A 115343-nucleotide genomic window follows, 5' to 3' on the forward strand; every position below is an offset into this window, starting at 1 on the left:
ACAGTAGACAAGGCCCTGCAACGTTGCAGGCTGACTTTAGTCGAGAATGTCAGTCACCCCTGATGGAGCAAAGTTGAGAACGATACAATTCATTTTAAATCAACAAGTTGATTAATATCCTAAAGATGCAATCCCTTGGTCTATTGGCCAAATGGGCGAAGAATGACCGGCGAAAGCTTCGGCGTATTGCGCGCATGACATTGGCCGATGCCAGCAAATAGGCCCGTTGTGCAGACGCCATTTACCGCTTCTTGAGGGCAGCCAGCGAGGCGTCTGCATGGCAATGGATGACACAGCCTCTTCCCCACGACGCTCAAGACGCCGAGTCTGTCATGCACAATGCTTGGGACTCGTGGCGGGGCTGCGTAGAATGGCGCTTCCAGAGAGGAGAGCGACATGTTCCAGGGTTGGTGGCTGATCGCAGTGGCACTCGCATATATCGCGGTGCTGTTCACGATTGCATGGCGGGGGGATCGCAACGCCAAGAAACACGGGTCGCCGAATCGGCGCCCAGCGGTCTACAGTCTGGGGCTTGCGGTCTACTGCACCAGCTGGACCTTCTACGGTAGCGTCGGGCAGGCCGCGACCAGCGGCTGGAGTTATCTGAGCATCTTCATCGGGCCGATTCTGGCCTGTCTGCTGTTCTGGCCGATCCTGCTCAAGATGATTCGGGTCGCCAAGCGCCAGAACATCACCTCGATTGCCGACTTCATCGCCTCGCGCTACGGCAAGACACAGTCGCTGGCGGTGTTCGCCTCGCTGGTGGCTTTGGTCGGCACCCTGCCCTACATCGCCCTGCAGCTGAAGGCCGTCTCGAGTGCCTATCAGGTACTCACCGACACCAGCGATGTCACACGAACCGCCTGGCTGGGCGATACCGCCTTCTATGTCGCGGCGATCATGGCGCTGTTCGCCATCCTGTTCGGCACCCGCCACACCGACGCCACCGAGCACCATGTCGGCCTGTTGCAGGCGATCGCCTTCGAATCGCTGGTCAAGCTGGTCGCCTTCCTGACCCTGGGCGTCTATGTCACCTGGGGCATGTTCAATGGCCTGGGCGATCTGTTCACCAAGGCCGATACCTATCTGGAGCTGCAGCAGCAGCTGGAGACCCAGACCTTCGGCACCGGCTTCTGGGCCCAGACCCTCTTGGCGATGCTGGCGATCTTCTGCCTGCCGCGTCAGTTCCACGTCGCGGTGGTCGAGAACACCCACCACGATGACGCCCGGCGTGCGCGCTGGATGTTCCCGATCTATCTGGTCGCCATCTCCTTCTTCGTGCTGCCGATCGCCGCCGCCGGCCTGACCATGTTCCCCGATGGTTCGGTGTCACCGGACAGCTTCGTGCTGGCGCTGCCGATGGCGGCGGACCAGACCTGGCTGACCCTGCTGACCTTCATCGGCGGCTTCTCCGCCGCCACCGGCATGGTGATCGTCGCCGCCGTCGCGGTCTCGATCATGATCTCCAACGAGATCGTGATTCCGCTGTTGTTCCGTCTGCGCTGGTTCGATACCGAGGCGCGCGACTACAGCCATATCGTGTTGCTGGCGCGCCGTCTGACCATCGTGATGATCCTGGCGCTGGCCTACGGCTTCTATCTGCTGATCGCCGAATATAGCACCCTCTCGGCCATCGGCTTGCTGTCGTTTGCCGCCGTCGCCCAGTTCGCACCCTCGCTGATGGGTGGCCTCTACTGGAAGCGCGGCAATCGCCTCGGCGTCATCGTCGGCCTGAATGTCGGCTTCGCGGTCTGGGCCTGGACCCTGCTCGTGCCGGCACTGGCACAGGCGGGCCTGATGCCGACCGAGATCGTCAATCATGGCCCGCTGGGCATCGACTGGCTGTCGCCGCATGGCCTGTTCGGCTTCCGCTTCAATGACCCGCTGACCCACGGCGTGATGCTGTCGCTCGGCCTGAACCTGTTCTGCTACATCTTCGTCTCGCAGATGACGCCGCAGCGCGTCGTCGAGCGCATCCAGGCCTCGCTGTTCGTCGACAGTGTCGAGACCCGCCAGACCAGCGTCTCGCGCCCCTGGACCGGCTCCACCTCCGTCTCGGACCTGCGCGTCCTGTGCGAACGCTTCCTCAGCCACGAGCAGGTCGAGCGCGCCTTCGAGGACTACGCACGCCGCAGTGGCCAGCCGCTGGAGCTGCATGCACGCGCCTCCATCGACCTGATCCAGTTCACCGAACGCTTCCTGGCCTCGGTACTCGGTGCCTCCTCGGCACGCATCGTCGTCAACTCGGCGCTGCAGGGTCGCGGCATCGGCATCTCGGATGTCATCTCTATCGTCGATGAAGCCTCGCAGGTGCTCGAATTCAATCGCGCCCTGCTGCAGGCGACCATCGAGAACATCCACCAGGGCATCAGCGTGGTCGACCAGCACATGCGCCTGGTGGTGTGGAACCAGCGCTACCTGGACATGTTCCGCTTCCCTGACAACCTGATCCGGGTCGGCGCGCCCATCGATCGCATCTTCCGCTACAACGCCCACAACGGCGAATACGGCCCGGGCGACCCCGAAGAGCACGTCGACCAGCTGCTGGATGCCATCCGCAACGGCGAGCCGCACCGCTACGTGCGCTATCGCCAGGATGACAGCGTGATGGAGATCCAGGGCAACCCGATGCCCGGTGGCGGCTTTGTCTACACCTATCAGGACATCACCCAGCAGAAGCGCACCGAAGAGGCGTTGATCCGCTCGGAAAACAACATCCGCATCTACACCGACAACGTGCCGGCGCTGATCGCCTACTTCGACAAGGAGTGTCGCTACCTCTTCACCAACCGTGCCTATGAAGCGGTAATGGGCATCGACCGTACCGCCGTGATCGGCGAGCCCGCCGAAGAGGCGATGCCGGAAGACATCTATCGCCAACGCGCGCCGTGGATGACGCGCGCGCTGTCCGGTGAGCGCGTCTCCTTCGAGATCTCGCTGGAAGCCCCGGAAGGCGGCGTGCGCTACATGCTGGTCACCTATACGCCGCACTTCAGCACCAAGGGCAACATCCTCGGCTTCTTCGCGCTCTATCAGGACATCACCGAGCGACGCCTGGCGGAGATCGCCCTCAAGGAGACCAACGAGAACCTGGAGGAACGCGTGCGCGTGCGTACCCAGGAGCTCTCACAGGTCAACGAGGCCCTGCGCACCGAGAACCGCGTGCGCGCCGAGGCCGAGCAGGCACTGCGTCAGGCCAAGCAGCTGGCCGAGGATGCCAACGCCTCCAAGACACGCTTCCTGGCCGCGGCCAGCCATGACCTGCTGCAGCCACTGAATGCGGCGCGTCTGTTCACCTCTGCCCTCGCCCAGCAGGTCGAAGGCGAGATGAAGACCACCACCAATCACATCGACAACTCGCTGCAGGCCGCCGAGGAACTGCTCAGCACCCTGCTCGACATCTCCAAGCTGGATGCCGGGGCACTGGCGCCACGCCGCAGCGTGTTCCGCCTCTCCGACATCCTCAAGCCGCTCAAGGCCGAGTTCGAAGTAATGGCGGAAGATCGCGGACTGGACCTGAAGGTGGTGATGACGCAGCTGGCAGTGGATTCCGATGGTCAGATGCTCAGACGCATCGTGCAGAACTTCCTCTCCAACGCGGTGCGCTATACCCGCCAAGGGCATGTGCTGCTGGGCTGCCGCCGTCTGGGCGATCGCATTCGCATCGAGGTCTGGGACACCGGTCCCGGCATTCCCGAGTCGAAGCTGACCGAGATCTTCCAGGAATTCCGGCGTCTCGATCAGACCGAGCGTCACAAGGAAAGCGAGAAGGGTCTCGGCCTGGGACTGTCGATCGCCGAACGCATGAGCCGGGTGCTCGACCACCCGATCACGGTGCGCAGCTGGGTCGGCATCGGCACCGTCTTCGCCGTCAGCGTGCCGATCAGCAAGGAGCTGCCGGCGGCCGAGCTGCCGGATGCCGTGCCGGCTCGCAAGCGCGCCGGCAACAAGCTGACCGGCACTCGTGTCCTGTGCATCGACAACGAGAGCCTGATTCTCGAGGGCATGAAGGCAATGCTGTCCGGCTGGGGCTGCGAGGTGTTCACGGCGACCTCGATCGGCGGCGCCAAGTCGGTGATCCGCAACCTGGATGGTGATCCGGATGCCATCCTCGCCGACTACCACCTCGACAACGAGGTGACTGGCCTGATGGCGCTGGATGCACTGGATGAACGTCTGGCGGGCTCGGTACCGGGCATCGTGATCACCGCTGACCGCACCGATGAGGTCGCCGAGGAAGTACGCCGTGCGGGCTATCACCTGCTGCTCAAGCCGGTACGACCCGCCGCACTGCGTGCGCTGCTGACGCGCACCCTGCAGGCCAACCGCGCCGAGAAGCACACCAGTGGCGCGAGTAATGCCCCCGACGCCGCGGCGGATGACCCAGCCCCCTGATCAGGCGGGCTGGCCTGTCGCTCTTTCGCCCCTAACTCTTTTATCCATGACGCAAAAAGCCCGCCCTGTCAGCGACAGGGCGGGCTTTTTGCGGCTTGAAGGCGCGACTCTCGAGGAGAGCCTCAGCTCAAGCGCTGACGCAGGATCAGGAGCGGACTTTCGGCGGCTCGACTTCCAGACGCTGGGCCGCGATGACGGCCTGGGTGCGCGAATGCACGCCCAGCTTGCGCAGAATGGCGGTCACGTGGGCCTTGATGGTGGCCTCGGACACATTCAGCTCATAGGCGATCTGCTTGTTGAGCAGACCTTCCGTCAGCATGTTGAGCACGCGGAACTGCTGCGGCGTCAGTGACGCGATCGCCTCGGCGAAGCGCGATTCATCCTCGGAAGACTCGCCCATGGCCTCGGCGATATCCGTCGGCAGCCAGACCTCACCTTCGAGGATCTCGCCGATGGCTTCGGCGATGACGTCGAGGCTGGCGGACTTGGGAATGAAGCCGGAGGCCCCATAATCGATGGCGCGGCGCACCACGTAGGGCTCCTCGCTACCGGACACGACCGCCACCGGGATGTCCGGTGTCTGGCCACGCAACTGGATCAGACCGGAGAAGCCGTGGGCTCCCGGCATGTGCAGGTCCAACAGGATCAGGTCGGCATCGGGATGGCGGGCAACGACTTCGTTGGTCGCTTCCATGCTGTCAGCCTCGACGATCTCCGCCTGAGAGGCGACTTGTCTAAGCGCCTGGGTCAGTGCGGCACGAAAGAGCGGGTGATCGTCTGCAACGATGAACTTCTGGGCAAAGGCCATTGAGTCTCCTCCAAAACCCCGATGGTGATCATCACCGACCTTCCTGGCCGGTCAACAATCGCCGTTATTTTCTGGCATGTTACCCCATAAAACGTGCGTTTAACAAAGCAGCCCACCATCGGAAGATGTACTGATGTTTCGCTCGGGGAACACGAGTATCGCACGGATTGATGCCCGGCGAGCGAACAATCCGTGCGCTGATTCTGACAGCATCCTGGGGATGGTGAGTCAGACAACCCTACCCGCAACGCGACTGGCATGCCAGCCGATCAATGCGACACCGGCAATCAGCACGAAGCCGATCAGACTGGCGATATCCGGCACCTCCCCCCAGAGGGCCCAGCCCGCCAGTGCCGAAAACACGATGGTCAGATAGGAATAGATCGACACTTCCCCCGCCGGTGCGAGGCGATAGGCCGTGGTCATCAGAATCTGACCGCCGGCCGCAAAGATGCCGATGCCCAGCAAGGCCAGCGCCTGAGGGCCGCTCGGCATCACCGGATTCATCAACATCGGCACCAATGTCACCACACTGGAGACCAGCGAGAAATGCAGCACGATGGTCGCCGAGGCCTCGCGCCCTCTCATCGCACGGATGAGCGTATAGGCCGCTCCCGCCAGCATTGCCGAACCCAGCCCGACCATGGCGGGCAACAATGCCTCCACCCCACCCTCGGCAAATGCCAGTTGCGGCTTGATGACCAGCGCCGCGCCAGAGAAGGCGACCAGCATGCCGACCAGCCGCCAGCCACCAAGGCGCTCGGCCAGGAAGAGGCCGGCGAACAGGCTGACGAAGAACGGCGATAGCTTATTCAGAATAGTCGCATCTGCCAGCAGCAGATGATCGATGGCGTAGAAGAAGCTCATCACGCCGCCGAGCCCGATCAGTGACCGCGCCATCAGCATCGGCTGGTGATGCCAATGGCCCAGCAGCCGCGCGCCCGCCATGCGCACCATCACCACCGCCACGCCGAGACTGACCAGGTTGCGCACGAAGACCTTCTCGAACAGCGGCAGGTCGCCGCTCAGCTTGACCATCGCTCCCATCAGCGCGAACGAGATCGCCGACAGGCACATCAGGATGACGGCACGAGGACGATTCTCGCCCTCATTGGACGACGCGGCGGGAGAACTGGCTGGCTGAGAGGCGGGGCAGGATGCATCCGTCTTGCCTGCTGACATGGGGGCGGCCTTGATCTTGAATTGATTGGGGAAATGCGCAGCGAGGCGCGAACGGACTCCGCGGGCACATGCGCTGGCGCGTCATTATCAAGCCAGCGCCTCCTCGATGGCCAACCTTTCATGTCTCGCACTTCGCAAAAGCGCGGGCCAGGAATACGAACAGGCAGATGTCCCCGGGCAGGCGCACAAAAAAGCGCGGGAGCCAGGCTCCCGCGCTTCGCTGTCGCTGCGTATCTTGTCAGGCCTCGATGACCGTCACTCGACGCGTTCAGCGGTTGGCGCGCTGCTCGATCAGGTCATCCACCACTGACGGGTCCGCCAGGGTCGAGGTATCGCCGAGGCCGTCGGTCTCGTTGGCGGCGATCTTCCGAAGGATGCGGCGCATGATCTTGCCGGAACGCGTCTTGGGCAGCCCCGGCGCCCACTGGATAACATCCGGCGAGGCGATCGGGCCGATGTCCTTGCGCACCCACTGGGTCAGCGTCTTCTTGAGCTCATCACTGGCTTCGATACCGTCGTTGAGCGTCACGTAGATGTAGATGCCCTGGCCCTTGATGTCATGGGGATAGCCGACCACGGCGGCCTCGGCAACCGCCTCATGCGCCACCAGCGAGGACTCGATCTCGGCGGTGCCCATGCGATGGCCAGAGACGTTGAGCACATCGTCGACGCGCCCGGTGATCCAGTAGTAGCCATCCTCGTCGCGACGACAGCCGTCACCGGTGAAATACATGCCCGCATAGGTGGAGAAGTAGGTCTGCACGTAGCGTTCGTGATTGCCCCAGATCGAACGTGCCTGCCCCGGCCAGCTGTCGAGAATCACCAGGTTGCCTTCGGTCGCGCCCTCGAGGATGTTGCCCTCGTTGTCGACCAGCGCCGGCTGCACACCGAAGAACGGCAGCGTGGCGGAGCCCGGCTTGAGGTCGGTCGCGCCCGGCAGCGGCGCGATCATGATGCCGCCGGTCTCGGTCTGCCACCAGGTGTCCACCAGCGGGCAATTGCCATTGCCGATCACGCGGTGGAACCACTCCCAGGCCTCGGGGTTGATCGGCTCGCCCACCGAGCCGAGCAGTCGCAGGCTCGTGCGCGAGCTTGAGTCCATCACGCTGTCACCGTGTGCCATCAGCGCACGCACGGCGGTCGGGGCGGTATAGAGAATGTTGACCTGGTGCTTGTCGACGATCTCGCCGATACGCCCGTGGGTCGGATAGCTGGGCACACCCTCGAACATCAGCGTGGTCGCGCCATTGGCCAGCGGCCCGTAGACGATGTAGCTGTGGCCGGTCACCCAGCCGACATCCGCCGTGCACCAGTAGATATCGCCATCGTGATAATCGAACACGTAGCGATGGGTCATCGCGGCATAGAGCAGATAACCGCCCGTGGTGTGCTTCAGACCCTTGGGCGTGCCGGTGGAACCGGAGGTGTAGAGGATGAACAGCGGGTCTTCCGCGCCCATCGCCTCGGCCGGGCAGTCACTGGACTGACGGTCCACCAGCTCATGGAACCAGGCATCGCGACTGCCCCAGTTCACCTCACCGCCGGTACGCCGCACCACCAGCACGTGGTCGACACAGTCGGTGCCGTCACGCTCCAGCGCCTCATCGACGTTCTCCTTGAGCGGTACGCGCTTGCCACCCCGCAGTGACTCATCGGCGGTGATCACGATGCGCGAGCTGGAATCGACGATACGCCCCGCCAGCGCGTCCGGCGAGAAGCCACCGAACACCACCGAGTGCACGGCACCGATGCGTGTACAGGCCAGCATCGCCATCGCGGCTTCCGGAATCATCGGCATGTACAGCGTGACCACATCGCCCCGCTTGACGCCCAGCTCCTTGAGGCCATTGGCAAACTGGCTGACACGCGCGTGCAGCTCGCGATAGGTGATCGACTGGGACTCGTTCGGGTCGTCCCCTTCCCAGATGATGGCAACCTGATCGCCACGCTCGGCGAGGTGGCGATCGAGGCAGTTGTGCGCCACGTTGAGCTTGCCGTCCTCGAACCAGCGCACATCGACATCACCGGGGCCGAAGTTGGTATTGCGGATCACCGAGGGCGCATCGAACCAGTCCAGTGACTGGGCCTGCTCGGCCCAGAATGTCTCCGGCGCCTCGACGGACTGCTGATACATGGCCTGATAGCGCTCGCGGTCTGCCCAGGCGTGGGCGGCGACATCGGGAGTGACCGGATGAACCTTGGCATGTTCGCTCATGTGGCGTGACCTCTGACGGATTGGCTGGCGACTCGCTGTCCCACGCGGCATGCGTGAAGCGCAGGCGAGCCGAGGCAAGTCCATTTCAGCTTAAACCCAAGCATGGGGGGGCCACACACTAGACCTTGGTAGATAAATTTTTACTAATTATTTCAACTGTTTATCAACAAATTACACCAAGGTCACAGCGACGTTCGGAGGACAGAAACCGCCTGAAAAGACACCTTCTGGCGCGACTCGCACTTTGCAATGACGCGCCAGCGAGTGAAATGCTCGTCAACGCGCAGTCGACGCATTGCGCGCCGGGTCATTCAAGGGACCGCTCAATTCCTGACCACAGCGTCGACAGCGATAGCGGTGGCCGCGCTGGGCATTGGCGTGGCGTCGCGAGCTGAAATAGTGCGCGGTATCGCAGCCACAACCATAGGCCCAGGGCGTCGGACTGGCAGTCGAGACATCCATGCGATGCGTCACTTCCGGCGGGATGCCGTAGAGGTTGGTCATCACCTGCTGCCACTCGGGGCCATGCGGTTTGACGCGCGTCTTGCCGGCGCGCTCGACCACCTCCATCACCACCCAGTGCGCGACCTCGTGGGGGACGGTCTGGCTGAGGAAGTGATGGCGGTTCTCGCTGAGCAGTTGCCAATTGAAGCGCAGCCGCTGGCGCGCCGAATCCGCCGTGCCCGCCGTGCGTCCCTTGAGGCGGCAGGAGACCGACGGCATGCGCAGCTCGGGGAACAGGGCACGCGCGCGCGCCAGACATGCCAGCACCTGCGCCTCCAGCGTCGCGTGCAGGGCAGGCGCCGTCAGCGCCTCGAGCGCGGCGGCATCGGCCAGCGGCAGTGGCGTCGCGGGGGTCTCCCCCAGGCAGGCCAGAGCATGATCGGGCGCAAAGCGGTGACGACTGACGACACGACGAGTGGATGATGACATGACACGATGACCAGACAGCAGAGCGAAGGCATGGATGAGCCGATGACGAGCGAGCGTACCACTCCTCGAGGCGTGAAATGATACACTAGCGCCATTCACGCCTGCCCGGTTCCCCTTGGTTCACCCAGGTAGCCAGGCGGCACTGTTCGACTTCTCCCCTTATCGCACGTGAGACTCCCCCATGGCCGAGCCTGTCCAGACCCAGCCGCTGCTGGATGATGAATCCCTCGACATCCTCGACGAATTCCTCGAGTCCGACATCGTCGGCCCGGAAGCTCTCGATATCATCAGTGCGCATGGCTTCATGCTGGCACTGGCCATCGCACCGCGCGAAGTGCCCTCCAGCCTGTGGCTGCCGGAACTCTTCCAGGGGCAGCCAAGCTACGAAAGCCCGCAGCAGGAAGCGGAAGTCGTCTCCCTGTTCGAGCAGATGCGCGCCAACGCCATCGATGCCCTCGAGCACGGCGTGCTGCCGGAACTGCTGTTCGAGCTGGAACTGGGCGGTGCCGACCCGGTCGAGACACCGATCGGTGACTGGTGTGCCGGCTTCATGGAAGGCGTGTTCATGGACGAGGAAGCCTGGTTCGGCACCCAGGAAGAGGCGGCCGCCGAACTGCTGCTGCCGTTCATGGCCATCTCCGGCGTCTTCGACGATGAAGACCCGGAGATCGGTGAGCTGATCGCCGACCCGATCGGTGCCCAGCGCTTCGTCAACCAGCTGCCGGAACTGCTGCTGGATCTCTACCTGCTCTACCGTGTCCCGCCGGAAAGCCCCAAGCCGTCGCCGCGTCGCAAGGGTTCCGCCGCACCGGGCGCAGCCGGCATTCCGCGCAGCAAGCACGCCGGCAACAAGGGCGCTGGCAAGGGTGGCAACAAGAACGGTGGCAAGGGCGGCGGCAAGAAGCGCTGAGCTTGCCATGGCGCTCTTAACGCCATGCAGCCTTGAAAACGACAACGCCGGGCGACCTCATGGGTCGCCCGGCGTTTTTGGTTCCACGCAGCCGCGTCTGTTGAAACAGCTGCGAGCCGCTCAGCGCAGCCGCGTCACCAGGCTATCCAGGGTGCCATAGCCCCACTCGCGACAGCGCTGCATCAACGGCCGACGCTGCCAGGCGGCCTGGGTGATCTCGACACTGTGGGCGAAATGATGCTCGAACAGCGTGGCGACGTCGGCGGCGAAGCGATGGTCCTGCACTTCCTGATTGGCCTCCAGATTCCACTGCAGGCTCCAATGATCGAAGTTGCACGACCCCAGCGTCACCCAGTCATCCGCCAGCGAGAACTTGGCGTGCAGAAAGCGGGGCTGGAATTCATGGATACGCACGCCCGCCTTGAGCAGCCCGGCATAGAAGCGCTGCCCCGCCGAGCGCACGCCCGGGTGGTCATGATGCTGGCCGGCGATCAGCAATCGGACATCGACGCCCCGACGCGCCGCGCGCTTGAGACGCCGCCGCATGCTGAAGGTCGGCACGAAGTATGGCGTACAGATCCACAGCCGCTTGCGTGAGCTGCTGGCCTGATGCTGCAGGGAATGACGAATGGCCTGATAGCGGAAACCATGCCCCCAGACCACCCGCCCGCGCATGCTCAGATAGCCCTCGACCCGGCACGCCCGCACATTGATGCTGCGCACCGCCAGCCGGCTGCCATGGCCACGACTGGCCGCGGAGTCCCACACGCGTGCGAACAGGCGCACCCAGTCACTGATGCACGGCCCCTCGATGCGTATCGCGACTTCCGACCAGGCCTCGGCGAAGACGTCCACCGCACCGAAGCCGCCGGTAAAGCCCACCTCCCCATCGACCACCAAAAGCTTGCGATGATCACGCGTCAGATTGCGCCCCAGCCGCCACCAGGAAAGCGGGTTGTAGATCCTGAGCTGGATATCGGCCTCGATCATGCGCTGGCGATCAGCTTCCTCAAGGCCCAGCGAGCCGAAGCCGTCCAGCAGCACCAGCACCGTCACGCCGCGGCGGCGCGCGCCACACAGCGCATCGATCAGGACGCGACTGAGGTGGCCGCTCTCGGCCAGATACAGCTCGAGCAGGATGGAATGTCGCGCGGATTCCACCGCCTCCAGCATGCTGGGCAGAAAACGCGCGCCTTCCGGCAGCAAGGTGAATCGATTGCCTGATCGCCACATTCCCAGCATGCCTTGCCTCCCGTCATTTTCCTGCACGGCACGATACAGATGACGATGCCCATGACGGTGCACCGCCAGATGCTGCCACTGTGCGCTTCGTCACTACGCACTCAGTCACCAAGTACTCTGTCGCTACGTGCTCAGTCACCAAGTACTCTGCCACCAAGTACTCTGCCACGGCGTCTGCGGGCAGAATGCGTATAATGTTCAATATCATGCTTGCGCTGAACGCTACCAGCCAGACCATGAAAACGTCGCAATCAACCCTCATTCATCGTCCCGATGCTTTATTCGTGAACGCCGACAGATTGTCGTTTCCGGTAGTCCGTCCTTGTCCACACCTGCGAGAGCCTCACCATGTCGCCAGTCACCTTAGTCTTGCGCCCGTTGCGCAATGTCAGTCGCCGTCTGCTGGGCAAGTGGGTGGAGCTGCGCGCGGTGGAGCCCGACATCAATGCGTTGGACCACAGCGCCTTGAACCTCGATCCGACGCTGCCGGTGGTCTACGTCTTCCCGTACCAGGCATTGTCCGACGAGCTGGTGGTCGAGCAGCTGTGCGAGGCACGCGGCCTGCCCTCTCCGACCCTGCCTCTGAGCATAGGCGACCTGCGCCTGAGCCACTCCCGTCTCCGTCTGTTGCGTCGCTCGCGCAGCGACAGGAGCCTGCTGTCACGCCGCCTGGCCAAGTTGATCGCCGCGCTGGAAGACGCCCCGAGTGATGTCGAGGTGCAGCTGGTGCCGGTCAGCGTGTTCTGGGGGCGTGCCCCGGGCAAGGAATTCGGCTTCTGGAAGTTCATCTCCGCCGATAGCTGGCGGGTGACGGGCGTGCTGCGCCGCGCCATCGCGATTCTGGCCCATGGCCGCTCGGTGGATGTGCATTTCGGTCAGCCGCTCAGGCTGCACGAAGCACTCAGGGAAGGCCCACAGGACTCGGCGCTGGCGCACCGCCGCATCTCGCGCCTGCTGCGCGTGCACTTCCGTCGCGTGCGTACCCGCCTGCTGGGGCCAGACCTCTCCCACCGCCACACCATGATTCGCAACCTGCAGAAGGCGCCCGCCGTGCAGGACGTGATCAGCGAGCTGGCACGCGAGCAGAATCAGCCGCCGGCACGTCTGGAGAAGCGCGCCCTGCAGTATGGTCGCGAGATCGCCTCCAACATGGGCTATCCGGTGCAGCGCTTTCTGGCGCATGCCCTCAAGCGGCTGTGGCACAAGCTCTACGACGGCGTCGAGGTGCGTGGCATGTCGCAGGTCAAGGCGATCGCCGGCGACTGCGAGCTGATCTACGTGCCCTGCCATCGCAGCCATATCGACTATCTGCTGCTGTCCTACGTGCTGTTCCACGAGGGCCTGATGACACCCCACGTCGCCGCGGGCAAGAACCTCGACATGCCGATCATCGGCCCGATCCTGCGCCGTGGCGGCGCCTTCTTCCTGCGCAGAAGCTTCCGCGGCAATCGCCTGTATGCCACCGTCTTCGACGAGTACGTGCATCAGCTGATCACCCGTGGCCACCCGCTGGAGTACTTCATCGAGGGGGGCCGTTCACGCACCGGCCGCATGCTGCCCCCACGCCCGGGCATGCTGGCGATGACCCTGCGCTCCTTCCTGCGTGATACGCGCCGCGAGGTGGCCTTCGTGCCGGTCTACATCGGCTACGAGAAGGTCTTCGAGAGCCTGAGCTATCAGCGCGAGCTGTCGGGGGCCAGCAAGAAGAAGGAATCACCGCTGGACCTCATCCGCGTGCTCGGCCAGCTCAAGCAGCCCTTCGGCAAGGTCTACCTGAACATCGGCGAACCGCTCAAGCTGGGCGAATGGCTGGATGAGACCGCGCCGGACTGGAAGGCCAGCCGTCATCAGCGCCGCCCAGAATGGCTGACCCAGGCGGTGCCGCAACTGGGGCATGAAATCGCCACGCGCATCAATGCCGCCGCCGCGCTCAATCCGGTCTCGCTGACGGCGCTGGTGCTGCTGTCTACCGCCCACCACGCCATCGAGGCCAGCCTGCTGCAACGCCAGCTGGCGATGCTGGTGCGTCTCGCCGACAAGCTGCCGGGCCGTCATGACCACAGCCTGCCCGAGGGCACGCCGGATGAGTGGGTCGCACACTGCGCCCATCTGGGGCTGGTCACCCTGCGTCCGCAGAGTCTTGGCGAGCTGGTGATCGCCACCCCGGAGCAGGCCAGTCTGCTGACCTGGTATCGCAACAACGTGCTGCACCTGCTGGCGTTGCCGGCGCTGATCGCCTTCGCCTTCCGCAATACGGCCCAGTACACCCTCGAGGCACTGGAAGACCAGATCAGTCCCGCCTGGCCGCTGCTGGTGCGCGAGCTGTTCGTCCCCGAGGCCCCTGAGCTGAAGGCGGATATCGCCGCCACGCTGGCTCTGATGAGCGAGGAAGGCCTGCTGGAGCATCAAGCCGCGACTGGCGACACTCCGGAGCGCTGGTCGCGTCCGGTGGCCAGCCAGGAGCCTTCCGAGCAGCTGCGCCTGCTGGCTCAGCCGGTACAACCGACGCTGGAACGCGGCTATCTGTTGATCGCCGCCCTGTTGCAGCACGGCAGTGGCACGCTGGACCGCGAGTCCCTCGAGAGCCATTCCGGCGCCCTGGCCGAACGCCTGACCCTGCTGTCGGGCCTCAATGCACCGGAGTTCTTCGACAAGCGTCTGTTCAGCGGCCTGCTCGATACGCTGCTGGAGCTGGAGTTCATCTGGCTGGAAAGCGGCCAGCTATGCTTCGGCGAAGCGCTGGAAGACCTGCAGGTGCACGGCCGCGATCTGTTCGACCCCGCCCTGCGCCATCGCCTGCAGCATGTGCGCCTGCGCGACAGCGAGAACGAGATCGAGAACGAGACCGAGAAAGCGAGCGACGCCCCGTCTGAAGGCATGGCCGAGGAGCAGACTCCAGCCCTCGACGACCATGAGGCCGCTGACGAAGCCGCCTCAGCAGACCGCAAGGCGTCCGACACCTCCTCTCAGCGCGAATGAGATGATGGGCCGAGGCCCCTGGAACAAAAAAGCCCCCGCTCGCGATCAGATCGCGAGCGGGGGCTTTTGCGTTTGGCGGAGGTGTTACATCGCTGACGCCATCGTCAGGCGTCAGCGCAGCGCCTGCTTCACATAGACGTCGTAGCGGCTGGTCTTCTCCTCGACCACATGGCTCGGCGCGAGTCCGCCGATCGGTTCGGCCTTGCGGGGGCGCTTGACCACCACGCGATGCGTCGCGACCTCCAGCGCCGCCTCGAGCAGCGCCGGGGCATCCGCATCATCGCCGGCCAGGGCGCGGAAGACACGCATCTCCTTCTTGACCAGGGCCGACTTGTCACGATGCGGGTACATCGGGTCGAGATGCACCACCTGAGGCGGCTGGTCCCACTGCGTCACCAGCTCCCCAAGCTCCCGCGTGGCATCACCGTGCAGGGCCTGCATGCGCAGCGCGATCTCGCGAATCTCGTCATCTGCACAGCCCTGTGCCCGGGTCAGGCCATCGACCAGGATCGCCGCCGTAGCCGCCACGCGCTCGATCATCAATACCGGTGCCCCGAGACTCGCCAGCACGAAGGCATCGCGCCCGAGCCCTGCGGTGGCATCGACGATGCTCGGCAGTGCGCCTCGGTTCAGGCCACAGGCGCGTGCGATCAGCTGGTTGCGCCCCCCGCCGAAACGACGGCGATGATCGGCACGACCGGCGACGAAATCGACGCACAGCGGCTTGCCGTATTCACGCTCGTCTCCGGCGATCACCAGGCGCGGTGCGCCCTGCTCGTCCAGCGCCACCTCGAGCTTGAGCGCCGGCATCTCGTCATCTTCCCGCAGTGCGATACCGAAATGTGCCGCCAGCATGGCGAGTTCCGGGCGCGCCTGCAGCCGTGAACGGGCAATGGCGATCACGGGAGCGGCATCGGCCGCTGCATCATGGGCAGCGAGGGAGTCTTCGGGTGGCAGCATGGATGGGCTCTATGAGAAACGGTGAAGCGAAACGGTGAACGCAGGAAAAGGGAAACTCGCATGGCATGCGATCAGGCTGACAAACGCCGACGGCGCCGCAAGAGCGACGCCGTCAGGGGACAAGCTTACGTCATCGCGCGCATGGCTTACAGCAGCAACAGCATGCCGAACAGCATCATGCCCAGCAGCAGGCGGTAGATGACGAAGGGCAGCATGCCGATGCTGTCGATGGCCTTGAGGAACAGCTTGATGCACACCAGCGCGGAGACGAAGGACAGCACCACGCCGAGGGCGACATCGAACAGCTGGGCCTCACTGCCGGTCTCGATCAGCTCCAGGCCCTTGAGCAGGCCCGCTGCCACGATCAGCGGAATCGACAGCAGGAAGGAGAAGCGCGCAGCGCTCTGACGCTCGAAGCCCAGCAGCAGCGCGGCGGTGATGGTGATGCCCGAACGCGAGGTGCCGGGAATCAGGGCCAGCGCCTGGAACAGGCCGATGATCAGCGCGCCCTTGAGCGTCAGCGTCGCCAGGTCACGCGTGCGTGCGCCCTTGACGTCCGCCCACCACAGCAGCAGACCGAAGACGATGGTGGTGGTACCGATCACCGCGATCGAGCGCCCGGCCGTTTCCACCACATCGCCCAGCAGACCGCCGAAGATCACGGCCGGCAGCGTCGCCAGCAACACCGCCCAGCCCAGACGGCTGTCTTCGGTCTGGCGCGCCGCCAGCGTGCCGCTGCCGCTGAACTGACCAAACCAGCCAGCGAGAATATTGGCGACATCCTTGCGGAAGGCCATCACCACGGCCAGCAAGGTACCGACGTGTACCGCGACATCAAACGCCAGCCCCTGGTCCGGCCAGCCGAACACCTGGGAGGGCAGAATCAGGTGGGCGGAGGAGGAAATCGGCAGAAATTCCGTCAGACCTTGAATGACGGCCAACGCCACCACATGCATGAGTTCCATGAAACATCCTTTTAAGAGAGACGGGCCTCAGTGGCCCACACGGACGGCAGACATCGTCTGTGGCACTGCACGTGCCGAAGTGACAGAACAACGCTTTGCGTCAAGCCGCGCCGTGAGTGTCGGGCGCGACATGATGATGCGCGAACCTTATGTCAGCCTTGGCTGAACCCACGATGACGCAACGAGATGGCAATCCCTGGTGCCATCAGCGCCATGCCACCTCATTGCGCAGATAGACCGGCTGGGCCTCGACCGCCGACACCGCTTCACCGCGGGCATATGCCTGGGCGGCCAGCATCACCATGGCTTCGGCATCCGGTTGCGGCTCGGGCAGTTGCAGTGCCAGGCTGGCACGCACGCTCTCGGGCAGCTCGTCGTGCATCACCAGACCCGAGCCGACCGCCAGCCAGTCATGCTCACGCAGCGCCGCAGGCAGCTCCAGCAGGCCCGGAGCGCAGACCTGCTCGGGTAGCACCTGCTCGACCTCGATCTCGCCGTCAGCGCGCGTCACGACGCGATAGGCGCCGGTATAGAGCTCGCCCATGCGTGCATCCAGCATCGGCAGCACGAAACGCGCGTGATGCTGGCGGTGGGCCTGCAGTGACAGGGCCGCCAGCGTCGAGACGCCGATCACCGGCACATCGAGACCGAAGGCGAGGCCCTGGATGGTGCCAGCGGCGATGCGCAACCCGGTGAACGAGCCCGGTCCGTGGCCATAGGCCAGGGCGTCGAGGTCATTGAGGGTCAGATCGGCAGCGGCCAGCAGCGCCTCGATCATCGGCATCATGCGCTGGGTGTGCTGACGGGGAGCCTCACAGCGCTCGGCAGTAACAACGCCGTCTTGCCACAGGGCAACGGAACAGGCGGAAGAGGATGCATCGATGGCCAGAAGCGTGGTCATGGGCGGTTCGTCGTCAGAAAAATGTGACGCGATTCTACCCGTCCCCCGCGGGCAGCAAAAGACGCAGGCTGTCCACGGCTGGTGTCGGTCGCGGGCGTCACTCCTGCTGCAACCCCCACGCCCACGCCGTCAAGCGGCCTGCCGCAACGCCCAATTCCTGATTCGCGCCAGTATGCGAAGAACAAAAAAACGCCCGCAGACAATGTCTACGGGCGTTCTTCGTCAGGCGACCGGCTTCACCAGCGCGATCTGATCTGTTGCAGCTGAGCCACCTGAGGCGTGCCAGGCAATCAGTGCTCCAGCGCGCTGACCAGCTGAGCACGAATGTCGTCGACGGAGCCGACGCCTTCGATGCGGTGGTAGGCCGGTGCCTGGGCATCGCCAGTGGCAGACCAGCTGGAGTAGTACTCGACCAGCGGTTCCGTCTGCTCGTGATAGACGGACAGGCGGTTGCGCACGGTGGCTTCGCGGTCGTCTTCACGCTGGATCAGGGCTTCGCCAGTGACGTCGTCCTTGCCTTCTTCGCGCGGCGGGTTGTACTCGATGTGGTAGACACGACCGGAATCCGGGTGCACACGACGACCGGACAGACGCTTGACGATCTCTTCGTCAGCGACGGCGATCTCGACCACGTGGTCCAGCTTCACGCCGGCTTCCTTCATGGCGTCAGCCTGCGGAATGGTGCGCGGGAAGCCGTCGAACAGGAAGCCGTTCTCGCAATCGGGCTGGCTGATGCGCTCCTTGACCAGGGCGATGATGATCTCGTCGGACACCAGTCCGCCGGTATTCATGATCTCCTTGACCTTGAGCCCCAGCTCGCTGCCGGCCTTGACCGCGGCGCGCAGCATATCTCCGGTAGAGATCTGCGGGATGTTGAAACGCTCGCAGATGAACTGGGCCTGGGTGCCCTTGCCGGCGCCGGGGGCGCCCAACAGGATCAAACGCATCGGTACTGCTCCTTGAGTGTGCAAATGAAAAGCATCAAACGGGTGTAAAGGGTCATCTGGCGCTGGTGCACCTTGCCCTCGGCGGCAGATAGCCATCCAAGGCGCTCTGGTCGTCGACACGATCGAGGTGAAGCGGCGAAACTCGCGGCGTCGAGACGCTCGACTACCTCATGAGGGCCGAACGCATCGAGCGTATCGATGACCAGGATGAATATGGGCAGCGGACCAATATGTGCTGCGCAGAACGACGGCGCGCACGGATGATCTCATTATGTCATCGCCATGCAATGTAGAGCTGACGATACCGTTCACACGACGCCGGCACAAGCACACCAAAGGCGCGTATGCCGCCCTTTGGCACTGTTTTGGCGCGCAGGAGGGCCTGTCGCCCTCCTCGCCGGTTGCCGACCTGCCATACACGGCTGTCATGACACCAAAACGCCCCCTGCGGCACGCGGTCGCAGAGGGCGTCTTTCCACTCACGCCGGGCCACCTTGCTCAGTCGCCGTGGCGTGATCAGGCTGAGTCATGTCAGCCGTTGCTGTGCCAATGTCTCACTCGGTCACGTCTTCCGCCTGGCTGCTGCGACGCAGACGCACTGCCTTGGCGCGCTTGCTGCGCAGACGGATGTTGAGCATTTCCACCGCCAGCGAGAAGGCCATCGCCACGTAGATGTAGCCCTTGGGCACGTGGACACCGAAGCCTTCGACCATCAGCATCATGCCGACCATGATCAGGAAGGACAGCGCCAGCATCTTGATGGTCGGATGACGATCGACGAAATCGCCGATGGGCTTGGCGGCCACCATCATGATGCCCACCGAGATGACGATGGCGATGACCATCACCATCAGGTGATCGACCATGCCCACCGCCGTGATCACCGAATCCAGCGAGAAGACGATATCGATCAAGGCGATCTGGACCATGATTGCCATGAAGCTGGCGCTGCCTTTCTTCGCGCCCTCTTCGGCAGGGTCTTCGCCTTCCAGGTTGGCGTGGATCTCGTGGGTGCTCTTGCCGAGCAGGAACAGGCCCCCGAAGACCAGAATCAGGTCGCGTCCCGAGAAGCTGAAGTCGGCCACGCTGAACAGGGGCGCGGTCAGCGACATCAGCCACGACAATGACATCAACAGCACGATGCGCATGCCCATCGCCAGGCCCAGGCCGATCATGCGCCCGCGCTGACGCTGGGACTCGGGCAGCCGCGCGACCAGAATCGACAGGAAGATGATGTTGTCGATGCCCAGCACGATCTCAAGCGCGGTCAGGGTCGCCAGAGCCACCCATGCCGAAGGGTCCATCAACCATTCCATTGTCTTGCTCCTTGTGTGTTGCGAGAACCGGTGTTGCGAGAACCGGCCTTCCCGGGTCGTGCCAGCACGATGCGGCAGATCGCGGCAGGTTGGCGTGAAGCATCGCATGTTGTGCAGGGCAGCAACAGCGGTCGCCGCCCTGCCACGCCAACGGACATGCACAAAAAAACGGCCTCCCGAAGGAGGCCGTTCTGTCAGCGAGAAGCGCCTTCACCTTCCAGGAAGGTCACGGCACCCGCGCTTCATGCCACAGGCATCATCAGAGCAGCATGCGACGCACGTCGGTCAGCACCTGAGCCAGATACGCCGTGAAGCGAGCTGCATCCGCCCCGTTCACCGCACGGTGATCGTAGGACAGTGACAGCGGCATCATCAGACGCGGCTGGAAGGCAGCGCCGTCCCACACCGGCTTCATCTGCGCCTTGGAGACGCCCAGGATGGCGACTTCCGGCGTGTTGACGATCGGTGTGAAGGCAGTGCCGCCAATGGAGCCAAGGCTCGAGATGGTGAAGCAACCACCGGTCATCTCTTCGCGCTTGAGCTTCTTGGTCTGCGCCTTCTTGGCCAGTTCCACGGACTCCTTGGCCAGGTCCAGCAGGCTCTTCTGATCCGCATTGCGGATCACCGGCACCATCAGGCCGTCCGGCGTATCCACCGCGATACCGATGTGCACGTACTTCTTGTGCACCAGGGTCTCGCCGTCGGCCTTGAGGCTGACGTTGAACTGCGGATACTTGGCCAGCGCGTGAGCCGCCGCCTTGATCATGAACGGCAGCGGCGTGAGCTTGGCACCTGCCGCTTCCGCCTCAGCCTTCATGGACTTGCGGAAAGCCTCGAGCTCGGTGATATCGGCTTCATCGAACTGGGTCACGTGCGGGACGTTGAGCCAGCTGCGATGCAGGTTAGTGGCACCGGCCTTCATCAGGCGGCCCATCTTCTTCTCTTCGATCTCACCGAACTGGCTGAAGTCCTGATCCGGCACCTGCGGGATACCGGCACCGCCGGTGGCCTGCGCGGCAGGGGCTGCCGGTGCGGACTTGGCCTTCTGCATCATCTGCTTGACGTAGGCCTGGACATCTTCCTTCACCACACGGCCCTTCGGACCGCTGCCGGAGACGTCCGCCAGATCGACACCGAACTCACGTGCCAGCAGGCGAACCGCAGGCCCTGCGTGGACCTTGGCACCCTTGCTCGGCTTGTGAGCGGCCATCTGGGCTTCCGGACTCGGTGCACCGGCCGGTGTCGGAGCCGGCTTCTGCTCGCTCTTCTCCGCCTTGGGAGCAGCCGGCGCTTCGGACTTGGCAGCCTTCGGCGCAGGCGCGGCACCCGCGACCTCGATGTAACCGATCAGGTCACCCTCGGAGACGGTGTCACCTTCCTTGACGGAAAGCTCCACCACCTTGCCCTTGTAGGGGCTCGGGATGTCCATGGTCGCCTTGTCGGACTCGAGTGTGATCAGCGCGTCTTCCTCGCTGACCTCGTCACCGACGGCCACGGCCATCTCGATGATCGGCACGCTGTCGCTGCCGGAGAGATCCGGGACACGCAATTCCTTGCGCTCCGGCTCACCGGAGGCCGGCGCTTCTTCAGCAGCCGGTGCCTCGGAAGACGTGTCTTCAGAGGTGGACTCGGAGGAAGAAGCCTGCTCGGCCGGCGCGGAATCAGACGCGCTGTCACCGCCTTCACCGGCGATTTCCATCTGACCGATGACATCACCGGAAGCGACGCTGTCGCCTTCCTTGACGGTCAGCTTGACGATCTTGCCCTTGTGCGGGCTCGGGACGTCCATGCTGGCCTTGTCGGATTCCAGCGTGATCAGCGCATCTTCGGCGTCGACTTCGTCGCCTTCGGAGACGGCCATCTCGATGATCGGCACGGCTTCGGAGTCGCCCAGGTCCGGCACGACGATGTCGACGGTCTGGGTACCACCGGAAGCGGCCTTCGGTGCAGAAGCGTCTTCCTTCGGCGCTTGCTGCTCAGAGGCTTCCTGCTTGGGAGCCTCTTCCTTCGGCGCTTCCTGCTCGTCAGAAGCGTCAGAGGAGGTGTCACCACCGCCTTCGGCTTCCAGCTCCAGGATATCGTCGCCTTCGGAGACGGTGTCGCCTTCCTTGACGAGAATCTTCACCACCTTGCCGCCCTTCGGTGCCGGCACATCCATGCTGGCCTTGTCGGACTCAAGAGTGATCATGGTGTCTTCGGCGGAAATGACATCTCCCACCGCCACCGCTATCTCGATGATCTCGACATCGGAACTACCGCCAATGTCGGGAACCTTGATGATTTCGCTGCTCAAGATCGTGCTCCTTCCAAAACGTGCACGGGGAGCGACACCCGAATCACCTGCGCATCATCATGATGTCGAGGAGGGAGTGCCGCTCGCCTGTTCCGCGATCTCCGCTCAGACGTTCAGCGGATTCGGCTTGTTGGGGTCGATGCCGTAGGTCTTGATCGCTTCCGCGACCACCTTGCGGTCGATCTCACCACGATCCGCCAGCGCCTTCAGGGCCTGGACGGTGACGAAGTTGCGGTCGACTTCGAAGAAGTGACGCAGCTTCTCGCGGGTATCGGAACGACCGAAACCGTCGGTACCGAGCACGTGATAGTCAGCCGGCACCCAGGCACGAACCTGATCAGCAAACAGCTTCATGTAGTCAGTGGCAGCCACGACCGGGCCGTCACGTCCTTCCAGACACTGAGTGATGTGCGGCTTGGCCGGGGTCTCTTCCGGCTTGAGGAAGGCCTGACGATCCAGTTCCAGCGCTTCGCGACGTAGCTCGTTGAAGCTGGTGACGCTCCAGATATCGGCGTCGACACCGTAGTCCTGCTTGAGCATCTCGGCGGCTGCCTCGACTTCACGCAGGATGGTGCCGGAACCCAGCAGCTGAACGCGTGCCTTGCCGTCCTTGCCGCCTTCCTTGAGCAGGTACATCCCCTTGATGATGTCCTCTGCGGGCACCGTCTCAAGTGCTGGCTGCTCGTAGTTCTCGTTCATCACCGCCAGGTAGTAGAAGACCGGCTCGTGCTGCTCGAACATGCGCTTCATGCCGTCCTGCACGATGACCGCCACTTCGTGAGCGTAGGTCGGGTCGTAGGTACGGCAGTTCGGGATGGTCGAGGCCAGGATATGGCTGTGGCCATCCTGGTGCTGCAGACCTTCGCCGTTCAGGGTGGTACGACCGGCAGTACCGCCGACCAGGAAGCCACGCGCCTGCAGGTCGCCTGCGGCCCACGCCAGATCACCGATGCGCTGGAAGCCGAACATCGAGTAGTAGACGTAGAACGGCATCAGCGGCAGGTTGTGGTTGGCGTAGGACGTTGCCGCCGCCACCCACGCAGACATGGCGCCTGCTTCGGAGATACCTTCCTCGAGGACCTGACCTTTCTGGTCCTCGCGGTAATACATGATCTGACCCTTGTCGACCGGCTCATACTTCTGGCCTGCCGCGGTGTAGATACCCAGCTGACGGAACATGCCTTCCATGCCGAAGGTACGCGCTTCGTCAGGAATGATCGGCACGACACGCTCGCCGAGGGTCTTGTGCTTGACCAGACCGTTGAGCACGCGCACGAAGGCCATGGTGGTGGACACTTCGCGGCCGTTGGAACCCTTGAGCTGGGACGCGAAGATCTTGTCGTCCAGCGGCGGGATTTCCAGCGTTTCATACTCGGTGCGACGCTGCGGCAGGTAGCCGTTCAGACGTTCACGCATGAGGTGCATGTACTTCATTTCCGGGCTGTCGTCCGCCGGCTTGTAGTACGGCACTTCCTCGAGCTGCTCGTCGGTCAGCGGGATACCGAAGCGATCGCGGAATGTCTTCAGCGCTTCGTGTTCCATGGTCTTGACCTGGTGGGCTTCGTTGGCCGCTTCGCCATCGCCCATGCCCATGCCGTAACCCTTGACGGTGTGCGCCAGGATGACGGTCGGACGACCATTGGCGTTGTTGACCGCCTCGTGATACGCCGCGTAGACCTTGTACGGGTCGTGGCCACCACGGTTCAGACGCCAGATATCGTCGTCTGACATGTCCTTGACCAGATCGGCCGTCTCCGGGTACTTGCCGAAGAAGTGCTCACGCGTGTATGCGCCGCCATTGGCCTTGTAGTTCTGGTAGTCGCCGTCGACCGCTTCGTCCATGCGCTTCTGCAGGATGCCTTTCTTGTCCTGTTCGAAGAGCGGATCCCAGAAGCGACCCCAGGTGACCTTGAGCACGTTCCAGTCGGCACCACGGAAGACACCTTCCAGCTCGTCCATGATGCGGCCGTTGCCGCGCACCGGACCGTCAAGACGCTGCAGGTTGCAGTTGATGACGAAGATCAGGTTGTCGAGATTCTCGCGGCCAGCCAGCGAGATGGCACCCAGGGATTCCGGCTCGTCACACTCGCCGTCACCCATGAAGCACCACACCTTGCGGTCGTACATGGACTTCAACTCACGCGAGTTGAGGTACTTCATGACGTGCGCCTGATAGATCGCCTGGATCGGGCCCAGACCCATGGAGACGGTCGGGAACTGCCAGTAATCCGGCATCAGCCACGGGTGCGGATAGGAAGACAGGCCGTTGCCGTCGACTTCCTGACGGAAGCTGTCCATCTGCTCCTGGCTGAGACGACCTTCCAGGAAGGAACGGGCGTAGATGCCCGGCGCCACGTGACCCTGGATGTAGAGCAGATCGCCTTCGAAATCTCCTTCCGGTGCACGGAAGAAGTGGTTGAAACCTACGTCGTAAAGCGTCGCACTGGACATGAAGCTCGAGATGTGACCGCCCAGGCCCTTGTGGGCACGGTTGTTGCGGATCACCTGAGCGATGGCGTTGTAACGGATAAGCGAACGGATACGACGCTCCATGAACAGGTCGCCCGGCATGCGCGCTTCGCGGTGCACGGGGATACTGTTGCGATGGGGCGTGGTCACCGAGAAGGGCACCTGATGGCCATCACGACGCAGGCGGTCGGCCAGGCGTGACATCAGGTACTGGGCACGATCCTCACCCTCACGATCCAGAACCGATTCCAGGGAGTCCAACCATTCCGTGGTTTCGATCGGATCGAGATCTTCTCTTGCCTCCAGACTCATAGACGTCTCTCCGAGTGAAGAAATTTTTTGTCAAACGTTTCGACGAACAGCGATATCGAAACCAGTGGCGCTCTTCAGTGTGGGCACGACCTTCTGAGTGGGTCGCATCTCCGATAGACCTGTCGTGACCGGGTCTTGCCGGCCGTCAATCTCGACGCGCATCCTGCGCCAAAGCAGGGCACAAGATGCAGTCATTTGGCGTGAAAGATACCGCAAACACCCCCGCGTGCCAATTCAGGGCAGCAAGACTCACCGGGCAGGTGCAATGCTTGGCTGCCCCGCGGCAGCACTGGCCTCATGCGCCTTGCGGTCGGGACTCATACGCTAGACTGAGCCGCCCTCGATAGCCGTGATGTAGTAAAACTACCAACGCGCCCCGCCACTGGGCGTTTCCTGCCTGGAGACGCCACATAATGCTGCAACGCACCATCGCGAGGCACCTGCGACCTTAGTCCTGAATGTCGTCCAGCAGGCGATCGAAGTAAGCCCAATCGAAGGCGGGGCCAGGATCCGTCTTGCGCAACGGCGCAATCCGCGCATGCGAGGTGATGCGCTCGCGCGTCAGCGCGGGATAGCTCGCCATCAGGCCGGCCACGGTGCGTGCCAGGGTGCGATATTGGACATCGCGATAGGGGTGCACCTCATCGCCCTCGAGCTCGATGCCGATGGTGAAGTCATTGAGCTCGACGCGTTCACGCTGACCGTCATGCCAGCGCGAGCGACCGGCGTGCCAGGCTCGACGATCGAAGGGCACGAACTGCACCAGGCGACCATCGCGCTGGATCAGCACATGCGCCGAGACGCGCAGCTGATGGATATCGGCAAAGTAAGGGTGGGCGCCAGGGTCGAGCTGATTGGTGAACAGCTGCTCGATGGCCGGGCCACCGAAGCGTCCGGGCGGCAGGCTGATGGAATGCAGCACCAGCGCCGAGACTTCTCCCTCGGGACGAGCATTGTGATTGGGAGACGGCACCTGACGGGCGCTCTCCAGCCAGTGCTCGGGGGTGACCGCCAGACGCGTCAGGTGGCCCGACCGCGGGGAAGAGGACAAGGGGGGCATCGAAGACTCCAGACGGGAAGGTCGTCGCACGCGGGGACTGACCGCTCGCGTGGCTTTTCCTATAATGGCGCACATTATGGCATGCTCGGTAGCCACGGGTCTGTGCCACTGCCCCGGCACACGCACAGACCCCGGCTCCGGCAGCACTCTTCGTACAAGGATCAGACGCGCATGAACTTCCACGACGCCCTCGCCGAGGATATCCGTACCAGCGCCGCCCGCCTGCTCGCCGAGGATGTCGGCGGTGGCGATATCACCGCCGAATTGATTCCGGAGCGCCAGTGGGCCAAGGCGCGCGTGATCAGTCGCGAACCGGCCATCCTGTGCGGTGTGCCCTGGGTCGATGAGCTGTTTCGTCGCCTCGATCCGCGCGTCAGCCTCAAGTGGCTGGCCAGCGACGGTGATCGCCTCGAGGCCGACGCGCCCTTCCTGGAGCTGGAAGGCCCGGCACGCTCGCTGCTGACCGGCGAGCGCGCGGCGCTCAACCTGCTGCAGACGCTCTCCGGCACCGCGACCCGCGCCAGCCACTATGCCTCGCTGGTCGAGGGCAGTGGCGTGCGCCTGCTCGATACCCGCAAGACCCTGCCGGGCATGCGTGTCGCCCAGAAGTACGCCGTCAGCTGCGGCGGTGGCCACAATCATCGCATCGGCCTCTATGACGCCTTCCTGATCAAGGAAAACCATATCGCCGCCTGTGGCAGCATCGCGGCGGCGGTACGTGAGGCGCGCGACATCGCCTCCGACGTCACCTGTGAAGTGGAAGTCGAGAATTTCGAGGAGCTGGCCCAGGCGCTGGATGCCGGTGCCGACGTCATCATGCTCGACAACTTCGACAACGATCAGCTCATCGAGGCCGTGGCGCGCAACAAGGCGCATGCCAAGCCGGCCGTGCTGGAAGCCTCTGGCAACGTCAGCGAGGCGACCCTGCCGGGTATCGCCGCCACCGGCGTGGATTGCATCTCGATCGGCGCACTGACCAAGGACGTGACCTCCATCGACCTGTCGATGCGCATCTACACTGTCGAGACCCGCTAGCCAACGACAGGGGAATGCCTTCCTGCTGGCCAGCTCCTGTCCTGCAGAGGTCGCCGCTGACGCCGGCCCATCTGTCACGACACATTGCCATGCCGCCAGGGAGGCGCCCCATGTCCCCGCCATCTCCTCATCAGCATCCGCCTGAAGCCTCCAAGGCATCAGGCGGATGCTGGCAGACGCGCCGCTGGAGTCTCTACGCGCCGATCTATGACCGTGTGGCCGCTCGCATCCTGCGCTCCGCGCGGCGCGATGCCATCGCGACCCTCGATATCCAGGCGGGCACCCGCGTGCTGCTGCTCGGCGGTGGCACCGGGCTCGACCTGCCCTTCCTACCCCGCGACATCGAACTCGAGGTGATCGACGCCTCCCCCGCCATGCTGCGCCGCTGTCGCGAGCGCGCCGAGACGCTGGGCTTCGATGCCAACGTCAAGCCGGGCGACGCCATGGCGCTCGACTTCCCCGATGGCTATTTCGATGTCGTCATCGCCCACCTGATCATCGCCGTGGTGCCCGAGCCCCAGCGCGCCTTCGATGAAGCGCTGCGCGTTCTGGCCAGCGATGGCGAGCTGTCGTTGCTCGACAAGGGCCTGCGCGGCAATCGCCCGGCTGGACGGCTGCGTCGTCTGCTCAATCCACTGGCCCGGCTGGTGGCGACCAACCTCAATGTGCCGCTGGACAACCTGCTGGAGGGCCATGCGGTGCAGCGACTCGAGGACCGCGACCTCGGCCCCGGCGGGGCGTTGCGCCACATGCATCTGCGCAAGATCTGACCTGCACCGCCGCTCCCCCTTGCATTGCGCGTTAGGCATCGCCACGCAATGAGCACACCCGGATGACGAAAGCGACACGGCTCGAGGCACCTGCCTGGGCTCTCGTCGCCGTCGCTCCCTGCAAGGAGGTTTGCATGCAGATTGATCTACGCGGCCGCAGCGCCATCATCAGTGGTTCCACTGCCGGTATCGGCTTCGCCATCGCCAACGGGCTTGCCCGCGCAGGCGCCAGCGTCACCTTGACCGGCCGCACCCAGGCGCGTGTCGATGAGGCCGTCACCAGCCTCAGAGACAAGGCGCCCGGCAGCGAGGTACAGGGCGTGGCCGCGGACCTGGGCACACGCGAAGGCTGCGACACGCTGATTCACGCCGTGCCGGACACTGACATCCTGATCAACAATGTCGGCATCTTCGCCCCGCAGGATTTCTTCGACACCGACGACGACACCTGGGAGCAGTTCTTCCAGGTCAACGTGATGTCGGCGGTACGCCTGTCCCGCCACTATGCGCGCGGCATGAAGGAGCGCGACTGGGGCCGCATCCAGTTCCTGTCCAGCGAATCGGCGCTCAACATCCCCAGCGAGATGGTCCACTACGGCATGACCAAGTCGGCGGTGCAGTCCGTCTCGCGCGGGCTCGCCAAGGTGCTGTCCGGCACCCGCGTGACGGTCAACGCCATCCTGCCCGGGCCGACCCGCTCCGAGGGCGTGCTCGAGATGCTCAAGCAGAATGCCGAGGAGCAAGGCAAGGCACTTGAGGAGGTCGAGGCCGACTTCGTCAAGCAGGCCCGTCCGACCTCCATCCTGCAGCGCCTGGCAAGCCCCGAGGAAGTCGCCAACATGAGTGTCTACGCTGCCTCCGAGCAGGCCAGCGCCACCACCGGCGCCGCACTGCGCGTGGAAGGCGGCATCGTCGACACCATGGCCTGATCGATCTGATCACGCGGCATGACTGACACCATGCCAGACGCGACACCATGCCAGACACAAGACGCCCCCGCCGGATGACCGGCGGGGGCGTCTTCATTTCCGATATCACCGTGACGCACTCGTCACTCGTCGAGGCGTTTCTCGAAGCGCTCGCGCTTGAGGCAGATGCCATCGCGCTTGACGTGCTCAAGCCCCAGGCTATGCCAGCCACGGCGGGCCAGGCCCGGCGACAGCGTCAGGCTGGCTTCCAGACTCATCACGCGCACCTTGCGCTCGCGCAGGTCGCGCTCGGCCGCCGCCAGCAACTGGCTGCCGATGCCCTGCCCCATCAGACTCGGATAGACGTAAAGCATCTCGATGCGCGCCAGCGGCCATTCGGGGGCGTACTCGCAGAAGCCGATGCAGCGGCCATCACGCTCCGCCACCAGCACCTCGAAGCGATGCTGACGCGCGGCCCAGCGTTCGGCGTCGCGCGGGACACGCGCGGCCCACTGCTGTCGCTGCGCCAGATCATAATGACCGGCAGCGCCCTGCATGACGGCCTGGTAGAACACCTCGGCCTGGTCCGCGGCATGCTGCGGCTGCGCCGCCACGATATGAACACGCTCCCTGGCCACTTCACGGCTATCGGTCTGGCTGTGCAATCGTTCGTCCTCCTTGTGTCCTCGAACGAGGACGATGTATTCATGGAAAACCTGACAGGCTCACGGCTGACACCTGTCACTGAAGCGTCCTGTTCAGCCGCTGAAGGACACCTCATCGAAGCGGCTGGCCCGGGGGTGATCTCCCGTGACCATGTCCGGCTCCCGCACCAGCTGCCAGGTATGGAAGCCGGCGGCAGCGGCGGCGTCCAGCTCGGCGACGACATCCGACAGGAACAGGATCTCCGCGCCCGGAATGCCCAGCTGACCGGCGATGCGGCGATAGCTCTCGGCTTCCTGCTTGGGGCCCGTGGTGGTGTCGAAGTAGCCGGCAAACAGCGGAGTCAGATCGCCGACATCGGAATGCCCGAACAGCAGCTTCTGGGCCTGGATGGAGCCTGAAGAGTAGACATACAAGGACAGTCCGCGTTCCTTCCAGTCACGCAATCCCTTCACGGCATCGGGGTAGACATGGCCGGTGAAGTCACCGTCCGCGTAGCCCTGTGCCCAGACCATGCCCTGCAGTGCCTTGAGCGGCGTGGCCTTGCGGTCGGCGTCGATCCAGCCTTCCAGAATGGCGATCACGGCCTCGAGATCGGCCGCGGGCGCCTCGGCCAGCTCGCGGGTGGCGGCCAGCTGCTCGGCGACGTCCTCACGCTCGGCATTGGCGCGCACGAAATCGCCCAGGTTGGCGCGCGCATAGGGGAACAGCACCTGATGCACGAAGCGAATCGAGCCGGTCGTGCCCTCGATGTCGGTGACGATGGCGCGAATCATGCGGACTCCTGGGAATGCGGGGCTGCGGTCTGAGTAAAGTGCTCGGCCAGCGCTTCATGACGCGGGAAGCGGGCAGCGATGTCATTGTCGGTGAAGTTGGCGATCCAGCCTTCCGGATTGGTGAACAGGCGGATGGCGGTGAAGTCCGGCGTCGGCCCCATGTCGAACCAGTGCGGCGTGCCGGCCGGTACGGCGATCAGGTCATCCTTCTCGCAACCGACCGCCAGCACGCGCTCGCCCAGATGCAGGTAGAAGATGCCGCTGCCGCGCACGAAGAAGCGCACCTCATGCTCCGCGTGGCGGTGCTCATCGAGGAACTTGCCGCGCAGGGCGTCGCGGTCCGGATGATCCGGCGTCAGGCCGATCACGTCGGCGGTGACGAAGCCGTTCTCGGACTTGAGACGCGCGACATCGTCGGCGTAGGCCGCCAGCACCTGGGTCTGGTCGGTGGGATCACTCATCTCGCAGCCCGCCGTCCAGCGCTCGAAGCGAATGCCTTCGGCCTCGAGTTCGCTGGCGATCTGCGCGCCATCATTGGTGATCAACTGCGGACGCGAGGCGTCCTGCTCGGCGTAGATGGCCAGAAAGCTCATCGCTGTCTCCTCAGTTCCAGTTCACAACCCATCAGGAAATCGAGCGCTTCGACATGGCGGCGACAGGCCGTCATGCTGCTGGCCCAGGTGTAGAGGCCATGGCCGCGGATCAGGTAGCCGTGCAGACCGGCATCGGCGGCCAGGCGGGCGCGTACGTCCAGCGCCAGCGCCTCGATATCCTGAGTATTGTCGAAGACGGCCAGACGTACCGCCGTCTCATGACTCTTGACGCCTTCCAGCGCCTTGTTGAGCTCGAAACCCTCCAGGCTCAGGGTGTCGTCCTCATGGCACAGCGACAGCACGGTGGCGGCCCTGGAGTGGGTATGCAGAATCGCCTGTGCGTGGGGCAGGTCTTCGTAGAGCTGGCCATGCAGGCGCGCCTCGTCAGAGGCCTTGCGGGAAGTGCCCTGCAGCCTGACGGCAAAATCGCTGACCAGAATGTCGCCACTGGTCAGGCGGCCCTTGTGGCAGCCCGAGGCGGTGACCGCCATCAGGCGATCACTGAGACGACTGGAGAAGTTGCCACCGGTGGCCGGTACCTGCCCGGCAGCGTCCAGCGCCTGGCCGGCCTCGATCAACTGTTGGCTCGCCAGTGCAAGGCGGTCGAGGTCCAGTGTCGACGGCAGGCTGTCGACAGCAGCAATGGCGATAGGGTCTGACATGATCAAAGTTGCCCTCAAGAGTCGCGCGGGGCATTCACGCCCCGTCGCCAGCATCACGATTCAGCGCCACGCGGCGCTGCTCTCGCGGCAGACTACACAAGCCGACCCAGTGAGACCAGTCATGCCGTGCGACGACGGGCATGGCATCATGGCGGCCTGGAATGTCACACGACATTCTGCGCCATCATCACTTCAGCCTCTGCCACGGTCTTGCCATGTCCTCTTCCGATCAGCCCGCCAGCCCCCACCCGACCGCCGACACGGCCGAGCGCCCGATGAACGATGCCGCACTGGCCAGGCGCCTGCCGCTGCTGCCCCCTCATCTGCGTGAGCAGGCCGCGGCGCTGGGACAACAGGCCATGCAGCCGGTGGGCATCATCGAAAGCTGCTACCCGGACAAGTTCGGCATTCCCCGCCAGCCGGGGCTGGCGCGCCACGCCACCGCCATCCTGCACCTGCTGCCGCCCTTCGATGACCCGGACTGCGTGCGCGACATCGAGGGCTTCAGCCATCTGTGGATCCACTTCCTGTTCCACGCCAGCCCCACACGCTGGACGCCCTTGATCCGCCCGCCGCGCCTGGGAGGCAACGCGCGCACCGGTGTCTTCGCCTCGCGCAGCACCCACCGCCCCAACCGACTGGGGCAGTCGGTGGTCGAACTGGCAGGCGTCGAGACGGCGGCCAACGCCACGCCGGATGGCGGGCAGTCGGGCAAGCGCAACGGCGTGCGCCTGCTGCTGCGCGGCCATGACCTGCTCGATGGCACGCCGGTGATGGACATCAAGCCGTATCTGCCGTGGGTCGATGCCGTGCCCGAGGCGCGTGCCGGCTATGCGCCTGCGCCACCGCCGCGCCACGCCGTTGTCTTCAGCGCAGAGGCCGAGCAGACACTGGCGACCCGGGCCGACAGCGCCACGCTGCGCGCACTGATCGAGGAAGTGCTCGCCCAGGACCCGCGCCCCGCCTATCACGCCACCAGGCCCGCCGATGGCAAGCGCCAGTATGGCGTACGGCTGGTGGACGTGGATGTGCGCTTCACGGGCCGCACGCAACCCGATGGCTCCTTGACGATGGAGGTCGCGGCCATCGTGGCCGTCTGATCAAACCCCTGCGCGAGCCAGGGCAGCGCCTTTTCCAGTGGGGGTCAACGCCGTGCATGAAGCGGATCGAAGGATTGCGCGCGCCAGATCAAGACAATGCCAGATTGGATTGGCAAACCGTCACGAGACCTGACCATACTGGGCGTGCGTTCCTTCATCTCCACTCGTTTCACCGGGAGTCCGCCGCATGAGTATCCGTCTGCTTGCCTTTGCCGCCAGTACCCGCAAGGCCTCCGTCAATCGACGCCTGATCGAGCGCCTGGCACACCACGCCCGGCAGGAAGGTGCCGAGGTCAGTCTGCTCGATCTCAACGACTTCCCGATGCCGCTCTACGATGGCGACAGCGAAGAGGCCAATGGCCGTCCCGCCAGCGCCGACCGCCTGCAGGAGATGCTGGCCAGCCATCAGGGGCTGCTGCTGGCGACGCCGGAATACAACGGCTTCTTCAGCCCGCTGCTCAAGAACACCTTCGACTGGCTGTCACGCCCGGCGGCGGATGGCCAGAGCGGCATGGACGCCCTGCGCGGCATGCCGGTCGGCATCGTTTCGGCCTCACCAGGTGCCATGGGCGGCATGCGGGCGTTGCCCTTCGTGCGCCTGTACCTGAACAATCTCGGCATGCTGGTCGCGCCACAGCAGATCGCGGTCTCGCGTGCCGCCAGCGCCTTCCACGAGGATGGCAGCCTGGATGACGAAGGCCAGGACCACGCCCTCTCGGCTGTCGCCCGTCAGGTGATCGACCTGGCCAGCCTGCGCGCCTCCTGAAGCGCCACGCCTCTTTCCTCACAGCTACATTCCCGGCCAGACACATGGCGCCTGCCAAACAGGAACGGCCCCCTGCCACTGGCAGGGGGCCGTTCCTTGATGCGCTGTCAGTGACGTCAGAGCGTCAGTGCATCACCTCAGATTTAGCCCCAGATTCAAGCTCAGGCCGAGAAATCGATACCGATACGGCGACCGACTTCCTCGTAGGCTTCGATCACGCCGCCCAGGCCCTGACGGAAGCGGTCCTTGTCGAGCTTCTCGCGCGTCTCGGCATCCCACAGACGGCAGCCGTCCGGCGAGAATTCGTCACCCAGCACGACTTCACCATTGAAGACGCCGAACTCGAGCTTGTAGTCGACCAGCAGGATGCCGCCATCTAGGAACAGCTGTTTGAGGATGTCGTTGACCTGGAAGGTCAGTTCCTTGGCGCGCGCCAGGTGCTTGGGCTCTGCCCAGCCGAAGGTCTCGACCAGCGACTCGTTGATCATCGGGTCGCCCTTCTCGTCGTTCTTGAGGAACAGCTCGAAAGTCGGCGGATTGAGCTCGATGCCTTCCTCGACACCCAGACGACGCACCAGTGAGCCGGCGGAGATGTTACGCACCACGCACTCCACTGCCATCATGTCGAGACGCTTGACCAGGCACTCGTTGTCGCTGACCAGACGCTCGAAGTGGGTCGGAATACCGGCCGCCTTGAGTTTCTCCATGATGAAGGCATTGAACTTGTTGTTGACCATGCCCTTGCGATCCAGCTGCTCGATGCGCTTGCCGTCGAAGGCGCTGGTATCGTCGCGGAATTCCAGCAGCAGAAGATCCGGGTCGTCAGTGACGAAGACGGATTTGGCCTTGCCAGCGTAGAGCTCTTCACGCTTTTCCATGAGATTCCCCCTGATGACGCTAGACGCGTCGAGTGTTGAGGCGGTCGACGATGAATCGATCACGCTTGAGTCTGTCACGCCCAGTCGAGAAGGACTGTGGCGTTGGTGTATGGCGTGATTCGAGAGCTGTCCATCTGGTCAGCTCATCCAGAATCACAAACGCCCGATCGCGAAGCGACCGGGCGTCATGAATATCAGGCGATGGCCTGCCAGCCAAAGCCGCTGTCCTGCGCGGCGATGATCAGGCGACTATCGTCATCCGCAAGCCAGGGGGCCAGTGCCTCCCGGGCCAATGACGGATGGTTGTTGCTCTCCGACAGGTGCGAGGCCACCAGCCGCTGCAGGCGCGCCAGCCCCAGATAGGGCAAGGCAGCACACGCCTGGGCATTGGCCAGGTGACCGAGCCGCCCCCCGACCCGCCGCTTGAGGCTGGGCGGATACGGCCCGCTGGCCAGCATCTGCGGATCGTGGTTGAACTCCATCACCAGCGCATCGCAATCGGCAAAGCACTGCAGCACATGCTCACTGACGTGGCCGAGATCGGTCAGCACGCCGAGGCGACGCGTGGCCGTCTCACCGCGCCGGTTGAACACGAACTGCACCGGCTCACGCGCATCATGGGGCACCGTGACCGGCAGAATCTCGAGATCCTTGATCGCGAACTCCTGCTGCGGCGTGATCAGATGCCGACTCGGCAGCGCGCCGAGCTTCTTGGCACGCCCGGCAAGCCAGGTGCCGGTGGTCAGATGCACCGGCACACCATGGCGACGCGCCAGCGGCCCCACGCCGCTCAGGTGATCACCATGTTCATGCGTGACCAGCACGGCGTCCAGCTGCGAGGGATGCACGCCGAGGCGCGCCAGGCGGGCCTCGGTCTCCTTGAGGGTGAAGCCGCAATCGACCAGCACCAGTGCCTCGCGGGTGCGGATCAGCGTGCCGTTGCCCTTGCTGCCGCTGCCCAGCGAAGCCATCGCCATCACGCCCTGGGCGTCGTCACTCGGCCCACGGGCGGCCGTCAGGCCAGCCGCCAGCGCCCCACTGCCTTCCACCGGGAGGGGGATCTGAAACGACGCAGCCGCCTCACCCGACGAGTCGTCAGATGAGGCGGCGCAAGGCGTGTCGAGCCACATGCTCAGCGCAGTGTCGACGCCACAGCGTCGAGCAGCTCACGCGCCAGTGCCGGCGTGGTCTCTTCACCATCGGCACGAGTCGCCGTGACCAGGGTGTGGTCATTCTCGGCGCGCAGCTTGAGTACCATCGGCACAGGGTCACCATCGCCGCCGATACCCAACCAGCCGCCATCACGCTCTTCACGCGGGATGTAATCGACCATGAACTCGCCACGCGAGCGGTCCTGATCGGTCAGCGTCTGGTAGTCGGTGTTGAAGTTCTTCTGCAGCTGATAGAGCAGCTCGGCCCAGCTGCGCTCGGTGTCCAGCGCCAGATCAACCTGCCAGGTGCCATCGCGGCCTTCCAGGCGCACGCGGTCATCACGGCTGAGCGACTGGGCCGCCAGCGAGACGCCGCTATCGGCGGAAGACGCGGCCAGATAGCCGCTCAGCGCGTTCAGGCAGCTGCCGGCGACATCGCCGCCCTGCTGACAACGCACTTCGGAGGCATCGGCACGCAGCCCCTGGCTGACGCTGATGATGCCCTGGGCCGTGGTGATCTCGCCCTTGCCGGCATCGATGCTCTGCACATCCAGGCCCTGGTCGCGCACGAAGGACTGCAGACGTGTCCATACCGCTGCCGGCGCGGCGTTCACGGCCAGCCAGCGGGCATCGCCACTCTGACGCATGGCGACGAATTCACGCCCGCCCTGCTCGCTGGTCGCCAGCGGCTGGGGACGCGGTGCCTCGAAGTCGTCGCTGGCCAGGAAGTCACTGCTGGCCTGCGGCACCGGCATGGAATCCTGGTAATCACCACGATTGATCGTGTCCGGCAGCTCCAGCGGCGGCGCGATGCTGGCATCGGCATACTCGCTGTTGCGATCGTAGTAGTAGCCATCACTGGAACAGCCTGCGACCGCGAGCGCCGTCAGCAGGGCCAGTGGCACGAAACGCTGACTCATCAGTTGAGCACCTCGGCCAGTTGCAGTGCTTCCTCGACCGTGGAGTGGTACTGCTCGGACAGCCAGGTCAGCGGCAGACGCACGCCGGATTCCGGCGACAGGCCCATGCGATGCATGGCGAACTTGACCGGGATCGGGTTGGACTCGACGCCCATCGCGGAGTGCAGCGGCATCAGGCGCGTGTTGATCTGGTGAGCGCGCTCGGCATCGCCGGCCACGGCGGCTTCACACATCTCGTGCATCAGGCGCGGCGCGACGTTGGCCGTCACGGAGATATCGCCGTGGCCGCCCATCAGGATGAAGTCGCAGGCCGTGGGGTCATCGCCGGAGTAGAGCGCGAAGTCAGTGCCCTTGAGGCGGTCGATCAGTTCCTGACCGCGCTCCAGGTTGCCGGTGGCATCCTTGAGGCCGACGATGTTGTCGAGCTCGGCGAGACGGAAGACCGTCTCGTTGTAGATATCGGAGCAGGTACGACCCGGCACGTTGTAGAGAATGACCGGGATACCGGCCTGCTCGGCGACGGCCTTGAAGTGCTGGTAGAGCCCTTCCTGGGTCGGCTTGTTGTAGTACGGCGCCACGGAGAGGCAGTAATCCGCACCGACTTCCTTGGCGTAGCGAGCCAGCTCGACCGCTTCGGAGGTGGCGTTGGCGCCCGTGCCGGCGATGACCGGAATCTTGCCGGCAACCGTCTCGACCACACAGCGGATGACATCGAAGTGCTCCGCGAAGGACATGGTGGTCGGTTCGCCGGTGGTGCCGGCGGCGACGATGGCATCGGTGCCATTTTCGAGGTGGAAGGCGACCAGCTGGCGCAGGGCGTCCCAGTCGATCTCGCCGGTGGCCTTCATCGGGGTCGCCAGTGCGACAATGCTACCTGTGATCATCCCTCGAATTCTCCTCTGGTGCCTGATGCGCCAGGCGTGTCCCTGCGCTGTTGAAACAACGGATCTCGGGGACAGACATCTGACATAAATTGGTTGACGCAGGACTCTGATTGCGTGGGCACGCCGACACGCGAGTCGCGTCAAGGGTGATGATGTTACAAAGACCATCGAAGCCTGTACAGACGCCATCTGCACCGGTTGTGCAAAGCGGTGGATTCCCTCGCCTGTCCGCGGGGCAGATGCACGGTGGATGGGCGCGATGGCGCCGGTCGCCAAGACGGTGAAACACAAGAGTTCTGCCCTGTCTTTGACAAGTCAGGACGCCCTGCGTGTAATGCAGGACACACCGCAGAAGCGGGCAAGCGCGATGCCCATCACTGCCGGTTTTTTTCATCATTCAGCACTGTCAGCCGCCACATGGCCGTCAGTCATCGCCAGGAGAGCACGATGAGCGTCAGCCTCGGTCAGCCAATTCCCGACTTTACCGCCCAGGCCACCAGTGACACCGAAGTCACTCCGGCCAGCCTCAAGGGCAAGCAAGCCGTCATCTATTTCTACCCGAAGGACCACACGCCGGGCTGCACCACCGAAGGCGGTGACTTCCGCGACAACCTCGAGGAATTCGAAGCGGCCAACACCGTGATTCTCGGCGTTTCCCGCGACAGCCTGCGCACCCACGAGAACTTCCGGGCAAAGCAGGGCTACCCGTTCGAGCTGATCAGCGACCCGGACGAGATCCTGTGCAAGATCTTTGACGTCATTCACATGAAGAAATTCATGGGCAAGGAAAGTCTCGGCGTGGTGCGCTCCACCTTCCTGATCGACGCCGATGGCAATCTGGCGCGCGAATGGCGTGGCGTGAAGGTCAAGGGCCATGTCGAGGAAGTGCTGGAAGCCGCCCGCGAGCTCAACGCTGACCGCTAGTCTCGAATGGCAGCAGCTCGAGTGGCAGTAGCCCGCGTGACAGCAGCTCGTGGAGAAACAGCTGAGCAGAGAGCGCCTGCGCGCCAGCCGCCTCAGCCATGACAAAGCCCCGCCGATTGGCGGGGCTTTTTCGGTCAGGCGCTCTTGTCCGCGACCCGATTCTCCTCGGCGCGCGCCCGGCGCGGCCAGGCGTAGAGCAGCGACTTCATCAGGGTCGCCAGCGGGATGGCGAAGAACACCCCCCAGAAACCCCAGATGCCGCCGAAGAACAGCACCGCGAGGATGATCGCCACCGGATGCAGATTGACCGCCTCCGAGAACAGCAGCGGCACCAGCACGTTGCCATCCAGCGCCTGGATGATGCCGTAGGCGATCATCACGTACATGAAGGTATCGCCCAGCCCGTAATGGAAACCGGCGACGGCGGCGACCGGCAAGGTTGCCCCTGCCGCGCCGATATAGGGAATCAGCACCGAGAAGCCGACCACGATCGCCAGCAGCGCCGAATACGGCAGCCCGAAGGCGACGAAGGTGACGTAGCTGACGCCGCCGACGATGACGATCTCGATCACCTTGCCGCGCACGAAGTTGGCGATCTGGTCATCCATCTCGTTCCAGACCCGGCTCATCAGCAGGCGCTTGCGTGGCAGCAGCGCCAGCGTGAAGTCCACCAACCGCTCGCGGTCCTTGAGCATGAAGAACACCAGGATCGGCACCAGCACCAGGTAGATCACCACGCCCATCAGGTTGCCCAGCGACGCCAGCGACAGCGATACCGCGCGCTGCCCGAACTGGGTCAGCTCTCGCCCGGCGGCGCCGACCCACTGCTGGACCTGCTCCGGCGTGATCAGGCCGGGGAAGCGCTCCTGCAACTCGCCCAGCCAGCGCTGCCCGGAGGCGAACATGCCGGGAATCTCCTGGATCAGGTTGGCCAGCTGATGCCAGACCAGCGGCAGCAGGATCAGCGCACTGGCCAGCATGATGCCCATGAACACCAGCGTCATCAGGCTGACCGCCGCCAGGCGCGGCAGGCCACGGCGCTCCATCCAGCTCACGCCGCTCTGCAGCAGGAAGGCGACGATCAGGGCGGTGAAGAACGGCGCCAGCATGCTGCCGAGCAGAATGACGGCGGCGAACACCAGCACCAGCACCAGAAACAGCACCACCGCTTCTTCGTCGGAGAAATAGCGCTCGATCCAGCCACGCAACAACGTCTTCATGGTCATGACGGATCTTCCTCGCACAGCGCCTTGATCACGAAGCGATAATCGCCCTCTGGCGTCTCTTCACGCGAGACCAGCGCGTGATCGCTCAGCGCCAGATAGGCAGGGATGTCGCCCCAGGCGCCGGCGTCGCTGGCGAGGACCTCGAGTTGCTCGCCGGCACTCATGCCAGCCAGTTTGAGCTTGGTGCGCAGCAGCGGCAACGGACAGTGCAGGCCGCGCGCATCCAGCGTCTGCAGGTGAGTATCGGCCGTGGAGTCAGCCATCGGATTCGCAGTCTCAGCGCCAGGTCGTTCGAATGCCATCTGCCCTTCCGTTCTCGTTATGATGTTCTGCCGCACGCCATGGAGGGTGCAGCTTGAAAACGCCCCGATTTAAGGGCACCTTGCCTGACAAAGCAACTTTCCGCCCTGCGCGGCTGCGTCTTGCCCGGACTCACGCAGGGCCGTCAACGCCAGTGCGGCGCCCGGCAATCGGGCGAGCCGACCGCACCTTGCGCCATATCGAAGAGGATTGCCTGCATGTCGTTGCTGCCCCCCTTGAGCGGACGCGTTCGCATCGGACGCCGCGGGCTTGCCACCCTGTCGAGCGCCCTGCTCGGCCTGTTGCTGATGGGCGCGCCGGTCGCCAGTGCGCCGGCCGCATCCCACAACGACTATGGACTGCCTGACCTGGGGAGTGCGAGTGGCGGCATCTCCAGCAACGATGAATATCGTATCGGTCGCGCCTGGCTGCGTCAGTTCCGCGCCCATGTGCGTGAATGGGATGATCCCATCACTCTGGACTGGATCGGTAGCATCGTGCGTCAACTGGCGCCGTGGAGCGAGCTGGATGACCGCAATTTCATCATCACGCTGGTCGCCAGCAGCCAGCTGAATGCCTTCGCCGTGCCCGGCGGCGTGGTCGGCGTCAATACGGGCCTGTTCGCCTTCGCGCCGGACCGCGACGCCTTCGCCTCGGTGCTCGCCCACGAACTGGGCCACCTCTCCCAGCATCACTTCGCGCGCAACATGGAGCGCCAGGCCGAGACACGCCTGCCGACGCTGGCCGGCTTCCTCGCCGGCATGGTGATCGCGGCGGGTGGAGGCGGTTCAGCGGGCATCGCGACCATGGCCGGCACCCAGGCCGCTGCCATTTCCGATCAGCTGGCCTATTCGCGTCGCTTCGAGCAGGAGGCCGACCGCGTCGGCATCGATGCACTGTCACGCGCCGGCTTCGACCCCGAAGCCATGCCGCGCATGTTCCGCGCCATGCAACGCATGGCCAGCCTGCAGGGCGGCAATGCACCGGAATTTCTGCTCACGCACCCGGTGACCGAGGCGCGTATCGGCGACACCCAGGCGCGTGCCGACGCCATGCAGAAGGTGACTCCCGACCCGCTCGCGCAGCTCGCCTACGCGATGATCCGTGCCCGCGCCTTGCTGGCGCTCAATCTGCGCCAGCCCGAGCAGGGGCTGACGACACTGCGCGAAGACAACCCCGGCCCCGACGCGATTGCCTACTATCAGGCGCTGGCCGCGGCGGAGCACAACCAGGTCGACAAGGCGCTGGCCGCGCTGGACCGCCTGCATGACAAGCATCCTGACCTGACCCTGATCAGCGCCAGTGCGGTCGAGGTCGCGCGGGATGCCCGGCGTTATGAGGAGGCGACCCGCCGCGCCAGACGCCTGCTGCGCCTGCAACCCGACTACCTGCCGACCCGACTGGCCATGGCGGAAGTCGCGCTGCAACAGGACCCCGCCGCCGCGCGCCAGCAGCTGGAGGATATGCGCCGCGACCATCCCGATGACCCCAAGGTCTGGAGCCTGGCCTCCGAAGCCAGTGGGCGCAGCGGCCACACCGCCGAGGCCTTCCTGTATCGCGCCGAATTCGACCAGCTGGAGGGCCGCATGGACAAGGCCTTCGCTCAGCTCAAGCTGGCCGACGAGGCCGCGCGCAAGAACGGCGACTTCAGCATGGCCAACCGTATCAGTTCACGCCGGGAAGACTTCAAGCGCTATCGCAACGCCATCGAGGAGTTCTGAGGCAGCCCCCGCTCGCAGCACCAGGCAAACAAAAACCGCCGCCCCGGGGAATCGGGAGCGGCGGCTTTGTTCATGCAGGCAGCAATCGGTGGCGATCAGCGTCAGCGCTCAGCCGCGATTGAATTCCAGCATCCGCGTCAACGGCTTCAGGGCGCGCTCACGCAGGTCATCATCGACGAAGACTTCCTCGGCATTGGCTTCCGCCGGATCGCGACGCAGCACGGCGGCCAGATTCTCCAGGCCGTTCATCGCCATCCACGGGCAGTGCGCACAGCTCTTGCAGGTCGCGCCATTGCCGGCAGTCGGCGCCTCGTACAGCTGCTTGTGCGGCGCGGCCTGCTGCATCTTGAAGAAGATGCCACGATCGGTCGCGACGATCAGCTGCTGATTGTCGAGCTCGACGGCAGCCTTGATCAGCTGCGAGGTGGAACCGACCACATCGGCCAGTTCAACCACCGACTGCGGTGATTCCGGGTGCACCAGCACCGCGGCGTCCGGGTAGACCTTGAGCAGGTCACTGATGCCCTGGGCGCGGAACTCGTCGTGGACGATGCAGGCACCGTCCCACAGCAGCATGTCGGCACCGGTCTGCTTCTGCACGTAGGCGCCCAGATGCTTGTCCGGCGCCCAGATCAGCTTCTCGCCCCGGGCGTGCAGGTGCTCGATGACATCGACGGCGATCGAGGAGGTCACCACCCAGTCGGCACGCGCCTTCACGGCCGCCGAGGTATTGGCGTACACCACCACGGTGCGGTCGGGATGAGCATCACAGAAGGCCGCGAACTCGTCTTCCGGGCAGCCGAGGTCCAGCGAGCAGGTCGCCTCCAGCGTCGGCATCAGCACACGCTTCTCCGGCGACAGGATCTTGGAAGTCTCGCCCATGAAGCGCACCCCGGCGACGATCAGTGTCGAGGCGTCATGGCGGGCACCGAAACGTGCCATCTCGAGCGAGTCGGCGACGCAGCCGCCGGTTTCCTCGGCCAGCTGCTGGATGGCGTCGTCACAGTAGTAATGCGCGACCAGTGCGGCATCACGCTCGATGAGCAGCTGCTTGATCTCGTCGATCAGCGCGGCATCCTCGGCGGCGGGGCGTGTCGGGCAGTAAGCGCGGGCCAGATGCTCGCGCACCTGCTCACGGACGGCATTGTGGGCCTCACGACCCGGCATGGCATTAGTCAGGCTGTTCATGTGTCTCTCACCTAGCCCACAGGGGCTCCCCCTGTGCTGAGTGGGTCAGGACTCGGCCCGGGCACGAACGGCCCGTGGCGGCCCTGCCAGCGCTGCAGCTGGGCTCCCCAGACTGCGGCGTGTGCCTTGGGCGTCTATCGCCCGCAGCGTCGTCCGCACTGGGCGGACATGAGCCTTGGCTCGCCCACAAGGATACGCCTGGCGCGATCGCGGCTCCAGTCGACTTGGGGGCAACGGACTCTTTCCTTTCGCGTAACAAAAATTGCCCCGCGCCAATGAAGGCACGGGGCAAGATCTGGTGGGTCGTGAGGGATTCGAACCTTCGACCAATTGGTTAAAAGCCAACTGCTCTACCACTGAGCTAACGACCCAAAACTGGGTGGCGGATGGTGGGTCGTGAGGGATTCGAACCTTCGACCAATTGGTTAAAAGCCAACTGCTCTACCACTGAGCTAACGACCCAAAACTGGGTGGCGGATGGTGGGTCGTGAGGGATTCGAACCTTCGACCAATTGGTTAAAAGCCAACTGCTCTACCACTGAGCTAACGACCCGCCGCCGGGTGCTTTGCAAGAGACCATTCCAGAGAATGGTGGGTCGTGAGGGATTCGAACCTTCGACCAATTGGTTAAAAGCCAACTGCTCTACCACTGAGCTAACGACCCTTGCGAAGCGGGACGTAAGATACCGCCGATCCCGTTTCGACGCAAGCCTTTTGCAAAAAAACTTCAAGTAAATGACCAGCTTGTCCGCTGGCACCTCGCGAAACGCCCGCGCCAGCGCGCGGCCAGCCCCTGTGCCAGATACACGCAAGCCCGCGATGGGCGCGGGCTTGCGGGTTACCACTTAGGTCGCACGAGCTTGTGGCATGTCCACGAGCTTATGCCATGTCAGTGAATGACGGCGCATCGCCGCCCTCACCGACTGCGCCATCAGCGCGGCTTGCGCGTACGCTGCGGCGGCTTCTTCATGGCGCGCACCGGACGACGCTTCTGCTTGTCGCGGCTCCAGCGATTCTGCTCGTCCGGCGTCAGGGCCGGCGCCTTGCGATGCTCGAGACCTGCCAGCGTGGACAGTTCATCGATCTCGCTCTGCTCCATCTCCACCCACTCACCGGCGCGAGCGCGCTTGTCGAGGAAGATGTTGCCGTAGCGCACGCGCTTCAGACGGCTGACGGTCAGGCCCTGGGAGTCCCACAGACGACGAACCTCACGGTTGCGGCCTTCCATGATCACGACGTGGAACCAGCTGTTGATGCCTTCGCCACCGAATTCCTGCACATCGGTGAAACGTGCCGGGCCATCTTCGAGCATCACGCCATTGACCATGTTGACGACGTGCTCGCGCTTGACCTCGCCCATGACACGCACGGCGTACTCACGCTCGATCTGGGTCGACGGGTGCATCAGGCGGTTGGCCAGCTCACCGTCGGTGGTGAACAGCAACAGACCGCTGGTGTTGATGTCGAGACGACCGATCGCGATCCAACGCTCGCCCTTCAGACGCGGCAGACGCTCGAAGACGGTGCGGCGGCCTTCCGGGTCCTTGCGCGTGCACAGCTCGCCTTCCGGCTTGTTGTACATGATGACGCGACGCGCCGTCTCTTCCGCGCCCTTCAGGCTCTGCGGGCGATCATCGAGGCTGACCTGGTCACGCGGGCCAACGCGATCACCCAGCTGGGCGACCTTGCCGTTGACCTTGACGCGACCGGCGCTGATGGCGACTTCCATCTCACGGCGGGAGCCGAGACCGGAGCGCGCCAGCACCTTCTGCAGTTTCTCGTCCTCGACCAGCTTGTCGCCCTTGGCCTGCGGCGGCAGCGGACGCAGTTCCGGCGCGTCGGCGGCGGCCGGCTTCTTGCCGACATTGGCCTTGCTGCCGCGCGTGGACTTGCCGGTATCACGGGTCGGGCGGGCCTGCTCGCCACGCTTGTCGGCAGAATCCGCCGCGCGCTTGTCCGTGACATTCTTGTCCGCGAAGGCCTTGCCGGTCACGGCCTTGCCACCGGCGTGCTTGTTGCCTGCCTGGCTGCTGCCGGGGCGAGAGGTCTTGCGCTTATCAGAGTCTGTCTTGCTCATGACATGAACCATTTCATCTATAGGAGTTTCGCCTACGCAGGGTCGTCATCATCGACGGTCCCGGCAGCGGAGGAGTCGTGCGGCTGCGCATCGGCAGCGTCGTCATCCTCGTCTGCACCGCGCAAACGTTGGCTGAGGCGCGCTTCGAGTGTGGCGAAGTCGACCCCCGAGCCGGTGGACGCCATCCCGGCGTGGTCATTTTCCGCCTGTGAGGCGGAGGGTGCTGCTGTGTTCGGTGTGTCAGCCGAGGCGCCGGAGGTATCGAGTGCGCGCATCTTCAGCGCCTCTTCCAGCTGCTCGGCGGTGACGTCCGGCGGTTGCCAGTCGTCGGGCACCGGGGTGCCAGTGTCGGTCTCAAGACCTGTCTCAAGATCTGACTCAAGCCCTGTCTCAGCGCCTGACTCAGTCTTTCCCCCAGTCTCTGCGTCAGGTGCTGACTCAGGCGCTGTCTCATGCTCTGGATCAGCCCCCGCATCAGCGCCGTCTGCCGGTGCCTCCTCCGTCTCGCCGTCCGGGTCATCCGGCAGCGGCAAGGTCTGAGAGGGCGGCACATCATACAGGTCTGCCTCGAGCTGTTCGAGTCCTTCGAAGCCTTTCAGTTCATGCACCGGCGGCAGCTCTTCCAGCGTCTTGAGCCCGAAGTCATCGAGGAACTGACGCGTGGTGGCGAAGACCGCCGGACGCCCCGGCACATCACGGTGGCCGACCACTCTCACCCAGCCGCGCTCGACCAGGGTACGCATGATCGAGGAGCTGACCGTCACGCCACGCACCTGCTCGATATCGCCGCGGGTCACCGGTTGACGATAGGCCACCAGCGCCAGGGTCTCCAGCAAGGCGCGTGAATAACGTTGCGGGCGCTCTTCCCACAGCCGCGATACCCAGGGGGAATACTGCTGGCGAACGCGCAGCCGCCAGCCACTGGCGGTCTCGATCAGCTCCAGCGCGCTCTTGTCGGCCGGGTGACGCGCTTCCAGCTTGCCCAACGCCTCGCGCAGCGCAGGCCTGGTCGGGCTTGAATACTCATCGAACAGACCGGCCAGGCGCTCAAGCGTCAGCGGCTCGCCGGCGGCCAGCAGGGCCGCTTCGATGATCTGGTCCAGCGGGACATCGCGCAAACTCATGACGCCGCGTTCTCCTGCTCGTCGGATGGGGGTAAGGAGGGTGACGTCTGCGCATCATCGGACGCTGCGTCATCGGACGCTGCGTCATCGAACGCCCCCTGATCGGCCGCCACCTCTTCTTCGTCGGCGAATTCCAGCGCCAGCCAGTCCCCGTCATCCTCGGGGTCCGGTTCCGGCGTGCGGGCGCGCACGTGAATCGGTGACAGCGGCGCATTCTGGACGATCTCGATCATCGACTCCTTGGCCAGCTCCAGAATCGCCATGAAACTGACCACTACCCCGGCACGCCCTTCCTCGAGCGTGAACAGCTTCTCGAAGGGCATGAAGTGCTCATGGGTCAACAGATTCATGATCGCCAGCATGCGCTCGCGAGTCGACATCACCTCACGCGAGATGGTGTGCGCCTGGACGAGGTCCGCCTGACGCAAGAGGCCGGACAACGCGCCGAGCAATTCCGACAGGTCGACATCAGGGTGCACCACCCGCGTCTCGAGTTCGGGCAGGTCTGCCGTGGCCACGAACCAGTCGCGGCCCTGACGCGGCATCTCATCCAGCCCTTCGGCGGCCAGCTTGGTCTGCTCGTATTCCTGCAGGCGGCGAATCAGCTCGGCGCGCGGATCCTCTTCCTCGTCGTCATCACTCGCCTTGGGCTGACGCGGCAGCAGGCTGCGCGACTTGATCTCCGCCAGCATCGCGGCCATCAGCAGGTATTCACCGGCCAGATCGATCTGCATGGCGTGCATCAGCTCGACATACTCGATGTACTGATGGGTGATGGCCGCGACATTGATGGCGAGGATATCGAGATTCTGGCGACGGATGAGGTAGAGCAGCAGATCCAGCGGCCCCTCGAAGGTCTCGAGAAAGACACGCAGCGCCTCCGGCGGGATGTACAGATCCTGCGGCATCTCGGTGAGCGCGGTGTCGTTGACGCGCGCCAGTACCGTCGACGACGCCGTCGGGGGCGTGACGAGAGGTGCGGGCTGATGCCCATCGGTGAGGGCAAAACTGGCGCCATCGAGCAGGTCGCTCATGACATCTCCTGCAGGAGGCGGGTGAAGGTGGGTCTGGGGGACGGGCATTCTAGCGGCTCGCGCCCCATCCCCCAAGTCTTTACGCCGCCGGTGATACGCCGGGGCCGCGCTCGGCGCCGCCCGCCTCTAGCGATAGGTCAGGCCGATCACGCGCCGCAGCTCATCCAGGGTGTCGCGCACGGTGTCGCGGGCCCGCTCGGCCCCTTCTGTCATCATGGTGCGCACCTTGCCATGCTCCCCTTCCAACGCCTCGGCACGCTCACGAATCGGCGTCAGCGCCGCGTCGACATGCTCGATCAGACAGCCCTTGCAGTCCAGGCAGCCGATGCTGGCATCACGGCAGCCCTCCTCCGCCCACTGGCGGTCCGAAGCGGGCGTGAAACTTTCGTGCAGCGTCCACAGCGGGCAGCGCTGCGGGTCGCCGGGGTCCTTGCGACGCACGCGCGCAGGGTCGGTGGGCATCTCGCGCACGCAGGCCGCGATATCGTCGCGCCCGCTGCGCAGGAAGATGGCGTCTTCCCGTGCGGCCTTGTGCGTCTTGAGCTCCATGCCCAGCAGCGGCTCGACCTCACCCTGCCAGTGTTCCGGCTCGCCGAGGATGCGCCGCCCGCCACCTTCCAGATAGCCGAGCAGGCGCTCCTGCTGGTTGCGGTTGAGCTTGCTGGTCTCGGCCAGCAGGCCGCGCGCACGCTCGAAGGCCTCGAGATCGCCCTCTTCCTGATAGTCGCTCAACCATTCGCGATACAGGCGGCCGCTCTTCTTGCCCAGGCGCGCGATGGCGCGTTCGGCCTGTTCCTCGAAGCCGGCATCGCGGCCATAGCGATGATTGAAGCGCCGGGCGACCTCACGGGTGAACTCGATATGCGCACGCTGCTCGGGGCCGGCGGGCACCACCTGCCCCCGCAGCGCCAGAATGTCGGCCGCCTGCATCAGGGGTGCACCGAGCATGGCCAGACTGGCGCCCTGCTGCTCACCGAGCCCGGCGACCATCTCGCGGTAGCTGGGCAGACGCTCCAGCCAGGCCTTGGGCGTGACGCTGGCCAGGATCATGTGCACGTCGGTCAGCTCCGGCACCCACGACTGGATGAACAGGGTAGCGACCTTGGGGTTGACCCCACAGGCGAGACAGTCGATCACCATCGCCCAGCTGTATTGCTCGATCTCGTGAGGCGCGTGACCGCTGACCGCCAGCGCGTTCCAGTCGGCGACCAGAAAATAGGCATCGTGATGGTATTGCAGCTCGGTCCAGCGCCGGATCACTGATTGATAGTGTCCGAGTTGCAGGTGTCCGGTGGGGCGTAAGCCGGACACCAGCCTGGCCGAGGTATCGGTGGCACTCACCTTGTGAGTTCTCCCTGAGGCGTATGAAGCCGCCAGTCTAGCAACCCGAGGCCCCGATCAGCATCCCCGCGACGTCGTGTCCCTGACAACATGCGCCACGCGACCGGATCACGCAGCGGCCAACGCGCCGCTCAACCGGCGGCGATGCCGGTGCGATAGCGCCCGGCGTAGTCGAACAGCTTGTCGCGGATCTGCCAGTAACGCCCGCTCTTGCGCCCGATGACGAAGTCCGGCGCCTTGAGACGCTCCTCGCCCGCCAACACCTCGGCGATGTCCTTCGGTGCCCAGTCACTGCCCGGCGCGCGCAGATGACGCGCGAGGAAGCTCAAGCGGAAGGCGTGACGCTGCGCGGAGGTCTCGAGCGCGAACCACTCGGAAAGATCGGTGCCATCCTCGTCGTAATAGGTCACCTTCAAGCGTGGAAGGCCGCGCCCGTTGCGCGCCTCCTCCAGCTGCCAGCCGCTGACGCGCAGCACCCGTGCATCACGCAGCTTGAGCGCATCGCGCAGCTTGTCATCCGGATCTACCAGTCGCGCCTGACAGGCATGACAATGGCGGGCGGCGATGTCATTGGCCTCGCCACACTGCGGGCAGGCCTTGGCGCGATAGCGGAAGTCGCACTGCACCAGCGGCCTGCCCTCGCCCTCCGGCGACTCGACCAGCCCCTGACAGCGGCGCCCGAAGTGCTCGACCACCAGCTCGCCATCCTTGCGTCCCCAGAACAGATTGGCATTGCCGCATACCGGGCACTCGACCTGCACGATCTCGGTGTCGCCGGCCGGTTTCGGCGTCGCCACCTCCGGCGCGTAGAGATCCCAGGGATTGCCGGCGTAGTCGAGAATCAGACAGTCCGTCTTGCCGGGACTCAGACGCAGGCCGCGTCCGACAATCTGCTGATAGAGACTGACGGATTCCGTGGGCCGCAGGATGGCGATCAGATCGACATGCGGCGCATCGAAGCCGGTGGTGAGCACCGCCACATTGACCAGATACTTGAGCTGCTGGGCCTTGAAGGCATTGATCAGCCGCTCGCGCTCCTCGCTGGGGGTCTCGCCGGTGATCAGCGCCGCCTCGCCGTCAGGCAGGAGTGCGGTGACTTCCTCGGCATGCTCGACGGTGGAACAGAACACCATCACGCCACGCCGCTCGCGTGCCTGGGCGACGATATCCAGCACGATGCCCGGCGTCGCGCGCGAGCCCTGCACCACCTCGTTGAGCTCCGCCTCCTGGAAGCTGCCGCCGATACCGGGCGCCAGCTGCGAGAAGTCATAGCGCGCCACCGCGACATCGACGCGCCGCGGCTCACTCAGAAAGCCCTGCCGCACCATCAGGCGCAGCGGCTGCTCGAAGACGCAATCACGGAAGAAGCAGTCGTCATCCCCGCGCACCATGCCGTGATAGTGACGGTGGAAGATGAAGCCCTGACCGAGACGATACGGCGTCGCCGTCAGCCCCAGCACCTTGAGACGCGGATTGTGCTCGCGCAGATGATTGATGACCTTGCGATAGCTGGCGTCCTTCTCCAGCGAGACCCGGTGACACTCATCGATCACCAGCAGCGTGAAGGGCGCCGCCTGAGCATCAGCCGTCGGCTCAGCCGGCGTGAAGGCATCAAGGTTGCGCACCACTGACTGCACCGAGCCGAACACCACCTGACGCGAGGCCTGCTTGCGCTTGAGGCCGGCACTGAAGATGTCGGCGTCCTTGCCATAGGATTCGTACTTGGCGTGGTTCTGCTCGACCAGCTCGCGCACATGCGCCAGCACCAGCACACGGCCACGCGCGATACGCGCAAGCTCCGCGATCACCAGTGACTTGCCGCTGCCGGTGGGCAGCACGATCACCGCCGCCTCATCACTGCGGCGAAAGTGCTCGACGGTACGCCGCACGGCCTCCTGCTGATATGGACGCAGCTCAAACATGCAGCGCCGTCCAGCAAGGCACATGAGTGGGGGCGCTGCCGGCAGGCAGGCCCAGGGAAGTGATGGCTGACAGGGAAGTGATGGCTGACAGGGAAGTGATGGCTGACAGGGGCGTGAGGGCTGACAGGAACATTGACATCAAGGGGCCGCCGAATCGCAGGAAGGGACAATGCCCCCATTATCCGCATCAGCGACTGCAGCGGCAAAGTGGGTGTGGATAACCTGAGCCCGCCAACCTTGGCCCGTAAGTCTTGACCCGTCAGGATCAGAAGCGTGGCGCGCGGCCCTCGAGCTTGGCCTTGATGCATTCGGTCTGCTCCGCACGCCCCAGCAGCGAGGACTGCAGTTCTGCCTCAAGCGCCAGCGCCTCGGCTTCCGGCGCCGCGAGGGCCTCGTCATAGAGACGCGTGATCGCGCGGATGGCGCTGGGAGAGCGCCCGGCAATCTGGCGCGCCAGGGCCAAGGCCTCCTCCTGTGGGCTGGAGATGATGCGCGTGACCAGGCCGGCACTCTGCGCCTCGTTGGCCTCGACCTTGCGCCCGCTCCACGTCAGCTCGTGCAGCCAGTCCGGTCGCACGCCACGCGCGGTGACGCTGATGCCCATGTCCGGAATGATGCCCCAGTCGATCTCGAGCACCGCCAGACGCGCATCAGGATCACACAGCCGGATGTCCGCCCCCAGCGCGATCTGCAGACCGCCACCGAAAACGTTGCCATGCAAGGCGGCGATGACCGGCACCCCGATATCTCGCCAGCCCAGCGCCAGCTGCTGCACGGTATTGCGCTGCGGCGCACAGCCATTGGCCCCCGCGACCAGCAACTGCGGCACGCGGGCGGCGTCGCCCATGATGGCGGCGATATCCAGCCCCGCACAGAAACTGGGCCCCTCGCCCGACAGCACGATGGCGCGCAGGCCTGATTCCCGGGCGCGGGCATGCAACTCCTGCTGTACCGCCAGCAGGGCATCGATCATCTTCCAGTCGATGCCGTTGTGCTTGTCAGGACGATTGAGGCGCACGTCGGCGACATGCTCACTGATCGAGAGGGTCACATAACGTTCAGGCGTGAGGTGGATAGCGTCAGACATGGCGGTCTCCCTGCGACGGATAACGAGCAAGCACGCGCTCGAACGATTTCACGACAGTGCCGAGCGATGGCACTCATCCAGTGATAAACCCAAAAGGCGCAGGCAACCACACTGCGTTCGTCGAGCTGCCCACGGGCATGACTCGCTACGTCTCAGTGTGACTGCCTGCGCCCGGTTGTTGAACGGTCGTTTGGTCGCAGAGGTGACGATTGTCTACTCGCGCTTGGCCCCCGAGACCTCCGACAGCGATCGCGGCTGGAAGCTCTCGGCCTGGGCCATCGCCCAGACACGACGATAGAAGGGATAGTCATCCCCTTGCGTCAGCAGTGCGCCCTTGGTCAGGAAGGGATGCAGGTGCGAGAACAGCTTGACCTCATTCTCGGAGACACGATGCACCAGGTGGTCCGGGGTGATCTGCCAGGGCGTGTGCAGGCCCGCCGCCGACAGGATCTCGGCCAGCGCATGCAGGGTGTTGTGGTGGAAGTGACGCACCTGATCGGCCTTGTCTTCCACGACCAGCGATTTCTGGCGCAGATCATCCTGGGTGGCGATCCCCGTCGGGCACTTGTTGGTGTGACAGCTCAGTGACTGGATGCAGCCCAGCGCGAACATGTAACCGCGTGCGGCATTGACCCAGTCCGCGCCCAGCGCCATCACGCAGGCGAAATCGAAGGCACTGATGATCTTGCCGCTGACCCCGATGCGCACCTCATCACGCAGCCCTGCGCCCACCAGCGAGTTGTGGACGAACTGCAGCCCTTCACGCAGCGGGGTGCCGAGGTGATCGGTGAATTCGGTCGGTGCGGCGCCGGTACCGCCCTCACTGCCATCGACGACGATGAAATCGGGCACGATCCCGGTCTCGAGCATCGCCTTGACGATGGCCATGAACTCCCACGGCTGACCGAGGCACAGCTTGAAGCCCACCGGCTTGCCACCCGACAGCTCGCGCAGGCGCTGGATGAAGCTCAACAGCTCAAGGGGTGTGGAGAACTCACCGTGGTTGGAGGGCGAGATGCAATCCTTGCCCATCGGAATCCCGCGCGTCTCGGCGATCTCCTCGCTGATCTTGCTGGCCGGCAAGACGCCCCCGTGGCCGGGCTTGGCGCCCTGACTGAGCTTGATCTCGATCATCTTGACCTGCTCGCTGGCCGCCTGACGGGCAAACTTCTCGCCATCGAAGCGCCCTTCCTCGTCGCGGCAGCCGAAGTAGCCACTGCCCAGCTCCCAGATCAGATCGCCCCCGAATTCGCGGTGATAGGGGCTGATGCTGCCTTCGCCGGTGTCATGGGCGAAGTTGCCCAGCCTGGCGCCCTTGTTCAGGGCGCGGATGGCGTTGGCGCTCAAGGAGCCGAAGCTCATCGCCGAGATATTGAACAGCGAGGCATTGTAGGGATGCGAGCACTGGGAGTTGCCGACGTTGAGACGAAAGCCCTTGGGGTCCGGCACGCTCGAGGTCTGCATGGAGTGACCGATGAACTCATAGCTGTCGGAATAGACATCGAGCAAGGTGCCGAACGGCTGGGAGGAGTTGTGCTGACGGCCACGCGCATAGACCAGCTCGCGCTGCTTGTGGGAAAACGGCAGCTGATCGGTGTCCGACTCGAACAGGTACTGACGCATTTCCGGACGCAGCGCCTTGAACAGGTAGCGCATGTTGCCGATCACCGGATAGTTGCGACGCACGGCGTAATCCGGCTGCTGCATGTCGTAGATGCCGACGGCGACCAGAAAGGCCATCAGCAGCGTCAGCGGCCATATCCAGGGCGTCAGCTCCGACAGCCCCAGGCAGACCAGCAAGCCGAGGACACAGAGCCCGAAGACGGAGTAGCGAGGTAACAGCGACCATTTCAGTTTCATCAAGGCTTCCTTTGCCAGCGAACAGCAATGTCAGGGCTGTCGTTGTGGGAGGGGCAGGGGTTGTGATCAAGAGTCGCGACCACGGGTTGCGTCCAGTGCGGCGGCCACGGAACACGCCATGCCTGTCAGGGAGGCATCATCATCGATAGCGATGGCGACATCACGATGACGCCAGCCTGCCGCATGCCGGGCCGACTGTCCTGCCCAACGGTGGAATCCGCTGTTGAGCCAGTCGCACCACGATGCTCTCAGCATGTCTGTAAACAAGAAGACGCCTTCGTGGCGTGAACCACGAAGGCGTCTCCCGTTACTGCATTTCGCCACTGGTGACGTGCGCCAGCCTCATCGGCCGATGAGGCCGAGTCACTGGCGCGTCACGTCGCTCAGTCAACCCAGCGACGGGCATTGCGGAACATGCGCAACCAGGCGCCATCCTGCTGCCAGTCGTCCGGACGCCAGGAGTTGGTGACGGCACGCGCCACGCGCTCCGGGTGCGGCATCATGATGGTCACGCGACCATCATCGGTGGTCAGGCCGGTGATACCGGACGGCGAGCCGTTCGGGTTGGCCGGATAACGCGTGGTGGTCTGGCCGTAGTTGTCGACGTAACGCAGCGCGACCTGGCCGCTGCTCTGCATCTTGCGCAGGTGAGCGCTGTCGCGGAACTCGGCACGCCCTTCGCCATGCGCGATGGCGATCGGCAGGCGCGAACCTTCCATGCCATCGAGGAACAGCGAGGCGCTCTTCTCGACTTCGACCATCGCGACACGGGCCTCGAACTGCTCGGACTCGTTGCGCACGAAGCGCGGCCAGGCCTCGGCACCCGGAATCAGCTCCTTGAGCTGGGAGAGCATCTGGCAACCGTTGCAGACGCCCAGCGCGAAGCTGTCGTCACGATTGAAGAAGCGCTCGAACTGTTCACGCGCACGCGCATTGAACAGCACTGACTTGGCCCAGCCACCGCCGGCGCCCAGCACGTCACCGTAGGAGAAGCCGCCACAGGCGACCAGCCCCCGCATGGTGTCCAGATCGACACGCCCTTCGAGAATGTCGCTCATGTGGACATCGACGGCCTCGAAGCCGGCACGGTCGAAGCTTGCCGCCATCTCGAGCTGACCATTGACGCCCTGCTCGCGCAGGATCGCCATGCGCGGACGTGCACCGGTGTTCAGGTACGGCGCCGCGATGTCCTCGTTGACGTCGAAAGTGGCCTGGGCGGTAAGGCCCGGGTCACGCACGTCGTTGATGGACTCGAATTCGCTCTTGGCGCAATCGGCGTTGTCACGTGCGGCCTGCATGCGATAGCTGGTCTCGGCCCACAGGCGCTCGGCACTGGCGCGGGTGGTGGAGAGCAGGTTCTGGCCCAGCAGCGTGATGTTGATCTGCTCATCGGCACGCGGCGTGGCGATCACGCCACTGTGCTCGAGGCCCACGGCCTTGAGCTCGGCGAGGATGGACTCGGTATGTTCGCGACGTACCTGCACCACGGCACCCAATTCTTCGGCGAACAGCGCGCCGGTGGCCTGACCCGGCTCGGCGGCGGTCCAGTCGAGGGAGATGTCGAGACCGACACGTCCCGCGAAGGACATTTCCATCAAGGTGGTCAACAGACCACCGTCGCTGCGGTCGTGATAGGCCAGCAGCTTGCCTTCGACATTGAAGCGCTGGATGGCCTCGAAGAAGTGCTTGAGGTCTTCAGGCTTGGCAAGATCCGGCGCTTCGTTGCCGACCTGACCATAGACCTGCGCCAGCGCGGAGCCACCGAGACGGTGAGCGCCATGGCCGAGATCGATCAGGATCAGGTCCGTCTCCACGGCCTCGCCATTCAGTGTGCGACGCAGCTGCGGCGTGAGGGTACGCATGGCATCGGTGACCGGCGCGAAGCCTGTCATCACCAGCGACAGCGGCGCGGTGATCGACTTGTCTTCGCCGTTCTCGTCCTGCCAGGCGGTGCGCATGGACATGGAGTCCTTGCCGACCGGAATGGTCAGGTCCAGCGCCGGGCACAGTTCCATGCCGACGGCGTGGACGGCCTCGTAGAGCGCCTGATTCTCGCCGGTGTGATCGGCAGCGCTCATCCAGTTGGCGGACAGCTTGATGTCAGACAGCTTGGCGATCGGCGCGGCGGCCAGGTTGGTGATCACCTCGGCCACGGCCAGACGCGCGGACGCGGCCGGCGAGATCAGTGCGACCGGGGTACGCTCGCCCATCGCCATCGCTTCACCGACATGGCTGTCGAGGGAGCTGGTGGTGACGGCGCAATCGGCCACCGGCACCTGCCACGGACCGACCATCTGGTCGCGCGCGACCATGCCGGTGATCGAGCGGTCGCCGATGGTGATCAGGAATTTCTTGGAGGCGACGGTGGGCAGCTGCAGCACACGGGTCATCGCTTCGCGCGGGTCGAGGTTGTCGAGACCCAGCGCCGGCAGTTCCAGCGTCTGGCGCTCGAAGCTGCGTGACATCTTGGGCGGCTTGCCGAACAGCACGTCCATCGGCAGATCGACCGGACGCGTATCGAAGTGACCATCCTTGACGATCAGTTCGTGCTCCTCGAGGGCTTCACCGACCACGGCGTACAGGCAACGCTCACGCTCACACAGGGCTTCGAAGGTGGCCAGATTCTCCGGTGCCACCGCCAGTACGTAGCGTTCCTGGGATTCGTTGCACCAGATCTCCAGCGGGCTCATGCCGGATTCGGCGCTCGGCACGGCGCGCAGGTCGAACAGGCCACCGCGACCGCCATCCTTGACCAGCTCCGGCAGTGCGTTGGACAGACCGCCCGCGCCGACGTCGTGGATGAAGCAGATCGGGTTCTTGTCATCCAGCGCCCAGCAGCGATCGATGACTTCCTGCACGCGACGCTCCATCTCGGCGTTGTCACGCTGCACGGAGGCGAAATCGAGGTCTTCGCTGGAGCTCCCGGAGGCCATGGAAGAGGCAGCACCGCCGCCCAGACCGATCAGCATCGCCGGGCCGCCCATCACGATCAGCTTGGCGCCGACCGGAATATCGCCCTTCTCCACGTGCTGGCTGCGGATGTTGCCGTAACCGCCGGCGAGCATGATCGGCTTGTGATAGCCGCGACGCTCGATGCCGCCGGCACCGAAGGCATCCTGCTCGTAGGTACGGAAGTAGCCGTTGAGGTTGGGACGGCCGAATTCGTTGTTGAACGCTGCGCCACCGATCGGGCCTTCGAGCATGATGTCGTAGGCGGTCTTGATGCGCTCCGGCTTGCCGTAGTCGTGCTCCCACGGCTGTTCGAAGCCCGGGATACGCAGGTTGGAGACGCTGAAGCCGGTCAGACCCGCTTTCGGCTTGGAGCCGACACCGGTCGCGCCTTCATCACGGATCTCGCCACCGGCACCGGTCGCGGCGCCCGGATAGGGAGCGATGGCGGTCGGGTGGTTGTGGGTCTCGACCTTCATCAGGATGTTGATCGGTTCCTGATGGTAGCGATAGATGTGGCCTTCGCCTGTCGGGAAGTAACGCCCGGCAGTCGGACCTTCCATCACGGCGGCGTTGTCACTGTAGGCGGACAGCACGCCATCCGGATGATGCTGGTAGGTGTTCTTGATCATCTTGAACAGCGAGTGCGACTGCGCTTCGCCGTCGATGGTCCAGTCCGCATTGAAGATCTTGTGGCGGCAATGCTCGGAGTTCGCCTGAGCGAACATCATCAGTTCGATGTCGGCAGGATTGCGGCCCAGAGTCTTGAAGGACTCGACCAGATAATCGATCTCGTCATCGGCCAGTGCCAGACCCAGGCTACCGTTGGCCTTGGCCAGGGCTTCGCGGCCACCGCCGAGGATGTCGACATGGGCAAGCTTGGCAGGTGCCTGATGCTGGAACAGACGTGCCGCGTCCTGAGTGCGGGTCAATACCGTCTCGGTCATGCGGTCGTGCAGTCGGGAGGACAGCGTGGCGAAGAGCTCTTCGCTCAGGGGCGCGTCCAGCTTGATGCGGTAGGCGATGCCACGCTCGAGGCGGCGGACTTGCGGCAGGCCGCAGTTGGCGGCGATATCCGTGGCCTTGGAAGACCAGGGAGACAGCGTGCCGAGGCGGGGGATGACGAGGAAGAGATGTCCTTCCGGAGCGCTCTCGTCACGACTGGGGCCGTAGTCCAGCAGGCGCTCCAGTGTTGTCCGATCGGAACTGCTCAGTTCACCATCGACCTCGGCCAGATGAAGGTACTCGGCATGAAGAGATTCCACCTCCGGCACCAGCTCGCGTAACGAAGCCAGTAGACGGGTGTGACGGAAGGCGGAAAGGGCAGGCGCGCCTCGCAGTTCGAGCATGGTCAGGGAAAGCCTCTGAAGCAGCGTGAACGGACAACCGCCAAACGGCGGCAGCAAGCGCATATCATACGTGAAAGGCGAGCCTTAACGAAGCCCGCAGGCGACATGCGTTGGATGACAGTGTGTTGAGCTGCCGGTATGGTGGAAGCCCTGCCGTGAATGATGCTGACGCATGCTCAAGACTTCGCCCTCTTCTCTCATTCCGCCCGTGCGACAGCTGCTGCGCCACGCGCGGCGTTTCCTCGTCGCGGCGCTGGCCCTCGCCTTGCTGATACTGCCCGAGCGCACCCTCATCGAGATGCCCACGCGGCTGGACGATGTCCGCGCGCGCGACTTCATTCAGGTCGCCACGCGCAATACCCCCACGACCTTCTATCGTGGCCGTCAGGGGCCTACCGGTTTCGAATACGAGCTGGCACGGGACTTCGCCGATTATCTTGGCGTGAGTCTGTCGATGGATTCCGAGCACAATATCGAGAGCCTGACCCAGAGCGTGCTCAATGATCAGGCCGACCTTGCGGCCGCGACCCTGCCGCTGGATCTCTCCGAACAGGACCTGCGCTTCTCGCGCCCCATCCTCGAATTGCAGGCGATGGTGGTCTATCGCCGCGGCATGCATCCGCCCAAGGAATTGAAGGATCTGGTCGGCAAGCGCATCGGCGTCATCAAGGGCGCCGGCACCAGCCTGGTACTGCGCGAAGTCCAGCAGGACATCCCCGAGCTCAGCTGGAAGGAAACCGGCGAGCTTGAGGTGGCGGACCTGCTGCAACGCATCGAGGAAGACAAGCTGGATGCGGCGGTCGTCTATGCCCATCAATTCAAGCTCAATCGCCTGTTCTTCCCCAATGTGGAGAACGGCTTCGACGTGGGCGATCCTCTGACCCTGGCCTGGGCCTTCCCCGCGCATGGCGACATTTCATTGCTGACCGCCGCCAATGATTTTCTCGAGACACGTCGCCAGGATGGCACCCTCGATCAATTGGTCGAGCGCTATTTCGGCCATGATGACTATCTCGAGTATGTCGGCGCACGGACCTTCATCCGCCAGGCACGCGACCGCCTGCCGCGTTATATCGACACCTTCAAGGAAGCCGCGCGCGAAACCGGCATCGACTGGAAACTGCTGGCCGCCACGGGCTATCAGGAATCGCACTGGCAGCCGAAGGCCACCTCTCCCACGGGGGTGCGCGGCCTGATGATGCTGACCAATGTGACGGCGCGCGAAATGAAGATCGCCAACCGTTTGGACCCCGTTCAGAGCATCGATGGTGGCTCACGCTATCTTGTGAGTATAAAGGGACGCTTGCCGGACGAGATCAAGGAACCGGATCGCACCTGGATGACGCTGGCGGCCTACAATGTCGGCCTGGGTCACCTGTTTGACGCCAGACGAATCGTGAAGATGAAGGGCGGTGACCCGAATCGCTGGAAGGATGTCCGCGAAGCCCTGCCCTTGCTGCAGAATCGTGAGTGGTACCAGAAAGTCCGTTATGGTTATGCACGCGGCGGAGAACCTGTCATCTATGTCCGCAATATCCGTCGTTATTATGAAATACTGAATTATGTTTACCGTAGCCAGCAGCAGTTCTATCAGCTGGATGAGCGTCCGATTACCGACGACGAAGGCGACAGCAATCCCTTCGATACAGTGCCTCCGATTCTCTGAGGATGGAGTTCGGACCGTCAGCACTCCGGTGCCTCAAGTGCACGCATCTTCACCACGCATCAAGAGCCTCTAAGGACAGGGAATGACACGCAGACTCGTCTTGATGTCGCTAAGCCTGATCGCGTTCGGCATCGCCTTGCTGGGGCTCTGGCCGTCTGCCGGCAATGAGGCCAATGCGCTGCTGCTGATGATGTTGACCCTGCAAGCCGCCGGCCAGGCTGCCTGGCATTGGCGCAATACCTCCCTCAGTCAGCTGTTCCTCAGCGCCTCATTGATCCTCAATATCCTGCTGATCTGCACCTTCCTGCTACCGGAAAGCTGGGTGGGGGTGGACCACTGGGGAGACCTGCTGATCAATCTGCCGGGCGATTGGCACATCGCCAATATCCGCCCGCCTATCCTGATCCTGTTCGCCTGTTTCGGCCTCACGACCTGCGCCCTGTTGCGCATGCGACTGGGATTCGGCTCTGCCATCCAGCTGACGCAAGTCACGCTGCTGTTGCTGTTTGCCATGATGTCCGACGCCAGTCTTTCCGTCGCCAGCATGGTGCTGGCAGGCCCGGAACGCATCACGCTGACCAGCTTCGTCAGTCTGCTGTTGATCGCTCAATGGATCGATCTACAGCCGGCATTCATGCAGATGTGGCGCCGCAATCTCATACCGCTGATCATTTCCTCCTCGATCACCCTGGTCTGTCTGCTCGCCTGGCAGCAGCAGAGCCAGGACGAGAACAATCGCATCAACCAGTCGACCTACGTACTGGGCGACAAGATCGCCACGGAGCTGTCTCGCGAGATCAACGACCAGCTCAATGCGATGCGACGTTTCGCCGGTTTCTGGAGCCTGATGGGGCAGACTCCGTCACGCGGAGAGTGGCAGCGCCTGGCACGCAGCTATTACAAGGATTTCGATTACTTCCAGAACATTGCCTTCATCGACCCGGACAGCGTGATAACGCGCGTCTTCCCGGACAAGGGCCGCAATCATGACGTGCTGGGCGTACGCCTGCTGGATGCTCAGCCGGACACTCCGCTGCGCAACCCGCTGGAACTCGGCATCGAGGGCCATACCGGCATCATCGACCTGATTCAGGGCGGCAAGGGCATGGTGTCCTACCTGCCGGTGCGCGATCCTCGCGATGGCACCATTCTGGGGGCGATCGCCATGGTGGTGGATCTGGCCCCTCTGCTCGACAGAGCCATGGACACGGCACGCAATGAGGCATTTGCGGTCACCCTGTCAGAGCGCGGCAACATCTATATCCATGTCGGCCCTGAGAGCCGTCTGGCGCCCTGGGGCCATCGTATCCCCATCGAGCTGCCCGCCACCGACCTGACCCTGGGTCTGCAGCCGACACAGCAGTTCCTGGCGGCCACTCGTGGCCGTCTGCCGGAGGTCACATTGCTGACGGGCATGCTGCTGGCCTACCTGCTCTTCCTCGTGATCTACATGTATCGCCGCGTCTCTCAGGAGCACGGCATCGTCAAGAATGCCAATGATGCACTTCGCGAAGAGATGGTGCGGCGAGAGCGACTGCAGAACGAGATCCAATGGCTGGCGCGTCACGACGAGCTGACCCAGCTGCCCAATCGTCGCTATTTCCTCGAGCAGGTGCAGAGCTTCAGCGGCAAGATGCCTCTGACGGTCATGATCCTGGATATCGACTTCTTCAAGACGATCAACGACAAACTGGGGCACTTGGAGGGAGACCGCTACCTGCAGAAGATTGCCGCCGTCTCACGGGCACCCGTGGAGTCTGCCGGCGGCATACTGGCGCGCTTCGGTGGCGAGGAGTTCGTGGTGTGCATTCCGGAATGCCCGCGCGCGGTAGGCCGCACTCTGGCGGAAGAGCTGCGGCGTGCCGTGCAGGCTGCAGGACTGCCGCAGCCCGCCACGGACAGCGTCGTCACGGTATCCGTGGGCATGGCATGCGTGGCGCGCGCTCCATTGCGGCTGGATGCACTGCTGCAGGCAGCGGATGAGGCGCTGTATCGCGCCAAGTCCAGTGGTCGCAATCAGGTCCAGGTCGCCGCCTGACGACTCATGGAGACCAACACGATCGCAACGCCGGAGGATCAGCTCGGTAGGACCTGCGCGGGCGGATCTGAGCGGAAGGTTCAGCGCGAAAGGATCAGCGCGGAAGCTCACCGCGCCGCTCCGCGAAGAAGGACTTGAGCAAGCGCTTGGCCTGAGCGGCCAATAGCCCCCCTTCCACCTCGACGTGATGGTTATGCCAGGGCTGTGCAAACAGATTGGCACGCGATTCCACCATGCCGGTCTTCGGCTCTGCTGCCGCGTAGACGACCCGCTTCACCCGCGCGTGGATCAAGGCGCCACTGCACATCATGCAGGGCTCCAGCGTCACATACAGCGTGCAATCGTCGAGACGATAGTTGCCGAGTCGGGCCGCCGCCGCGCGCAAGGCCTGTACCTCGGCATGTGCCGTCGGGTCCGGGGTGCTGACAGGCGCATTGTAGCCAGTGCCGATGATGTCGCCCTGGGGATTGACCACCACCGCGCCGACAGGCACCTCGCCAGCCTCGAATGCCAGCCGCGCCTGGTCCAGCGCCCGATGCATATAGTAATGATCCCCACGTGGCCCACTCCGGGCCTGCGGCGCTATCGCCAACTCGTCACTCACCGTTGTTCTCCGGTATCCTGAGGCCATTGTTTCGCTCACCATGATAACGGCTTGGCGCTCGCGCTTCCTACTACATTGCCGACCCGCTCGGTCTGGCACTGCTCCGAGCGCCTGCCCCTCAGCACAAGGATAGATCCATGACCCAAACAGCCACTGCGCCTCTTGAGGCACTGGTCACCCTGCTGGGTCTTGAGACCCTGGAAGAGAACCTGTTCAGAGGGCACAGTCAGGACCTCGGCTTCCCTCAGCTGTTTGGCGGACAGGTACTCGGACAAGCGCTGTCCGCAGCGACACGCACGGTACCGGTCGAACGTCAGGTTCACTCTCTGCATGGCTACTTCCTGCGCCCGGGCGATGCCCACAAGCCTGTCATCTATCAGGTTGATGGCGTGCGTGATGGCGGCAGCTTCACGACCCGCCGCATCAGTGCCATCCAGAATGGCAAGACCATCTTCTTCTGCAGCGCCTCCTTCCATGGCAAGGAGGCAGGCTTCGAGCATCAGCTCGCCATGCTCGATATCGAATCCCCAGAGCAGTTGATCGAACAGGGGGCACGTATCGAGCGCTATGAGGGCCACCCCATCGAATTCCTGCGCCTGAAGGCGCCGATCACGGCGAGTGATGATGACGCCTGCCCCCCACCACGCCAGCGGCTGTGGTTCCGACTGGCAGGCGAGCTGCCGGAAGATGATGCCCTACATCGCTACCTGCTGACATACAGCTCCGACTTCAATCTGCTGGCGACAGGCCTCGGCGGACATGGTGTGCGGTTCGGTTCGCCGGAACTGCAAATGGCGAGTCTGGATCACTCGCTATGGTTCCACCGCGATGTACGCGTCAATGATTGGATTCTCTACGAGATGGATAGCCCGTGGGCGGGAGGCGCACGTAGCTTCGCTCGCGGCAGCCTCTACAACCGGCACGGCGAGCTGGTGGCATCCAGCGCCCAGGAAGGCCTGACACGCCTGCGCAAACGTCCCTGAACGAATCGCCCTGTGCGAATTGTCCTGAGCGAGTCGTCCTGAACAACAATGCCCCTCCTGAGACATTCTCAGGAGGGGCATCGTCATTTTTAGCTGCGTCTATCTACAACCTACAACGCTGAGAATAGCGCACTGCGATTCACTATTATCGCGTCAATAGAGGAGTCACTTCAGTGCTGTCCTGACGCGCGTGCAGTTTTCATCCCGATAGCGCTGCTTGTAGTCATTGCGCTGGGACTGCCAACTTCGCATCTGGCCCGACGACCCGCCGCCGCGGCGCCTATCAGTATAATATTCGATCTTGTCCTTGATGAACTGACAGCGCTCTATCTTCCTCTCTCGCTCCCCGGCAGATGCCATTTCTGACGACATCAGCCCCAACAAAAGAGCCATCATTCCTGCCAATAGAAGTCTTGATAACGAATATGAAAAGCCCCTCGACATATCGCCTCCTTGCGCCTATTCATGGATAGCTTCAATGAGTGATATTCAATGACAGCGCAGACACCGAGCAGGTGCAGCAACAGCAAAGATATCTCCCGATAAAGATATCTCTCAACAGCGTGGAATGCCTGTCGATCAAGTACACTCAATGGAGAGCCAGCACGTTTTCCCAGTGATACTGATCCATATACAAAGATGCCTCTATCATTATCGTGATAGAGGCATCTTTGTATCATATAGCTCATGTAGCCATGTCTTGGGCTGTACGCATTTACCCCAGCACGGCAGTTCTTTTGCGCCAACGTTTCCTGAGCACCACTTTTCTTGAACACAAAGAGAACCGCCCCTGCAGCAAGGCTGCAGGGGCGGTTCGGTATAAGTGCCTGACGATGACCTACTCTCACATGGAGAAACTCCACACTACCATCGGCGCTAAGCGGTTTCACTTCCGAGTTCGGCATGGGATCGGGTGGTTCACGCTCGCTATGGTCGTCAGGCGAAACGGTGGCATCTTGCGATGCCTGAGTCCCGAGGTTTGTGGCCTCGTGACTCGCAATATGAATCATGCTGACCGATATGTCTCGATCCTGTCGCAATCCCGGCGGTTTGCCTACGCAAACCCCTTGGGTGTTATATGGTCAAGCCTCACGGGCAATTAGTACTGGTTAGCTCAACACATTGCTGTGCTTCCACACCCAGCCTATCAACCTTGTAGTCTTCAAGGGCCCTTCAGGAGGCGCAAGGCCTCAGGGAAGTCTCATCTTGAAGGGGGCTTCCCGCTTAGATGCTTTCAGCGGTTATCCCGTCCGAACGTAGCTACCGGGCAATGCCATTGGCATGACAACCCGAACACCAGAGGTTCGTCCACTCCGGTCCTCTCGTACTAGGAGCAGCTCTTCTCAAACTTCCGACGCCCACGGCAGATAGGGACCGAACTGTCTCACGACGTTCTAAACCCAGCTCGCGTACCACTTTAAATGGCGAACAGCCATACCCTTGGGACCGACTTCAGCCCCAGGATGTGATGAGCCGACATCGAGGTGCCAAACACCGCCGTCGATGTGAACTCTTGGGCGGTATCAGCCTGTTATCCCCGGAGTACCTTTTATCCGTTGAGCGATGGCCCTTCCATACAGAACCACCGGATCACTAGAACCTACTTTCGTACCTGCTCGACGTGTCTGTCTCGCAGTCAAGCACCCTTATGCTCTTGCACTCAATGCACGATTTCCAACCGTGCTGAGGGTACCTTCGTGCTCCTCCGTTACTCTTTAGGAGGAGACCGCCCCAGTCAAACTACCCACCATACACTGTCCTCGATCCGGATAACGGACCTGAGTTAGAACGCCAATGATGTCAGGCTGGTATTTCAAGGTTGGCTCCACCGCATCTGGCGACGTGGTTTCAAAGCCTCCCAGCTATCCTACACAGACAACATCAGCATCCAGTGTAAAGCTATAGTAAAGGTTCACGGGGTCTTTCCGTCTAGCCGCGGGTACACAGCATCTTCACTGCGATTTCAATTTCACTGAGTCTCGGGTGGAGACAGCGTGGCCATCATTACGCCATTCGTGCAGGTCGGAACTTACCCGACAAGGAATTTCGCTACCTTAGGACCGTTATAGTTACGGCCGCCGTTTACCGGGGCTTCGATCAAGAGCTTCGCGTGAGCTAACCCCATCAATTAACCTTCCGGCACCGGGCAGGCGTCACACCCTATACGTCCGCTTGCGCGTTTGCAGAGTGCTGTGTTTTTAATAAACAGTTGCAGCCACCTGGTATCTTCGACCGGTAAGAGCTTACGGAGCAAGTCCTTCACTCGAACCGGTGCACCTTCTCCCGAAGTTACGGTGCCATTTTGCCTAGTTCCTTCACCCGAGTTCTCTCAAGCGCCTTGGTATTCTCTACCTGACCACCTGTGTCGGTTTGGGGTACGGTCGCATGTGATCTGAAGCTTAGAGGCTTTTCCTGGAAGCGTGGCATCGATGACTTCCTGACCGTGGTCAGTTCGTCTCGCATCTCGACCTCAGAGGAACCGGATTTGCCTGATTCCTCGGCCTACATGCTTTCACCAGGACAACCAACGCCTGGCTCACCTAGCCTTCTTCGTCCCCCCATCGCAACCACATCCGGTACGGGAATATTAACCCGTTTCCCATCGACTACGCGTTTCCGCCTCGCCTTAGGGGCCGACTCACTCTGCTCCGATTAACGTAGAACAGAAAACCTTGGTCTTCCGGCGGGGGAGTTTTTCACTCCCCTTATCGTTACTCATGTCAGCATTCGCACTCGTGATACCTCCAGCAGACTTCTCAATCCACCTTCATTGGCTTACACGACGCTCCTCTACCGCTCATCCAGAGGATGAACCCGTAGCTTCGGTACCTGATTTAGCCCCGTTATATCTTCCGCGCAGGCCGACTCGACTAGTGAGCTATTACGCTTTCTTTAAAGGATGGCTGCTTCTAAGCCAACCTCCTAGCTGTCTGAGCCTTCCCACATCGTTTCCCACTTAATCAGGATTTTGGGACCTTAGCTGACGGTCTGGGTTGTTTCCCTTTTCACAACGGACGTTAGCACCCGCTGTGTGTCTCCCACGCTGCACTCACTGGTATTCGGAGTTTGCCTCGGGTTGGTAAGTCGGGATGACCCCCTAGCCGAAACAGTGCTCTACCCCCAGCGGTGATACGTGAGGCGCTACCTAAATAGCTTTCGAGGAGAACCAGCTATCTCCGGGCTTGATTAGCCTTTCACTCCGATCCACAGCTCATCCCAGCATTTTTCAACATACTTGGGTTCGGGCCTCCAATTGATGTTACTCAATCTTCACCCTGGCCATGGATAGATCGCCCGGTTTCGGGTCTATACCCTGCGACTGGTCGCCCAGTTAAGACTCGGTTTCCCTACGCCTCCCCTATACGGTTAAGCTCGCCACAGAATATAAGTCGCTGACCCATTATACAAAAGGTACGCGGTCACACCACGAAGGTGCTCCCACTGCTTGTACGCATACGGTTTCAGGATCTATTTCACTCCCCTCGCCGGGGTTCTTTTCGCCTTTCCCTCACGGTACTGGTTCACTATCGGTCAGCCAGGAGTATTTAGCCTTGGAGGATGGTCCCCCCATGTTCAGTCAAGGTTTCTCGTGCCCCGACCTACTCGATTTCACGTGACTCAGACTTCGACTACGGGACTATCACCCTGTATCGTCAAGCTTCCCAGCTTGTTCGTCTGTCAGTTGTCACGCTTAAGGGCTGGTCCCCGTTCGCTCGCCGCTACTTGGGGAATCTCGGTTGATTTCTTTTCCTCCGGGTACTTAGATGTTTCAGTTCCCCGGGTTTGCCTCTATAGGTTATGTATTGGCCTATAGATACTCACCTGATGGTGAGTGGGTTTCCCCATTCGGAAATCGTTGGGTCGCAGGGTATTTGCCACCTCGCCAACGCTTATCGCAGGCTATCACGTCCTTCATCGCCTCTGGCTGCCAAGGCATCCACCGTATGCGCTTAATCGCTTGACCATATAACCCCAAGGGGTCTGTCAAGGATTACGAATCTGTCGGACCTCTCCGACATATCGTTTTGATAGACATGCGCTTGGCGCACACATCTATCGTCAGCATGATTCACATTGTTAAAGAGCGGCTGTTCAGAGAACAGTGAGAAGCGCGCTCTGTGATGAGCACGCTTGCCACTGCCGGCTAAGCCAGCAATAAGATCAGGTAATTCGTTGTGAGCACTTGCCGCGAGCAGTAGACAGTGTCGATAAGGAGGTGATCCAGCCCCAGGTTCCCCTAGGGCTACCTTGTTACGACTTCACCCCAGTCATGAACCACACCGTGGTGATCGCCCTCCCGAAGGTTAGGCTAACCACTTCTGGTGCAGTCCACTCCCATGGTGTGACGGGCGGTGTGTACAAGGCCCGGGAACGTATTCACCGTGGCATTCTGATCCACGATTACTAGCGATTCCGACTTCATGGAGTCGAGTTGCAGACTCCAATCCGGACTGAGGCAAGCTTTATGGGATTGGCTCCACTTCGCAGTATTGCAACCCTTTGTACTTGCCATTGTAGCACGTGTGTAGCCCTACCCGTAAGGGCCATGATGACTTGACGTCGTCCCCACCTTCCTCCGGTTTGTCACCGGCAGTCTCCTTAGAGTTCCCGACATTACTCGCTGGCAAATAAGGATAGGGGTTGCGCTCGTTACGGGACTTAACCCAACATTTCACAACACGAGCTGACGACAGCCATGCAGCACCTGTCTCAGAGTTCCCGAAGGCACCAATCCATCTCTGGAAAGTCCTCTGGATGTCAAGGGTAGGTAAGGTTCTTCGCGTTGCATCGAATTAAACCACATGCTCCACCGCTTGTGCGGGCCCCCGTCAATTCATTTGAGTTTTAACCTTGCGGCCGTACTCCCCAGGCGGTCAACTTATTGCGTTAGCTGCGCCACTAAGTCCTCAAGGGACCCAACGGCTAGTTGACATCGTTTACGGCGTGGACTACCAGGGTATCTAATCCTGTTTGCTACCCACGCTTTCGCACCTCAGTGTCAGTGTCAGTCCAGAAGGCCGCCTTCGCCACTGGTATTCCTCCCGATCTCTACGCATTTCACCGCTACACCGGGAATTCTACCTTCCTCTCCTGCACTCTAGCCAAGCAGTTCCAGATGCCGTTCCCAGGTTGAGCCCGGGGCTTTCACACCTGGCTGACTTAGCCACCTACGCGCGCTTTACGCCCAGTAATTCCGATTAACGCTTGCACCCTCCGTATTACCGCGGCTGCTGGCACGGAGTTAGCCGGTGCTTCTTCTGCGAGTGATGTCTTTCCTCGGGAGTATTAATCCCAAGGCGTTCTTCCTCGCTGAAAGTGCTTTACAACCCGAAGGCCTTCTTCACACACGCGGCATGGCTGGATCAGGCTTTCGCCCATTGTCCAATATTCCCCACTGCTGCCTCCCGTAGGAGTCTGGGCCGTGTCTCAGTCCCAGTGTGGCTGATCATCCTCTCAGACCAGCTACGGATCGTCGCCTTGGTGAGCCATTACCTCACCAACAAGCTAATCCGACATGGGCTCATCCGATAGCGCAAGGTCCGAAGATCCCCTGCTTTCTCCCGTAGGACGTATGCGGTATTAGCCTGAGTTTCCCCAGGTTGTCCCCCACTATCGGGCAGATTCCCATGCATTACTCACCCGTCCGCCGCTCGACGCCTCCTAGCAAGCTAGGATCGTTTCCGCTCGACTTGCATGTGTTAAGCCTGCCGCCAGCGTTCAATCTGAGCCATGATCAAACTCTTCAGTTGAAAGCTTGATAGTCTGTTAAGCAGACCAAACTTGGTTCAGAGTCAAACTTCTCGTGAGAGGCTTGCTCCGATATTTGGTGACCTTGTCACCACTCATCGGCAAGCGCTCACACGAATTACCTGATCAAATTTTTAAAGAGCGTCGCTGTTAAGCGAGGAGGCATATTCTACTTGGAACGCTTGAGAAGTCAAGCACTTGATGATGAGTCAGTCGACTGCCTCTAAGCATCATCAAGCGGTGAGGAGCGTTGCTCGATCACCTGTTCCGTAAGGAGTGCGGCGTATTCTAGCGAATCGCCCGGGATTGTCAATCGATGATTTCGAAGCGAGCTTCAAAAACATTAAGCAAAACAATCACCTGCAAACCTCTTTCACCGCTGGTAACGCCATGCGTCCCCGGCAGCGGATGCGTACTTTACGCAGGAATCGGCGCGAGAGCAAGGGCTTTTTGGCAGCAATGTCCAAAACAGTGCAAAGCGGGCCCATGCGTTTCTCTAGTACCATCAGAGCGACAACTCGAAGGGCACCACATGGAGAGCCCTCTATATAGTCAGTTTTCTACCGGCGCTTCCAGCGCCGCCCCATCAAGCGCACCTTCCATTCTCCCCCTCAACAAGCTTCTTCAAAAGCTTCCCTGCAAGACATGTGAGCCGCTGCATGCGCGACGGCATCGGCCAATGCACTTTCTCGCCCCGCCGCCATCTGGCAGACACTACCCACGATGATCAGGCACGGTGTCGGCAATGGATGCTCGGCCAGACGACTCACCATATTGCCGAGCGAGCCATGAAGAGTCTGCTGCTCGGAAAGACTGGCATTGGCGACCAGCATCATCGGCCAGTCCGCCGGCAGCCCATGACGCTGCAACTCATCACAGATCACCTCGAGACGATTGAGCCCCATATAGAAGAGGAGCGTTTCATCGCGACGCGCCAGCTGCTGCCATTCAGGCTGCTCGCTCTTGCTGCAGAGCTGAGCGGTCACGAAACGCAGACGCTGTGCATGCGCCCTGTCCGTCAATGGCATTCCCAGGGCAGCGGCCGCACCGGAGGCCGCGGTGATGCCAGGCACGATATGACGCGTGATGGCGGCATCATCGAGGGCCGCGAGCTCTTCCCCCATGCGACCGAAGACACCGGGGTCACCGCCCTTGAGGCGCACGACTCGCATGCCCTCCCCCGCCAGGCGCACCATCAGCGCGCCGATCTCATCCTGCGGCACACTATGATTGCCGCAGGCCTTGCCGACGTAATAGCGCTCACAGTGAACCGGTAGCTGAGCGAGAATCTCATCGCCGACCAGTCGGTCATATACCACCGCATCCGCGGCATTCAGCATTCGCCAAGCCTTGAGCGTCATCAGGTCCGGATCCCCCGGCCCCGCGCCTACCAGCGCGACCTGGCCTGGAAGAAACGCCTCCCAGGCGGGAGAAATCCCGTTGGCATCGCTGCGCGCTGGCGCATGCCGATTCTCGCCACGCCACTCGCGCCGCGACATCAGGCCGTCGGTCAGCCGTGCCATGAGAATCCCGAGAGACTCTGCACTGCTGGATACCGACATCAGGTCACGCCATTTCCAACGAATCAGTCCGCTCATCGGATCGCTCCTCTTCCACAAGACGTTTGAGTTCAGGCAGGCAGGAACCACAGCGAGTGCCGCAGGCCAGTCGCGCGCCCAGGGCTTCCACGGAACCGTCACCGGACTGGATGGCCTGGCGAATGGTCAGCTCGCCGACCTGATGACAGGCGCAGACCATCGCCCCGACATCCGCCTGCCCGGAGAGACGCCCGGCCAGCAGGCTGCGGCGCTCATGCGCGGAGAGCTGCTCTGATGCGAAGCACTCGCCCAGCCAGGCGATATTGGGTTGGCGATCGAGGTGTGCGTCACCCGGCATCACCTTCAGCCACCAGACAAGGCGCCCATCACGAAAGCCCGCTGCGCTGATGCCGCCCTGGGCGGCGTCCTGTGCCCAGAGCCCCGCCGGGACACCCAGATGGCTTTCGCACCAATGCTGCCAATCCGGCTGACCCTGGCCTGCCAGCTGGTAGCGCACCAATGCCGATTGCGGAATACGCGCCCAGTAGCGTCCATCGAGCTGGGCCACGGCATCCGCCAGATCCTCACGCCCGGCCAGGATGGAGGGGGCAATCAACAGAGTGGCCTGCCACTCGCATGGCAATGGCACGACCTCGACCGCGCCATGCTTGGATTCCGGCTGACCGGAGAAGGGATCGACGAGACCCGCCAGCAGCGCACCGGCCCGAGCGTGACTCGCGAAGTGGTCGCTCCAGTGCATCGGAATGAATACCTCCCCGCGACGCTGACCACTGCTGATGCGGACGCGAGCCCGATAATCTCCACGCAGCCCGCCCTGCCCCTCACGCCCCTTGAGCTGCGCGAGACCGCCATCCTGCAAATCGCGAGCCGCCGCATCCTGCGGATGAAGCTCCACGAAAGGCTCGGCCCGGTGATTCATCAGGCGAGCACTGCGCGCGGTGCGCGTCATGGTGTGCCACTGATCACGGATACGCCCGGTATTGAGGCGCAGCGGCGCCGCATCGCTCAGCGCCTGTTGCGGCAATTGCGGTACCACGGGCACCAGGCGGGCGCGCCCATTGGGGGTATTGAAGGTGGCATCCTCGAACAGGCGCGGCGTGCCGATCAGCTCGCCCTTGTCCCCGCGGCGTACCGGCCACTGGATCGGCTTGAGCGCGTCGTAACCCGCGCGATCCAGCTCCGCCAGCGGCGCGATGTTGAACAGCCGCTTGACCGAGGAGGTCGCCAATGGCTTGCGACCGGCCTTGAGACGCGGCGCAGAATTGCGAAACCCCGAGAGGCGGGCGTGCTCACGGAAGACCGCGTGGGGCCCCGAGTAGTCGAAAGCCTCCTGAAAGCCCATGCGCTTGCCGACCTCCGCCAGCTGCCACCAGTCGTGACGCGCCTCACCCGGCGGAGTCAGCAGGCCACGCTGACGCGAGATGCAGCGCTCGGAGTTGGTGACGGTGCCATCCTTCTCGCTCCAGCTGCTGGCCGGCAGCACCACATCGGCGTAAGCGAGGGTGTCGCTGTCGGCCATGCACTCGGAAACGATCACCAGCGGGCAGGCCGCCAGCGCCGCACGCACTCGTGCGCTATCCGGCAGGCTCACCGCCGGGTTGGTCGCCATGATCCACAGCGCCTTGATCTCGCCACGCCCCAGCGCCGCGAACAGCTCGACCGCCTTGTGACCAGGCCCCTCGGGCAGGTTCGGGGCCTGCCAGAACTCGCTGACCAGCGCCCGCGCACCCGGCGTGTCGTAATCCATATGTGCCGCCAGCTGGTTCGCCAGGCCACCGACTTCGCGGCCGCCCATCGCATTGGGCTGGCCTGTGATGGAGAACGGCCCCGCCCCCGGCAGCCCGATCTTGCCGCCTGCCAGATGGCAATTGATGATCGCATTGCCCTTGTCGGTGCCACTGGTCGATTGATTCACGCCCTGGGAGAACAGCGTGACCACGTGCAGCTGGGTGGCGAACCAGTAATAGAAGGTCTCGAGACGCTCCACATCGATATCGCAATCCCGCGCAATTGCGGAAAGCGAGCAGTCGTCACGCTTCGCCTGCTTGAGCGCCGCATCGAAACCCTGAGTGTGGGCCTCCAGATAGAGGCGATCGGTGCGTCCGCGCTCGGCCATATAGGCCAGCAAGCCATTGAAGAGGCGCGCATCGCTGCCGGGGCGAATGCCCAGATACAGGTCCGCGATCTCGCAGCTGTCGGTCAGGCGCGGGTCGATCACCACGATACGCAGCAGCGGATTGTCGATACGCGCCTGCTTGAGGCGCTGGAACAGCACCGGGTGATTCCAGGCAAGATTGCTGCCGACCAACACCACCAGCTCGGCACGCTCGAGATCCTCGTAGCTGCAAGGCACGGCGTCTGCCCCGAAGGCACGCTTGTGCGCCACGACCGCCGAGGCCATGCACAGCCGCGAATTGGTATCCAGGTGCGGCGTACCGATGAAGCCCTTGAACAGCTTGTTGGCGAGGTAATAGTCCTCGGTCAACAGCTGCCCCGACAGATAGGCGGCGATGCTGTCCCCACCATGGGTGCTGCGCAGCTCACCGAAGCGAGCGGCGATCAGGTCCAGCGCCGTATCCCAGCTCACCTCTCGCAGCACGCCTGCGGCGTCGCGTATCTGAGGCTGCGTCAGGCGGCCGCTGGATGACAGCGTCTCGGCAAGCGCAGACCCCTTGACGCACAGACGCCCGTAATTGGCCGGATGGTCGTTGTCGCCGCTGACGGCGGTGATGCTGCGCTTGAGCTCACCGCCCTCCTGCACCTGGGTTTCCAGCTCAAGCGATACGCCACACCCGACACCGCAATACGGGCAGGTCGTCGAGGCGCTGCAGGGGGAAGACTCACTTTTGCTCTGGGGCTTGCTGGCCTGCATCGACATCACTCCCTGGTGCAGTAAGCATGAAAAAAGGCGCCTGATGACCCGCCACGTAATGTGCGGTCATCAGGCGCCTTTGCCTGTCGTTGTCAGTCCTAGTCTGCCCTGCAGACTGACAATGGAAACTGATGATGGATACGGTCTCGTCATGCCGATGGGTGCGCAATCTCGTCTTCGAGACGTCGACATGGCGTGCATGATTGAAGAGCCGCCGTTGGCCGGTTCGCGAGTCTCGCAATAGTGAAGCTTGCCGAGTCGCGAACCCTCAATCAGGTATCACACCAATGACCTGACAGACGCACTTAACAGACCAACCCTGACCAATCATCAGAAATAACAATCGCTTGGCCGTCATGAGCTACCGAAGCAGGAGGCGAACAGCGCCAGACGGCCAGCGCCAGGCATCGCTGACGCACCAGCCATGTGCATCAGCGCATGCGACTGCACCAATCCCTGCCTTGATGCCCCCCACAACCGCGACCGACTCTGCCATGGCAGGACAGCTCCTCGAGCCTCTTCAACCGCAAGTGAATGAAAAATAGCGACTTTCTCTGAAGCGGCACCGAATTCGCCTGAGTATCGGCAGGTTGGGTCAATGACGACCCCGAATCGCAGGTCTCGCAGCGCATCGCTCCGATGAGTGACATGCAGCAGCCAACGGTCCGCCAGACCTGCCGCAGTTGCGGGTGACAGCGACATCGTCACCTGACACTGCAACTCGCTATCCAATGCTTAGCCCTTATCTTCCAGGCAAAGGCGCCTGCTTGACGTCGTGAACATCACGGCGGCAAGCAGGCGCTTTTTTTATGCGTCCAGAACGTCAGCGCAAGGAGGCAGAATGCATCCGTCATCTACCACCCGCGAGCCTACGCCAGCACTGGTCATCATCGGCCACGGCATGGCGGCGCAGAAGCTGTTGGAGCAGCTGGTCTCGCTGAGCCCTGATCAGCAGCTGCCCTGGCCGGTCACGGTGATCGGCGAGGAGCCCCACCTCCCCTACAACCGCATTCAGCTCTCGCCGCTATTGGCCGGCGAGACACGAACCGAAGGCCTGATCAGCCAGCAGGCCGACTGGTTCTCGCGGCACGGCATCACACGAATCAGCGGCGACCCCGTCAGCCAGATCGATCGCGCCGCCCGCTGTGTCGAGACCGCCAGCGGCGGCCGCATCCCCTATCAGCGGCTGGTGATCGCGACCGGCTCACGTCCGGCGCTGCCCCTGCCTCTGCCCGCTCATCTGCCCGCTCATCTGCCAGAGGCATCGTCCGCCAATGACTGGCCGCCGGGACTGATGGGCTTTCGCGACCTGAAGGATGTCGAGCAGATGCAGGCCGCCTGTCTTGCTGGACGGCATGAGGGCGCCGGCGCACTGGTCATCGGCGGCGGGCTGCTCGGGCTCGAGGCCGCCGAGGGCCTGCGCAAGGGTGGTCTTGAGGTGACGCTACTGCAGCGCAGCGAGCGTCTGATGAACCGTCAGCTGGATGAGGTCGCGGCCGAACTTCTGGAGCGGGAACTTCGCGGGCGTGGCCTCGACATCATCACTGGCGCGCACCTCGAAGAGTGGCTCGAGTCCCCGGCGGGCCGCATCAGCGGCGTACGCCTTGAGGATGGCCGCGAACTGCACGCCGGACTGACTATCGCCGCCACCGGCATCCGCCCCGAAATCGAGCTTGCGCGTGCTGCGGGGCTGGCCTGTCAGCGCGCCATCCAGGTCGATGGCCATCTGCTCACGAGTGATCCGCACATTCACGCGTTGGGCGAATGCTGTGAGGTGGATGGCGAGACCTTCGGCCTGATCGAGCCCATCTGGGCGCAGATCGAAGCGCTCGCCCGCCAGCTTCTCGCGCAACCGACCCCGCCCTATCGCAATGCGCCACTGGCGACGCGCCTCAAGGTCAGCGGCATCGACCTCTACAGCTGCGGCGAGCTTGCCCCCCAGCCGAATGACGAGGTGCTGGTCTATCAGGACCACGCCCTGGGCGACTACCGCCGACTGCTGCTGCGCGAGGAGCGCCTGGTCGGCGTGGTGCTCTACGGCGACGTCAGTGCCGGCAACGCCCTGTTCGAAGCGCTCAAGGCCGGCACGCCACTGACCAGGATTCGCGAAGACCTCCTGCTGATGCCGGCGGAAGCCCTCGCAGGACTGACCCAGGACGGCCCGCCGACGGCGCCCGATGACCCCAGCGGCAAGCCGGGCACTCAAGACATGACAGACCAGCATCGTGATCGCGACACCACAGACAAGACCGACAACACCCCTGACACCTTCGAGGAGGCCGCATGAAACACCTGATCATCATCGGCAATGGCATGGTTGGCCATCACTGCGTCGAGCAGCTGATCGCACTGGGCGCCACCGCGCACTACCAGATTCATGTCTTCGGCGAAGAACGCCACATCGCCTACGACCGCGTGCATCTCTCGGAGTATTTCACCGGGCGTGATGCCGAATCTCTCGCGCTCGGCACCGCCGACGACTACCGCAAGGCGGGCGTCACCCTGCACCTCGACGAGTGTGTCACCGCCATCGACCGCGATGGCGGCCATGTCATCACCACGCGCGGGCGCTACCCCTACGACAGCCTGGTGCTGGCGACCGGCTCGACCCCCTTCGTGCCGCCCATCCAGGGCCTCGGTGAGCCGGGAAGCGAGGCTGCCGCCAGCAATCGTCTGGTCTACCGCACCCTGGAGGATCTTGATCAGATTCGCGCTGCCGCCGATGGCAAGACACATGGCGTGGTGGTCGGCGGTGGCCTGCTGGGGCTGGAAGCCGCCAATGCCCTCAAGTCACTCGGCCTGGAAGCGCATGTCGTCGAATTCGCGCCACGCCTGATGCCGGTGCAGCTGGATGAGGATGGCGGCCTTGCGCTCAAGCAACACATCACTGCGCTGGGCGTGGGGGTGCACCTCAATCGCGCCACCACCGAGATCGTGCCCGGCGAGCAACATCAGTGGCGGATGAACTTCGCCGATGGCGAGTATCTGGAGACCGACCTGATCGTGTTCTCCGCCGGCATCCGTCCTCAGGACGCGCTGGCACGCAGCGCCAGCCTCGAGATCGGCGAGCGTGGCGGCATCATCATCGATGACGAATGCCGCACCTCGGACCCGGAAATCTTCGCCATCGGCGAGTGCGCTCTGTGGCAATCACGCATCTTCGGGCTGGTCGCGCCGGGCTATCAGATGGCCCGCGGCGTGGCGTCCCTGCTGGCCGCAAGCGCTGGCGATGCGGCAAGCGCCTCTCAGGAGAGCTTCCGCTTCCAGGGTGCCGACATGTCCACCAAGCTCAAGCTGCTGGGCGTGGATGTCGGTTCCATCGGCGACGCCCATGGCAAGAGCGAGGGCGCGATCAGCTATCGCTACTGTGACGAGGCCTACGGTGTCTATCGCCGCCTGATCGTCTCGCAGGACCGCAAGCAGGTGCTGGGCGCGGTACTGATCGGCGACAACTCGCGCTACGACACCCTGCTGCAGTACGTCACCAATGGCATCACGGCACCCAAGGACCCGGCGACACTCATCCTGCCGGATGCCAGTGGCGAAGCTATCACGCTGGGCGCGGATGCCCTGCCCGACAGCGCCACGCTGTGCTCCTGCCACAACGTCTCCAAGGGCGATGTCTGCAACGCCATCGATGCCGGCAACAGTGACCTGGGCGCCATCAAGGCCTGCACCAAGGCCAGCACCGGCTGCGGAGGCTGTGCGGCGCTGCTCAAGAAGGTGGTGGATGCCGAGCTGGAAAGTCGTGGCGTCGAGGTCGATCGCTCACTGTGCGAGCACTTCGCGCACACACGCCAGGAGCTCTACTCGCTGGTGCGCGTCGAAGGCATCGAGACCTTCGCCGAGCTGATGGCCAGCCACGGCCGCCATCCGGACGCCCTGGGCTGCGAGATCTGCAAGCCGGCGGTGGGCTCGATTCTGGCCTCGTGCTGGAACGCGCCGATCACCGAGTCCTCGCACATTCCGCTGCAGGACACCAATGACACCTTCATGGCCAACATGCAGAAGAACGGCACCTATTCCGTAGTGCCGCGCATCCCCGGCGGCGAGATCACGCCGGACAAGCTGATCGCCATCGGCGAGATCGGCAAGCGTTACAACCTCTATACCAAGATCACCGGCGGTCAGCGCATCGACCTCTTCGGGGCCCAGCTGCATGAACTGCCGGACATCTGGAGCGAGCTGATCGCCGCCGGCTTCGAGACCGGCCACGCCTACGGCAAGTCCACCCGCACGGTGAAATCCTGCATCGGCAGCACCTGGTGTCGCTATGGCGTACAGGACAGCATGGCGATGGCGCTGACGCTGGAAGACCGCTACAAGGGCCTGCGTTCACCGCACAAGCTCAAGTTCGCCGTCTCCGGCTGTACCCGTGAATGCGCCGAGGCCCAGAGCAAGGATGTCGGCGTGATCGCCACCGAGAACGGCTGGAACCTCTACGTCTGCGGCAACGGCGGCATGCGCCCGCGTCATGCCGAGCTGTTCGCGACCGACCTGGATGACGAGAGTCTGATCCGCACCATCGACCGCTTCCTGATGTTCTACATCCGCACCGCCGACCGCCTGCAGCGCACCTCCGTCTGGCGCGAGGGCCTCGAGGGCGGCCTCGACTATCTGAAAGAGGTGATTCTCGAGGACAGCCTGGGGCTCGGCGAGACCCTCGAAGAGCAGATGCAGCAGGTGGTGGACCGCTACGAATGCGAATGGGCCAATGCGCTCAAGAGCCCCGAGAAGCTCAAGCGCTTCCGCAGCTATGTGAATGACCAGCGCCCGGACCCTGACGTGGTCAATATCGTTGAGCGTGACCAGATTCGCCCCGCCAGCCGCGATGAACTGGCCAGTGGCAATCTGATCACCAGCGACGGTGGCGCCCGCGAAGCAGTGGCAGAACATCAACCTCAGTCAACGACCCACCTGGCCACGGAGGTACGCTCATGACATCGCCTGCACTCGCCACGACATTTTCCACTCCGCTCTCCAGCCCGTCCTCTGCAACACAGGACACCTCTGCCGCGACACAGTCGCCGCTACGCTGGGTGACACTCTGCCAGCGCGAGGACCTGGTGCCGGGCTCCGGCGTGGCCGCCTGGCTTGAGGCGGACGGCCAGGCCCGCCAGATCGCCCTGTTCACGCTGCCGGCCACAGTCGACAGCGATGACCTCACGCTGTTCGCCATCGACCATAATGATCCGGTGTCAGGCGCCAACGTGATTGCCCGTGGCCTACTGGGCGATCACGCCGGAGAGCCGCTGGTGATCTCGCCACTCTACAAGCAGCGCTATCGACTCAGTGATGGCCAATGCCTCGACGACGACACACTCGCATTGACGGTGTGGCCTGTGCGTCTGGCTGGCGGCGAGGTACAGGTACAGTGCCAGCGGACAGACGATGCCTGCTAGCCACACCCGCTATCCACACCCGCAAGCCACATAAGTTATTGATGACGTACGGATATGCTCGAAAAACGGCACGCATTTGGTGCACAACCATGCTGCAACGCACCATGAATCGCCCAACAGCGCGCACGCCTCGAGTCATCTGACCGCCACCTGGCAGCCCACAAACAGGCACCAATACCTCAAGCCATTGTTTTTATTGGGAATACCAAAAAGCTGGCATCGGGCATGCAGTCTATACAGCGAGATGACAAATGGCGGCTATCTCGCATGGCGTGCTCATTGCTGAGTCGAGGATCCGGGACCGGCGTATCCCCCTCGATATACAATGGCATTTAAGTCCACCCTATTTGGGGTGGACTTTTTTTATGCCTGAAGTCATCGGCAAGTCATTGATTTCTTTGCTTCAGAGCACGATAGGCCACTCACTCTGTCTTGCTGATCTCCCTTCGTGCTTCTCGCTTTTCCTTCTCGCCGCCTCGCCACTCATTTATCTTCCCGCTGCTGACGACGCGCGATCCAGCGCTGACATTCCCCGATGATGCCGCTGCGGAAGCTGAGCACGCAGACCACGAAGATGGCGCCCAGAATCACGCTGACCCAATCCCCCAGCGCGGATTGCGCCAACTGATGCTGCAGCCCGATGACCAGCCCGGAGCCCACCAGTGGCCCGAGCAGCGTGCCGACGCCGCCCAGCAATGTCATCAGGATCACCTCCCCCGACATGTGCCAGCTGGCATCACCCAGCGAGGCGAGCTGGAACACCAGCGTCTTGGTCGCTCCCGCCAGGCCCGCCAGCCCCGCCGACAGCACGAAGGCCACCAGCTTGTAAGCATCGGTGTGATAGCCCAGCGAGATGGCGCGCGGTTCATTCTCGCGGATGGCCTTCAGCACCTGACCGAAGGGGGAATGCACCACGCGCCGGATCAGGGCAAAGGCCGCCACGAAGATCGCGAACACGAAGTAATAGAGGGTGTGGTTGTTCGCCAGATCGAACACGCCGAACAGCTCACCGCGCGGCACGCCATGCAGGCCATCTTCTCCGTGGGTGAACGGCGCCTGGATGAAGAAGAAGAACATCATCTGGGCCAGGGCCAGCGTGATCATCGCGAAGTAGATGCCCTGTCGCCGGATGGCCAGCGCCCCGAACAGCGTCCCCAGCACTACCGCGCCGAGCGTACCGGCCACGATGCCCAGCGCCGGACTCAGGCCCGGATATTCCGCGAGCAAGAAGCCGGTGATATAGGCGCCCGTGGCCAGGAAGGCGGCATGCCCGAAGGACAGCAGCCCCACGAAGCCGAGCAGCAGATTGAAGGCGCTGGCGAACAGCGCAAAGCACAGAATCTTCATCAGAAAGACGGGATAGGCGACCCAGGGTGCCAGCAACCCGAGCAGGAACAGCACGAGATACAGCACGCCCAGCGGGGTGATTCTGCGCGGCGCGCTGCCTGCACGCGCGGCCTGGTGATCCTGTTGCAGTACGGCCATGTCAGGCCTCCTTTCCGAACAGCCCGGCAGGGCGAAGCATCAACACCATCACCATCACGACGAAGATCACGGTATTGGCGGCCTCGGGATAGAACACCTTGGTCAGCCCCTCGATCAGCCCCATCGCGAGCCCGGTGAGGATGGCGCCGAGAATCGAGCCCATCCCGCCGATGACCACCACCGCGAACACCACGATCAGCAGGCTCGAGCCCATGGTCGGCGAGACGGGATACAAGGGCGCGGCCAGCACGCCGGCGAAGGCGGCAAGCGCCACACCGAGTCCGTAGGTCAGCGACACCATCAAGGGCACATTGATGCCGAAGGCCTGCACCAGCTCGGGATTCTCGGTTCCCGCGCGCAGATAGGCACCGAGGCGCGTGCGCTCGATCAGGAACCAGACTCCGAAGCAGACCACCAATGCCGCCACCAGCACCCAGGCACGGTAGGTGGGCAGGAACATGAAGCTCAGCTTGAAGCCGCCACTCAGCGCCTCGGGGATCGGATAGCTCGACCCCGAGACACCGAACAGATTCACCAGCGTGCCCTCGAAGATCAGCGCCAGCCCGAAGGTCAGCAACAGGCCATAGAGGTGATCAAGATGCTGGATGCGCCGCAGAAGTAGACGCTCGACCACGATGCCCAATGCTCCCACCACCAGCGGCACCACGATCAGCGCCGCCCAGTAGTTGAGCCCCAGATATTGCGCTCCCAGCAGCGCCGCGAAGGCGCCCAGCATGTACTGGGCACCATGCGCGAAGTTGATGATGCGCAACAGACCGAAGATCACCGCCAGCCCAAGGCTCAGCAATGCATAGAAGGCACCGTTGATCAGCCCCAGCATCAGCTGACCGAACAGCACCATCAGGGGTATTCCAAAAATCATGGTCATCCGCACATTCCTTTTCAGCACCCATTCGCGTCAGCCGCTCGGCGCTGCCGATCATCCGACCGGCAGCGCCATGCCATACGCCTCAGCGACTCGACTGACGTTCGGCTTCAGCCCTTGACCAGCTCGCACTGGCTGTCCGCCAGCGGTCGGTAGGCTTCAGCGCCGGGAATGGTGCGGATCACGTCATAGACATCCCACTCGCCTTGGGAGTCGGAGGGCGCCTTGACCTTGACCAGATACATGTCGTGCACCATGCGCCCATCGGCACGGATGGTGCCGTTGTTGGCGAACATGTCGTTGACCGGCGTCTCGCCCATCTTGGCGCGCACGGTGGCAGTGTCATCGCTGCCAGTGGCCGCGACCGCATTCAAGTAATGCAGGGTGCTGGAGTAGATACCGGCCTGCACCATGGTCGGCTTGCGCTCATTGCGCTCGTGATAGCGCTGGGACCAGGCACGTGTCTCGTCATTGAGGTCCCAGTACCAGCCGGTGGTGAGCTGCAGCCCCTGCGCCACCTCAAGCCCCAGGGCATGCACGTCATTGAGGAAGATCAACAGCCCCGCCAGCGACTGCCCGGCCTGCACCACGCCGAACTGGCTCGCCGTAGTCAGCGCATTGACGGTGTCCGACCCGGCGTTGGCCAGCCCGACGATCTTGGCCCCGGAGCCCTGCGCTTGCAGGATGTAGGAGGAGAAATCACTGGTCGGGAACGGATGACGTACCTTGCCGACGATGGTGCCGCCGTTCTCGTTCACCACCTTTTCCACATCGCCTTCCAGGGCATGACCGAAGGCGTAGTCCGCGGTCAGCAGGAACCAGCTATCGCCGCCTTCATCGACGATCGCCTTGGCCGTGCCATGCGCCAGCGGGTAGGTGTCATACACCCAGTGGACATGATTGGGCGTGCAATGCTCATTGGTGATGCTGGAAGCCGCCGAGCCGGAAACGATTCCCAGCGTGTCCTGTTCGGCGAGAATCCGCGTCACCGCGATGCTCACCGATGAGGCCACCAGTCCGGCGACCATGTCGACATTCTGCTGATCGATCCAGCCGCGCACCGTATTGGCGCCGACATCGGCGCTGTTGCGGTCATCGGCACTCAATACCTCGATCGGCATGCCGTTGACGCTGCCGCCGAAGTCCTCGACGGCCATCTTGAGCGCATCGAGACCGCCCGGGCCGGCCAGGTCACGATAGGTGCCCGACATGTCGGCCAGATAGCCGATCTTGATCACGCCGTCGCTGATATCGGCCTGCGCGATTCCCGCCGACAGCAGTGACCCCATCATGAGCGCGGACAGCGGCAACAGGCGCCGGCGTGTGGCCGCCGTGATGCGGCGTGACAACGGTGACGCGACAGGGGTGGCGTTGGAGGTAGCAGTGGCGTTGGATGTAGCAGTGGCGTTGCATGAAGCGGTGGCGTGCATGACATCTCCAGACCGGATTGCCCGGCAATATTGTGATTGTTGTGATGAGACGTACGGACTTCAGATTGGCGAGTGCATGGCGGCCAGCCCTGTGCAGCTCAGCCCGAGCGGGAGCTCAGACCCCCAGTACCTTGTGCAGATATTCGTGGCGGGCCGGCAATTCGGCCGCGCTGATCTCTTCCAGAATGGTGCCGTGCTCCATCAGGTAATGACGGTCGGCCAGCGGTGCGGCAAAGCGGAAGTTCTGCTCCACCAGCACGATGGTCATGCCGCGCGCCTTCAGCATCATCAGCACTTCGGCCAGCTTCTGGTTGATGACCGGCGCCAGACCCTCGGTGATCTCATCCAGCAGCAGCAGATCCGCCCCGGTGCGCAGGATGCGCGCCAACGCCAGCATCTGCTGCTCGCCACCGGAGAGGCGCGTGCCCTGACTGGTGCGCCGCTCATGCAGATTGGGGAACAGCGCATAGAGCTCATCCAGCGACATGCCCTGGCCCTGGCTCCGGCCCTGGTCATGTCCTGTGCTCTTGACCAGCGGTGGCAGCAGCAGATTCTCCTCGACGCTCAGGCTGGCGAAGATGCCGCGCTCCTCGGGGCAGAAGCCGACACCGAGATGGGCGATGCGATGCGGCGCCAGCCCCATGCTGTCCTGCCCCTTGATGAGGATGTCGCCGCTGCGCCGGCCGACCATGTTCATGATCGCGCGCAGCGTGCTGCTGCGACCGGCCCCGTTGCGACCCAGCAAGGTCACCAGCTCGCCGCGCCGCACCGTCATGTTGACGCCATGCAGCACATGGGACTCGCCATACCAGGCGTTCAGCTCGCGCAGGCAGAGCTGCTCTTCCCCCATTGGCGAGTCGGCCGCCGAGGCTTGCCTGTCCGTTGCCTGCTCCATAACCACCGTCATGAAACCTCCTTGTGCTCATCCGCCGTGGACTCGGGCGCTTCACTGCCCAGATACGCTTCACGCACCTCGGGATTGGCCGACACACTGGCGTAGTCGCCTTCCGCCAGCACCCGGCCGCGCGCCAGCACGCTGATGCGATCGCACAGACGGCTGACCACGCTCAGATTGTGCTCGACCATCAGCACCGTACGGCCCCGCGCCGCGACACGAATCAGCTCGACCACGCGGTCCACATCCTCGGCGCCCATGCCCTGGGTCGGCTCGTCCAGCAGCATCACCGTGGGCTCAAGCGCCAGCGTGGTCGCCAGCTCCAGCGCGCGCTTGCGGCCATAGGGCAGACTGGCGGTCACACGGTGGGCGTCATCGCGCAGCCCTACCTGCTCCAGCAGATGCAATGCCTGCTCGTTCAGGCTGTCGAGGCTGCGTTCCGGCTTCCAGAAATGAAACGAGGTGCCCTGGGGGCGTTGCAGGGCGACCCGCACGTTCTCGAGCACCGTCATCTGGGAAAACACCGCCGATATCTGGAAGGAGCGCACCAACCCAAGGCGCGCGATCTCATGCGACTTCATGCGAGTGATGGATTTGCCGCGATAGAGAATCTCGCCGCGGGTGGCCGGCAGAAAGCGCGTCAGCAGATTGAAGACTGTCGTCTTGCCGGCGCCATTGGGGCCGATCAAGGCATGGATATGCCCTTCCTGCACCTGGAGATTGACGTCATCGACGGCCGTGAAACCTCGAAAGTCCTTGCTCAAGCCACGCGTCTCGAGAATCGGGGCTGTCGCTGATGCGCCCCCGCTGGCACGCGGCCCCTGAATGGGCGGTGATGGCATGTCAGTACTCCGTCCTGACCGGCAAGCCGGTGGTCTGTGTCTTCCAAGAGACATGAGGGCTGTTCGTCAGCGCTGGTCGCCGCAACATCGCGGCTCGTCATCGACACGCAGCATCAACAGGCGCTATTCACAGGCGCCATCAACAGACGCCACTGACAGGTCCTCGATACGCACCATCGTTGCGACCGGCGCAACTGACGTTAACGTAAACTAGAACAGTGAGAAGCGCGCTGCCAGCGGCAAGCGCGCTCACTCGACCAATAGCCGATATATCAGCGACTGCTTTACAATGCAGCCCTCCCGAGACATCTCAAGGCTGGCAGATTCCCCCACCAAACCGAGCCGAACCGTCGAGATGAGCGCTATTTCCGCCATAAAAAAGACGCCTGTCCGTCGCGGAATACCGCGCCGAAGAGGCGTCAACGAGGGTTGCCGAGATCATGACCTCTGGCCGGAGGTCATGTACCTGACAAGAGACAACGGGTTTGGCCGGAGGCGGCAGGCCTCCGGCGGAAAGTCATGGCAGTTCGACTCAGGCTCACATCACACAGGTTCACATAGCGCGGGTTAAATTCACGCAGACTCAATTCAGTCAGACTCAGTCCAGTCCAGTCCAGGTCAGGGAGCCTGCCAGTGGCTAGCGGTCGTATCAGCATTCGATGGCGTTGACCGCGAGACCGCCCTTGGAGGTCTCCTTGTACTTGTCCTGCATGTCGCGGCCGGTGTCACGCATGGTGCGGATCGCCTTGTCCAGCGAGACGAAATGATCGCCATCGCCACACATCGCCATCTGGGCGGCATTGATCGCCTTGACCGAGGCAATCGCATTGCGCTCGATGCAGGGAATCTGCACCAGGCCGCCGATCGGGTCACAGGTCAGCCCCAGGTTGTGTTCGAGACCGATTTCCGCCGCGTTCTCGACCTGTTCCGGCGTCGCGCCCATCAGCTCGGCAAGCCCGGCGGCCGCCATGGCGCAGGCGGAGCCCACCTCGCCCTGACAACCGACTTCCGCGCCGGAGATGGAGGCGTTCTTCTTGCACAGGATGCCCACCGAGGCTGCCGTGAGCAGGAAATCGACCACGTCCTCCTCGCGAGCATCTTCCTGGAATTTCATGTAATAGCTGAGCACCGCCGGGATGATGCCGGCCGCGCCATTGGTCGGCGCCGTCACCATGCGACCACCGGCCGCGTTCTCTTCATTGACCGCCAGCGCGAACAGGTTGACCCAGTCCATCGCCGAGAAAGTCGAGGTGATGATCGACTTGCTGGATTCCACATCCAGCAGACGTGCATGCAGACGCTTGGCACGACGCTTGACGTTGAGACCGCCGGGCAGCACGCCTTCATGCGTCAGGCCGTTGTCGATGCACTCGTTCATCACTTCCCAGATGCGCCAGAGCCCACGCCGTACCTGGGTCTCACTGCGCAGCGCACATTCGTTGGCCATCATCAGCTCGCTGATGCGCATCTTGTGCATGCGACACAGCGCCAGCAGCTCATTGGCGGTGTTGAATTCATACGGCAGACGCAGGCTTTCGTCTTCCAGCAGCGGGTCACGCGCGGCCTCGACTTCGTCGACCACGAAACCGCCGCCCACCGAGTAATAGACATTGCGATACAGCTCATCGCGATGGCCGTAGGCGATCAGACGCATGGCATTGGGGTGATACGGCAGCGGCGCATCGTGCCACTGCATGTCACGCACCCACACGAAGGGCACCGCGATGCGGTTGTCGAGCAGCAGTGTCTGGGACTCCAGCAGCTCTTCGATGCAGGGGTCGATGATCGCAGGGTCGATCGTTTCCGGCAGCTCGCCCATCAGGCCGAGGATGGTCGCCTTGTCGGTGCCATGGCCTACGCCGGTGGCAGACAGCGAACCATGCAATTGCACCTCGATTCGCGCCACGCGCTCCAGCTGGTCACGCGAGCGCAGGGTCTCGACGAACTGCGCGGCAGCACGCATCGGGCCGACGGTGTGCGAGCTGGAGGGGCCGACACCGACCTTGAAGAGATCAAATACACTGATGGACATGACAACACCTCATCTCGGAAACTCGCCGCGCCTGAGCGCCTGCCAGTGGATGAGGCAATGATGATGGATGGGGACAGGACGCGACAAACCATAAAAATTGGTCGTCGGTTTAGTCTGACTAAACTCTATGCATCAAAAACGGCGTAAACTATGCTCTTCGCGCCACCTTGTGCCCTGATGCCTTTAGCTATCACCGCCATCTGCATCTGGCCATCGCGGCTTCTCCCTCACTATCTGCCTCCAGCGCTTGCATGAGACCCGCCCATGACGTCTTCCCTCGACAACACGCCTGGTACTGGCCCCGCCGCGCCGCCGACGGCGACCGGCACGCCCGCCACCACACCGAGCCTGCGCCACCTGAATGGTCAGACCCATGCTTGGCTGCAGGTCTTCGCCTGCGCCGCGCGTCATGGCTCCTTCACGCGTGCGGCAGAAGAACTGCACGTCACCACCGGCGCGGTGAGTCAGCAGATCAAGCAGCTGGAGGAGCGGCTGGGCTTCAAGCTGTTTCTGCGTCGTTCACGCGGACTAGAGCTGACAGGGGAAGGCGCGCGACTGGCGCGTGTGGTGGAGCAGTCCTATAGCGCGGTGGGGCTGGAGGTCAAACGGCTGCGCAGCGGCTTGATGAGCGGTGTGCTCAGGTTGCGTTCGGTGCCGTCATTTCTCTCCAAATGGCTGGCGCCCCGACTGCCGCGCCTACAGGCACGCTTTCCGGATATCGAGCTGCACGTGCGCGCCGAGGACAGTGACTCGCCGCTGCGCGAGGGTGACTTCGAGCTGGCGGTCGACCTCAACGACGGCCACTACCCGGGTATGCAGGTCACCGACCTGATGGAAGAGGAGATCTTCCCCGTCTGCCATCCCGGCCTGATGCGCGGCCGCCCGCCACTGCGCAGCGCAGAGGACCTCGCCTGGTATCCACTGCTGCACGACATCACCGCCTGGCGCGGCAGTCACGACCACGCCGAGTGGGAATTCTATCTGGCCAGCATCGGCGCGCCCGAGATCAACGTTCAGCGTGGCTATACCTTCAACCGCAACCACCTGTCGATGGAGGCTGCCATCGCCGGCATGGGAGTCGCGATGGCAAGGCGCACGCTGATCACCGACGAGCTGTCACGCGGCACGCTGATCGCGCCCTTCGCGCAGCGGGTGCTGACCGGCAAGCGCTACGTCATCGTCCATCCCCACGGCACCCTGGATGATGGCCGCATCCAGGCCGTGCATGACTGGATCGTCGAGGAAGCCGAGCGGGATCGGTTACGTCAGAGCTGACGAACATTTCCGCTCGGCGCAACATCGATGCTGAAATGGAATCTCACAGTTTTCTTACCAGAATATTAACTGAGCACCTTTGCATCGTTATAATGAGCAGGCAAACAACACCCTCACCCTGACAGGCAGTCCATGGACTGTCCGGAGAGTCCCTTGTCTCGCCTGACTTCGCATACCCAGCACCATAACGCTGTCCCGCTCCCCATCAGCGCCGAACAGCCGCTGTATGGGCGCAAGCCCACTTCGCTCTTCATGCAAGCCTGCCTGCGCCTGGCCATCTATGCGCCGCTGGTGGCCGCGATGATGTCGCTGGTCATGCATGATGCCCACCACTTCGGTGATGTCGGCTTCAGCGAAGCCAGCTGGACAGAACACATGCAGAGCACCCTGCTGGCGTTGAGCGCAGCCACCATGTGGCTGGTGCATTCACGCCTGCCGGACCTGCGCACCATCAGCCTGCTGCTGTTCGGCCTGTTCGCGGCGTCCCTGATCCGTGAGCAGGACGCCCTGCTCGACGGCATGCTCGGCGATGGCAGCTGGCAGTTCCTGGTCAGCGTGGTCGCGATCCCGGTCATCATCGGCGTATGGCGCAACCGCAGCCGCTTCATTGCCGAGTTCGAGCACTTCGGCCGCAGCTTCGCGTTCGGCCTGTTCGGCGCCGGCTTCCTGGCGACCTACGTCTTCTCACGCCTCTACGGCCGCTCGGAATTCTGGGAAACCCTGATGGGGGACTCCTACCTGCGTTCGGTCAAGAATGCCGCCGAGGAAGTCACCGAACTGTTCGGCTACACCCTGATGGCCATCGCCGTGATCGAGATCGTGCTGCTGGCGATCCGCATGGGCCGCCAGCGCCGCGCCCTGCTGCGTGAGCTCAACGCCAACGACTGAGCCCGGCAGCAAAACCCTCTTGCCGAGCTGCGCGCATGACCTGTCGCACGACCGTCACTTCGCCCTGCCCCATGAAACAACGCGAAGTGACGTGACATGACATGAAGCACAGCACGAAGCGCAAGAGACAGACAGACCCGTGACTCTCCCAGAAGCCGCTGCTCACCAGAGCCGCGGCTTTTTTTCGTTTCTACTCTCAACAGGCTTCGCGAGACAGTCTCTGCTCGACAGTCTTCTCTCAACAGTCTCTGCTCGACACGCTGCGCTAGACAACCGTCTCTCGATAGCCATTGCGCGAGGCACTGACGGAAAACGGCTGGACATCAAATGAGAATGATTATATTTTACTAAGCAGTGGATACAATTCAACTATCGCCACTGCCACAGGAAAGCACCGACAGGATCTTGACCGTGTCATGCCCTCATTCTCAAGGAGCCTCACATGCGCTGGTTCAGTAGCTACCGCTTGCACGGTCATAGTCTTGCCCCCAGTCTCCCGCAGCACAGCCTCATCATCAGCATGCGCTGGCCCAGTCGCTGGCGATTGACGCCCGGCGCCACCGTCGTGGTGGAACATCCCAGGCTCGGCCAGCTGGTCAAGCGCCTGCATCGCATCGACGACAACGGCCGCCTGTGGCTACGTGGCGAGCACCCCGACGGCTTGAGCAGCGAGCAGATGGGGCCGGTCTCCCGTCAGTGCATCAAGGGCCGTGTCGTCTTCAGCGTGGCGGCAACGCCTTCGTCTCACCAGTTGCGCCACGGCGCCTGATAACCCCCAGGGCACATCACGCAGCTCTGGAACGACACAGCTCGAAGGTGACATGACCCGTAGAGAAAGCCACGCAAAGAAAAGCCCGTAACGAAAAGCCCGTAACGAAAAGCCCCACAAACGACAACGCCCGCCTCCCATTCGCATGGGGGCGGGCGTTGTCTTGTCAGCGAGGCCAGCAGTTTAGGCGTGGCCCCGAGCGCTTCAGATCACTCTTCCATGAAGGAACGCAGTGACTCGGAGCGTGACGGGTGACGCAGCTTGCGCAGCGCTTTCGCTTCGATCTGACGGATACGCTCACGGGTGACATCGAACTGCTTGCCGACTTCCTCGAGGGTATGGTCGGTGTTCATGTCGATACCGAAGCGCATGCGCAGCACCTTGGCTTCACGTGCGGTCAGGCCGGACAGGATGCCGCGGGTCGCTTCGATCAGACCTTCGCCGGTGGCGGAGTCGATCGGCGAGACCATGGTGCCGTCCTCGATGAAGTCACCCAGGTGCGAATCATCATCGTCACCGATCGGCGTCTCCATGGAGATGGGCTCCTTGGCGATCTTGAGCACGCGACGCACCTTGTCTTCCGGCATCTCGAGACGCTCGCCCAACTCTTCCGGCGTCGGCTCGCGACCCATTTCCTGCAGCATCTGACGCGAGACACGGTTCAGCTTGTTGATGGTCTCGATCATGTGCACCGGAATACGGATGGTGCGCGCCTGGTCCGCGATGGAGCGAGTGATCGCCTGACGGATCCACCAGGTGGCGTAGGTCGAGAACTTGTAACCACGACGGTACTCGAACTTGTCCACAGCCTTCATCAGACCGATGTTGCCTTCCTGGATGAGATCCAGGAACTGCAGACCACGGTTGGTGTACTTCTTGGCGATGGAGATGACCAGACGCAGGTTGGCCTCGACCATTTCCTTCTTGGCACGACGCGCCTTGGCTTCACCGATCGACAGGCGACGGTTCACTTCCTTCAGCTCGCTGACCGGCAGCTGGACCATGTCCTGCTCGAAGGCGATCTTGCGCTGGGCACGCAGCACGTCGGCACGGAACGGCTCGAGCTTGTCGGCGTACTTCTTGCTGCCACCGATGAAGCTGTCGAACCAGTCCATGTCGGACTCGTGGCCCGGGAAGGCCTTGATGAAGCTCTTGCGAGGCACCTTGCCGCGCTTGACGAAGATCTGCAGGATGACCTTTTCCTGCTCGCGCACCTGCTCGACGGACACGCGAACCTGACCGACCAGACGCTCGAAGTGCTTGGGCACCAGCTTGATCGGCGAGAACAGCTCGGCAAGACGGTCCTGTTCGGCTTTCGCCTCGGCAGAGCCGGAACCGTACTTCTCGATGGCGGCCTTGGTCGCCTCGTTCTGTTCACGGATCTGCTCGAAGCGGACGCGGGCCAGCTCGGGGTCCGGGCCACCTTCAGAGGCGGAATCGTCGTCTTCGTCTTCGTCGCCTTCGGACTCTTCGCCCTCGGGTATCTCTTCGACTTCCTCGACTTCGACTTCAGCGACACCCGGCACGCCTTCGTCAGGGTCGATGAAACCGGAGAAGAGATCGGACAGACGTCCGCCGTCTTCGCCCAGAGTGCCGTCGTAGGCTTCCAGGATGGAGTCGACTGCCCCCGGCAAGAATGCCAGCGACGACATCACCTCACGCGTGCCCTCCTCGATCCGCTTGGCGATCTTGATTTCGCCTTCGCGGGTCAGGAGTTCCACGGTGCCCATCTCACGCATGTACATGCGGACAGGGTCGGTGGTGCGTCCCACATCGCTTTCCACCGCGGCGAGGGCGGCAACGGCCTCTTCGGCGGCAGACTCGTCAGTGGAGGAATCAGACATCATCAAGGTATCGGCATCGGGCGCTTCTTCCGCGACCTTGATGCCCATATCGTTGATCATGCTGATGATGTCTTCCACCTGTTCGGGATCAGCGATATCCTCGGGCAGGTGATCGTTGACCTCGGCATAGGTCAGGTAACCCTGTTCCTTGCCGCGCGCGATCAACTCCTTGAGACGCGACTGCTGCTGCGCATTACCAGCCATAGAACCCCTATCTCGACGAAGAAGAATGAAGCACCTGGACGCGACGCGGCTCAGCGAGTGAGCATGGCGCCGGTATAGGGACGAAGAGAGCATCAAGCGCACCAGTATAGCGTGCCATCAGGAGATGCTGCCAGCGGCGTATTTGCCGGACCATCCAGGTGTGTTAGCGTTATCGGTTACGTTGCGGCAGTCCGCATCGGGAGCTACCTCATTAAATAGTGGGCATGAGTGCGTCTTTCAAGGCCATGGGGCGTATTTTCCTGCGCCATCGCCTCAGCTCTCACGGCATTTCCACCATTGTCGGCCTTCCTGGCACCGAGACTGCGTCAGCGCCGTGTTGCCAGCTCCATCAGCAGGGCCATCAGCCGCTGCTTCTCTTCTGCCGACAACTTCTCGCCACGCTTTTCCTTGGCCAGCAAGGCCTGATATTCCGCTTCCGGCGTGGTGCGCGCCTGCTGATGCTGGCAATGCTCCACCAGCCCCTTCAGCTCTTCGCTGCGCACGTCACGCGGAATCAGCAATTCACGGGCTGCCAGCTGCTCAAGCCTCGGCCCCTGTGCGGTACCGAGGAAGTGCGCCAACAGCACCTGTGGCGAACGATACTGCCCCGCCTTCAAGAGACGCACCACGTCGTTCAACAGCTGCGCATCCTCGCTGTCGGCCGGCTCGCCCGCTCCTTCGATCCACTCATTGGAGTCAGGCAGCTCGGCGACCAGCTGCGGCTCGTGCACCAGAAGATGCAACAGGCGCGTCAGCATGCTGACCGAAGTGCGCTTCTGAGACCTGGCCGGCGTCGCGCGCGCGGCTTGAGCGCCCTGGCCCGCAGGCATCTCGCCATGCGACTGCCAGTCATCCGGCTGCCAGCCATCGGGCTCGCTGTCGCCGAAGCCGGCATCTGCCATCGCCTCCAGCGACGACCACTCATCCTGCGCGTCACTCAGCGCCGCGCCGTCCTGAGGACTGGCAGCGGACGCTGAGCGCGGTGCCGAGTGTGTCGCGCCGGGCTGACGTTGTTGCGGTTGCGAACGCTGCTGTTGCTGAGGGTGCTGACGTAGCTGCTGGTGCTGACGCAGCCGTGCCTGCTGGGCTTCACGCGCCGCGGCGCGCTCCACCAGCATGGCGTCCAGCCGCTCACGCTCCAGACCACTGCGCCGCTCAAGCTCCTTGAGCAGCAGCGAGCGCAGCACCCCTTCGGGCACGCGCGAGATCCACTCCAGCGCCTGGGTCACGAACCGCTCGAGCTGCTCCATGCGCTTGAGGTCACGCCCTTCCGCGGCCTGCTCGAACAGGAACTCGGAGAGCCCGGAGGCGCAGGTGACACGCTTCTCGAACGCCTCCTGACCCTCACTGCGCACCAGGGAATCCGGGTCCTCGCCTTCCGGCAGGAACAGGAAGCGCGCCTGACGCCCATCGATCATGACCTCGAGCACGGTCTCCAGCGCGCGGCGCGCCGCCTGTCGACCGGCCTTGTCGCCGTCGAAGCAGAACACCACCTCATCGACCAGGCGATAGAGGCGCTTGAGATGCTCCTCACTGGTCGCGGTGCCCAGGGTCGCGCAGGCATTGCGAATGCCATACTGCGCCAGTGCCACCACGTCCATGTAGCCTTCGACGATCAGCATGCGTTCCAGCTTGCGATTCGCCTCACGGGCTTCAAACAGACCGTAGAGCTCGCGTCCCTTGTGGAAGACGGGAGTCTCGGGAGAATTCAGGTATTTGGGCTTGGCGTCGCCCATCACGCGACCGCCGAAGGCGATGGTACGGCCTTTCCAGTCACGGATCGGGAACATCACGCGATCGCGGAAGCGGTCATAGCGGCGACCGCTTTCCTCATGATGGATCAGCAGACCGTATTCGATCTGCACATCCTCGCTGACACCCAGCTTGCTCAGGTGATGCTTGAGGTGCTCCCAGCCTTCCGGCGCGAAGCCGATGCCGAAATCACGCATGACCTCACGCGACAGACCACGGCCTTCCAGATACTCACGTGCCGGCTGCGCGGCCGGTTCCGTCAGGCGCTGACGATAGAAGTCCGCGGCCGCCTCGAGCAGATTGACGCCCTCTTCGCGGGCCTGCTCGCGACGCTGGCGCTCACGGCGCTCGTGCGGACTCTGGTTGCCGCCTTCGCGCGGCACTTCAAGCGCCAGCCGCGAGGCCAGCTGCTCCACGGCCTCGGGGAACGGCAGGCGATCGAACTCCATCAGGAACTTGAGGGCACTGCCGCTCGCCCCGCACCCGAAGCAGTGATAGAACTGCTTGTCCGGGATGACGTTGAACGAGGGAGAGTTTTCCTGATGGAACGGGCAGAGGCCGACATAGCTCTTGCCGGCCTTCTTCAGCTGGACGCGCTCACCCACCACCTCGACCACGTCGGTGCGGGCCAGCAGATCGTCAATGAAGCCTTGGGGGATGAGACCAGCCATGATTCGCCAGAAGTCGTGGAAAAACGGACTGACCGCAAGATAGTGACGGCTCAGCAACGTGAGCGGCTACCTTCGGGTCAGGCCATTCCTCGAGTTAGCGACATGCGCCAGGCAACGGCACACGGCTCGAGAACAAACGGACCACTAGAGACAAAAACAAGCGGCCACCGTGAGGCAGCCGCTTGGTGTCCTTCCAGAGAGCAGAATATCACTCCCCAAAAGTACGGATCAGTAGAGACGCTCGAAACGCTTGCGCTCACGCTGAACCTTCTTGGCGTGGCGCTTTACAGCGGCCGCCTGCTGACGCTTGCGAACAGCTGTCGGCTTCTCGTAGTGCTCACGACGACGCACTTCGGAAAGAACACCGGCTTTTTCGCAGGAGCGCTTGAAACGGCGCAGGGCGACGTCGAACGGCTCGTTGTCACGTACTTTAACTGAAGGCATTAAACACTCACCTACCTTGAGATCATGAGTTCGGTTTGAACGCACATCCGGTGCAGCCACTCCTCAGGAGCCACCAGCCAGCGACGGTAAACCGCCACCTGCAGGTCGATCCAGCATCAATCAGTCGCCTGCGACACCACCGGTGAGGGTAGCCGTCGCTGGCTGGAATCATGATTCGGGGAGCTTTTGCGGGGTGGTCGGATGCACGACCCAGTCTTGCAGAGTGCCATATTCTAGACACCCGCCCCCGGCTTTGCAAACGCGGAAACCGGAAATCCTCTCTGCCTCAACGCCAGCTGGCGCGACACCCGTGCTCACAGCCAGTAGAATGTCGCGCATTCACGGCACACACGCCTCTCGGGCTCGCTCAGGCAGCCTCGCTGGTCGTGCCGCCCTCTACTTCTGATATTTCCTGAGAGTCAGCCATGCGTGTGCTCGGCATCGAGACTTCCTGCGACGAGACCGGCGTCGCCATCTACGACACGGACCAGGGCCTGCTTGCAGATGCCCTCTACAGCCAGATCGCCATGCACGCCGAGTTCGGCGGCGTGGTGCCGGAACTGGCGTCGCGTGATCACACTCGCAAGCTGCTGCCGCTGATCCAGCAGGTGATGGATGAGGCGCAGCTGAAGGCCGCTGACATCGATGCCATCACCTATACCGCAGGCCCGGGCCTGGTCGGCGCGCTGATGGTCGGCGCGTCCACCGCGCATGGCCTCGCCAAGGCATGGGGAGTGCCGGTGCTCGGCGTCCACCACATGGAAGGCCATCTGCTGGCGCCGATGCTGGAAGACGATGCACCGGAATTCCCCTTCGTGGCGCTGCTGGTCTCCGGCGGACACACCCAGCTGGTCGCGGTGCGCGGACTGGGCGAATACGAGCTGCTCGGCGAGTCCGTGGATGACGCCGCCGGCGAAGCCTTCGACAAGGCCGCCAAGATGCTGGAACTGCCCTACCCCGGTGGCCCGCAGGTCGCGAAGCTGGCCGAACAGGGCGACCCCAGGCGCTATCGCTTCCCGCGCCCGATGACGGACCGCCCGGGCCTCGACTTCAGCTTCTCCGGCCTCAAGACCCACACCATGGTCACGCTCAAGAAGGCCAAGGCCGCGGATGACCTGGATGAGCAGCACTGCGCCGATATCGCACGCGCCTTCGAGGAAGCCGTGGTCGACACCCTGGTCATCAAGTGTCGTCGCGCGCTGGACCAGACCGGTCTCAAGCGCCTGGTCGTCGCCGGTGGCGTGAGTGCCAACACCCGCCTGCGTGAGCGCCTGAGCCATGAGCTGACCAAGCGCAATGCCCGCGCCTACTACCCGCGTGGCCGCTTCTGCACCGACAACGGCGCGATGATCGCCTACGTGGGCGCGCAACGCCTGAATGCCGGCGAGCAGGACACCGGCCCGATGAAGGCCGTGCCGCGCTGGCCGCTGGACAGTCTGGCGGCCCCGAGCACAGCGCAGGACTGAGCCCTGCCAGACGCCAGAGCCCTGCCAGACGACAGTACCCTACCAGACAACAACGCCCTGCCGATGAGAATCGGCAGGGCGTTGTCATTGAGGGGCCGGTCACACTCACCGCCGGACACTGACACCAGCAATATGGCGCCTGATAGCGTCAGGCTGGGGCATCAGAGAGCAGCGTCAGACCGTGGCATCAGCGCGAGAGATCATGCGGCAGCGCCAGCTGAAGTCCACCGGCCATAGCGGCTGCTGTTCGGCGCGCCCGGCGGCCACGAACGCCTTCCAAAGCGAAGCGTAATCCTCGCCGGTGACGGGGTGGCGCTCTTCGCCGAACGACTCGGCCAGCGGCAGCAGCACGAAGGCATTGCGATCGACCTCATCGCGCGGCAGCATCACGCCATCGACCTCCCCGGTCAGGGTACCGACGGTCAGCAGGTCCAGATCCAGGGTGCGCGGACTGAACTTGGCGCTGTTCTTGAGGCGACCATTGGCCAGCTCGAGCTGCTTGCACCAGGCCTGCAATTCGCCGACGCTCCAGTCACTCTCGAAACCCGCGACCAGGTTGAGAAAGTTGCGCCCGTCGACGAAGCCCACCGGCTCGCTCTCGTAGACGGAGGACAACGTCAGGTTGCCGAAGGTCGCCTCCAGCGCATCCAGGCAGACCCGCACATGATGCTCGCGCTCGATATTGCTACCGATGGAGATCAGTACCAGACTCATGCCGGCGCATCCGAGACGGTCTCGAGGCTGCCGCGCACGATGCGCACGCCAACGGCGGCGGCTTCCGGCACGGCGCCCGGCTTGCGCACTGTCATGGTCAGCCAGGGAATGCCGAACTCTTCACGCAGCAGCGCTGCCAGGCGCTCGGCGAAGGTTTCCACCAGCTCGAAGTGGCTTTCTTCGGCGAAGGTCTGGATGCGCGCGCTGATGGCGGCGTAGTCCAGGGTGTGCGTCAGGTCATCGTCGGCAGCTGCGGCACGAATATCCGTGGCCATTTCCAGATCCATCACCAGACGCTGGCGAATGGTACGCTCCCAGTCATAGACCCCAATCACGGTTTCCACGGCCAGAGCCTCGATCAGCACACGATCCACGGCGTTACCTCTATGCTTGTCGAATGAACGAATAAAAACGACGCCCAAGGCCCCGCCATCATGCGAATGATTCTACTGCACCCGGCCCCTGCTTGGCCAAGCTGCCTGCCCCTCTCTCCCTGCCTGTGTGCGACACCTCGGGCACGCAGCGAGTCGACAGCATGCTGACGGGCCTGATCGAGTGGGCCGCGCAACTGGCCGCCTGGCAACAGCTGAGCCTGCTGATGGCCGTGGCCTATGCCAGCGGTTCGGTGCTGGGCGCGGTGTGGATCTGTCAGCGACTGGGGCTGCCCGACCCACGCCTGGCGGGGTCCTTCAATCCGGGCTTCTCCAATGTGCTGCGATTGCATGGCGCACTGCCCGCCGCTCTGGTGCTGGTCTTCGATGCCGCCAAGGGCATGCCGGCACTCTGGCTGGGGCTGGCGCTCTCGCTGCCGCCCTGGGCTCTGGGATTGATCGGGCTGGCCGTGCTGATCGGCCACAGTCTGCCGCTGTGGCACCGTGGCCACCGCGGCGGCAAGGCCGTGGCCGCTGCCTTTGGCGTGCTGCTGATGCTGGCGCCGGGCGTCGCCTTGAGCTGCGCCGCGCTGTGGGTCGGGCTGGCCTGGCGACTGCGCACGGCGGCCATCGCCTCGCTGGTGGCCGGACTGGCGGCACCCCTGTTCAGCCTGTGGCTGGCGCCGCAGATGAGCGGCGTGATTCTGGTCTTCGCCAGCCTGATCGTGATTCGTCATGCGCTGAATCTGCGCCGCCTGAGCGATGGCAGCGAGCCGCGTCTGTAAGCAAGCTTTGCTCACACGCTGCGCTCCGCTCATGAAAAACACGCTCTGCCCATAAACAGCACGCTCGCCCTCACAAAACCCTTCCTGATGCCACGACGCAAAAGCCCCGGCGCAGGGCCGGGGCTTTCGGGGTCATATGCTCAGGTCATTTGCTCAGGCCAGGTGCTCAGCAGCGGTCAGGTGCTCAGTGACTGTGTCCGCAGCCGCAATGAGGCGCGTGCACTTCCGGCATGGCCTGCCATTCGCTCAGCGCCTGCTCGATGGCCTGCTGGCGCTGTTCACTGAGCGCACGCCCGATCTCCGCCCCTTTCAGGCCCTGTTCGACCAGAGACTGCGGCGACACCGCCGTCGCGGCTTGCCAGACGGCATTGCCCAGCCGCGCCAACCCCTTGTCCTCGACGGCCAGCAGGGCCACCAGCACCGACTGGCGCTCGCCACGCCGCCAGGCATCGACACCATCCAGCCAGGCCTTGAGATCGGCTGCGCTCACGCCACCTTCCCGCCGCGAGGCCTCGTTCAATTCCCGGCACAGACGTGCCTGCTGGGCGGCGTCACGCACGGCGCTGGGCAGGCGCAAGTCCTGCGCCAGGGCATCGATCTCGTCGCGTGACAGGTGCTCCACCAGGCGCGCCATGCGCCAGCAGACCATCTCCGCCTCATCGACCAGCTGACGCGGCAGGCGATCCAGACGCGCCAGCGCCGCTGTGAGCTGTTCGGCATCGCGGGTCAGTGGCGGCATCAGCACCGCCAGCGCCCCCAGTTCGTCGAGCAGCTGGAAGTAGGCCTCGGGGCTGGCCTCGCCCAGCGCCTTCTCGGTCTCCTTCCAGACCCGCTCGGCCACCAGATGCGAGACCTCGCCGCTCTCGACCATGGCGACCATCATCTGCCGTGTCTCCTCCGCGACCGTGAAGCCGAGCCCCTGATAGCGCGCCAGAAAGCGTGCCACGCGCAATACGCGCAGCGGGTCTTCGCTGAAGGCGCTCGAGACATGACGCAACACGCGCGCCTCGAGATCCGCCAGGCCACCGTAGGGATCGATCACCTCGCCCTGCCCCGGCGTGCTGTCGAGCGGCTCGGCCATGGCATTGATGGTCAGATCGCGACGAATGAGGTCCTCTTCCAGCGTCACATCGGGACTGGCATGCACGCTGAAGCCGACATACCCGTGGCCGGACTTGCGCTCGGTACGCGCCAGCGCGTACTCCTCCTGGGTCTGCGGATGCAGAAAGACCGGGAAGTCCCGCCCGACCGGCCGGAATCCACGCGCCTGCATGTCTTCCACCGTCGCGCCCACCACCACGAAGTCGCACTCGTGCCACGGCCAACCCAGGCGCGCATCACGCACCGCGCCGCCCACGCGATAGACCTCAAACCCGCTCAACAGGCGGTCACGCGAATCGGTCAGTGAAGAAGGCGTCGTCTGAGTCATGCGAATGTCCTTGCCCTGCGGCACGAGATACAAAGCTGAATGAGGAAAGCGAGGAAGTACGACCAGTGATGGCAGTCACGTGCAGGCGGCGTCAGCTACCGCTCTCGACGTCATCACCATGCGTCAATTGGTACTGGGTAAAGCCACCATCGAGGGAATAGACCTTCTCGAAGCCCTGTCCCGCCAGCCAGGCGGCGGCCTGCTGACTGGAATGGCCGTGATAGCAGACCACCACCAGCGGCTTGTCGCGCGGGGTGTCTTCCAGGATGGCACCGGCACTGGCGTTGTCCAGATGACGGCTGCCCGGGATACGCCCCTGCGTGAAGCTGAGCGGATCGCGGATATCGAGTACCACGAGTGACGGGTCGCGTTGGCGCCAGTCACTGAGGGTTGCGAGATCAAGATGTTCGAAACTCATGCGGACTCCGCTTGTTGAGTAAGGGAAAGGCATTCGCCAGCGACGGCAGACCTGCTGTCACTGGCGACGGGAGGGCGCTCAGCGCGAGGTCAGCGCCGGCTCGAAGACGCGCTCTTCCGTCTCGAGATTGAGCGCCGTCAGGCCACCGCCCCACACGCAGCCGGTGTCCAGCGCCTCGACATCCTGACGCGCCGCCGGTGTCTCGCCTTCCAGAGCAGCCCAGTGACCGAACAGCAGGCGCGGCGAATCATCCCAGGCCCCTTCGGGACGCGGGTACTGGAACCAGGGACGGCTCCCCTCCGGCGCGCTGTCCAGCCCTTCCTTGGCCGCGAAATCCAGTCGGCCATCACTGTGCAGAAAGCGCATGCGCGTGAAGACATTGACGATGCAGCGCAGGCGCGGCGTGCCTTCGAGATCCTCCTGCCAGCGGTCCGGCGTATTGCCGTACATCTCGCCGAGAAAGCCTCGATAGTCGTCGCCCGCCAGCACGGCGTGCGCTTCGCGGGCATAACCGGCCGCCTGGTCCAGCGTCCAGCTCGGCAACACGCCGGCATGGCTCATCACCGTGCGGCGATTGCCGACCAGCGCATCCACCATCAGCGGCTGACGACGCAGCCAGTCCAGCAGCTCCTCACGGTCCGGCGCCTCGAGAATCGGCGTCAGCGTATCGGAGCGCTTGTGGCGGCTGAAGCCTTCGGCCACCGCCAGCAGGTGGAGGTCATGGTTGCCCAGCACCACCCGCGCATCATCGCCCAGCGACTTGACCAGACGCAGGCATTCCAGCGAGCCCGGCCCGCGATTGACCAGGTCTCCCGCCAGCCACAGCACATCGCGCCCCGGCGTGAAATCGAGGCGCTGCAACAGAAGTTCGAACTCTTGATGGCAGCCCTGCAAATCGCCAATCGCCCACTGCGTCATGCCCACTCCCTGACCGCCGTGGCGGCCTGACTTGCTGTCTTGAATACGAAACGCTGCGTCACGCGGCCACCCTAGTGAACCTGATGCGGACCGGCGAGACGGAACGGTGCGATGGCGACCTCGAAGGTGCGCGCATGGGTCGCGTCACAGAAGGTATAGGCCCCCTGCATCACGCCGACCGGCATGTCGAGCACGGCGCGCGAGGTATAGCGAAAGCTCTCGCCAGGCGCGATCAGCGGCTGCTTGCCGACCACGCCCTTGCCACGTACTTCCTGCTCATCGCCGCTGCCCTGGGTGATCTTCCAGTAGCGCGCCAGCAGCTGCACGGTCTCATCCGTCCCGTTGTGCACGGTGATGGTGTAGCGGAACACGTGTCGGTTCTCGCTCGGACGACTCTCGTCGGCGCAGTACTCGGGTACGGCGTCGATACGGATGTCCGCCACGCTACTCATGCGTCGTGGTCGCTGGCGTTGCGGGCGTCGCCCTTGGCATCGCTCTCGGCATCGAGGCGCTCGCCACTGTCACTATTCCCATCACTACCACTGGCACTGTCGGCTGCCGGCGCACCGTGGCCGACATTGCTGCGCGGACGCTTCTTCGGTGCCTTGTCGGCCTTGTCCACCGTCATGCCCTGCTCACTGAGGTGGTTGCTGATCATCACCAGCTCTGCGACGGTCAGCGTCTGCGGGCGACGCGAGGGGTCGATGCCCAGCGCGGTCAACTGGTCGGCATCGATGCGGCCCTTGAAGTTGTTGCGCAGCGTCTTGCGGCGCTGGGAGAAGGCTTCGCGCACGATGACGGCGAGCAGCTTCTCGTCCTTGGCCGGATGCGGCAGTTCACGGTGCGGCACCAGACGCACGATGGCGGAATCCACCTTCGGCGCAGGGAAGAAGGCGCTCGGCGGCACCAGGAACAGATTTTCCACCGCGCAGTAATACTGGGTCATCACCGACAGGCGGCCCCAGTCGGTGCCACCCGGCTCGGCGGCCAGACGCTCGACGACTTCCTTCTGCAGCATGAAGTGCATGTCGGAGATCGCGCCGCGTGCTTCCAGCAGGTGGAAGATCAGCGGAGTGGAAATGTTGTACGGCAGGTTGCCGACCACGCGCAGTGCCGGGCCATCACCGACCAGCTCCGGGAAGTCGAAACGCAGGGCATCGCCTTCGTGGATCACGAAGTCCGGGTAGTTGAAGAACTGCACGCGCAGACCCGGGATGAGGTCACGGTCCAGCTCGATGACTTCCAGCTTGCCTGCCGCTTCCAGCAGCGGGCCGGTCAAGGCACCCTGCCCCGGGCCGATCTCGACCAGGCGCTCGCCTTCCGCGGGACGAATGGCATTCACGATGCGAGAGATGACGCCAAGGTCCTGCAGAAAGTTCTGACCGAAACGCTTGCGAGCGCGATGCGCGGGGAAATGTTGGGACATGGGACTGACCTTCCTCCTGGGAATCCGTCGGGATTCCCGACAACAAGACGCCGCCATGGCCTGCAGGGACACAGGCAGACCGGGGCGGCGAGACCATCCTCGATGGTCGAATGACTGGGGTAGCGAGACGCCACGCTGTGGGGCACGCCTGACGTGCCGCCATGCGGTCACGCCCGAGTGATGCGGGGATTATCTCAGGCTCGCGCGGCGGCTGCCATCTCGATGGCGACACGCACGGCCTGCAACAGGCTGCCGACGTCGGCGCGTCCGCTGCCGGCGAGGTCCAGCGCCGTGCCGTGATCCACGGAGGTACGCACGATCGGCAGGCCCAGCGTGATGTTGGCGGCTTCACCGAAGCCGGCATACTTGAGCACCGGCAGGCCCTGGTCGTGGTACATCGCCAGTACCGCATCCACGCCCTCCAGATGCCGCGGCGTGAACAGGGTATCGGCCGGCAGCGGGCCATCCAGCTGCATGCCGGTCGCGCGCAGGGCGTCGAGCGTCGGGGAGATCACCTCGATCTCCTCATGCCCCAGGTGCCCGCCCTCGCCGGCATGCGGGTTGAGCCCGCATACCGCGATGCGCGGTGCGGCACAGCCGAAGTAGCGCGTCAGGTCCTTGGCGAGGATCTCCATCACCCGCGTCAGGCCCTCGGGCGTGATGGCATCGGCCACCTCGCGCAGCGGCAGGTGCGTGGTGGCCAGCGCCACCCGCAGCCCGGGGCACGCCAGCATCATGACCACTTCCTCGACCCCGCAGACATCGCGAAGATATTCGGTGTGGCCGGTGAAGCCTGCATGCCCGGCCTCGATCACGGCGGCCTTGGACAGCGGTGCCGTCACCATCGCACTGGCATGCCCCGCCTGACAGGCGGCGATGGCGACATCCAGCATCGCCAGCACATGATCGCCATTGCGCGCATCGATCACGCCCGGCTCGCTGGGCACTGCCAGCGGCACCGGCCACACGGCCAGTTCACCATTGCGGGTCGGCGGCAGCGGGTCACCCGGTGACAGCTCATGCACCACCAGCGGCAAGCCCAGCAGGCGGGCACGACTGACCAACAAGGCGGGGTCCGCCACGGCGACCAGCTGCGCGGGGAACGCTTCCGCCTGGCCGGCCAGCATGACCAGCAGTTCCGGGCCGATGCCCGCCGGCTCGCCGGCGGTCAGGGCGATGATGTCGGGCGCAGTCTCTTCGCGACGATTCATGACGGTGTCTCGCTGCTCCACTCGGGCTTACTGCTCATCGAGACGGTTGTCGACGTAGGCCTCGGCACGCACCTGCTGCTGCCAGGCTTCGAGCTCATCATTGAGCTTGCGCTGGAACAGGGTCTTGCGCACCTTGTCACGCTGGCTGGAGTTGGTCACATCCTGCTGGCGACGCTCCTCGACTTCGATGATGTGGTAGCCGAAGCGGCTCTTGACCGGCTGGCTGATCTCGCCCACGTCCAGGCCATTCATGGCCGTCTCGAAGGAGGAGACCGTCTGGCCCGGGCTGACCCAACCCAGCTCACCGCCCTTGAGAGAGCTGCCCTTGTCGTCGCTGAATTCCTGAGCCAGCGCGGCGAAGTCCTCGCCTCCCAGCAGACGGCGGCGAATGGACTCGGCACGCTCAAGCGCCTGCTGATCGCTGAGGTTCGGGTTGGGCTGGATCAGGATGTGGCGTGCGCGCGTCTGGGAAATCAACGCCTTGCCCGCGCCACGCTTCTCGATCAGCTTGACGAGGTGATACCCGCTGGCACTGCGCAGCGGCTCGGAGACCTGACCGGCCTGCATGTTCGGGATGACATCGGCGAACACCGTCGGCAGCTCACCGCCGGAACGCCAGCCGAGATCGCCGCCGCTCAGCGCCTGACTACCGGCGGATTCGGCGGCAGCCAGCTGGGCGAAATCGGTGCCCTGCTCGATCTGCTGGCGCAGGCTGTCGGCCTTGGCGCGCGCGGCGTTGACCTGGTCCGGCGTCGGCTCCTGGGGCAGTGCCACCAGCAGGTGCGCCAGATGGTACTGGACGTCGCTGCCGACATTCTGCTGGTTGAGATAGCGGTCTATCTCACGATCGGAGATCCGCACCCGGCTGGCGACGCTGCGCTGCTGGATCTGCTGCACCAGCAGCTCACGACGCACCTGATCGCGCACCTGGGCCAGCGACATGCCGTCCTGCTCGAGCTTGTCCGCGAAGGCTTCCAGGCTCATGCCGTTGTCCTTGGCGATGCCGCGCAGGGTGGCGTTGAGCTGGGTATCGTCGATGCTGAGGTTGGCCTGTTCCGCGAGCTGCAGCTGAATCTGCTCGTTGACCATACGATCAAGAACCTGACGCTCCAGCACGTCGCGCGGCGGCAGGTTGATGCCACGGCTCTGCAACTGCTGACTCGCCTGGGTGACGCGCTGCTCCATGTCGCTTTGCATGATGGCGTCCTTGTTGACCACGGCAACCACGCGGTCGAGCAACTCGGCGGCACCGGCCGGCAGACTCGCCAGCACAAATGCCAGCCCCAGCGGGGCAATCAGGGTCTTGCGCATCACATGTTCTCTCGGCGTAAAAATGTTGATGGCGCCGCCCTGCGGCGGCGCCTTGGCGTCATTCACGGCCTGGCGCGGCGACTCAGAAGCCCGCGTTGCGATAGCCCGGTACGGCCTGTTCCAGGTAGCTGTCAGCACTCTGGCCAACGCCTCCCAAGCCCTTGAATTCAAAGGTCAGGAAGATGCCATTCTTCTCTTCGTCATCCGAGATGGTGTTGGCGGTGTCGTTGTCATCCTGCCATTCACGCCAGGTGACCTGCACGCCGTAGCAGCAATCGTTGTACTGCACGCCCAACACCTTCTCCAGTGAACGGGAATTGGTGCTGTCATACATGTAGCGACCCAGCAGCGACCAGCTCTCGCTCATCGGCGTCGCGAAGGAGAAATCCCACTCGTTGCGGGTATAGCCCAGCACGTCATCCTCGTCCTCATCGTCGTAAGGCACGAAGCCTTCGATCTCACGATTGAAGCCAAAGTTCAGTACCGTGCCCTGTTCCGCACGATAACGCAGCGAGGTCTGGGCACTTTCGGTCACGCCACGATCGAAATCCTGGAACACGGCCTGGGAGGCGGTCCACTGGTCGTTGAGCACCACATCGGCCTGGAAGACCACCGGCGAACGGTCACGCGTCGCACGATAGTAGTCGGAGTAGCTGTCGAAGTCGGAGCGTGAGGTCTTGTCCGGATCACCGTCCATGTCGATGTTGCGGTCCGACAGGTAGCTCGACTGACCGACGCCCAGCTTGAGGCGTTCACGGCCGCTTTCATCGCTGATGAAGCGTGACGACACGCCGTAGGAGACCTTGTTGGTATCGCCGACGCGGTCACCCCCGCTGAAGCGGTACGGAGACCACAGCTGATTCCAGCTGAAGGCATCTTCCGAGGTGTCGAAGTCGGGCAGATCGGACTGGTCGACCTCCGGCACGTAGGCGTAATAGAGGCGCGGCTCCAGCGTCTGGGTATAGCCGTCGCCGAACCATTCGGTCTCGCGATCGAAGATCAGGCCGCTGTCCAGCGACAGTACCGGGATGGTGGCGGACGGACTGGTGCTGCGGTCGGTCTCGCGATCACCGTAGTTCAGGCTGTATGACAGGCTGACCAGCTGCGCGCGCGGCTCGATGAAGCTCCAGCTCTGATCGCTACGCCAGCCCAGCGCCGGTGCCAGACGCAGGCGCGAACCATTGGCGGCCTGGTCTTCGTCGATGTCGGCGTCCGTCTCATCGACATCACGCCAGAAGTAGGTCGCGTTGGAATTCCACTCTTCGTAGAAGCCGTTGGACTGACTCCAGCGACCATCCGCGGTCAGACTCGGCAGACGGTAGAACGGCTTGTCATCGTTATCCAGCGGGTAGTCCATGCGCTGGTAGCCCTGCGCCTTGAACTGCAGGTCCCAGACATCGCCGTGGTAATCGAGCTGTGCCAGACGCTCGAGGCTATCGGTTTCCGTTTCCCCGAAGTTGCGCCCGAAGTCGTCGAAATAATTGCCATCGGAGGCGGCGCCGTACTTCAACTGGTAGTCGGTACGGGCATCATAGCGGCCAGCATGCTGGTAGTTGATGTACCAGCGGTCCTCGCCGATCAGGTCTTCCTCGTCATCGTCGGGATCGCTGCCGCCATCGTCATCGGCGAGCCAGGCGCCCTCGATGCTGCCTTCATCGCCACGCGGCAATAGATAGCGGAACTCGCCTTCCAGCATCTCGCCACGCTCGGAGATGTAACGCGGCGTGAGGGTGGCATCGTAATTGGGGGCCAGATTCAGGTAGATCGGCTGGGCGTAATCGAAGCCGCTGGAGCTGGTGTAGCTGAACTGCGGCCACAGCAGGCCCGTATGGCGACGGTCATCGACCGGGAAGCGCACGTAGGGCCAGTAGAAGACCGGCACGCCGCCCATTTCCATGCGCGCATGCTTGGCCGTTCCCCAGCCGGAATCCTGATCGATGGTGATGTCGCTGCCGACCAGACGCCACAGGCTGTTGCCCGGCTCGCAGGAGGTGAAGCTGGCATCCTTCAGGCGGTAGCGACCATCCTCGAGACGCGCCAGCTGCACCGCGTCGCCGCGCACATGCTGCTCGTGAAAGACGTAGTGGCCGTTGTCGACGCTGGCCGCATCGCTGTTGAGCGAGACCCGCGCGTCGTCGCCGCGCAGCAGGACCCCGGGCTGGCGATAGGTGACAGGCCCCTTGGCGGTGGCGGTGTCACGCGCCTCGTTGACGCTGACCTCGGGCGATTCCAGCTGGGAATCGCCGCGGCGCAGCACCACCTCCCCCATCAGGGTGGCGACACCATCGTTGCCGTAGTTGGCCTTGTCAGCCGAGGTCGTGACCTGCTCCGGCGTGTCGCCCGCCTCGATACGGTAGGCCGGCGTGACATAGCGCCCGGAGCACAGCTTGCCCTGCGGCACCTCATCATAGGGCTGCCAGTCGAGCTGACTGGCTGACAGGGGCTCGGGCGGAGCGGCCTGTGCCATCAGAGGGGCGCCGGCGGCCAGAGGCGCCAGGGTCCACAACAGACGGAAAACCAGTGGCTTGAGCTGCCAGACCGGGCGGTCATCGCCCAATCGGGCTATCGGTGCCTGCCGGGAATGAGCAGACAGAGAGGGAGTCGCGAAGCGACGCTGACGTCGCCCGGGAGCGGTCGTCGGCTTGCCCGGATGGGATGAATGGCTGCGCTGGGCCATGGCTGCTCTGTGTCCTTGGCTGGGGGAATCGGTATTATACAGGCCCAGCAACCGGCCTTCCTGCTTGCCGGTTCCGCCTGCCTTCTCGTCACCACACGACAGCATGCGGGGCCGCGGCACAGGCGTCAACTGACAGCCGGCCCCGCACACGCCGACAGGAGCCCAAGCCCCATGACATCCGACGCCCGCCGCCAGGCGCTGCACGCCTGGGCCGCCGCCCGCCACGACCTCACGCCAGAGGCCGTGCGCATGAGCGCCGTGGCTGACGACGCCAGCTTCCGCCGCTATTTCCGCCTGCACCTCGAGGAGCTCGACCCGGCCACGCCGGCGCGCATCCTGATGGACGCCCCGCCCGAGAAGGAAGACAGCCACGGCTTCGTCGCCATCGCCCGCCAATGGCGTGACGCCGGCCTGCCGCTGCCCGAGGTCTTCGCCTTCGACGAGACACTCGGCTTCCTGGAGCTGGAAGACCTCGGCGACACCCCGCTGATGACCGCCCTGACCAGCACCGAGCACGCCGACCACTACTATGGCGAAGCCATCGGGCTACTCGAGCAGCTGCATCAGCTGCCGCCCGGCAACCTGCCGGCCTATGATGACGCCCGCCTGTCCGCAGAAATGGAGCTGTTTCCGGAGTGGTGTCTCGGCCAGCTGCTCGACATGCCGCATGACCGCCGCTACGCCGCCTGGGGCAAGCTGACTGACCAATTGCTCGCGGCCGCCAGCGCGCAGCCGGTGGTGACCGTGCACCGCGACTTCCATGCCCAGAACCTGTTTCTGCATCAGTCGGCATCCCAGCACCAGCCCCGGCTGTGGATCATCGACTTCCAGGACGCCGTCAGCGGCCCCGAGAACTACGACCTGATCTCGCTGCTGCGCGACCGTCACTGGCGCTGGCCGGAACCCGCCATGGCGCGCTGGATCGAGCAGGCGCGTCTGGCCGCCTTGCCACGCTACGCCGCGGCCAGCCTGCCGGCACCGAGCCCGCTGGAATACCGCCAGAGCGTCGAGCGCATGGGCGTGCAGCGCAATCTCAAGATTCTCGGCATCTTCGCGCGCCTGACGCTGCGGGACGCCAAGCCCCGTTACCTGACGCTGATGCCGCGCTTCCTCGGCCACCTGCGCGAAGGTCTGGCCTTCTGCCCGGAACTGATCTCCTTCACCCACTGGCTGGATGAGGTGCTGACGCCGGCGCTGTCGCTGCGGCTGGCCGAGGAATGCGAGGCGCGCGATTTGCGTCTCGCCAATGGCGAGCGCCCCGAGATCAATCTCGATGATTACGATGAGCTGGCAGCCCTCGCCGATCGCGCCGCCCGCCTGCAGCGCAATGCGGCCGCCGCTGACACCGCGAAGTGCGCTGCGGCAAGTGGGGAAAGCAAGGAAAGCGCAGCAAATACCGACAACGAGACAGGGAGCCACTGATGCGCGCGATGATTCTGGCGGCCGGTTTCGGCACGCGCATGCGCCCGCTGACCGACCACACCCCCAAGCCATTGCTGGAAGTCGCCGGGCTGCCGTTGCTGGAGCACCATCTGCTGCGCCTGGAAGCGATCGATGTGGACAGGGTCGTCATCAATGTCGGCCACCTGGCCAACAGGATTCTGAGCCACTTCGCCGCGAAGCCGAATGCCAAGGGCCAGCTCGAGGCTTGCTGGCAGGGGCGCAAGCGCCGCCTGACGCTGATCTTCTCGCGCGAGGAGACGCCGCTGGAAACCGGCGGCGGCATCGCTCGCGCCCTGTCACTCTCCGATGCGCTGACGCAGGACGCAGGCGATGACACGCCCTTCCTGCTGATCAATGGCGATGTCTGGTGTGACGTCGACCTCACGCTGCTGACCATCCAGGCGCTGGCGAGCCATTCACTGGCCCCGCTTGCCGACCAGCCGCAGGCGCTGGCGGGTCTGGTGCTGGTGGATAACCCGCCACATCATCCTCGCGGGGACTTCCTGCTCACCCCGACGGGGATAGTGAAGGATGAAGCCGGCGCCACGGGTGACGAGCAGGACGAGAAAGACGAGAAAGAAGAGCAGGCCGGCAGCCGGCTGACCTTCTCCGGCGTGTCGTGGCTGTCACCACGCCTGATCCGCCGCGCCATCGCCGAGACGCCTGCCTACCAGGGCCCTGACAGCGTCTTCAAGCTGGCGCCGCTGCTGCGTGACGCCATGCAGCATGGCGAGGTGCGCGGCCTGCATCATCGCGGCGCCTGGATCGATGTCGGCACCCCACAGCGTCTGGCCGAGCTGGATGAGCTGCTGAGCCACGCCAGGGCCTGAGCCAGCGCGATATAAGCTCAGCGCTGGACGTTCCTCCGGGCACGCCGATGACAATGCTACCCTGTGCGCCATCCTGCTCACCGCGCCATTATTCCTGTAGCCCCTGGCCTTTATAGCCACTAGCGCCGGGCCGGCGGCGCATCAACGACTTATCAGAAGGAGAAGTTCCGACATGGCAATGAACGCCAGCATCAAATGGACCGATGGTCGCCAGTTCCTCGCCGAATCCGGCAGCGGCCACAGCGTGGTCATGGACGGCAATCCGGACAACGGCGGTCGCAACACCGGTCCGCGTCCGATGGAAATGCTGTTGATGGGTCTGGGCGGCTGCACCAGCTTCGATGTCATCCAGATTCTGGAAAAGGCCCGCCAGCAGGTCACCGACTGTCACGCCGAACTGAGCGCCGAGCGCGCCGATAGCGTGCCGAGCGTGTTCACGAAGATTCACGTCAAGTTCGTGGTCACCGGTCGCAACCTCAAGGAATCCCAGGTCAAGCGTGCCGTCGAGCTGTCCGCCGAGAAGTACTGCAGCGCCTCCCTGATGCTGAGCGCCGGGGGTGTCGAGATCACTCACTCCTACGAAGTCATCGACATCACGGCCTGATCACGCCTCGCCCTCCCGCCGTTCAAGGCCCCGCCGACGGCGGGAGGGAGCGCACCACTGACGACGTCTCGCCAAGATCGGCGGGAATTGTCGCTGGCGTGTCAGCCCTGCCTGTGCATAATACGCCCCTCAAACCGGTCGTCTCACCGGTCGTCTCGTGGCAAAGATGGTACGCAATGCTCCCTGTGAGTCATGCTGCCAGCGCCCGGGACGGGCCTTTCGAGATGTCCTCTTCGGCCCGATGCCTGCCTCTGCCCCATTGCAATGGCGCATCGGATGTCATACCACCCTCCCATTTCAAGGAGGCCTGGACGTGAGCGATCAACTCCGCCTTCACGGGTTCAACAACCTCACCAGTTCGTTGAGCTTCAATATCTACGACATCTGCTACGCGCAGACCGAAGAGCAGCGCACGGCGTATATCGATTATATCGATGAGCTCTACAATGCCGAGCGTCTTACCCAGATCCTCAAGGATGTCACCAACATCATCGGTGCCCACGTGCTGAACATCGCACGCCAGGACTATGAGCCGCATGGCGCCAGCGTGACCATCCTGATCGCCGAGCACGAGCTGGAAGAGCAGGACGTGTCCCAGACCGCGCCGGGCCCGGGCCCGCTGCCGGAAACGGTCGTCGGCCATCTGGACAAGTCTCACGTCACGGTGCACACCTATCCCGAGTCCCACCCGGACAACGGCATCAGCACCTTCCGTCTCGATATCGATGTCTCGACCTGTGGCATGATCAGCCCGCTGAAGGCGCTTAACTATCTGATCCACAGCTTCGATTCCGATATCGTGACCATGGACTACCGCGTGCGTGGCTTCACGCGCGACGTGGATGGCAAGAAGCTGTTCATCGATCACGACATCACCTCCATCCAGGATTACCTGGCGGAAGACACCAAGCGTGCCTACCAGATGGTCGATGTGAACGTGTATCAAGAGAACATGTTCCACACCAAGATGCTGCTCAAGGACTTCGAACTGGACAACTACCTCTTCGGCACCTCGCGTCGCGAGCTGACCTTCGAGGAAGCCACCAACATCGAAGGCCGTCTGCGTCGTGAAATGCTCGAGATCTTCTACTCGCGCAACTTCGACTGATCATCGTCTGCGTCATGCACGGCAGTCGCAGCGCATGTGCCTGCTTGCCTGAGGCCTGATGACAGTTCGAAAAAAGCCCCTGACACCTCACGGTGTCAGGGGCTTTTTGTTGCCTGCCTGCCGGTTCAACGTTCGCCGGCGGGGCCCTCCTTGTCTGGCGGAGCGGCATCCCCCAGGCGCTGTTCCATCTCCTCATTCACCTGGCGATGCAGCGCCTCGCGGTGGCGCTCGCGCTCAGCCAGCGACTCGCCCCGCTCCTGCGCGACCTGATCCAGCCGCTCACGCAGCTCGCGCACCTCCGTCGTCAGCTCGCTGATCTGATGATAGAGCGCCCGCGTCATGTCGCGCTGGGCACGCGCCGCCCGGGCCTCCTGCTCGCTGTCATCCTCGATGAAGATCGAGCTGATATAGGCGGCGAAACTCCCGAACAGCCCCACGCCCCCGACCATCAGCAGCACCGCCACCACGCGACCGAGCGTCGTGATGGGATAGTAGTCGCCATAGCCGACGGTGGTCACCGTCACCACTGCCCACCACAGCGCCTCCTCGGCGGTATTGATGGGGCTTTCGGGATTGGGTGTCTCCACCATCAGCATGGTCAGGGCACCGAACACCACCAGCAGCACCGTGGCGGTGGCCGCCGAGGCGAAGACCCCCTCGGCCCGGTTGCGGAACAGCAGCTTCCAGATCATTTCCATCGACTTGATGGCGCGCAGCACCCGCAGCACCTGCACCACACGAAACAGCCTCGCGCCCTGGAAGAGTCCCGCCGGAATACAGGCCAGCAGGTCGATCCAGCCCCACTTCATGTACTCACGCTTGCTCTTGGCACTGGCGAAGCGCTTGCAGAAATCGATGAAGAAGAACAGACAGACCACATAGTCCATGTATTCCAGCAACCGCTGGACCTGCGGTGACAACACAAAGACAAGGTCCACCACCATGGCGCCGATCACATAGATCGACAGCACCAGGATGAACAGCTGAAAGGGCGTGACGCGTTCCTGCATCCGAAGACTCTCCGTGAGTGGGGCTCTGGAAAGCCTACCCCATCCTCGTCGCCCTGACAGTGTGAAGCCACCGCTGGCGTGCGCCCGAGCACTCATCTGTCCGATGGTTCATGGATTTCTGGGCTCAGGCGCCCGCGCTCATCAAGCCTTGTTGCGCGACTCCTCGTCACTCGGGGGCTGGAAGGTGGACTGCTTGCTGATGTCCTCCCCACTGATGCGATTCAAAAGCTTGCGCAACTTGTGACGCTGCCTGCGTGATGACAGGCGATTGGAATCCCAGCGCTCCGGTACCAGCGCACATTCTCCATTGGCATCGTGCAGGCGGAAGGCACGCTCGACGCCGATCGGATGGTCCTCACTGCCGTAGATGCCGATGATGCGCAGTGTCAGGCGCTGGAATTTCAGCTGCTCATTGCTGGGCCAGTGACCGTCGAGCGAGATGCCATTGCGGCGCGCCATGCGCTCGATGACTTCAGAGAAAGTCCCGATATGCAGGAAGTCGCCCGAGCCCAGCGGCCCCTGACGCGTGGTATCGGAGATACGCCATTCACTGCTGCTGGAAGCCTCCTGCGCGGGCTGTTCGCTGTCATCGTCCTGCGCATCCTTGCGCTGCTCGTCACCTTCCTGATAGCTGCGTTCGAACTCGGTGACATCCATCAGCAGGCTGCCATGACTGGTATCCAGCCTGGCGATGATGTGCTCGATGAAGATCGATTCGGCACTCATGTTGCTGACGATGCACAGACTGTCGATACCCTTGGACTTGCCGCGATTGATCAGCACTCGCGGGCGACGCTGGCGACGGAAGTTGTGATACAGCAGCTGCGCGTAGACCAGCCAGATAAAGAACGAGCCGATACTGGCTATCGCCGAGATGGTTTTCGAGTGATTCGCAATCCACTCCATCATGCTGACCTCCCCTGTCAACGTTGTCTGGTGCACCCTTTCTGGGGACAGCGACAGGGGATTGCGAGCATTGATTTGGCGTTAAACCTCCTAGTGACTGACCTGATCCTCGCCCAGCAGTGCCTGCCAGAGGATGATGACCCGCTCACGGTGGGCGGCAATCATCGGGTGCTGCTCCAGCCGCATCAGGCTGCCGTGCTTCTCCAGCGCCAGCCGATGGCTGACATCGCGGTAGGCCAGATAGGCCTCGCGCAGCTCACCGGCCTGCTCACCCGGCAGCCGCCCACAGGACTCGAGGGTTTCCAGCAGCCGCATGTTGTCGCTCCACTCGAGCAGAGCAGGCACCTGATGACTCAGCGCCAGCACGCAGTACTGGGCGAGAAACTCGATGTCGACGATGCCGCCGGCATCCTGCTTGAGATGGAACTGGCCGGCCTCGCGGTCCTTGGCGCTGCTGCCCAGGTGATCACGCATCTTGTGGCGCATGGCGATCACCTCCTGGCGCAGCGTCTTCTCGTCCCGCTGCTGACCGAGCACCTCACGGCGCACCTCCTCGAAGGCCAGCGCCAGCGCCGGGTCTCCCGCCACGGCCCGCGCACGCACCAGCGCCTGATGCTCCCAGGTCCAGGCTTGCGTGAGCTGATAGTCCCGGAAGGCCGCCAGGCTCGAGACCAGCAGCCCCGAATTGCCCGACGGGCGCAGGCGCATGTCGACCTCGTAGAGCGCACCGGCCGGCGTCACCGCCGTCAGCAGGTGGATGATGCGCTGCCCCAGACGCGTGAAGAACAGCGGATTGTCCAGCGGCCGCGGGCCATCCGTCTGGCCCTTGCTGGCCGCATCATGCAGGAAGACGAGATCCAGATCCGAGCCATAGCCCAGCTCGATGCCGCCCAGCTTGCCGTAGCCGACGATCACGAAGCTTCCACTCAGGCTGTCGCCGGTGATCGGCTGGCCATCGCGCCCGATGGGGAAACCATGCTTGCGGGTCAGGGTCTTCCACGCCATCGCCAGCACCTGTTCCAGCACCACCTCGGCGATGAAGGTCAGATAGTCACTGACCTTCATCAGCGGGCGGGCACCGGCGATATCGGAGGCCGCCACGTGCAGTACCTGGGCATGGCGGAACACCCGCAAGGCCTCGAGCAACGCCTCTTCATCATCTTCGGGAATGCGCGACAGTGCGGTGCGCAGCTCATCGGCGAGACGCGTCTTGTCGGCGGGTGAGTAAAGATTGTGCGGGTGCAGCAGCTCGTCGAGCAGCACCGGATAGCGCGCCAGCTGCTCGGCGATCCACGGGCTGGCCGCACACAGGCGCATCAACTGCGCCAGCGCATCCGGGTTCTCGCGCAGCAGCGCCAGATAGGCCGTCCGGCGTAGCACCGCCTCGATCAGCGGCAAGACGCGCTCCAGCACTCGGCTGGCATCGTGCTCGCCGGGCTTCTCGGGGTCGCCCGCCGCCGAGCCCAGCGCCTGCAGCAATGGCGGCATCAGTGCATCGAGGCGATCAAAGCCGATGCGCTGCATGCCCTGCACCGCACGTGACCGCCGCAGGCTGTCGAGGCGCCGGAAACTCTCGGCCGCACTCTCGAAGCCACTCTCGGCGAGCAGAGCCTCGCCCTCCTCGGCCGTCAGCTCGCCACGCCACAGTGCTCGCCACTCATCCAGCGCCTGCTGGCCTTCGCCCTGCTCGGCCTCGTCGTCTTCCGGCGCGGCGATCACGTTGTCGAAATGATGGCGGATGCGCGTGCGCACCTCCTCCAGGCGCGCGGTGAGCGCCTCCCAATCGGGCAGCTTCATGGCCAGCGCGAGGCGCTCGCGGCCCAGCGGGTCCAGCGGCAGTGTCTGGGTCTGGCGGTCGGCCTGGGCCTGCAGGGCGTGTTCAAGATCGCGCAGGAAGACGTAGTCCGGCACCAGCTCATCCACGACCGCCTGCGGCAGCAAGCCCAGGGCTGGCAGGCGCGCAAAGGCCTGCTTGAGCGAGGTGACCTGCAATTCCGACTCACGCCCGCCCCGAATCAGCTGGAAGGCCTGGGCGATGAACTCCGCCTCGCGAATGCCGCCGGAGCCGAGCTTGATGTTGTCGGACAGCCCGCGCCGCTTGACCTCGCGATTGATCATCGCCTTCATCTCGCGCAGCGACTCGATGGCACCGAAATCCAGATACTTGCGATAGACGAAGGGCCGCAGGTGCGCGATCAGGCGCTCGCCGGCAGCGACGCTGCCCGCCACCGGGCGCGCCTTGAGCATCGCGTAACGCTCCCATTCGCGGCCCTGATCCTGATAGTAGCTGGCCAGCATCGAGAAACTGCCGACCAGTGGCCCGCCGTCCCCCAGCGGACGCAGCCGCATGTCGACGCGAAACACGAAGCCATCGGCGGTCATCGCGTCCAGCGCGGCAATCAGCTTCTGGCCGAGACGCGTGAAATATTCCTGATGATCCAATGACTTGCGACCGCCCGATGTCTCGCCCTTGTCGGGGAAGGCGAAGATCAGGTCGATATCGGAGGAGAGGTTGAGCTCGCCGGCGCCCAGCTTGCCCATGCCGAGCACCACCAGCCGCTGCGGCTCGCCGAAGCGGTCCGGCGCGGGGCGGCCGTAACGCGGCTCAAGCGAGGCTTCCAACCAGCCAAGCGCGCCCTCGAGAGTGACTTCGGCGAGGTGCGAGACTGCCGCCGCGGTCTGCCACATGTCGGCGCCGTTGAGGTCGCGCCACACGATGCCCAGCATGCGCAGCTGGCGGAAGCGCCGCAGCACCTGCTGCATCGCCTTCTCATCATCGGCGCTGGCGAGACCGGCGGCGAGGCGCTCAGTGAGCTGCGCGACCGGCAAGGCGCGCTCCAGCTCGCCGCTCTCGAGCAGCTCGGACAGCAGTTCAGGGCGGCGGCACAACGTCTCCAGCGCGAAGTCGGACAGCGTGATAAGACGCCCAAGCTGGCTGCGCTGACGCTCATCGAGGGCCAGAAAGCTCGCCAGCGGTGAGCTGTCATCGCCACGCATCTCGCTGAGGTTCTCAGCCTGGGTCAGGCTCTCTTCGAGGCGCTCCTGAGCGGCGTGCAGGGCGCTCTCGAGCGTGGCACGGCTGTCAGCCGACTGCTCGGCGAGCAGCGATGACGGCGCAAGGAAATCAGCGGGCAACAGTGGGCGGGACTGCGCGGGGGATGGCTGGGGCATGGTCGTCTCCTTCGATCCAGCCCTCAGCATAACGGAGGCCGCAGGCACATGACACGGCCTGCCCGCCGACCCCTTTCATTGATGTGGTCGGGGCTTGGGCGCTCAGCCGAACAGCTTGTCGTAGAGCAAGGTACCCCAGGTCAGGCCAGCGAAGATCAGGC

The 115343-nt window shown here is 63.5% G+C and carries 82 protein-coding genes, 4 tRNA genes, 3 rRNA genes and 1 pseudogene (1 of these 90 cut by a window edge); 25 read left to right on the forward strand and 65 right to left on the reverse strand.

Annotated elements, in window-relative coordinates; genetic code table 11:
• The first annotated feature begins 396 nt into the window (after positions 1 to 396).
• Positions 397 to 4395, forward strand: coding sequence for a hybrid sensor histidine kinase/response regulator (locus LCW13_RS14655; RefSeq protein WP_225347283.1), 3999 nt, complete (start codon positions 397 to 399; stop codon positions 4393 to 4395).
• Between the two features lie 145 nt (positions 4396 to 4540).
• On the opposite strand, the gene LCW13_RS14660 is transcribed toward LCW13_RS14655, so the two are convergent.
• The 4 genes from LCW13_RS14660 to LCW13_RS14675 all read right to left on the reverse strand — a co-directional run bounded on the left by LCW13_RS14660 (position 4541) and on the right by LCW13_RS14675 (position 9533).
• Complete coding sequence (locus LCW13_RS14660; protein ID WP_043333788.1) at positions 4541 to 5203, reverse strand: response regulator; 663 nt, start codon at positions 5201 to 5203, stop codon at positions 4541 to 4543.
• 228 nt (positions 5204 to 5431) lie between these two features.
• On the reverse strand, positions 5432 to 6385 hold the full coding sequence (locus LCW13_RS14665) for a DMT family transporter (RefSeq protein WP_225347284.1): 954 nt from the start codon (positions 6383 to 6385) through the stop codon (positions 5432 to 5434).
• Positions 6386 to 6653: 268 nt separating this feature from the next.
• A complete protein-coding gene (acs, locus tag LCW13_RS14670) occupies positions 6654 to 8600 on the reverse strand; it encodes an acetate--CoA ligase (RefSeq protein WP_107335998.1) in 1947 nt (648 codons plus the stop codon).
• A 276-nt stretch (positions 8601 to 8876) separates the two neighbouring features.
• Positions 8877 to 9533, reverse strand: coding sequence for a SprT family zinc-dependent metalloprotease (locus LCW13_RS14675; protein WP_082388813.1), 657 nt, complete (start codon positions 9531 to 9533; stop codon positions 8877 to 8879).
• A gap of 181 nt (positions 9534 to 9714) precedes the next feature.
• Here LCW13_RS14675 and LCW13_RS14680 point away from each other — a divergent pair, with 181 nt between their 5' ends.
• Positions 9715 to 10443: a YecA/YgfB family protein gene (locus LCW13_RS14680; RefSeq protein WP_064503292.1), complete on the forward strand. Its 729-nt coding sequence runs from the start codon at positions 9715 to 9717 to the stop codon at positions 10441 to 10443.
• Between the two features lie 120 nt (positions 10444 to 10563).
• On the opposite strand, the gene LCW13_RS14685 is transcribed toward LCW13_RS14680, so the two are convergent.
• Positions 10564 to 11685, reverse strand: coding sequence for a phospholipase D-like domain-containing protein (locus tag LCW13_RS14685; protein WP_054556850.1), 1122 nt, complete (start codon positions 11683 to 11685; stop codon positions 10564 to 10566).
• A gap of 348 nt (positions 11686 to 12033) precedes the next feature.
• On the opposite strand from LCW13_RS14685, the gene plsB reads away from it, so the two are divergent.
• Complete coding sequence (gene plsB, locus LCW13_RS14690; RefSeq protein ID WP_225347285.1) at positions 12034 to 14664, forward strand: glycerol-3-phosphate 1-O-acyltransferase PlsB; 2631 nt, start codon at positions 12034 to 12036, stop codon at positions 14662 to 14664.
• A gap of 111 nt (positions 14665 to 14775) precedes the next feature.
• Here the strand turns inward: plsB and LCW13_RS14695 are convergent, their stop codons facing one another.
• The 8 genes from LCW13_RS14695 to ampD form a co-directional block, all read right to left on the reverse strand.
• Complete coding sequence (locus tag LCW13_RS14695; protein ID WP_225348174.1) at positions 14776 to 15474, reverse strand: class I SAM-dependent methyltransferase; 699 nt, start codon at positions 15472 to 15474, stop codon at positions 14776 to 14778.
• A gap of 296 nt (positions 15475 to 15770) precedes the next feature.
• Positions 15771 to 16589: an undecaprenyl-diphosphate phosphatase gene (locus LCW13_RS14700; RefSeq protein WP_043333784.1), complete on the reverse strand. Its 819-nt coding sequence runs from the start codon at positions 16587 to 16589 to the stop codon at positions 15771 to 15773.
• A 205-nt stretch (positions 16590 to 16794) separates the two neighbouring features.
• Positions 16795 to 17490, reverse strand: coding sequence for a tRNA (adenosine(37)-N6)-threonylcarbamoyltransferase complex dimerization subunit type 1 TsaB (gene tsaB, locus LCW13_RS14705; RefSeq protein WP_225347286.1), 696 nt, complete (start codon positions 17488 to 17490; stop codon positions 16795 to 16797).
• A 290-nt stretch (positions 17491 to 17780) separates the two neighbouring features.
• Complete coding sequence (gene adk / locus LCW13_RS14710; RefSeq protein WP_131432716.1) at positions 17781 to 18437, reverse strand: adenylate kinase; 657 nt, start codon at positions 18435 to 18437, stop codon at positions 17781 to 17783.
• Between the two features lie 554 nt (positions 18438 to 18991).
• A complete protein-coding gene (locus tag LCW13_RS14715; RefSeq protein WP_043333781.1) occupies positions 18992 to 19753 on the reverse strand; it encodes a TerC family protein in 762 nt (253 codons plus the stop codon).
• Between the two features lie 259 nt (positions 19754 to 20012).
• Positions 20013 to 22046 (reverse strand): pyruvate dehydrogenase complex dihydrolipoyllysine-residue acetyltransferase, encoded by a 2034-nt coding sequence (aceF, locus tag LCW13_RS14720; RefSeq protein WP_225347287.1) that lies wholly within the window; start codon positions 22044 to 22046, stop codon positions 20013 to 20015.
• A gap of 105 nt (positions 22047 to 22151) precedes the next feature.
• Positions 22152 to 24827 carry a pyruvate dehydrogenase (acetyl-transferring), homodimeric type gene (gene aceE, locus LCW13_RS14725; protein WP_043333779.1) on the reverse strand — a complete coding sequence of 892 codons (2676 nt, stop codon included), beginning with the start codon at positions 24825 to 24827 and terminating at the stop codon, positions 22152 to 22154.
• A gap of 448 nt (positions 24828 to 25275) precedes the next feature.
• Entirely contained in the window at positions 25276 to 25887 is a 612-nt protein-coding gene (gene ampD / locus LCW13_RS14730) for a 1,6-anhydro-N-acetylmuramyl-L-alanine amidase AmpD (protein WP_052384569.1), read from the reverse strand.
• A gap of 171 nt (positions 25888 to 26058) precedes the next feature.
• Here ampD and nadC point away from each other — a divergent pair, with 171 nt between their 5' ends.
• From nadC to LCW13_RS14745, 3 genes are all read left to right on the forward strand, one after another.
• Positions 26059 to 26922: a carboxylating nicotinate-nucleotide diphosphorylase gene (nadC, locus tag LCW13_RS14735; protein ID WP_054556845.1), complete on the forward strand. Its 864-nt coding sequence runs from the start codon at positions 26059 to 26061 to the stop codon at positions 26920 to 26922.
• A 110-nt stretch (positions 26923 to 27032) separates the two neighbouring features.
• Positions 27033 to 27692 (forward strand): class I SAM-dependent methyltransferase, encoded by a 660-nt coding sequence (locus LCW13_RS14740; RefSeq protein WP_225347288.1) that lies wholly within the window; start codon positions 27033 to 27035, stop codon positions 27690 to 27692.
• Positions 27693 to 27826: 134 nt separating this feature from the next.
• Positions 27827 to 28621: an SDR family NAD(P)-dependent oxidoreductase gene (locus tag LCW13_RS14745; RefSeq protein WP_225347289.1), complete on the forward strand. Its 795-nt coding sequence runs from the start codon at positions 27827 to 27829 to the stop codon at positions 28619 to 28621.
• A 122-nt stretch (positions 28622 to 28743) separates the two neighbouring features.
• Here LCW13_RS14745 and LCW13_RS14750 read toward each other — a convergent pair whose 3' ends face one another.
• The 4 genes from LCW13_RS14750 to LCW13_RS14765 form a co-directional block, all read right to left on the reverse strand.
• Positions 28744 to 29265, reverse strand: a complete 522-nt coding sequence (locus LCW13_RS14750) for a GNAT family N-acetyltransferase (RefSeq protein ID WP_052384567.1) — start codon at positions 29263 to 29265, stop codon at positions 28744 to 28746.
• A gap of 93 nt (positions 29266 to 29358) precedes the next feature.
• The gene (gene mtnC / locus LCW13_RS14755; RefSeq protein WP_043333776.1) at positions 29359 to 30039 is read right to left on the reverse strand and encodes an acireductone synthase; all 681 of its coding nucleotides are present in this window, start codon (positions 30037 to 30039) and stop codon (positions 29359 to 29361) included.
• Positions 30036 to 30632 (reverse strand): 1,2-dihydroxy-3-keto-5-methylthiopentene dioxygenase, encoded by a 597-nt coding sequence (locus LCW13_RS14760; RefSeq protein ID WP_052384566.1) that lies wholly within the window; start codon positions 30630 to 30632, stop codon positions 30036 to 30038. Before LCW13_RS14760 ends, mtnC begins: the two co-directional genes overlap by 4 nt.
• The gene (locus tag LCW13_RS14765) at positions 30629 to 31294 is read right to left on the reverse strand and encodes a methylthioribulose 1-phosphate dehydratase (protein ID WP_225347290.1); all 666 of its coding nucleotides are present in this window, start codon (positions 31292 to 31294) and stop codon (positions 30629 to 30631) included. Before LCW13_RS14765 ends, LCW13_RS14760 begins: the two co-directional genes overlap by 4 nt.
• A gap of 359 nt (positions 31295 to 31653) precedes the next feature.
• Between LCW13_RS14765 and tsaA the strand changes: the two genes are divergently transcribed.
• Complete coding sequence (gene tsaA, locus LCW13_RS14770) at positions 31654 to 32394, forward strand: tRNA (N6-threonylcarbamoyladenosine(37)-N6)-methyltransferase TrmO (protein ID WP_225348175.1); 741 nt, start codon at positions 31654 to 31656, stop codon at positions 32392 to 32394.
• Positions 32395 to 32581: 187 nt separating this feature from the next.
• Positions 32582 to 33160 (forward strand): NADPH-dependent FMN reductase, encoded by a 579-nt coding sequence (locus LCW13_RS14775; protein WP_225347291.1) that lies wholly within the window; start codon positions 32582 to 32584, stop codon positions 33158 to 33160.
• A gap of 161 nt (positions 33161 to 33321) precedes the next feature.
• Here LCW13_RS14775 and purC read toward each other — a convergent pair whose 3' ends face one another.
• The 4 genes from purC to dapA all read right to left on the reverse strand — a co-directional run bounded on the left by purC (position 33322) and on the right by dapA (position 36993).
• A complete protein-coding gene (gene purC, locus LCW13_RS14780) occupies positions 33322 to 34038 on the reverse strand; it encodes a phosphoribosylaminoimidazolesuccinocarboxamide synthase (protein ID WP_225347292.1) in 717 nt (238 codons plus the stop codon).
• Between the two features lie 194 nt (positions 34039 to 34232).
• The gene (locus LCW13_RS14785) at positions 34233 to 35015 is read right to left on the reverse strand and encodes an MBL fold metallo-hydrolase (RefSeq protein ID WP_043333823.1); all 783 of its coding nucleotides are present in this window, start codon (positions 35013 to 35015) and stop codon (positions 34233 to 34235) included.
• 155 nt (positions 35016 to 35170) lie between these two features.
• On the reverse strand, positions 35171 to 36109 hold the full coding sequence (locus LCW13_RS14790; protein WP_054556839.1) for a hypothetical protein: 939 nt from the start codon (positions 36107 to 36109) through the stop codon (positions 35171 to 35173).
• A complete protein-coding gene (dapA, locus tag LCW13_RS14795) occupies positions 36109 to 36993 on the reverse strand; it encodes a 4-hydroxy-tetrahydrodipicolinate synthase (protein ID WP_043336386.1) in 885 nt (294 codons plus the stop codon). Before dapA ends, LCW13_RS14790 begins: the two co-directional genes overlap by 1 nt.
• A gap of 447 nt (positions 36994 to 37440) precedes the next feature.
• On the opposite strand from dapA, the gene LCW13_RS14800 reads away from it, so the two are divergent.
• Positions 37441 to 37917 carry a peroxiredoxin gene (locus LCW13_RS14800; RefSeq protein ID WP_225347293.1) on the forward strand — a complete coding sequence of 159 codons (477 nt, stop codon included), beginning with the start codon at positions 37441 to 37443 and terminating at the stop codon, positions 37915 to 37917.
• A gap of 134 nt (positions 37918 to 38051) precedes the next feature.
• On the opposite strand, the gene LCW13_RS14805 is transcribed toward LCW13_RS14800, so the two are convergent.
• Both LCW13_RS14805 and LCW13_RS14810 read right to left on the reverse strand, forming a co-directional pair.
• On the reverse strand, positions 38052 to 39143 hold the full coding sequence (locus LCW13_RS14805; RefSeq protein WP_043336373.1) for an AI-2E family transporter: 1092 nt from the start codon (positions 39141 to 39143) through the stop codon (positions 38052 to 38054).
• A complete protein-coding gene (locus LCW13_RS14810) occupies positions 39140 to 39406 on the reverse strand; it encodes a sulfurtransferase TusA family protein (RefSeq protein ID WP_043336423.1) in 267 nt (88 codons plus the stop codon). The genes LCW13_RS14805 and LCW13_RS14810 overlap by 4 nt, the downstream gene beginning before the upstream one ends.
• Before the next feature lie 255 nt (positions 39407 to 39661).
• Here LCW13_RS14810 and LCW13_RS14815 point away from each other — a divergent pair, with 255 nt between their 5' ends.
• A complete protein-coding gene (locus LCW13_RS14815) occupies positions 39662 to 41164 on the forward strand; it encodes a M48 family metalloprotease (protein ID WP_225347294.1) in 1503 nt (500 codons plus the stop codon).
• A gap of 108 nt (positions 41165 to 41272) precedes the next feature.
• On the opposite strand, the gene nadA is transcribed toward LCW13_RS14815, so the two are convergent.
• The 13 genes from nadA to purL form a co-directional block, all read right to left on the reverse strand.
• Positions 41273 to 42331 (reverse strand): quinolinate synthase NadA, encoded by a 1059-nt coding sequence (gene nadA, locus LCW13_RS14820; protein WP_043336416.1) that lies wholly within the window; start codon positions 42329 to 42331, stop codon positions 41273 to 41275.
• 317 nt (positions 42332 to 42648) lie between these two features.
• Positions 42649 to 42723 (reverse strand) — tRNA-Lys (locus LCW13_RS14825).
• Positions 42724 to 42739: 16 nt separating this feature from the next.
• A tRNA-Lys gene (locus LCW13_RS14830) sits at positions 42740 to 42814 on the reverse strand.
• A gap of 16 nt (positions 42815 to 42830) precedes the next feature.
• A tRNA-Lys gene (locus LCW13_RS14835) sits at positions 42831 to 42905 on the reverse strand.
• A gap of 36 nt (positions 42906 to 42941) precedes the next feature.
• Positions 42942 to 43016 (reverse strand) — tRNA-Lys (locus LCW13_RS14840).
• A 267-nt stretch (positions 43017 to 43283) separates the two neighbouring features.
• Positions 43284 to 44144 (reverse strand): 23S rRNA pseudouridine(2605) synthase RluB, encoded by an 861-nt coding sequence (gene rluB / locus LCW13_RS14845; RefSeq protein ID WP_043336411.1) that lies wholly within the window; start codon positions 44142 to 44144, stop codon positions 43284 to 43286.
• Between the two features lie 317 nt (positions 44145 to 44461).
• Positions 44462 to 45553, reverse strand: a complete 1092-nt coding sequence (gene scpB, locus LCW13_RS17545) for an SMC-Scp complex subunit ScpB (protein ID WP_404813631.1) — start codon at positions 45551 to 45553, stop codon at positions 44462 to 44464.
• Entirely contained in the window at positions 45550 to 46587 is a 1038-nt protein-coding gene (locus tag LCW13_RS14855) for a segregation and condensation protein A (RefSeq protein WP_225347295.1), read from the reverse strand. Before LCW13_RS14855 ends, scpB begins: the two co-directional genes overlap by 4 nt.
• Positions 46588 to 46713: 126 nt before the next feature.
• Complete coding sequence (locus LCW13_RS14860) at positions 46714 to 47928, reverse strand: nucleotidyl transferase family protein (RefSeq protein ID WP_043336371.1); 1215 nt, start codon at positions 47926 to 47928, stop codon at positions 46714 to 46716.
• Positions 47929 to 48059: 131 nt separating this feature from the next.
• Entirely contained in the window at positions 48060 to 49850 is a 1791-nt protein-coding gene (locus tag LCW13_RS14865; RefSeq protein ID WP_225347296.1) for a DEAD/DEAH box helicase, read from the reverse strand.
• Between the two features lie 265 nt (positions 49851 to 50115).
• On the reverse strand, positions 50116 to 50937 hold the full coding sequence (locus LCW13_RS14870) for a crotonase/enoyl-CoA hydratase family protein (protein WP_225347297.1): 822 nt from the start codon (positions 50935 to 50937) through the stop codon (positions 50116 to 50118).
• Between the two features lie 213 nt (positions 50938 to 51150).
• A complete protein-coding gene (locus LCW13_RS14875; RefSeq protein ID WP_225347298.1) occupies positions 51151 to 52797 on the reverse strand; it encodes an FMN-binding glutamate synthase family protein in 1647 nt (548 codons plus the stop codon).
• Positions 52798 to 53180: 383 nt separating this feature from the next.
• A complete protein-coding gene (purL, locus tag LCW13_RS14880; protein WP_225347299.1) occupies positions 53181 to 57095 on the reverse strand; it encodes a phosphoribosylformylglycinamidine synthase in 3915 nt (1304 codons plus the stop codon).
• A gap of 172 nt (positions 57096 to 57267) precedes the next feature.
• Between purL and mltF the strand changes: the two genes are divergently transcribed.
• Entirely contained in the window at positions 57268 to 58761 is a 1494-nt protein-coding gene (mltF, locus tag LCW13_RS14885) for a membrane-bound lytic murein transglycosylase MltF (protein WP_082388806.1), read from the forward strand.
• 82 nt (positions 58762 to 58843) lie between these two features.
• On the forward strand, positions 58844 to 60799 hold the full coding sequence (locus LCW13_RS14890) for a GGDEF domain-containing protein (protein WP_052384859.1): 1956 nt from the start codon (positions 58844 to 58846) through the stop codon (positions 60797 to 60799).
• 94 nt (positions 60800 to 60893) lie between these two features.
• Here LCW13_RS14890 and tadA read toward each other — a convergent pair whose 3' ends face one another.
• Complete coding sequence (gene tadA, locus LCW13_RS14895; RefSeq protein ID WP_225347300.1) at positions 60894 to 61340, reverse strand: tRNA adenosine(34) deaminase TadA; 447 nt, start codon at positions 61338 to 61340, stop codon at positions 60894 to 60896.
• Between the two features lie 200 nt (positions 61341 to 61540).
• On the opposite strand from tadA, the gene LCW13_RS14900 reads away from it, so the two are divergent.
• A complete protein-coding gene (locus LCW13_RS14900) occupies positions 61541 to 62386 on the forward strand; it encodes an acyl-CoA thioesterase (protein WP_225347301.1) in 846 nt (281 codons plus the stop codon).
• A gap of 825 nt (positions 62387 to 63211) precedes the next feature.
• Here LCW13_RS14900 and rrf read toward each other — a convergent pair.
• From rrf to LCW13_RS14925, 5 genes are all read right to left on the reverse strand, one after another.
• A 5S ribosomal RNA gene (rrf, locus tag LCW13_RS14905) occupies positions 63212 to 63327 on the reverse strand.
• A 137-nt stretch (positions 63328 to 63464) separates the two neighbouring features.
• Positions 63465 to 66350, reverse strand: a 23S ribosomal RNA gene (locus LCW13_RS14910).
• A gap of 245 nt (positions 66351 to 66595) precedes the next feature.
• Positions 66596 to 68136: ribosomal RNA gene (locus LCW13_RS14915) — 16S ribosomal RNA — on the reverse strand.
• Together the 16S, 23S and 5S rRNA genes form the textbook arrangement of a ribosomal RNA operon.
• Before the next feature lie 609 nt (positions 68137 to 68745).
• On the reverse strand, positions 68746 to 69732 hold the full coding sequence (cobA, locus tag LCW13_RS14920) for a uroporphyrinogen-III C-methyltransferase (protein ID WP_225347302.1): 987 nt from the start codon (positions 69730 to 69732) through the stop codon (positions 68746 to 68748).
• The gene (locus tag LCW13_RS14925) at positions 69701 to 72565 is read right to left on the reverse strand and encodes a molybdopterin-dependent oxidoreductase (RefSeq protein ID WP_225347303.1); all 2865 of its coding nucleotides are present in this window, start codon (positions 72563 to 72565) and stop codon (positions 69701 to 69703) included. The genes cobA and LCW13_RS14925 overlap by 32 nt, the downstream gene beginning before the upstream one ends.
• An 841-nt stretch (positions 72566 to 73406) precedes the next feature.
• Here LCW13_RS14925 and LCW13_RS14930 point away from each other — a divergent pair.
• The 3 genes from LCW13_RS14930 to nirD are packed head-to-tail and all read left to right on the forward strand — an operon-like array spanning position 73407 to position 77967.
• Positions 73407 to 74852, forward strand: a complete 1446-nt coding sequence (locus tag LCW13_RS14930; protein ID WP_225347304.1) for an NAD(P)/FAD-dependent oxidoreductase — start codon at positions 73407 to 73409, stop codon at positions 74850 to 74852.
• Positions 74849 to 77506: a nitrite reductase large subunit NirB gene (nirB, locus tag LCW13_RS14935; RefSeq protein WP_318527665.1), complete on the forward strand. Its 2658-nt coding sequence runs from the start codon at positions 74849 to 74851 to the stop codon at positions 77504 to 77506. Before LCW13_RS14930 ends, nirB begins: the two co-directional genes overlap by 4 nt.
• On the forward strand, positions 77503 to 77967 hold the full coding sequence (gene nirD / locus LCW13_RS14940; RefSeq protein WP_225347305.1) for a nitrite reductase small subunit NirD: 465 nt from the start codon (positions 77503 to 77505) through the stop codon (positions 77965 to 77967). Before nirB ends, nirD begins: the two co-directional genes overlap by 4 nt.
• 483 nt (positions 77968 to 78450) lie before the next feature.
• Here nirD and LCW13_RS14945 read toward each other — a convergent pair whose 3' ends face one another.
• From LCW13_RS14945 to LCW13_RS14970, 6 genes are all read right to left on the reverse strand, one after another.
• Positions 78451 to 79452: a branched-chain amino acid ABC transporter permease gene (locus LCW13_RS14945; RefSeq protein ID WP_225347306.1), complete on the reverse strand. Its 1002-nt coding sequence runs from the start codon at positions 79450 to 79452 to the stop codon at positions 78451 to 78453.
• 1 nt (position 79453) lies between these two features.
• On the reverse strand, positions 79454 to 80341 hold the full coding sequence (locus tag LCW13_RS14950) for a branched-chain amino acid ABC transporter permease (RefSeq protein WP_225347307.1): 888 nt from the start codon (positions 80339 to 80341) through the stop codon (positions 79454 to 79456).
• 107 nt (positions 80342 to 80448) lie between these two features.
• Entirely contained in the window at positions 80449 to 81630 is a 1182-nt protein-coding gene (locus LCW13_RS14955; protein WP_225348176.1) for an ABC transporter substrate-binding protein, read from the reverse strand.
• A 253-nt stretch (positions 81631 to 81883) separates the two neighbouring features.
• On the reverse strand, positions 81884 to 82663 hold the full coding sequence (locus LCW13_RS14960) for an ABC transporter ATP-binding protein (protein ID WP_455580291.1): 780 nt from the start codon (positions 82661 to 82663) through the stop codon (positions 81884 to 81886).
• An 8-nt stretch (positions 82664 to 82671) separates the two neighbouring features.
• The gene (locus tag LCW13_RS14965) at positions 82672 to 83505 is read right to left on the reverse strand and encodes an ABC transporter ATP-binding protein (protein ID WP_107335967.1); all 834 of its coding nucleotides are present in this window, start codon (positions 83503 to 83505) and stop codon (positions 82672 to 82674) included.
• Between the two features lie 649 nt (positions 83506 to 84154).
• Positions 84155 to 85537: an L-serine ammonia-lyase gene (locus LCW13_RS14970; RefSeq protein WP_043334655.1), complete on the reverse strand. Its 1383-nt coding sequence runs from the start codon at positions 85535 to 85537 to the stop codon at positions 84155 to 84157.
• A gap of 264 nt (positions 85538 to 85801) precedes the next feature.
• Here LCW13_RS14970 and LCW13_RS14975 point away from each other — a divergent pair, with 264 nt between their 5' ends.
• The 3 genes from LCW13_RS14975 (at position 85802) to LCW13_RS14985 (ending at position 88469) form a co-directional block, all read left to right on the forward strand.
• Positions 85802 to 86812, forward strand: a complete 1011-nt coding sequence (locus tag LCW13_RS14975; RefSeq protein WP_082388931.1) for a LysR substrate-binding domain-containing protein — start codon at positions 85802 to 85804, stop codon at positions 86810 to 86812.
• Between the two features lie 153 nt (positions 86813 to 86965).
• Positions 86966 to 87700 (forward strand): hypothetical protein, encoded by a 735-nt coding sequence (locus LCW13_RS14980; RefSeq protein ID WP_225347308.1) that lies wholly within the window; start codon positions 86966 to 86968, stop codon positions 87698 to 87700.
• Between the two features lie 442 nt (positions 87701 to 88142).
• A complete protein-coding gene (locus tag LCW13_RS14985; protein ID WP_054557224.1) occupies positions 88143 to 88469 on the forward strand; it encodes a S24/S26 family peptidase in 327 nt (108 codons plus the stop codon).
• Between the two features lie 209 nt (positions 88470 to 88678).
• Here the strand turns inward: LCW13_RS14985 and rpoD are convergent, their stop codons facing one another.
• The 3 genes from rpoD to rpsU all read right to left on the reverse strand — a co-directional run bounded on the left by rpoD (position 88679) and on the right by rpsU (position 93384).
• Positions 88679 to 90517 (reverse strand): RNA polymerase sigma factor RpoD, encoded by a 1839-nt coding sequence (gene rpoD, locus LCW13_RS14990; protein WP_043334650.1) that lies wholly within the window; start codon positions 90515 to 90517, stop codon positions 88679 to 88681.
• 326 nt (positions 90518 to 90843) lie between these two features.
• Positions 90844 to 92940, reverse strand: coding sequence for a DNA primase (dnaG, locus tag LCW13_RS14995; protein WP_225347309.1), 2097 nt, complete (start codon positions 92938 to 92940; stop codon positions 90844 to 90846).
• A gap of 228 nt (positions 92941 to 93168) precedes the next feature.
• Positions 93169 to 93384 (reverse strand): 30S ribosomal protein S21, encoded by a 216-nt coding sequence (gene rpsU, locus LCW13_RS15000; protein WP_024951433.1) that lies wholly within the window; start codon positions 93382 to 93384, stop codon positions 93169 to 93171.
• Between the two features lie 425 nt (positions 93385 to 93809).
• Here rpsU and tsaD point away from each other — a divergent pair, with 425 nt between their 5' ends.
• Positions 93810 to 94850 (forward strand): tRNA (adenosine(37)-N6)-threonylcarbamoyltransferase complex transferase subunit TsaD, encoded by a 1041-nt coding sequence (gene tsaD, locus LCW13_RS15005; RefSeq protein ID WP_043334645.1) that lies wholly within the window; start codon positions 93810 to 93812, stop codon positions 94848 to 94850.
• 174 nt (positions 94851 to 95024) lie between these two features.
• Here tsaD and folK read toward each other — a convergent pair whose 3' ends face one another.
• The gene (gene folK, locus LCW13_RS15010; protein ID WP_043334642.1) at positions 95025 to 95564 is read right to left on the reverse strand and encodes a 2-amino-4-hydroxy-6-hydroxymethyldihydropteridine diphosphokinase; all 540 of its coding nucleotides are present in this window, start codon (positions 95562 to 95564) and stop codon (positions 95025 to 95027) included.
• Positions 95561 to 95938, reverse strand: a complete 378-nt coding sequence (gene folB / locus LCW13_RS15015; protein ID WP_043334640.1) for a dihydroneopterin aldolase — start codon at positions 95936 to 95938, stop codon at positions 95561 to 95563. Before folB ends, folK begins: the two co-directional genes overlap by 4 nt.
• 161 nt (positions 95939 to 96099) lie before the next feature.
• Between folB and LCW13_RS15020 the strand changes: the two genes are divergently transcribed.
• Positions 96100 to 96720: a glycerol-3-phosphate acyltransferase gene (locus LCW13_RS15020; RefSeq protein WP_153636562.1), complete on the forward strand. Its 621-nt coding sequence runs from the start codon at positions 96100 to 96102 to the stop codon at positions 96718 to 96720.
• Between the two features lie 184 nt (positions 96721 to 96904).
• On the opposite strand, the gene LCW13_RS15025 is transcribed toward LCW13_RS15020, so the two are convergent.
• The 8 genes and pseudogenes from LCW13_RS15025 to LCW13_RS15060 all read right to left on the reverse strand — a co-directional run bounded on the left by LCW13_RS15025 (position 96905) and on the right by LCW13_RS15060 (position 105900).
• The gene (locus LCW13_RS15025) at positions 96905 to 98149 is read right to left on the reverse strand and encodes a polynucleotide adenylyltransferase (RefSeq protein WP_225347310.1); all 1245 of its coding nucleotides are present in this window, start codon (positions 98147 to 98149) and stop codon (positions 96905 to 96907) included.
• Positions 98150 to 98240: 91 nt separating this feature from the next.
• Positions 98241 to 98567 carry a thiosulfate sulfurtransferase GlpE gene (gene glpE, locus LCW13_RS15030; protein WP_054557228.1) on the reverse strand — a complete coding sequence of 109 codons (327 nt, stop codon included), beginning with the start codon at positions 98565 to 98567 and terminating at the stop codon, positions 98241 to 98243.
• 78 nt (positions 98568 to 98645) lie between these two features.
• Positions 98646 to 99485 (reverse strand): symmetrical bis(5'-nucleosyl)-tetraphosphatase, encoded by an 840-nt coding sequence (locus tag LCW13_RS15035; RefSeq protein ID WP_131432747.1) that lies wholly within the window; start codon positions 99483 to 99485, stop codon positions 98646 to 98648.
• Positions 99486 to 99556: 71 nt separating this feature from the next.
• Positions 99557 to 99937 (reverse strand): Co2+/Mg2+ efflux protein ApaG, encoded by a 381-nt coding sequence (gene apaG / locus LCW13_RS15040; protein WP_043334633.1) that lies wholly within the window; start codon positions 99935 to 99937, stop codon positions 99557 to 99559.
• 185 nt (positions 99938 to 100122) lie between these two features.
• Positions 100123 to 100911, reverse strand: a pseudogene (rsmA, locus tag LCW13_RS15045) (16S rRNA (adenine(1518)-N(6)/adenine(1519)-N(6))-dimethyltransferase RsmA); the annotation flags it as partial.
• 194 nt (positions 100912 to 101105) lie between these two features.
• Complete coding sequence (gene pdxA / locus LCW13_RS15050; protein WP_225347311.1) at positions 101106 to 102122, reverse strand: 4-hydroxythreonine-4-phosphate dehydrogenase PdxA; 1017 nt, start codon at positions 102120 to 102122, stop codon at positions 101106 to 101108.
• Positions 102123 to 102149: 27 nt separating this feature from the next.
• A complete protein-coding gene (locus tag LCW13_RS15055; protein WP_225347312.1) occupies positions 102150 to 103433 on the reverse strand; it encodes a peptidylprolyl isomerase in 1284 nt (427 codons plus the stop codon).
• A gap of 82 nt (positions 103434 to 103515) precedes the next feature.
• The gene (locus LCW13_RS15060) at positions 103516 to 105900 is read right to left on the reverse strand and encodes an LPS-assembly protein LptD (RefSeq protein WP_404813691.1); all 2385 of its coding nucleotides are present in this window, start codon (positions 105898 to 105900) and stop codon (positions 103516 to 103518) included.
• A 381-nt stretch (positions 105901 to 106281) separates the two neighbouring features.
• Between LCW13_RS15060 and LCW13_RS15065 the strand changes: the two genes are divergently transcribed.
• The 4 genes from LCW13_RS15065 to speD all read left to right on the forward strand — a co-directional run bounded on the left by LCW13_RS15065 (position 106282) and on the right by speD (position 110095).
• A complete protein-coding gene (locus LCW13_RS15065; protein ID WP_225347314.1) occupies positions 106282 to 107532 on the forward strand; it encodes an aminoglycoside phosphotransferase family protein in 1251 nt (416 codons plus the stop codon).
• A complete protein-coding gene (locus LCW13_RS15070) occupies positions 107532 to 108383 on the forward strand; it encodes a nucleotidyltransferase family protein (RefSeq protein WP_225347315.1) in 852 nt (283 codons plus the stop codon). Before LCW13_RS15065 ends, LCW13_RS15070 begins: the two co-directional genes overlap by 1 nt.
• 178 nt (positions 108384 to 108561) lie before the next feature.
• On the forward strand, positions 108562 to 108987 hold the full coding sequence (locus tag LCW13_RS15075; protein WP_043334623.1) for an OsmC family protein: 426 nt from the start codon (positions 108562 to 108564) through the stop codon (positions 108985 to 108987).
• A gap of 313 nt (positions 108988 to 109300) precedes the next feature.
• Positions 109301 to 110095: an adenosylmethionine decarboxylase gene (gene speD, locus LCW13_RS15080; protein WP_043334620.1), complete on the forward strand. Its 795-nt coding sequence runs from the start codon at positions 109301 to 109303 to the stop codon at positions 110093 to 110095.
• A 125-nt stretch (positions 110096 to 110220) separates the two neighbouring features.
• Here speD and LCW13_RS15085 read toward each other — a convergent pair whose 3' ends face one another.
• The 4 genes from LCW13_RS15085 to LCW13_RS15100 all read right to left on the reverse strand — a co-directional run.
• Positions 110221 to 111105, reverse strand: coding sequence for an ion transporter (locus LCW13_RS15085; protein WP_225347316.1), 885 nt, complete (start codon positions 111103 to 111105; stop codon positions 110221 to 110223).
• A 141-nt stretch (positions 111106 to 111246) separates the two neighbouring features.
• Positions 111247 to 112014, reverse strand: coding sequence for a hypothetical protein (locus LCW13_RS15090; protein ID WP_225347317.1), 768 nt, complete (start codon positions 112012 to 112014; stop codon positions 111247 to 111249).
• An 87-nt stretch (positions 112015 to 112101) separates the two neighbouring features.
• Positions 112102 to 115182: a bifunctional [glutamate--ammonia ligase]-adenylyl-L-tyrosine phosphorylase/[glutamate--ammonia-ligase] adenylyltransferase gene (gene glnE, locus LCW13_RS15095; protein WP_225347318.1), complete on the reverse strand. Its 3081-nt coding sequence runs from the start codon at positions 115180 to 115182 to the stop codon at positions 112102 to 112104.
• Positions 115183 to 115284: 102 nt separating this feature from the next.
• Positions 115285 to 115343, reverse strand: the 3' end of a protein-coding gene (locus LCW13_RS15100) for a diacylglycerol kinase (protein ID WP_043334615.1). The gene runs 313 nt beyond the window's last position; the window shows 59 of its 372 coding nt (coding positions 314-372); its start codon lies beyond the right edge, outside the window — the gene reads right to left on this strand; the stop codon is at positions 115285 to 115287.

It is taken from the genome of Cobetia amphilecti (assembly GCF_020217465.1).
Taxonomy (GTDB): Bacteria; Pseudomonadota; Gammaproteobacteria; order Pseudomonadales; family Halomonadaceae; genus Cobetia; species Cobetia amphilecti.

Bases quoted from the DNA above. Each gene is read 5' to 3' on its own strand.
- LCW13_RS14655 (WP_225347283.1), top strand. From the start codon at position 397: ATGTTCCAGGGTTGGTGGCTGATCGCAGTGGCACTCGCATATATCGCG.
- LCW13_RS14660 (WP_043333788.1), bottom strand. From the start codon at position 5,203: ATGGCCTTTGCCCAGAAGTTCATCGTTGCAGACGATCACCCGCTCTTT.
- LCW13_RS14665 (WP_225347284.1), bottom strand. From the start codon at position 6,385: ATGTCAGCAGGCAAGACGGATGCATCCTGCCCCGCCTCTCAGCCAGCC.
- acs (WP_107335998.1), bottom strand. From the start codon at position 8,600: ATGAGCGAACATGCCAAGGTTCATCCGGTCACTCCCGATGTCGCCGCC.
- LCW13_RS14675 (WP_082388813.1), bottom strand. From the start codon at position 9,533: ATGTCATCATCCACTCGTCGTGTCGTCAGTCGTCACCGCTTTGCGCCC.
- LCW13_RS14680 (WP_064503292.1), top strand. From the start codon at position 9,715: ATGGCCGAGCCTGTCCAGACCCAGCCGCTGCTGGATGATGAATCCCTC.
- LCW13_RS14685 (WP_054556850.1), bottom strand. From the start codon at position 11,685: ATGCTGGGAATGTGGCGATCAGGCAATCGATTCACCTTGCTGCCGGAA.
- plsB (WP_225347285.1), top strand. From the start codon at position 12,034: ATGTCGCCAGTCACCTTAGTCTTGCGCCCGTTGCGCAATGTCAGTCGC.
- LCW13_RS14695 (WP_225348174.1), bottom strand. From the start codon at position 15,474: ATGCCGGCGCTCAAGCTCGAGGTGGCGCTGGACGAGCAGGGCGCACCG.
- LCW13_RS14700 (WP_043333784.1), bottom strand. From the start codon at position 16,589: ATGGAACTCATGCATGTGGTGGCGTTGGCCGTCATTCAAGGTCTGACG.
- tsaB (WP_225347286.1), bottom strand. From the start codon at position 17,490: ATGACCACGCTTCTGGCCATCGATGCATCCTCTTCCGCCTGTTCCGTT.
- adk (WP_131432716.1), bottom strand. From the start codon at position 18,437: ATGCGTTTGATCCTGTTGGGCGCCCCCGGCGCCGGCAAGGGCACCCAG.
- LCW13_RS14715 (WP_043333781.1), bottom strand. From the start codon at position 19,753: ATGGAATGGTTGATGGACCCTTCGGCATGGGTGGCTCTGGCGACCCTG.
- aceE (WP_043333779.1), bottom strand. From the start codon at position 24,827: ATGAGTCTGGAGGCAAGAGAAGATCTCGATCCGATCGAAACCACGGAA.
- ampD (WP_052384569.1), bottom strand. From the start codon at position 25,887: ATGCCCCCCTTGTCCTCTTCCCCGCGGTCGGGCCACCTGACGCGTCTG.
- nadC (WP_054556845.1), top strand. From the start codon at position 26,059: ATGAACTTCCACGACGCCCTCGCCGAGGATATCCGTACCAGCGCCGCC.
- LCW13_RS14740 (WP_225347288.1), top strand. From the start codon at position 27,033: ATGTCCCCGCCATCTCCTCATCAGCATCCGCCTGAAGCCTCCAAGGCA.
- LCW13_RS14745 (WP_225347289.1), top strand. From the start codon at position 27,827: ATGCAGATTGATCTACGCGGCCGCAGCGCCATCATCAGTGGTTCCACT.
- mtnC (WP_043333776.1), bottom strand. From the start codon at position 30,039: ATGATTCGCGCCATCGTCACCGACATCGAGGGCACGACCGGCTCGATT.
- LCW13_RS14760 (WP_052384566.1), bottom strand. From the start codon at position 30,632: ATGAGCTTTCTGGCCATCTACGCCGAGCAGGACGCCTCGCGTCCGCAG.
- LCW13_RS14765 (WP_225347290.1), bottom strand. From the start codon at position 31,294: ATGTCAGACCCTATCGCCATTGCTGCTGTCGACAGCCTGCCGTCGACA.
- tsaA (WP_225348175.1), top strand. From the start codon at position 31,654: ATGCAGCCGGTGGGCATCATCGAAAGCTGCTACCCGGACAAGTTCGGC.
- LCW13_RS14775 (WP_225347291.1), top strand. From the start codon at position 32,582: ATGAGTATCCGTCTGCTTGCCTTTGCCGCCAGTACCCGCAAGGCCTCC.
- purC (WP_225347292.1), bottom strand. From the start codon at position 34,038: ATGGAAAAGCGTGAAGAGCTCTACGCTGGCAAGGCCAAATCCGTCTTC.
- LCW13_RS14785 (WP_043333823.1), bottom strand. From the start codon at position 35,015: ATGGCGATGGCTTCGCTGGGCAGCGGCAGCAAGGGCAACGGCACGCTG.
- LCW13_RS14790 (WP_054556839.1), bottom strand. From the start codon at position 36,109: ATGAGTCAGCGTTTCGTGCCACTGGCCCTGCTGACGGCGCTCGCGGTC.
- dapA (WP_043336386.1), bottom strand. From the start codon at position 36,993: ATGATCACAGGTAGCATTGTCGCACTGGCGACCCCGATGAAGGCCACC.
- LCW13_RS14800 (WP_225347293.1), top strand. From the start codon at position 37,441: ATGAGCGTCAGCCTCGGTCAGCCAATTCCCGACTTTACCGCCCAGGCC.
- LCW13_RS14805 (WP_043336373.1), bottom strand. From the start codon at position 39,143: ATGACCATGAAGACGTTGTTGCGTGGCTGGATCGAGCGCTATTTCTCC.
- LCW13_RS14810 (WP_043336423.1), bottom strand. From the start codon at position 39,406: ATGGCTGACTCCACGGCCGATACTCACCTGCAGACGCTGGATGCGCGC.
- LCW13_RS14815 (WP_225347294.1), top strand. From the start codon at position 39,662: ATGTCGTTGCTGCCCCCCTTGAGCGGACGCGTTCGCATCGGACGCCGC.
- nadA (WP_043336416.1), bottom strand. From the start codon at position 42,331: ATGCCGGGTCGTGAGGCCCACAATGCCGTCCGTGAGCAGGTGCGCGAG.
- scpB (WP_404813631.1), bottom strand. From the start codon at position 45,553: ATGAGTTTGCGCGATGTCCCGCTGGACCAGATCATCGAAGCGGCCCTG.
- LCW13_RS14855 (WP_225347295.1), bottom strand. From the start codon at position 46,587: ATGAGCGACCTGCTCGATGGCGCCAGTTTTGCCCTCACCGATGGGCAT.
- LCW13_RS14865 (WP_225347296.1), bottom strand. From the start codon at position 49,850: ATGTTTGAGCTGCGTCCATATCAGCAGGAGGCCGTGCGGCGTACCGTC.
- LCW13_RS14870 (WP_225347297.1), bottom strand. From the start codon at position 50,937: ATGTCTGACGCTATCCACCTCACGCCTGAACGTTATGTGACCCTCTCG.
- LCW13_RS14875 (WP_225347298.1), bottom strand. From the start codon at position 52,797: ATGAAACTGAAATGGTCGCTGTTACCTCGCTACTCCGTCTTCGGGCTC.
- purL (WP_225347299.1), bottom strand. From the start codon at position 57,095: ATGCTCGAACTGCGAGGCGCGCCTGCCCTTTCCGCCTTCCGTCACACC.
- mltF (WP_082388806.1), top strand. From the start codon at position 57,268: ATGCTCAAGACTTCGCCCTCTTCTCTCATTCCGCCCGTGCGACAGCTG.
- LCW13_RS14890 (WP_052384859.1), top strand. From the start codon at position 58,844: ATGACACGCAGACTCGTCTTGATGTCGCTAAGCCTGATCGCGTTCGGC.
- tadA (WP_225347300.1), bottom strand. From the start codon at position 61,340: ATGCATCGGGCGCTGGACCAGGCGCGGCTGGCATTCGAGGCTGGCGAG.
- LCW13_RS14900 (WP_225347301.1), top strand. From the start codon at position 61,541: ATGACCCAAACAGCCACTGCGCCTCTTGAGGCACTGGTCACCCTGCTG.
- cobA (WP_225347302.1), bottom strand. From the start codon at position 69,732: ATGAGCGGACTGATTCGTTGGAAATGGCGTGACCTGATGTCGGTATCC.
- LCW13_RS14925 (WP_225347303.1), bottom strand. From the start codon at position 72,565: ATGCAGGCCAGCAAGCCCCAGAGCAAAAGTGAGTCTTCCCCCTGCAGC.
- LCW13_RS14930 (WP_225347304.1), top strand. From the start codon at position 73,407: ATGCATCCGTCATCTACCACCCGCGAGCCTACGCCAGCACTGGTCATC.
- nirB (WP_318527665.1), top strand. From the start codon at position 74,849: ATGAAACACCTGATCATCATCGGCAATGGCATGGTTGGCCATCACTGC.
- nirD (WP_225347305.1), top strand. From the start codon at position 77,503: ATGACATCGCCTGCACTCGCCACGACATTTTCCACTCCGCTCTCCAGC.
- LCW13_RS14945 (WP_225347306.1), bottom strand. From the start codon at position 79,452: ATGGCCGTACTGCAACAGGATCACCAGGCCGCGCGTGCAGGCAGCGCG.
- LCW13_RS14950 (WP_225347307.1), bottom strand. From the start codon at position 80,341: ATGACCATGATTTTTGGAATACCCCTGATGGTGCTGTTCGGTCAGCTG.
- LCW13_RS14955 (WP_225348176.1), bottom strand. From the start codon at position 81,630: ATGATGGGGTCACTGCTGTCGGCGGGAATCGCGCAGGCCGATATCAGC.
- LCW13_RS14960 (WP_455580291.1), bottom strand. From the start codon at position 82,663: ATGGAGCAGGCAACGGACAGGCAAGCCTCGGCGGCCGACTCGCCAATG.
- LCW13_RS14965 (WP_107335967.1), bottom strand. From the start codon at position 83,505: ATGCCATCACCGCCCATTCAGGGGCCGCGTGCCAGCGGGGGCGCATCA.
- LCW13_RS14970 (WP_043334655.1), bottom strand. From the start codon at position 85,537: ATGTCCATCAGTGTATTTGATCTCTTCAAGGTCGGTGTCGGCCCCTCC.
- LCW13_RS14975 (WP_082388931.1), top strand. From the start codon at position 85,802: ATGACGTCTTCCCTCGACAACACGCCTGGTACTGGCCCCGCCGCGCCG.
- LCW13_RS14985 (WP_054557224.1), top strand. From the start codon at position 88,143: ATGCGCTGGTTCAGTAGCTACCGCTTGCACGGTCATAGTCTTGCCCCC.
- rpoD (WP_043334650.1), bottom strand. From the start codon at position 90,517: ATGGCTGGTAATGCGCAGCAGCAGTCGCGTCTCAAGGAGTTGATCGCG.
- dnaG (WP_225347309.1), bottom strand. From the start codon at position 92,940: ATGGCTGGTCTCATCCCCCAAGGCTTCATTGACGATCTGCTGGCCCGC.
- rpsU (WP_024951433.1), bottom strand. From the start codon at position 93,384: ATGCCTTCAGTTAAAGTACGTGACAACGAGCCGTTCGACGTCGCCCTG.
- tsaD (WP_043334645.1), top strand. From the start codon at position 93,810: ATGCGTGTGCTCGGCATCGAGACTTCCTGCGACGAGACCGGCGTCGCC.
- folK (WP_043334642.1), bottom strand. From the start codon at position 95,564: ATGAGTCTGGTACTGATCTCCATCGGTAGCAATATCGAGCGCGAGCAT.
- LCW13_RS15020 (WP_153636562.1), top strand. From the start codon at position 96,100: ATGCTGACGGGCCTGATCGAGTGGGCCGCGCAACTGGCCGCCTGGCAA.
- LCW13_RS15025 (WP_225347310.1), bottom strand. From the start codon at position 98,149: ATGACTCAGACGACGCCTTCTTCACTGACCGATTCGCGTGACCGCCTG.
- glpE (WP_054557228.1), bottom strand. From the start codon at position 98,567: ATGAGTTTCGAACATCTTGATCTCGCAACCCTCAGTGACTGGCGCCAA.
- LCW13_RS15035 (WP_131432747.1), bottom strand. From the start codon at position 99,485: ATGACGCAGTGGGCGATTGGCGATTTGCAGGGCTGCCATCAAGAGTTC.
- apaG (WP_043334633.1), bottom strand. From the start codon at position 99,937: ATGAGTAGCGTGGCGGACATCCGTATCGACGCCGTACCCGAGTACTGC.
- pdxA (WP_225347311.1), bottom strand. From the start codon at position 102,122: ATGAATCGTCGCGAAGAGACTGCGCCCGACATCATCGCCCTGACCGCC.
- LCW13_RS15055 (WP_225347312.1), bottom strand. From the start codon at position 103,433: ATGCGCAAGACCCTGATTGCCCCGCTGGGGCTGGCATTTGTGCTGGCG.
- LCW13_RS15060 (WP_404813691.1), bottom strand. From the start codon at position 105,900: ATGGCACAGGCCGCTCCGCCCGAGCCCCTGTCAGCCAGTCAGCTCGAC.
- LCW13_RS15065 (WP_225347314.1), top strand. From the start codon at position 106,282: ATGACATCCGACGCCCGCCGCCAGGCGCTGCACGCCTGGGCCGCCGCC.
- LCW13_RS15070 (WP_225347315.1), top strand. From the start codon at position 107,532: ATGCGCGCGATGATTCTGGCGGCCGGTTTCGGCACGCGCATGCGCCCG.
- LCW13_RS15075 (WP_043334623.1), top strand. From the start codon at position 108,562: ATGAACGCCAGCATCAAATGGACCGATGGTCGCCAGTTCCTCGCCGAA.
- LCW13_RS15085 (WP_225347316.1), bottom strand. From the start codon at position 111,105: ATGCAGGAACGCGTCACGCCCTTTCAGCTGTTCATCCTGGTGCTGTCG.
- LCW13_RS15090 (WP_225347317.1), bottom strand. From the start codon at position 112,014: ATGATGGAGTGGATTGCGAATCACTCGAAAACCATCTCGGCGATAGCC.
- glnE (WP_225347318.1), bottom strand. From the start codon at position 115,182: ATGCCCCAGCCATCCCCCGCGCAGTCCCGCCCACTGTTGCCCGCTGAT.